We start from the raw sequence: 112,434 nt of genomic DNA on the forward strand, positions 1-112,434 counted from the left end.
GTCACCCAGCGCTATGGCAAGGCGATCCTCAATGCGTTGCCTCCCTTCCGTCGTGAAATTTCCTGATACGTCGGTGGGCAAATCTGCCCGCCGCGTTGTCTATCTCTCTGTCATCGCTGTTCCACTGGCCCATCGAGGTCGTTAGGGAGAATTTCGTTCTCATGATTCGCCGTTCGCTGCGCCGTTCGTTACCTGCCGCATTGGCCTTGATCTTTTCTGCCCCGTTGCTGGCGGCGCCTGCCGGCCAGCAGACGCTGTTCAACTTTGTCCGCCCCGCCGATGTGGTGCGCGTAACGACCGAGAACGCCGACCTGCCACAAGCCAACGCCGAGCAAACCGCCGAAGGCGAAGTGTTGCGTCGGGTGACGTTCAACCCGGTCGCCCGGCCGACCTTGCGCCTGGCCCCGCAGACCGGTGCCTGGGACTGGTCGCAGTCCGGGATGATGAGCCTGCGCATCCAGAGCGCGATGAACTGGGCGATCACCCTCTATGTGCAAATCCAGAGCAATGACGGCAAGACCCTGGTCAGCCGCATCGACCTGCCGGCAGGTCCCGCGCAGACATTGCTGGTGCCGTTGGTGGCGACGTCGCCGCTGAGCCAGGGCATGAAAGCCGGGCCGCCGATGCCGGCGACGGTTGAGGGCCAGCGTGTGTTGCTGGCCAGCAGCAGCGGCGAGCTGGATCGCAGCCAGGTGGTGTCGGTCAGCCTGTCGATGGATCAACCGAAAGCCGCTCAAAGCATTTTGCTCGAACGCTTCGGCGTACAGGACGGTGGGGCGGTCACCCAGGCCGTCTACGGCGGTTTGGTGGACGTTTATGGCCAATCGACGCGGGCCAGGTGGCCGGAAAAAGTCGGCAGCGACGAGCAACTGAAATCCGCCGCGGCCAAGGAACAGCCGCAACTGAAAGCCTGGCTGGCCCAACGCGATAAGGCATCGCTGGACAAGTTTGGTGGCTGGACCCAGGGCCCCGCATTCAAGGGCAGCGGTTTTTTTCGCACTGAAAAACGCGATGGCCGCTGGTATCTGGTAACGCCCCTGGGGTATCCGTTTTATTCGCTGGGGGTCAACACCGTCGCCGCCGACGTCAACCAGACTTACATCGCCGGCCGCGAATGGATGTTCGAATCCTTGCCCAAGGCCGACGAGCCGCTGGCCAACCACTATGGTGATGGCGACAACCGGGGCGGCAATGGCGTCGATCAGGGGCGGGGTTTCAATGCCGGACGCTGGTATGACTTCTATGGCGCCAACCTGCAACGCCTGTATGGCGATCCGTGTGCGCCGGGCAGCGATACCAAGGCCGGTGTCGCCGAAGCGGCCAAGGCCGACGCGGTAGAAGCCAGCGCAGAGAAGGCGGCCGAACAACCTGTTCAGGCATCGACCGAATCCGGTGTTGCCGAAGCCGCCAAGGCCGATGCCGTGCAGGCGACGGCAGCGAAAGCGGCCGGGCCCGCACCGGCCGAACCCTGCAAAGCGGCGTTTGACGAACAGCGCTGGGCCAGCCAGACCCTCGATCGCTTGCAAGCCTGGGGCTTCAACACCCTTGGCAACTGGAGCGCACCGGCGCTGGGCGAGGCTGAACGCGTGCCCTACACCTTGCCGCTGTCGATCGTCGGCGATTACGCCAGCATCAGCACCGGTAACGACTGGTGGGGCGGCATGCCCGATCCGTTCGACCCGCGTTTCGCCATGGCCACCGAACGCGCCGTGGCCATCGCCGCCCGCGATCATCGCGACGATCCATGGCTGATCGGTTACTACGCCGACAACGAGCTGGCCTGGGCCGGCCCCGGCGACGATCCGAAAGCCCGCTACGCCCTGGCCTACGGCACCTTGAAAATGACCACCGACGTACCGGCCAAGCGCGCATTCCTCAAGCAGCTGCGCGACAAGTACCGTAACCAGGCGGGGCTTTCCAAGGCCTGGGGCATCGACCTGCCAGCCTGGGAGTTGATGGAAGATCCCGGTTTCGTGCCGCCGCTGCCAAGCGCCGAATACCCGGAAATCGAGGCTGACTTCAAATACTTCCAGAAGGTCTTCGCCGACACCTATTTCAAAACCATTTCCGACTCGCTCAAGTGGCACGCGCCGAACCAGTTGCTGCTCGGTGGCCGCTTTGCCATCAGTACGCCAGAAGCGGTTGAATCCTGCGCCCGGTATTGCGATGTGTTGAGCTTCAACCTGTACACCCTGCAACCGCAGGACGGCTACGATTTCGCCACATTGCGCAGCCTCGACAAGCCGGTGCTGATCACCGAATTCAACTTCGGCTCGACTGATCGCGGTCCGTTCTGGGGCGGCGTGACACCATTGGCGAAGGAAGAGGACCGTGGCCCGGCCTACGCGAACTTCCTGAAACAGGCGCTGAGCGAACCGTCGATTGTCGGTGTGCACTGGTTCCAGTACCTCGATCAACCCGTCACCGGACGCCTGCTGGATGGCGAGAACGGCCACTTCGGCCTGGTCGGCATTACCGATCTGCCATTCCAGGGCTTTGTCGACAGCGTGCGCAAGAGCAACCTGGCGGCCGTCGATCAATTGGCCAAGGAGGCGCAGAAAGCCAGTGCCGAAGCCCACAAGGCCAGCCATGACGTCGAAGGCGGGCGTCAGGCCGAGGCGGGTAAAGGCCCGGGGAAGGGCGCGGGTGGGCATTCCGGCAAAGGCCATTGAGTCCTGATAGACCGCGAGCAAGCCCGCTCCCACAACAACGCGGTCAACATGTGGGAGCGGGCTTGCTCGCGAAGGCGCCTTTATCGGCGCACTGTATTTCTGATCAGTTCTGAGGGTGTTTTACCGCCCAGCCCGCCCCTGTTCCCAAAACCCTCAAGGGCTGGAACAATGCGGACCACTTTGTAGAGTGTTTACCGGGGAGTTGCGGGTGCAGATTCAGGGTCATTACGAGCTTAAGTTCGAGGCAGTGCGTGAAGCGTTCGCGGCGCTGTTCGACGATCCCCAGGAACGTGGCGCGGCGTTGTGCATCAAGATCGGTGGCGAGACTGTACTGGACCTGTGGTCCGGTACCGCCGACAAAGACGGTGCCGAGGCCTGGCACAGCGACACCATCGCCAACCTGTTCTCCTGCACCAAAACCTTCACCGCTGTCACCGCCCTGCAACTGGTGGCAGAAGGCAAGCTGCAACTGGACGCACCGGTTGCCCGTTACTGGCCGGAGTTTGCCGCGGCCGGCAAAGAATCCGTGACCCTGCGCCAACTGCTCTGCCATCAGGCCGGATTGCCGGCGCTGCGCGAACTGCTCGCCCCCGAAGCCCTTTACGACTGGCAAACCATGGTCGACGCCCTGGCAGCCGAAGCCCCCTGGTGGACGCCGGGTGAGGGCCATGGCTATGCGGCAATCACCTATGGCTGGCTGATCGGCGAGTTGCTGCGGCGTGCCGACGGTCGCGGGCCGGGTGAATCCATCGTGGCCCGCGTGGCCAAGCCTCTGGGGCTGGACTTCCACGTCGGCCTGGCCGATGCGGAATTCCACCGCGTGGCGCATATCGCCCGTGGCAAGGGCAACGCCGGTGATGCCGCGGCCCAGCGCCTGCTGCAAGTCACCATGCGTGAGCCGACCGCCATGACCACCCGCGCCTTCACCAACCCGCCTTCTGTCCTGACCAGTACCAACAAACCGGAATGGCGGCGCATGCAACAACCGGCGGCCAATGGCCACGGTAACGCCCGCAGCCTGGCCGGGTTTTATGCCGGTCTGCTCGATGGCAGCCTGCTGGAAGGCGAAATGCTCGACGAGTTGACCCGCGAGCACAGCCTTGGCGAAGACAAGACCCTGCTGACCCGAACCCGCTTCGGCCTGGGTTGCATGCTGGATCAACCGGATGTGCCCAATGCCACCTTCGGCCTGGGCCCGCGAGCGTTCGGGCACCCGGGCGCTGGCGGTTCCATCGGTTTTGCTGACCCGGAGCACGATGTGGCTTTCGGTTTTGTGACAAATACACTGGGGCCGTACGTCTTGATGGATCCGCGCGCGCAACAGCTTGTGCGGGTACTGGCCACTTGTCTGTAAATCCCGCTCAAAGGTCCCAGGTCCGGAACCCGAAAGCCTTTTCAGTTTCATATCGTCTGTTTATGCGGGCCTGACCTGCCTGAATTTTTTTTGACTTCATTTTTGTGGATATCCAATGTCAACCAAACCAACCCTCGCCTTGGCACTGTGCTTCGCTATTACCGGTTGCGCACAGAATCCGAAAAATGATGCGGACGGCGGCAGCTGGTGGCCGTTCAGTTCCTCCGACAAGGTCGCGGCCAAAGAGCCGGCGCCCGCACCTTTGAAGCCCGCGGCAACCGCCCCGGTGGCCAAGACTGAAAGCAGCAGCCACTGGTACTGGCCGTTCGGTTCCGATGAGAGCGCTGACAAACCCGCCGCCAAGCCGGAATTGAAACCTGAAGCCAAGCCTGTCGCAGTCGCCAAGGCAGATGCCGAGGCGGGCGGCAAGTGGTGGTGGCCATTCGGTGGCAAGGATCAACCGACCGCCAAAGCCGTACCGATGCCGGACCCGAAAGTCACCCAGGCCTGGCTCGACGACTACGAACCGCGCCTGCGTGCAGCCATCAAGGACAGCAACCTGCAACTCGAACGCCGCGAGAACGTGCTGGTGGTGATCGCGCCGGTCGAAGGCTCGTTCAACCCGGACCGCCCGGCGATGCTGCTGCCTGTCACGCTCGGCCCGTTCACCCGCGTGGCGAAAATCCTTGAAGTCGACCCCAAGACTGCCGTGCTGGTACTCGGCCATAGCGACACTTCGGGCGCCGCGCCGGCCAACGTGAAGTTGAGCCAGGAGCGTGCACAAGCTGTGGCGGCGATCTTCCGTCTCAGCGGCCTGCAGCGTGATCGCCTGATGCTGCGCGGCATGGGCGGTGAAGCCCCGCGTGCGGCCAACGACAGCGTTGAAGGGCGCGCCTTGAACCGTCGCGTGGAACTGATGGTGACGCCGCAAAACACCATGGTCGCGTTGCTGAGCAAGTACAATATGCCGGCCCCGGCGCCTGTGCGCATGGTCGCGGCCCAAGACGCCAAACCGGCTGCCAAGCCTGTGACGCCGGCACCTGCGGCGAAAAAAGCCGACGTTCCGGCAGCGAAAAAAGCACCGGCCAAGAAAGCCGCCAAGGCCCCAGCCAAGAAGGCTCCGGCCAAGACAGCAACCCCGGCGAAAAAGACCGCACCGGCCAAAGCCGCAGCCGACACGAAAAAAGTCGCCGCCGATACCACCAAGCAGTGATTCGTTAACCAAAAGGAATGCGTCATGACCAAGGCCCTGGCCGATATGCGCCGCGATTACACCCGTGATGGCCTGACCGAGGCGCAAGCCCCGGCCGAGCCGTTCGCGCTGTTCCACCAGTGGTTTGCCGACGCGGTGAAAACCGAGCAGGCGCCGGTGGAAGCCAACGCCATGACCCTGGCCACGGTCGACCAGGACGGTCGACCCCATTGCCGCATTCTGCTGCTCAAGGGCCTGGACGCCCAGGGCTTCACCTTCTTTACCAATTATGACAGCGCCAAGGGCCAGCATCTGGCCGCGAACCCGTTCGCGGCCATGACCTTTTTCTGGCCGACCCTGGAACGCCAGGTGCGCATCGAAGGACGGGTGGTGAAGGTCACGGCTGAAGAATCTGACGCTTACTATCAGGTTCGCCCGCTGGGCAGTCGCCTCGGCGCCTGGGCTTCGCCCCAGAGCCGGGTGATCGCTGATCGTGCCGAACTCGAAGCGCTGCTCAAGGACACCGAGCAACGTTTCAGCGACAGCCAGCCGCATTGCCCCGAACACTGGGGCGGTTATCGTCTTTTACCTGAGCGCATCGAGTTCTGGCAGGGCCGTTCGAGCCGCCTGCACGATCGCCTGAACTATCGCCTGCAGGGCGCCGACTGGATTCTTGAACGTCTGGCACCCTAGGCAGTCTACCGATCGGGATAGCCTGCTGCAGCGGCCTCAAGCCATTGCGGCAGGTCTCGACGCTTGATCTTCTGCGCCTGGGCGCTCGCCAATTGCTCGAGCATGAACGCTTTTTTCTGCTCGTCCCGCCCCGCCAGTGCCAGCGCCAGATCGCGGTCCATCCAGCGTTTGATCCGCACGTACAGCCACCAGTGGAAGTACAGGCCGGCGACGGTCGTGACGACAATGATAAAGTAATCCATGAAAATCCCTGGGCCAGCGGCGCAGTTGGCCGTAATTGCCGCTACTGTGTGGTGAGTTTGTTCAGGCGGCTGTACTAGAACTGAATGAAACCATTTTTATCCGGGCGATGCCGTGACAGGCGTCAAGCTGCGGAGTTTAATGACTACCTGTCCTTTGGAGTTGATGCTATGCGTAAGTCTGTTCTGCTGGTTGCTTCCTTTTCCACGATGGCGATGTTGCTCACAGGCTGCCAGTCGAGCCTGACCGGTGACTCCTACTCCCGTGACGAAGCGCGTCGCGTGCAGACCGTTCGCATGGGTACCATCGAAGCATTGCGCCCGGTGAAAATCGAAGGCACCAAAACCCCGATCGGCGGCCTTGCCGGCGCAGCCGTCGGCGGCGTTGGCGGCAGCGCCATCGGTGGCGGCCGCGGCAGCATCGTCGCCGCAGTCATCGGCGCAGTGGCAGGTGGCCTGGTGGGCTCGGCGGCCGAAGAAGGCCTGACCCGTACACAAGGTGTCGAAATCACCGTGCGCGAAGACGACGGCAGCATGCGTGCCTATGTGCAGCAGGTTCAGGAAAACGAAGTGTTCCGTGTTGGCGAGCGTGTGCGAATCGCGACGGTTGACGGGACAAGCCGCGTTACGCACTAAGCGGAATAACGGCTAAAAGAAAACCCCGATCAGGTGACTGGTCGGGGTTTTTGTTTGTGTGCTGACAGGCAACGTTGTGAATTTTCGGTAGTTCCCGATTTATGCGGTTTGAACGCTGCCCTGGCGACTCGCTGCCGCGGTCACTGAATAACCGATCAACGCCGCCAGTATCGAACCGGTCAGGATGCCCATCCGGTCCATCCCCGCGTATTCGCTGGCGCCCGGTACGAAGGCCAGGGAGCCGACGAACAGGCTCATGGTGAAACCGATCCCGCAGAGGATTGCCACGCCCAGCACCTGGCCCCAGTTGGCGCCTTGGGGCAGGGCGGCAATGCCGGATTTCACTGCCAGCCAGGTCAGGCCGTACACGCCGAGGGTTTTGCCGAGCAGCAGGCCAATCGCGATGCCCATTGGCACGTTGTGGGTGAAGCTTTCGACGGTGACACCGCTCAGGGACAGGCCGGCGTTGGCAAAGGCGAACAAGGGCAGGATGCCGTAGGCCACCCAGGGATGCAGGGCGTGTTCGAGGGTCAGCAGCGGCGACGGTTCGGCATTTTTCGTGCGCAGCGGGATGCAGAGCGCCAGGGTCACGCCCGCCAGCGTGGCATGCACGCCGCTTTTTAGGACGCAGACCCATAGGATCAGGCCGATGATCATGTAGGGCCCGAGCTTGACCACACCGAGCCGGTTCATGCCGATCAGCGCCGCGATGCAGGCTGCGGCCAGCGCCAGGGACAGGGTCGACAGCGCACCGGAATAGAAGATCGCAATGATGATGATCGCGCCGAGGTCGTCGATGATCGCCAGGGTCATCAGGAACAGTTTCAACGAAACCGGGACCCGCTTGCCCAACAGCGCCAGCACGCCGAGGGCGAAGGCGATGTCGGTGGCGGTCGGAATCGCCCAGCCGCCGAGGGCTGGCGGGTTGTCACGGTTGAGAAACCAGTAGATCAGCGCCGGCACCACCATGCCGCCAATGGCGGCCGCGCCGGGCAGGACGATTTGCGAAGGCCTGGACAGTTGCCCGTCGAGCACTTCACGCTTCACTTCCAGGCCGATCAACAGGAAAAACAAGGCCATCAGGCCGTCGTTGATCCACAGCAGCAGCGGCTTGGCGATTTTCAGGGCGCCGACCTGGGCCACCACCGGTGTGTCCAGCAGTCCGTTGTACAGCCACGACAGCGAGGAGTTATTGATGATCAAGGCCAGTAGGGCGGCGGCGATCAGTAACAGACCGCTGGCAGCTTCCAGCTGAAAGAAGCGCGTGAACGTGCTACGCAGAGGCAAAGTCGCTCTCCATCGATGAATTTAGAGGTGGGACACCCTAACGCGTACCCTTAGAAGTTAAAACAAAAGTTATATTCTTTTTTGTTATATGTCGTTACAACCCGCTGGTTCCGTACGGACTTGAGCCTAGCAGTTGGCCAGCGTATTGGGCCTCAGCTGTACCTGTGCGCGATGTAGGAATTTTCCTAAGCTTGAGGGCTGAGCCTGGCAACCAGGCCGACTCCTGCCCGATACAACGAGATCAACACCATGAGCGACAACCGACAGTGGGCCCGCGAAGCCATCCGGATCATCGAGGCCGACTTCCAGCGCAGCGCCGACACCCACCTGATCCCTTTGCCATTGCCAGGCTTCCCGGGCATCGAGTTGTATTTCAAGGATGAGTCCAGCCATCCCACCGGCAGCCTCAAGCATCGCCTGGCCCGCTCGTTGTTCCTGTATGCGTTGTGCAATGGCTGGCTCAAGGCCGGTGCACCGGTGATCGAGGCTTCCAGCGGTTCGACGGCGATTTCCGAAGCGTATTTCGCCCGTTTACTGGGGGTGCCGTTCATTGCGGTGGTGCCGGCCAGCACGTCCAAGGAGAAAATTGCACAGATCGCGTTCTACGGTGGCCAGACACATCTGGTTGACGATCCGACGCAGATCTACGCCGAGTCCGAGCGGCTGGCGCGGGAGCACGATGGGCATTTCATCGATCAGTTCACCTATGCCGAGCGCGCCACCGACTGGCGGGCGAACAACAACATCGCCGAATCGATCTTCCAGCAGATGCGTTTCGAAAAGCACCCGCAGCCGAGCTGGCTGATCTCCAGCCCCGGCACCGGTGGCACCACGGCGACGCTGGGACGTTACGTGCGCTATCGCCAGTATTGCACCCGGGTACTGTGTGCCGATGCCGAGCGCTCGGTGTTTTTCGATTACTACCAGACCGGCGATGCCAGCCTGCGCCTGGATCACGGCTCGCGCATCGAAGGCATTGGCCGGCCACGGGTGGAAGCGTCATTCCTGCCCAAGGTCATCGACGCGATGGTCAAGGTGCCGGATGCGTTGTCGCTGGCGGCCATGCATTACCTGGCCGAGCGGTTGGGGCGGCATGTCGGTGGATCGAGCGGGACTAACCTGATCGGCGCGCTGATGGCGGCGCAGCACATGGCGGCGGCGGGGGAGACGGGGTCAATCGTGGCGATCCTGTGCGACAGTGGCGAGCGTTATGCCACGACGTACTACGATCAGAAATGGCTCAAGGCCGAGGGGTATGAGTTGAGCGGGTTGATGGCCGTGGTGGCGGCGAGTGTCGAACAGGGCATTGCGCTGCCGGCCAGCGTGTTGCGGGCCAATATCTGAGATTTTTCCGACACTGAAGTATCCATGTGGGAGCAGGCTTGCTCGCGAAGGCGGTTCAACATTCAACATCTCTGTTGGCTGATACACCGCTTTCGCGAGCAAGCCCGCTCCCACAGGGGACTTGTGTCAGGCTTCGAGGCCAAGGATGTCCCGGGCCACCGCTTCCGCAATGCGAATCCCGTCCACACCCGCCGACAAAATGCCCCCCGCATAACCCGCGCCTTCACCGGCCGGGAACAAGCCCTTCACGTTGAGGCTTTGCATCGATTCGTTACGGGTGATCCGCAGTGGCGACGAGGTGCGGGTCTCGATCCCGGTCAGTACCGCGTCGTGCAGCGAGTAACCGCGAATCTGCTTTTCGAAGGCAGGCAAGGCTTCGCGAATGGCTTCGATGGCGAAGGCCGGCAAGGCCAGCGCCAGGTCACCCAGGGCCACGCCTGGTTTGTAGGACGGTTCAACGCTGCCCAGTTCGGTGGATGGCTTGCCGGCGATGAAGTCACCGACCAGTTGCGCCGGCGCCTCGTAATTGCCGCCGCCCAGCACAAAGGCATGGGATTCCAGGCGTTCCTGCAACTCGATTCCGGCCAGCGGGCCGCCCGGGTAGTCGACTTCCGGGGTAATCCCGACGACGATCCCGGAGTTGGCGTTGCGCTCGTTCCGCGAATACTGGCTCATGCCGTTGGTGACCACGCGGTTCGGCTCGGAGGTCGCCGCCACCACCGTACCGCCGGGGCACATGCAGAAGCTGTAGACCGAACGGCCGTTCTTGGCGTGGTGCACCAGTTTGTAGTCGGCGGCACCCAGTTTCGGGTGGCCGGCGTACTTGCCCAGGCGCGCGCGGTCAATCAGCGACTGCGGGTGCTCGATACGGAAACCCACCGAGAATGGTTTGGCTTCCATGAAAACACCGCGGCCATGCAGCATGCGGAAGGTATCGCGGGCGCTGTGACCGAGGGCCAGGATCACGTGCTTCGAATGGATCTGCTCGCCACCATTGAGTTCGACGCCGACCAGTTGCCCGTCTTCGATCAGCACGTCGGTCACCCGCTGCTGGAAGCGCACTTCGCCACCGAGGGCGCGGATCTGCTCGCGCATGTTTTCCACGACGCCGGTCAGGCGGAACGTGCCGATGTGCGGTTTGCTGACGTAGAGGATTTCTTCCGGCGCACCGGCCTTGACGAACTCATGCAGGACTTTACGCCCGATGAACTTCGGGTCCTTGATCTGGCTGTACAGCTTGCCGTCCGAGAACGTGCCCGCGCCGCCTTCGCCGAACTGCACGTTGGACTCGGGGTTGAGCACGCTTTTACGCCACAGGCCCCAGGTGTCCTTGGTGCGCTGGCGGACTTCGGTGCCGCGTTCGAGGATGATCGGCTTGAAGCCCATTTGCGCCAGCAACAGCCCGGCGAATATCCCGCACGGGCCGAAACCGACGACGACCGGGCGCGCACTCAGGTCGGCCGGTGCCTGACCGACCGGTTTGTAGCTGACATCCGGTGCCACGTTGACGTTACGGTCATCGGCGAACCTGTGCAGCACCGAGGCCTCATCCTTGACGGTGAGGTCGATGGTGTAGATGAAGCACAGTTCGGAGGATTTTTTGCGCGCGTCGTAGCTGCGCTTGAACAAGGTGAAATCGAGCAGGTCATCGCTGGCAATGCCCAGGCGCTGCACGATGGCAGGGCGCAGGTCTTCATCGGGATGGTCGATCGGCAGCTTGAGTTCGGTGATTCGTAACATGACGGGATCCGGTTCGCGGGGCGCACAACTGCGCCAGGGCGTTTGAAGCCGGCGATTATAAGCGCCAATGACCCGCTCCCGTGAGGCCTAAACGATCAGTCGTCACGCGATCCGCCGAAATACCCGCAGCCGCGTTGCACCCGGCCGTCGATACGCAGTTCGGCAGTCATGTGCTGGATGCTGCCGGTGGTGCTGTCGATGCAGCGTTGCGGCGCGACCCACAGTTCGATGTGTTGATTGTTGGCTTCGGTGCTGAGGTTGAAGCGGCCCTCGCCCAGTTGCTCTTCGACGTAGGGCACGGCCAGGGGCGGCTGGCCCGCGCGGTCGATGATCATGCCTTTTGCGCTGACACTCACTTTCCACTCAGGCGTATGGCCGGCAGCGCGCAGGATCAGCTTTTTGAAATCGGGGTCTTCACAGGCATTGCCCGAGCGCTCGACGCGGTACAGCTGTTCGAGGTCCAGTTGCCCGTCGCCGGAACCGGCAACGATCCGCCCGCGCACGTCGGCGAACAACCTGCCCTGGGCATCGGCCAGGCTCGCGGCCTGTTGCAGGACGCTGGTACCGCCGGTGTCGGTGACCGAATAGCGACGCTGTTCGCCGCACGGCTGGAACAGCAGCTTGCCGTCGGCGGCGCTCAACTGGCCCTGCATACGGGTCTGGCCAACGTGGGAAGCGCTTTCACGGGAGCTGTCGAGCAATTGGCAAGCGGCGAACAGCGGAAGCAGGGCAACGAGGACGAGGGAACGGGCAACACGCATCTTGGGGTCTCCTGACAAGTGTCGCCACGTTACGCAGACTGACCGTTCATCACAACCATGGGTTATGTTCGCGTTCTGCCTGCGGCTGCTCCTGCTGGATGGGCGGATTAGATGTGAAAGGTCTGGCCGGTCTGCAGGCCTTCGACACTCTTGGCGTAGGCCAAAGCCACATCCGCCGCGGGAACCGGTTTGAAGCCGCGGAAGTAGGGTGCGTATTTGCCCATGGCTTCGACCAGCACGTTCGGGCTGATCGAATTCACCCGCAAGCCGCGCGGCAATTCGATGGCCGCAGCCCGGACGAAACTGTCCAGCGCACCGTTGACCAGCGCTGCGGAGGCGCCGCTGTAGATCGGGTCGTGGCTGAGCACACCGGTGGTGAAGGTGAACGATGCGCCGTCATTGGCGAACTCACGGCCGATCAGCAACAGGTTGACCTGGCCCATCAGCTTGTCTTTCAAGCCGAGGGCAAAGCTTTCCTCGGTCATTTCCGCCAAGGGGGCGAAGGTCACGTTGCCGGCGGCGCAGATCAGCGCATCGAACTTGCCGGTTTGCTCGAACAGTTTGCGAATCGAGGCGCTGTCGCTGATATCCACCTGAAAGTCACCGCTGTTGCGGCCGATGCGGATGATTTCGTGGCGCGGGGACAGTTCTTTGTCCACCGCCGAACCGATGGTGCCGCCTGCGCCGATCAAAAGAATTTTCATGCTGCCGTTCCTCCAGTGGTTTGAATGTGGGTTCAGTTTAGAGTGGTTTTTTCCACGGATAAGCGCGCTAATAGGCAACCTTTGGTTTTCAATTGGAAACAATCCATGAGCGAGATGGACGACCTGGCGGCGTTCGCCGTGCTGGTGGAAGCCGGCAGTTTTACCCTGGCCGCGCAGCAACTGGGGTGCAGTAAGGGGCAGTTGTCCAAGCGCATCAGCCAACTGGAAGCGCAGTTTTCCGTGGTGCTGCTGCAGCGCACCACCCGGCGCTTGAGCCTGACGGCGGCTGGCGCGGCGTTGTTGCCGCAGGCGCAGGCGCTTGTCGTTCAAGTGGAAAGGGCGCGTCAGGCGTTGGCACGGCTCAAGGACGACATGGCCGGTCCGGTACGCATGACCGTTCCGGTGTCGCTGGGAGAGACCTTTTTCGATGGCTTGCTGCTGGAGTTCTCGGCCAAGTACCCCGAGGTGCAAATCGAACTGGAGCTCAACAACAGTTATCGCGATCTGTCCCGTGACGGCTTCGACCTGGCGATCCGCTCCGATGTCGCCCTGGATCAGCGACTGGTGGCGCGTCCGCTATTGGCCTGGCACGAAATGACCTGCGCCAGCCCGGCGTATCTGGAGCAATACGGGGAACCGCTGACCCCTCACGCCCTGGCCGAGCACCGCTGCCTGCTTAACAGCCATTACAGCGGCCGCGAAGAATGGCTCTATCACCAGCAGCACGAATTGTTGCGCGTGCGGGTCTTCGGACCGTTTGCCAGCAACCATTACAACCTGCTGAAGAAAGCCGCACTGGCCGGCGCCGGTATTGCCCGCTTGCCGTCCTACGTGCTGCCGGCGGAGTTGGCGGACGGGCGATTGCGCTGGCTGCTGCGCGATTATCAGACCCGGAGCATGCCGATGTACCTGGTGCACCCCTATCAGGGCGGGTTGCCGAAACGCACGCAGGTGCTGGCGGATTATTTGATGGGGTGGTTCAAACGCAGTGGCGAGGCGCTGGATCGCCTGTAGCTGGCACACAGAACCTGTGGGAGCGGGCTTGCTCGCGAATGGGGCGGATCAGTCGATATTGATGTGACTGGTCCGCCCCATTCGCGAGCAAGCCCGCTCCCACAGGGTCCAGTGTCGTTGAAGGGGCATAAAAAAACGGCCCGAAGGCCGTTTTTTGTTTACCGCAATGGCTTAACCGCCGAGGTACGCTTCGCGCACTTTCGGGTCGGTCAGCAGTGCTTCACCGGTGCCTTGCATCACCACCCGGCCGTTTTCCAGCACGTAGGCACGGTCAGCGATTTTCAGCGCCTGGTTGGCGTTCTGCTCGACCAGGAACACCGTCACACCGTCCTTGCGCAGCTGTTCGATGATGTCGAAGATCTGCTGGATGATGATCGGTGCCAGGCCCAGCGACGGCTCGTCAAGCAGCAGCAGCTTGGGTTTGCTCATCAGCGCACGGCCGATGGCGAGCATTTGCTGTTCGCCGCCGGACATGGTGCCGCCGCGTTGGTTGAAGCGTTCTTTCAGGCGTGGGAAAAGTCCGAGGACCTTGTCCATCTGTTCCTGATAGTCGCCCTTTGCGGTGAAGAAACCACCCATCGAGAGGTTTTCTTCCACGGTCAGGCGGGAAAACACCCGACGGCCTTCCGGAACCACGGCGATGCTCTTACGCATGATCTGCGAAGAGTCCTGGCCGACCAGTTCCTCACCCATGTAGCGGATGCTGCCGCTGTGGGCCCGGGGCGAACCGCACAGGGTCATCAGCAGGGTGGACTTGCCGGCACCGTTGGCGCCGATCAGGGTCACGATTTCGCCCTGGCGGACTTCGACGTTGACGCTGTGCAGGGCCTGGATCTTGCCGTAGAAGGTGGAAACGTTTTCGAACTGCAGCATTTACGCTTCCCCCAGATAGGCTTTGATCACTTCAGGATTGTCGCGGATCTGTTCCGGCGTACCGTCGGCCAGGGGGGTGCCCTGGTTGATCACGACGATGTGGTCGGAAATGCTCATGACCAGTTTCATGTCGTGTTCGATCAGCAACACGGTGACGTTGTGCTCTTCACGCAACACGCTGATCAGCGCCTTCAGGTCCTCGGTTTCCTTCGGGTTCAGGCCGGCGGCCGGTTCGTCGAGCATCAGGATCCGCGGGCGGGTCATCATGCAGCGGGCGATTTCCAGGCGACGTTGCTGGCCGTAGGCCAGGGTGCCGGCCGTACGATTGGCGAACTCACGCAGGTTGACCTTGTCCAGCCAGTACTCGGCGTATTCCATGGCCTCGCGTTCGCTCTTGCGGAACGACGGGGTCTTGAACAGGCCGGACAGGAAGTTGGTGTTCAGGTGACGATGCTGGGCGATCAAGAGGTTCTCGACCGCGGTCATGTCCTTGAACAACCGCACGTTCTGGAAGGTACGCACCACGCCCTTGAGGGCGATCTTGTGGCCCGGCAGGCCCTCGATCGGCTCGCCGTCCAGCAGGATGCTGCCGCCGCTCGGCTTGTAGAAGCCGGTCAGGCAGTTGAACACGGTGGTCTTGCCGGCGCCGTTGGGGCCGATCAGTGCAACCACCTGTTTCTCTTTCACGCTCAAGGCAACGCCGTTGACCGCCAGCAAGCCGCCGAAGCGCATGCTCAGGTTTTCTACTTTAAGGATCTCGCGGCTCATTTGCGCAGCTCCATGTGAGGACGTTGCATGGGCAGCAGACCCTGAGGGCGCCAGATCATCATCAGTACCATCAAGGCACCGAACATCAACATGCGGTATTCACTGAATTCACGCATCATTTCCGGCAGCAGGATCATCACCACGGCCGCCAGGATCACACCCAGCTGCGAACCCATGCCACCCAGCACCACGATGGCGAGGATGATCGCCGACTCGATGAAGGTAAACGACTCAGGCGTCACCAGGCCCTGACGGGCAGCGAAGAAGCTGCCGGCGAAACCGGCGAAGCTGGCACCCAGGGTGAAGGCCGACAGTTTGATGATGGTCGGATTCAGGCCCAGTGCGCGGCAGGCGATCTCGTCTTCACGCAGCGCTTCCCACGCGCGACCCAGGGGCATGCGCAGCAGGCGGTTGATGACGAACAGCGCGCCGAGGGCCAGCAGCAGGGCAACCAGGTACAGGAAAATCACCTTGTTGATCGAGTTGTAGGCAATGCCGAAATACTCGTGGAAGGTCTGCATCCCTTCAGCGGCCTTGCGTTCGAAGGTCAGGCCGAAGAACGTTGGCTTCTCGATGTTGCTGATGCCGTTCGGGCCACCGGTGAGACCGGTCAGGTTACGCAGGAACAGGCGGATGATTTCACCGAAGCCCAGGGTCACGATCGCCAGGTAGTCACCGCGCAGGCGCAGGACCGGGAAGCCGAGCAGGAAGCCGAAAGTGGCCGCCATCAGGCCGGCGATTGGCAGGCAGATCCAGAAGCTTAGGCCGTAGTAGTGCGACAGCAGCGCGTAGCTGTAGGCGCCGACGGCGTAGAAGCCGACGTAACCGAGGTCGAGCAGCCCGGCCAGGCCGACCACGATGTTCAGGCCCAGGCCGAGCATCACGTAGATCAGTACCAGCGTCGCGATGTCCACCGCGCCACGGGAGCCGAAGAACGGCCAGATCAGCGCGCCGGCGATCAGTGCAATGATGATCCAGCGCTGAGTGGTCGGCAGGGTCAGGAAGTTACTGGCCTTGGCCGGAATCAGCGGCATGCCTGGCGAGGAGCGCCATGCGGAACTGATCTGCTGGTCGAACAGGACACGCAGGAACATCAGCACCGAACATACGGCGATGGTGATCAACGTGGCGTCGCTGGTGCCATGAACTTCGAGGTTGATGCCGACGATGGTCAGCTTCAGACCCAGTACGGGGTAGGCAACGGCCCATACCAGCAAGGCACTGAACAGCGCCTGTTTAAGATTCCTAGTCATACTTTCTCAACCTCCGGACGGCCCAACAGGCCGGTTGGCCGGAACAACAACACCAAAACCAGGAGACCGAACGCCACGACGTCCTTGTACTGGTCGCCGAAGATATCGGCACCGAAGGCTTCCGCCACACCCAGTACCAGGCCGCCGAGCATGGCGCCCGGAATGCTGCCGATACCGCCCAGTACCGCGGCGGTGAAGGCCTTGAGGCCGACCAGGAAACCGGCGTTAGGGTTGATCACGCCATATTGCATGCTCAGCAGCACGGCCGCGATGGCCGCCAGCGCGGCACCGATGACGAAAGTCAGGGCGATGATGTTGTTGGTGTTGATACCCAGCAGGTTGGCCATCTTGATGTCTTCGGCACAGGCGCGGCAGGCGCGACCCAGGCGAGAGCGGGAGATGAACAGCGTCAGGCCGAGCATGGCGACCAGGGTCACCACGAACACCACGATTTGCATGTAGGAAATCAGCACTTCATGTGCGCCACCTGGCCCAAAGGCAATGTTGCCCGGAATCAGGTTGGGAATGGATTTGTCCTTGGAGTCTTGCGCCAGCAGAACGGTGTTCTGCAGGAAGATCGACATGCCGATGGCGGAAATCAGCGGGATCAGGCGGTTGCTGCCGCGCAAGGGGCGGTAGGCAATCCGTTCGATGCTATAGCCGTAGGCACTGGTGACGACGATGGTCGCCAGGAAAGCGGCGGTCATCAACAGTGGAACACTGTCGAGTCCCAGCATGGCCAGCCCGGCGATGGCGATGAACGCCACGTAGGAGCCGATCATGTACACCTCGCCGTGGGCGAAGTTGATCATTCCAATGATGCCGTAAACCATCGTATAGCCGATAGCGATCAGGGCATACGTGCTGCCAATGGTCAGGCCATTAACCAGCTGTTGGAAGAAGTGATAGATGTCAGGCATTACAGCGCTCCTAAAAACCTGATACGCATTTCACTGGTGGAGTCATTTTCCCGCCCGAGCCCCGTGGATCTGCATCCACTTCGAATTCGGGGTTTGCCAGCGAACCGCTGATGACGGTTTTGAGATTTTCAGGTGGGGAGACTAGCGGATCACGCCAGCGCGGCCCAGGTACGTTCGTAAAACAAAGCCCACGGCACGCCGTGGGCTTTATTGGCAGTCAGTCAGGCGGGGCCTTACTGAGGCTTGGCTTCAGTTTTTGGTTTGCCGAAGTGCCACTCGTAAACCACGAATTTGAAGTCTTTCAGGTCGCCCTTGTCGTCGAAGCTCAGGTCGCCGGTAGGGGTCTTGAAGGTGCCTTTGTGGATGGCTTCAGCCACTTTGGCAGCGTCTTCGGACTTGGCAGCCTTGATGCCTTCGGCGATCACTTCCACAGCCGAGTAGGCCGGGAACACGAACGGACCGCTTGGATCTTCTTTCTTGGCCTTGAACGCGTCAGCCAGGGCGACGTTCGCCGGATCCTGGTCGAAGGATTTCGGCAGTGTCACCAGCAGGCCTTCGGAAGCGTCCTTGGCGATCTGCGAAATGGAGTCGTTACCCACGCCTTCCGGCCCCATGAACTTGGCTTTCAGGCCTTTTTCCTGGGCTTGACGCAGGATCAGACCCAGCTCCGGGTGGTAGCCGCCGTAGTAGACGAAGTCGACGTTGGCTTGCTTGAGCTTGGCGATGATCGAGGAGAAGTCCTTGTCGCCGGCGTTGACGCCTTCGAACACGGCAACCTTGACGTTTTTGCCTTCCAGGGTTTTCTTCACGGCGGTGGCGATGCCTTCACCGTATTGCTGTTTGTCGTGCAGGACAGCAACGATTTTCGGTTTTACGAAGTCGGCGATGTAGTTACCAGCCGCAGGGCCCTGGGCGCTGTCCAGGCCGATGGTGCGGAACACCATTTTGTAACCACGGTTGGTGATGTCCGGGCTGGTGGCAGCCGGGGTGATCATGATCACGCCTTCGTCTTCGTAGATGTCCGAAGCCGGTTGAGTGGAGCTGGAGCACAGGTGGCCGACCACGAACTTGACGCCGTCGTTGACGACCTTGTTTGCGACCGCTACCGCTTGTTTAGGATCACAGGCGTCATCGTATTCAACGGCTTCGAGTTTCTTGCCGTCTACGCCGCCTTTGGCGTTGATCTGTTCGATGGCCATTTTGGCGCCACTGAACTGCATGTCGCCGTATTGGGCTACAGGACCGGTTTTTGGGCCGGCGATGCCGATCTTGATGGTGTCAGCTGCAAACGAATGGCTGGCAACCCCGGCCAGAACCATAGCGGCAAACAGTTTGGAAATCTGCTTAGTAGCCTTAGTCATAGTGCTCCACTCTTACTGTTGTAGTTTTTATAGTCCTGGCGCCGTCGGCAGCAGAACCGGGTCAGTATCTACGACATTCCCCGGAAAAGCCCCTCGGCAACTGTACCGGTACAGTGTAGAGCGCCGATTGTCAGCCTGGGAAGCTGGCGCCAGGGGGCAAAACTTGGGGATGTCGCTTTTGTGAAAGAAAAAGACAGAATTGCGGCGGGGTATTGACGGGCTTATAGCCAGATTCCGTGCATTCCTTGGCTTTCCTGCGCTTTTCATTCTGTGATGCAAATTGCTTCTGGGTTTTTCTGCCAGACCACCGACGTTATCATTGCGTCAATTTCTTTTCCGGACCGGACCCATGACTGAAGAACCTAGCACCCTCTATGCCAAGCTGCTTGGTGAAACCGCATCTATTACCTGGAAGGAGCTTGAGCCATTCTTCGCCAAGGGTGCCCTATTGTGGGTCGACCCGAGCCTGGATTTGATCGCCGCCGCCGAGGCCGTGGCCACCGATGAGGGCGAGAAAGTGGCTGCCTGGCTGGCCGCCGACAAACTCTCCAAGCTCTCTGAAACGCGGGCGCTGGATCTTTTCGAGCGTGATCCGGAGTTGTGGGCGGTGGTTGTTTCGCCGTGGATCATGATCCAGGAAAGAGCGAAGGCTTGAGTGCTTGCACCTGTTTGGTGCGTGTCGCCGAGTGTTTAAAGTGTGTAGCCGAGTAGCGTGATGGCATGTTGCCGTAGAGAAAGACCCCAGCCTCACGGTGACGTAAACGTAACGGGAACAGTTGAGCGAGCGGCCTGAGGGCTGCTTAATTGTTTCCGGATGTTGTTCCAGTCGTGAAGCAGGCCGCTTTCGCGGGCAAGCCCGCCCCCACAATTGAGCGCATTCCTGACTGACGGAACACGGCCAAATGCGGGAGCGGGCTTGCTCGCGAATGGGACGACGCGGTTTAGAAGCTTTTACCGGTATGGTTATTCAACGAAATCACCTTGGTCTTGCCAATGCGATGACGGTAGATCTCGCGCAGGTACTTGATCGATTTCTTCACGCAGTCGCGTGACAGGCGGATGTCGTTGATCGAGACGAACTTGTCCTTGTCATTGATCAGCTCGCGGTACTTTTTCTCGTACATCGGTTTGATCGCGTACCAGTTGGTATCGAGGATCTTCGCCGGGTTTTCGAACTCGTTGAGCAGGTCGTCGATCAGCGCTTCGTCGAACTCTTCATTGATGATGAAGTCCAGGATCGAGTTATCCAGCGTGTCGTCGAAGCGGTACGGGCTTTTCGCGAAGCAACGCTTGATGAAGGCCACGATCAGCGTCAGGAAGTCGTCCGACAGGCAGGGGCTCTTGGCGATCAGGGTTGTCAGCGACAGGTTGGCCGAGGCGCCGATGACCAGCGCGTAGCGCTTGAGCGTGGTGTTCGGGAACAGGCTGTTGAGGTGCGTCTTCAACCGGTTCAGGTCCATGTAGGACAGCTTGTAGTCCTTGGGCAGGGAAACGATCGACACCACCGACGAGCAGTTCTTGAAGAAGTGCAGGTCGTGCAGCGCCGCCGCGTCATAGCCCGAATTCTTGTACTGCTCCAGCGACGCGCGATAGCGCTTGGACTCGATCGGCAGCAGGCTGATGCCTTCGATGGCCTGGGTGACCTTGTTGAAGTGCGGCAGGTCAATGGAGCGGAAGAACAGGTCGTCGATGTTCAGGCGCTGTGGCTCTTTCTCGAACACCTTGAACTTGTCGCCGGTAGGCGCCTGGGTTTCCGGGACCACGGACTCGGCGTAGGCAATCGCCACCGGGCCGGCCAGGCTCATGAACAGGTCATTGGCATCGAGGCGAATGGTTTCGCCGATGTCGATACCGGCGCGACGGAAATAGTTCTGGTCGTAGTCGGTGGTGACCGCCTGCGCCGTCAGAATATTGAAGATCTGCTGCGAGATGTACTGGTTGGCGTGCTTCTCCATGGCATTGACATCAATGTTCTGGATATTGCCGTCATCGCTTTCTTCGGCGTAACGCATGATGTCGTTGGAGATCAGCATCATCGCGTTCCACGGGCGGATACGGCCCATGACGCTGGCTTCGCTGCTGTCTTCATTGGCGAAGTTGTAGGAGAAGTCCCATTCTTCAGACAGGTATTTACACAGCAGGCGACCGGCGTTGATGTGCAGCGCTTCGGACATTTCGCTGCGGTGATCGGAAATGTTCGGCAGCACGCAGATGCCGCTGGTGAAGATCGGTTCGAAAACGAAGGAATGACCGCTCTTGCCGTCGTGCTCGTCCATCGGCTTGGTGTCGAACGTCTTGTTCATGTACGAGTGCTGCTGGGCCAGGCCGAATTCCGAGGCCATGCCCGAGCCGGTACCGCCGCCGGCGCTGAAGATCGAGAAGTACAGGCGCGACTGGTTGGCCTTGATGCCGCAGCTGTCGATCAGGTACGAGTGAATCATCTTCCAGTCAGGGCTGGAGAAACGCTGGGTGTCCTTGTTCAGGATGATCTTGGCCAGGTACTGGCCGAGGATCGGCGCGTTACCGGCGCCACCGGCGTGGACTTCCGACAAGTCCATGATCTTCATTTTGCTGTAGTCGCGCAGGAAACCGCTTTTTTCGCCCTTGCGCGAGAAGCGGATACGACCGGCGATGTCTTTGTCCAGGTCGCCGAGCATCACCAGCGGTTCGACCAGGAACACCGGTTTGGTGGCCTTGTTCGGCATCAGGCGCAGGTTGTTGCGAATCCATTGTGCCGGGCTGTAGCCTTTTTCGGCATAGCGCTTGTCCGGCGCCAGGCGGTCTTCACTGTTGAATTCGTTGAGGTAGAACTTGCGGGCGTTGTACACCAGCTCCGCAACATCCAGCGCGATGTTCGAACCGCAGCGGCCCAGGCCGATCAGGCACACCGACGGGAATTCCTGGTCGTTGTGCTGTTCGTTGTCGCCTTCCAGGTGCGGCGGGCGCGGGAACACCATGTCGCGCAGGCCGTCGAGGTTGTCGAGGATGCGGTCGGTGTTGGTTTCGGTGAAATACAGGTATTGCTGGGTCGCCAGCGGGCGTGACGGGAGCAATGGCTTCGACGAGGTGGGGCTGTTCGCCGCAGGGCTCAAGGTCAGGTCGGATACCGCAGTGGCCGGGTTATTTTTAGAAGTCATTGTTCGCCATGTACCTGGGCTGGTTTGGTCGGGCGACACGCTGTCGTCGAACCGTCACGGAATGAGAACTCGCGTCTTTTATCAGCGCGTATTTGGCCCAAGCGTCAGAGCCGTGGCCTGAACGTCGCTCGGGGGAATCCTTTCCTGAGTCATGATGAATCGGCCAATATTCGGCGATCTTTAATCAAAAGGAGGCAAAATGATGTCAACACTACCTTCGTTGGGGTTTGCCGGAATCGGTCTGATGGGGCTGCCGATGTGCCGGCGCCTGCTGGCGGCGGGGTATCCGCTGACGGTCTGGAACCGCAATCCGGACAAATGCGCGCCGCTGGTCGAGGCGGGTGCGCGCCAGGTCGCCAGCCCGGCAGACCTGTGCCGGCACGCCGACGTGGTGATGCTGTGCCTGGCGGACACCGCCGTGGTGCGCGAGGTGGTGTTTGGCGTGGCCGGGGTCGTCGAAGGAGCAAAAAGCGGCCAGTTGCTGGTGGATTTTTCCAGCCTGGAACCCACCGCGACGCGGGAAATGGCGGCAGAGCTTGTCGGCAAGACCGGCATGGGCTGGCTCGATGCGCCGGTGTCCGGTGGCGTGGTGGGTGCCGAGGCGGGCAGCCTGGCGATCATGGTGGGTGGCGCGGCGGCTGATCTCGAACGCATCAAGCCGGCGCTATTGAGCCTGGGTCAGCGCGTGACGCACATGGGCGCGGTCGGGGCGGGGCAAGTGACCAAGGCCTGCAACCAGATGATCGTGGCCTGCAATGCGCTGGTGATTGCCGAAGTGATTGCGCTGGCGGAGCGGTCCGGGGTCGATGCGAGCCTGATCGCCGAGGCGCTGGCCGGTGGTTTTGCCGATTCCCGATCCTTCCAGATCCTCGCCCCGCAAATGGCCGAGAGTCGCTTCGAACCGGTGAAATGGCACGTGCGGACTTTGCTCAAGGACCTCGATTCAGCGGTGAAATTTTCCCGCGAACAGGGTTCGGCGACACCGATCAGCGGCCTGGCGGCGCAGCTGATGCGACTGCATGGCGGGCAGGGATTCCTGGAAAAAGACCCGTCTACATTAGTGCAGATGTACCGTGAACCAGACTCAACGGCGTAAGGGAGTAGGCGTGCTTGCGCTGGTTGATCTCGTTCAGCACCGGACGTAGTTCAGCCAGCGGGACCGGACGGCTGAGCAGGTAGCCCTGGACGAAATCGCAGCCGTAGCACTCGAGAAACTGGTACTGCTCAAAGGTTTCGACGCCTTCCGTGACCACTTCCAGGTGCAGGGTATGGGCCATGGCGATAATCGCCTGGACGATTTCCATGTCCTGGGTCGACTTGGGAATGTCCTGGATGAACGAGCGGTCGATCTTCAGTGTGGTGAGCGGCAAGCGCTTGAGATAGGCGAGGGAGGAGTAACCGGTGCCAAAGTCATCGATCGACAACGACACGCCCAAGGCACGGATCTGTCGCAGCAGTTCCAGCGTGTCGGCGATGTTGCCCATCAGCGCGTTCTCGGTCACTTCCAGTTCCAGGCGCTGCGGGGCAACGCTGGTGCTGCGCAACGCCTGTTCGATCTGGCCGGCCAGTTCTTCGCGCGCCAGGCTCAGGGGCGAGCAGTTCACGGCGATCTTCAATTCCTCGCACCCCTGGCGAGACAACTCGCCGAGGTCCTCGCAGGCCTTGCGCAGTACCCAGTTGTCCAGTTCGGTGATCAGGCCGTTGGCCTCGGCGAGGGGGATGAAGCGGTCCGGTGCGAGGAGTCCGTGGACCGGATGTTGCCAGCGAATCAACGCTTCAAGCTTGCTGGCCTGACCGGTCTTGAGGTCGTAGATCGGCTGGTAATACAGCATCAGGCCGGTGTCTTCGCGCAGCGCATGGCGCAGTTCTTCTTCCAGTTGCAGTTCCAGCGTGGCGCGGGCCTTGAGGTTAGCACTGAAGAAATTCAGACCGTTGCGACCGCAGCCCTTGGACTGATACAGCGCCAGGTCGGCATTTTTCAGCAGCTCATCACAGCTCTTGCCGTCTTCGGGAAACAGGCTGATGCCAATGCTGGTGGTCATGACCATGCGCCGCCCGGCCAGCTCGATGGGCTCCTTCATTTTCAACAGGATGCGCTGGGCCAGCTGGCGCGCCTCTTCGCGATCATTGAGGTTGATGAGCATGCAGAACTCGTCACCGCCGAAGCGCGCTACCACGTCGTCATGACTGCGCACCGAGCTTTTGATGTGGCCGGCGAGCACTTTGAGCAGTTCGTCGCCGGCGTCGTGGCCGAGGCTGTCGTTGATGCGCTTGAAATGGTCGATGTCGAGGAACAGCACGGCCAGCATGCCGCCGGTGTGGGTTTTCTCGATGAGTTTCTCGGCGAACAGCTGGTTGAAACCGCGGCGGTTGATCAGGTTGGTCAGGGGGTCAAAGTGCGCCACCTGTTGCAGGGACATGCGCGCCTGATCCAGTTGGCTCAACAGGGAATTGACCCGTTGCAGGTCATGTTCCTTGTGTTGCAGCTTCTTGTCCGCCAGCGCCGCGCTGATGCTGCTGCCGATGATCAGCAGCGTCATGACGGCCACCGTCAGGCCCAGTTGCAAGTGGTTGTTTTCCCCGGGCTGGTTGAGCAGGCTGCCGGTGGGCAACACCAGGTTGAAGGCGGCCATGCCGGTGAAGTGCATGCTGATGATGCCGGTTCCGAGGATCAGGCTGGCGCCGTACTTGAGCAGTTGATGGAACATGCCGGTGCCGTTGCGCAAGTAACTCGCCAGCAGCAGTGCCGCGAGACTGGCGCCAATCGCAATCAGGATGGAGAGGGCGAACAGGGTCGGCTGGTAGTAGGCCACCGCTTGAGAGCGCAGGGCGGACATGCCCACGTAATGCATGGTGGCGATGCCCAGGCCGATCCACACCGAAGCCTGGAGGCATTGCCAGAAGCTGAGGGTTGGGCGGCTCAGTGTCTGCATCGCCAGCCACGAAGCGAGCAGGGCGATCAACAGCGAAACCAGGGTGATGGGCAGTTGGTAATGCACCGCGACCGGCGCCTGGAACGCCAGCATGCCGATAAAGTGCATGGCCCAGATCCCGCCGGCCAGGCACCCGGCGCCGACCCAGCGCCACAGCCGCCGGGAGGCGGGTTTTTCCGCATGCGCGACGCGTTCGGCCATGTCCAGCGTGGCAAAGCTGCCGGCACAGGCGACCAGAAAAGCCAGAAGCACCAGAAAAGGGTCATGGATGCAATTGAGTATGACCTGCCCGTTGTCTGGCAGCTCTGTAATGAAATGCAAACCAAGCCACTCCATAGCGTGTCCCATGTTGGTTCCCTGGGCCTGCGCAAGGAACGCTGGCGAATGTCCTGAAGTATAGAGCTCAGGTACGGTTCGCAAGGGATGGTGGCAAATTGGACCCTACTGTTTTGGAATGATCGTTAGAGCGTTTGGAAATAAATAGTTGCATGAGCAGTGCTGCGTTCCATGGGCGGGTATCAGCTTTACGAATAATTACAGACAGCATTGGCCGGCCTGACTAGATTGCAGGTTCCGGGCTCGGATGCACTGGCAATGAAGCCCTATAACAATAAAAGAGACGGACCCCATGCAGAACTCGACCCAAGCGGCGAATGCCTGGCGCATTCTGTTCCTGCTGTTCCTGGCCAACCTGTTCAACTTTTTCGACCGCACCATCCCGGCCATTATCATCGAGCCGATCCGCATGGAATGGCATCTCAGCGATTTTCAGCTGGGGATCATCGGCACCGCATTCACCATCGTCTATGCGATCGCCGGTCTGCCCCTGGGGCGGATGGCCGACACCGGTTCGCGCAGCAAATTGATGGGCTGGGGCCTGGCGGCGTGGAGCGGGCTGACCGCGGTCAACGGCATGGTCGGCAGTTTCTGGAGCTTCCTGATCGTGCGCATGGGCATCGGCATCGGTGAAGCCAGTTATGCGCCGGCCGCCAACTCGTTGATCGGCGACTTGTTTCCGGCTCATCGTCGGGCGCGGGCCATGGGGATATTCATGCTCGGGCTGCCGTTGGGGCTGTTGCTGGCGTTCTTCACCATCGGCGCGATGGTCAAGGCGTTCGACAGCTGGCGTGCGCCGTTCTTCATTGCCGCGGTGCCGGGGCTGATCCTCGCGGTCTTCATGTTCTTCATCAAAGAGCCCAAGCGCGGTGCCGCTGAAAGTGTGCAGGTGTCGCAGGAGAAGGTCGATCGGCCGATCCGCCGTATCCTGGCGGTGCCGACCTTTCTGTGGCTGGTGCTGGCCGGGCTGTGCTTTAACTTCGCCACCTACGCCTGCAATTCGTTCCTGGTGCCGATGTTGCAACGCTACTTCCTGATGCCCTTACAGGAGGCGGCGGTGGCGACCGGGATCATCGTCGGCGTGACCGGCTTGATCGGCTTGACACTGGGCGGGTGGGTCGCGGACAAGATCCACCAGCGCGTCGCCAATGGTCGCCTGCTGTTCGCCGCGTTCAGCCTGATCATTTCTACCCTGTGCACGGCGTGGGCGCTGCATTCGGGGCGGATCGAGATTGGTGTGTTCGTGGCCGTGTTCAGTGTCGGCTGGCTGTTCGCCTATAACTTCTATACCTGCGTCTACACGGCGATCCAGGACGTGGTCGAGCCGCGCCTGCGGGCGACGGCGATGGCACTGTTCTTCGCCGGGTTGTATTTACTGGGGGGTGGTTTGGGGCCGGTGGTGGTGGGCGCCCTGTCGGATCACTTTGCGCACACGGCCATGTTGTCGGCCGGTGCCGGGCAGATGACCGAGGCGTTCAAGGCGGTCGGCCTGCATGATGCGATGTACCTGATTCCGGTGGCGTTGTTCTTCACCATGGTGTTCCTGGTGCTGGCAGCGCGGTGTTTCGTGCGCGATGCCCAGCGGATGAAGGATGGGCTGGTGGCGGTGGTTGAGCCGGAAGGTAACGTGGCGACTGCCTAGCCGTCTTCGCGAGCAAGCCCGCTCCCACATTTGAAATGCGCACCCCTGTGGGAGCGGGCTTGCTCGCGAAGAGGCCTTGAGCAACACCTGAGAACCCAAGCAAACAAAAAAGGCCCGCATCACTGCGGGCCTTTTTGTTTACCGGTAGGGCAGGAGACTTAGCCCGCCACCAACACCCGGATCGCTTCCAGTCGCAGCGCCGCCTTGTCGAGCATGGCCAGGCCTTGCTCGCGTTGCTTGCGCAAGGCAACCAGTTCGCTGTCACGCACGGTCGGGTTGACCGCTTGCAACGCTGTCAGGCGTGCCAGTTCTTCATCGGTATCGGCCGCCAGGCGACGTTGCGCTTCGGCCACGCGTTCGGCGTGACGCGGGTAGATCTTGTCTTCGCCGGCATTGATCCGTGGCGTCAGCTGATCGCGCTGGGCCTGGATGAACTTGTTGGCGCTGGCGCGTGGCACGCTTTCGAGTTGATCGTTCAGCGTCTCGAAGGCCACCCGGGGCGACAGGTCATTGCCATTGGGATCGAGCAGGCAGCGCAGGGCGGCCGGCGGCAGGTAACGGCCCAGTTGCAGCGAACGCGGGGCAACGACTTCGCTGACGTAGAGCAGTTCCAGCAGCACGGTGCCGGGTTTCAGCGCCTTGTTCTTGATCAGTGCCACGGCGGTGTTGCCCATGGACCCTGACAGCACCAGGTCCATGCCGCCCTGCACCATCGGGTGTTCCCAGGTGATGAACTGCATGTCTTCGCGCGACAGCGCCTGGTTGCGGTCGTAAGTGATGGTCACGCCTTCGTCGTCGCCCAGCGGGAAACTGGCGTCGAGCATTTTTTCGCTCGGCTTGAGGATCAGGGCGTTTTCCGAGTGGTCCTCGCTGTCGATGCCGAAGGCGTCGAACAGGGTTTCCATGTAGATCGGCAGGGCGAACTGGTCGTCTTGCTCAAGAATCGCTTCCACCAGCGCTTCACCTTCGCCAGCGCCGCCGGAGTTGAGTTCCAGCAAGCGGTCGCGACCGGTGTGCAGCTCGGCTTCCAGACGCTCGCGCTCGGTGCGGGCCTCGTCGATCAGCGCCTGCCATTCACCGTCGTCGGCCTCTTCCAGCAACGGCAGCAGGCGTGGGCCGAACTGATGTTGCAGGGCGTTGCCGGTCGGGCAGGTATTGAGGAACGCGTTCAGCGCCTCGTGGTACCACTGGAACAGGCGCTCTTGCGGGCTGGTTTCCAGGTACGGCACGTGTAATTCAATGGTGTGCTTCTGGCCGATCCGGTCCAGACGACCGATCCGCTGCTCCAGCAGATCCGGGTGGGATGGCAGGTCGAACAGCACCAGGTGATGGGAGAACTGGAAGTTGCGGCCTTCGCTGCCGATTTCCGAGCAGATCAGTACCTGGGCGCCAAATTCTTCGTCGGCGAAGTACGCGGCGGCGCGGTCCCGTTCAAGGATGTTCATGCCCTCGTGGAACACCGTGGCTGGGATGCCGGAGCGCACGCGCAGGGCGTCTTCCAGGTCCATGGCGGTTTCGGCGTGGGCGCAGATCACCAGCACTTTGGTGCGCTTGAGCATTTTCAGCTGGTCGATCAGCCACTCGACGCGCGGGTCGAATTTCCACCAGCGCTCTTCTTCGCTGGCGTCCGGCTGGGCCTGGAAGCTGACTTCCGGGTACAGCTCGGCGTGATCGCCCAACGGCAGTTCGAGGTACTCGTCCGGGCACGGCAGCGGATAAGGGTGCAGCTTGCGCTCCGGGAAACCCTGCACGGCGGCACGGGTATTACGGAACAGCACGCGACCGGTGCCGTGGCGGTCCAGCAGCTCGCGCACCAGGCGGGCGCTGGCTTCGGTGTCGCCATCGTTGACCGCGGTCAGCAGGGCCTCGCCTTCGTTGCCGAGGAAACCGTGGATGGTCTCGTGCGCTTGTGGCGACAGACGTCCCTTCTCCAGCAGCTCCTGGACGGCTTCGGCGACCGGGCGATAGTTTTCGCTCTCGGCCCTGAACGCTTGCAGGTCATGGAAGCGATTCGGGTCGAGCAGGCGCAGACGGGCGAAGTGGCTGTCCTGGCCCAGTTGTTCCGGGGTAGCGGTCAACAACAACACGCCGGGAATGGTTTCAGCGAGTTGCTCGACCAGCGAGTATTCGGGGCTGACCTGATCTTCGTGCCACACCAGGTGGTGCGCTTCGTCGACCACCAGCAAGTCCCAGCCGGCAGCGAACAGCGCGTCCTGGGCCTTCTCGTCTTCTACCAGCCATTCGAGTGCCACCAGCGCGAGCTGGGTGTCTTCGAACGGGTTGGAGGCATCGCTTTCGATGAAGCGCTCTTCATCGAACAGCGCAACCTGCAGGTTGAAACGGCGGCGCATTTCCACCAGCCACTGGTGCTGGAGGTTTTCCGGCACCAGGATCAGCACGCGATTGGCGCGGCCGGACAGCAGCTGGCGATGGATCACCAGGCCGGCTTCGATGGTTTTACCCAGGCCCACTTCGTCCGCCAGCAGAACCCGTGGCGCGATACGGTCGGCGACTTCGCGGGCGATGTGCAGCTGGTGCGCGATCGGTTGCGCACGCACGCCACCCAGGCCCCACAGCGAGGACTGCAACTGGCGGCTGGTGTGTTCCAGGGTGTGGTAGCGCAGGGAGAACCAGGCCAGCGGGTCGATCTGGCCGGCGAACAAGCGGTCGCTGGCCAGGCGGAACTGGATAAAGTTCGACAGCTGGGTTTCCGGCAGGGTGACCACTTCGTTCTGCGCGTTGAGGCCGTGGTAGACCAGCAGGCCATCCATGTCGTCGACTTCGCGAACGGTCAGTTTCCAGCCTTCGAAGTGAGTGATGGTGTCACCCGGTGAAAACCGCACGCGAGTGAGGGGCGCATTCCGTAGCGCGTACTGGCGGGTGTCGCCAGTGGCCGGGTAGAGCACGGTCAACAAGCGGCCGTCCTGTGCCAGAACGGTGCCCAAACCCAGCTCGGCTTCACTGTCACTAATCCAGCGTTGCCCCGGTTGATACTGCTGCGCCATGCTGCCTGACTCCCACCTTGAAAAAGCGGGCTATGGTAACGGAATCGGTCCTCTAGACCAAAAGGTTTACGGCGTAGAAGCTGCCGCAGGCTGCGATCTTTTGATCTTGGGGAACGCTTGAGATACGTGGTGTCCGATAAAGATCGTAGCCTGCGCCAACCCCGGCAGGTGCCAACCGGGTCACAGTTTGCGACCGATGGCTCAAGTCGCCATCCCCGCGGCCGACAGACTGATGACAGGAGACCCATAAATATGCTGCCACCGATGCTCCCCTTGAGTGCCGTGCCCATCACGTCCCAGCACGACCCGGTCCGCCCGCGCCCGGACATCGCGCCCGTGGTTCCAGTGCAGGAGAGCTCCAGCGACAGCACCATCGACCTGCAAAAACGCGACCCCGAAGAAACGGCCCTGCTGTTGCGAGAAGAGCAGCGTCGCAAGCAGGAGCAGGAACGGCGGCGTCGTGAAGCCGATGAAGATCCTGAAGCCCATCTGGCCATTCCCGGTGACGAACTCAATGCCGACAACACCGTGCCGGTGGCCCCGCTGATGGAAGACCAGCCGCGCCAGGGCTTGTGGGTCGATATCCAGATTTGAGGTCGAGACTGGTCAGCGTCGGCGCCAGACCGCATTATTGGTGCAATCCTGCCGAATGCCGCGGCAGCTGTATTTCATTTCAAGCGATGCACTGAACGCCATGAGCCAAGACGACAAGCTGATCGACCTCAACGCCGAACGCGCCAAGCGTGTCCATGACCTGAATGACAAGCGCCTGAATGAGGTACGCCAGGCGTTCGAGCAGGCCATGCCCTTGGCCAAAGTGAAGAAAAAGCCGAAAAACAAGCCGAAAAAACGTTGATCCCCCCCTGCATCGATTGATGCAGGTCAGTTTCCCCCCGCCTTTACGCCCCGTCCCGGGCAACATTGATCCCGGTCAATATTTGCGCCTGCCTGATTGGTTAACTTAGCCCCATCGCAACAGGGCAACCGCAGGAGACGCGTCATGTTTTTCGATAACGTGGTGATCGCCGGAGTGCTGACCGTCGGCCTCATGCTGATGTTTTTCGCAGGATTCGGATTTTTTATCTGGAAGGACTCGCACAAACGGAAAAAACCGTAGGTCTTTCTGGAGGCAATGAGCACGCAAGGCATTTTGGGCAACTTCGGTTGCCCTTTTTTTTGCCTGCGAAAAACTGACAGCCAACACAGAGTCCTGTGGGAGCGGCTTGCTCGCGAACGCGGTGGACCAGTCAATGTCTGTGTTGAATGTTAATCCGCATTCGCGAGCAAGCCCGCTCCCACAGTTGATAGGTGGTGATTGGTGGATATAAAAAAGGCGCGGTCCTTGCGGAGCGCGCCTTTTTCGTTCAGCTGCGTATCAGCTGCCCAGTGCCTTCGACGCCAGCCAGAACAGGCCGGCCGACAAGGCCACCGTGGCCGGAAGGGTCAGCACCCAGGCCAGCAAGATGGTTTTGACAGTACCGCCTTGCAGGCCGCTTTTGTTGGCGACCATGGTCCCGGCCACACCCGAGGACAGCACATGGGTGGTGGACACCGGCAGGCTGAAGATGTTGGCCATGCCGATCAGGCTGGCGGTGGTGATCTGCGCCGACATGCCCTGGGAGTAGGTCATGCCTTGCTTGCCGATCTTCTCGCCGATGGTCAGCACCACGCGTTTCCAGCCGACCATGGTGCCCAGGCCCAAGGCCAGAGCAACCGCCAGAATCACCCAGAACGGCGCGTATTCGGTGGTGGTGGTCAGGTCTTTGCGCAGCTTGTCCAGGTCAGCCTTTTCGCGGGCGCCCAGGATCGGCAACTTGCTGACCTTCTTAGCAGTGTCGTCCAGGCAGAGCAGGTAACGACGCACTTCGATCCGGCTTTCCGACGACAGCGAGTGGTAGTCGGCTACACCCTTGAGGGTACCGAGCAGGGCGGTGATGGTCGGTTCGGTCTGCTGCGGGTTGCAGCGGAATTTCTCCGGCAGATCGCCTTCCACGCTTTTGCCCAGGGCCAGGAATTCACCCAGCGATTCGGCATTGCGTTGGTAGAACTGGCTCAGGTGCAGGGTGGCGTCGCGGGTACGCTCGATCTGGTAGGTGGTGCTGTTCAGGTCGAGGACGAACTGCGCCGGCACGATACCGATCAGCACCAGCATGATCAGGCCGATACCTTTCTGGCCATCGTTGGAACCGTGCACGAAGCTCACGGCCATGGCCGAGATCACCAATACCAGGCGGTTCCAGAACGGCGGGTGTTTCTTGTCGTCGATCTTGCGACGCTGTTCCGGCGTCTTGTGCATTTTCGACAGCGGACGCCACCATTTAAGGCCGATCAGGATCAGCGCGGCGATCAGGAAGCCCGCCATGGGCGAGAACACCAGCGACATGGCGATATCGATCGCCTTCTGCCAGTTCACCCCGTCGGCCAGCGGAATCTCGTTGATCAGGGCGTTGGCCAGGCCCACGCCGAGGATCGAACCGATCAGCGTATGGGAGCTGGAGGCGGGGATACCGAAGTACCAGGTGCCAAGGTTCCAGGTGATGGCTGCGGCGAGCAACGAGAAGACCATCGCCAGGCCATGGCCAGTATTCACATTGATCAGCAGTTCTACCGGCAGCAGGTGGACGATGGCATACGCCACGCCCACACCGCCCAGCAACACGCCGAGGAAATTGAACACACCGGAGAAGAACACCGCCAGGTGAGGCGGCATCGCTTTGGTGTAGATAACAGTGGCTACCGCGTTAGCGGTGTCATGAAATCCATTGATGAACTCGAAGGCGAGGACAAAAGCCAGGGCGAGCAAGAGGCTCACAAGCACCCAAGCATCCAGTCCGCTGAATAAATCGATCATGAAGGTTTTCTGACCCGGTCATAAGGGGGCGCGATTATGCCAGAAAAGACTGTCAATCGATGCACTAGCTGCTCATCGGTAACATTCTTCAATGAATTTTTTTTCAGCTATACCCGCAAGACCGGCCATTTTTCGTGGCTTGCAAGTCATTGAATTTCTTTGAAAACGCCGCTGGCACAAGGGTTGCGCTCGCCGGATGGGGCGATTTGACCGCTTGTATGAAATTTCCGAAAGGAGGGTCAGATATGAGCCTTTTACCTTGTCAGGTGGGGCAAGGTGGCCGCTGCCCGCTCTTGGCGGGCGCAAAAGGCAACATTCGTACTTCCCGCTTTTAACGGGTGTAAACGCAGACCCCAGGAAAAATTCAAGCCGGGTCCGTCAAGGCTCTTCGGCTTTGAGTTCCTTTTCCATTTTTTCCAGTTCTTGCTTGAAAACCTGATCCTGAACGGTGGCGCGTTTACGCCAGGGTTTGCGTTCCGGTTCGGGTTGGGCGGCGTAGGTGGTGACTTCCCCGCCGTAAACTTCCTTGTATCGTTGTTCCTGGCGCTCAAGTTCCACGCGCAGTTCGTCTTTCGTCACAGTGTTACCTGATTATGTTGAGATAAATTCTGGTGAAACGCGCTGCGTTCAATGTAGTGATCACGCTCTTCGAAAGAACAAGGCCCGGTCAGGCATCGTTTTTACGGCAGGGAGATCAGTACGTCCATGTTGCAGGCGGCCACGGCACCAGAGATAAATAGCTGACGTAGCATCAGATTCCTGTTCCAGCGAGCGCGTTGGCGATGCACATGCAGTCGGCGTCGCACGCTTGCCGAGGGTGGCGGCGATGGAACATCGCGCCACCGGGTAGCGGGATCGGCGAAGGAAAACCGCCTGGCTACTGATTTGCATTATAGCGAGCGAATCACAGAACACTATCGTCAAAGAGTTAAAAGTAGATCGTGATGGTTTTGTTGCCGTAACTTTTACAGGCAACTAGCGCGTTGCTGGATACCCCTGTGCGGCGATGCCTTTCTGACGCCATTAAGTCGAACAACTTAGGGCAACTACCTCCACCTCCAGGCAACATTCCCGACGGCGCGCAAACATATAAAGGACGGTGGCATGCCCCGGGGTGTTGGCCGGTCGGGGTCGGAAGTGGCGGGAGTCGATTGCGATAATCGGTCGATGGTTCGATAATCGCCCAATGTTGCCTGGTCGGGCTTGTTTGCCTGGCCCATGCCGCTTGTAATAGCCGCTGATCCGTGTGGGAAAGGACCTTTTATGAATGATCAACTGCGCAATTCCTTCGCTTCAGTGGCACCGCCAATCGTCGCTTCACCCGCCAAGCGGATCCAGGCGCTGACCGGCGACCCGGACTTCATGACTTCGCTGGCGCGCGGGCTGGCGGTGGTGCAAGCCTTTCAGGAGCGCAAGCGGCACCTGACCATTGCGCAGATCAGCCACCGCACGGAAATTCCCCGCGCCGCCGTCAGGCGTTGCCTGCATACCCTGATCAAGCTCGGCTACGCCACCACGGACGGGCGCACCTATTCCCTGTTGCCCAAAGTGCTGACCCTGGGCCATGCCTACGTCTCCTCGACGCCGCTGGCGGTTTCGGCCCAGCCGTACCTGGACCGCATGAGCGAGCAATTGCACGAGGCCTGCAACATGGCCACCCTGGAAGGTGATGACATTCTGTACATCGCCCGCTCGGCGACCACCCAGCGCCTGATTTCGGTCGACCTCTCGGTGGGTGGGCGCCTGCCGGCCTATTGCACCTCCATGGGCCGGATTCTGCTGGCCGCGCTCGATGACACGTCGCTGCGCGAGTACCTCGATCACGCCGACCTGCAGGCCAAGACCAGTCGCACGATCCATACCCCCGAGGCCTTGCTCGAATGCCTGCAGGAAGTGCGGCAACAAGGCTGGTGCATCGTCGATCAGGAACTGGAACAGGGTTTGCGCTCGATTGCCGTCCCGGTGTACGACGCCTCCGGCCAGGTGGTCGCGGCCCTCAATGTCAGCACCCACGCCGGCCGGGTCAGCCGCAACGAACTGGAACAGCGTTTCCTGCCTGGCCTGTTAAGCGCCAGCCGCGACCTCAGCGCCCAGCTGTTTGCCTAAGCTGTTCGATAAACGCACAGAGTCGACTTTGGTGAATTGACGCTGATTCCAGCGGATTAATACTGTCGCGGCGGCGCCAGCCTCAAGCTGGCCCCCGTTCGACCGTGTCATTTGCCTGGAATAACAATAATGAATCAGCCTCAATCCGCTGTAGGAAACTGCCTCGATGTGCAGTCCTTCATCAATGCTCAACCGATTTCACGCTACCAGTGGCGCGTGGTGATCCTGTGTTTCCTGATTGTCTTCCTCGATGGCCTCGACACCGCGGCCATGGGGTTCATCGCCCCGGCCCTGTCGCAGGATTGGGGCATCGACCGCGCCAGCCTGGGCCCGGTCATGAGTGCGGCGCTGATCGGCATGGTCTTCGGCGCACTGGGTTCCGGCCCGTTGGCTGACCGCTTCGGGCGAAAAATCGTACTGGTCAGCGCCGTGTTTCTATTCGGCGCCTTCAGCCTGGCCTCGGCCTACAGCACCAATGTCGACCAGCTGCTGGTCTTGCGTTTCCTCACGGGGCTGGGCTTGGGCGCCGGGATGCCGAACGCCACCACGCTGCTGTCGGAATACACCCCGGAGCGCAAGAAATCCTTGCTGGTGACCAGCATGTTCTGCGGTTTCAATCTCGGCATGGCCGGTGGCGGATTCATTTCCGCCAAACTGATCCCGGCCTTCGGTTGGCACAGCCTGCTGCTGATCGGTGGGGTTTTGCCGCTGATCCTGGCCGTCGTTCTGCTGCTTTGGCTGCCGGAATCGGCGCGCTATCTGGTCGTGCGTAACCGCGGTACCGACAAAGTGCGCAAGACGCTGGCGCCCATTGACCCGACGGTGGTCGCCCAGGCCGCCAGCTTCAGTGTCCCGGAACAGAAAATCGTGAAGGCGCGCAACGTGTTCGCCGTCATCTTCTCCGGCACCTACAGCGTCGGGACGTTGTTGCTGTGGCTCACCTACTTCATGGGCCTGGTGATCGTTTACCTGCTGACCAGTTGGCTGCCGACCCTGATGCGCGACAGTGGCGCGAGCATGGAGCAGGCCGCGTTTATCGGCGCGTTGTTCCAGTTCGGCGGGGTGCTGAGCGCGGTGGGCGTAGGCTGGGCGATGGACCGGTTCAATCCGCACAAGGTGATTGGCACGTTCTACCTGCTGGCCGGGGTGTTTGCCTACGCGGTGGGGCAGAGCCTGGGCAGTATCACGCTGCTGGCGACCCTGGTGCTGGTGGCCGGGATGTGTGTGAACGGCGCGCAATCGGCGATGCCATCGTTGGCCGCGCGTTTTTATCCGACCCAGGGACGCGCCACCGGCGTGTCGTGGATGCTCGGTATCGGCCGTTTCGGCGCGATCCTCGGTGCGTGGATGGGCGCGACGCTGCTGGGCCTGGGCTGGAATTTCGAGCAGGTGCTGACGGCGCTGGTGATTCCGGCGGCGCTGGCGACGGCGGCGGTGGTGATCAAGGGCGTGGTCAGTCATGCGGATGCGACCTGATCCCTGGCTTGAAATAGAGATTTAGCCACAAAGATCGCAGCCTTCGGCAGCTCCTACAGGGATTCGCGTACCTCTGTAGGAGCTGCCGAAGGCTGCGATCTTTTGCGGCGACACAAACCGATAGCCGAACAACAATGTGTTCGATAATCGAACATTCAGTCGATTATCGGATTGTTTGGCCTTCTTCACAGGCTTAATCTTCAGTCATTGCGGCGCTGCGCATCGGCGCCTTTTTCCACTGTCGGTTAATAACAAATGGGAGCCTGCCCCAATGGCTGAAATTCTTTCGCTGCACGACGCGGTGAAGCAGTTCGTAAACGACGGCGATACCGTTGCACTCGAAGGCTTCACTCACCTGATCCCTACGGCGGCGGGTCACGAGATCATTCGCCAGGGCAAGAAAGACCTGACCCTGGTGCGGATGACCCCTGACCTGATCTACGACCAGTTGATCGGTGCCGGTTGTGCCCGCAAGCTGATTTTCTCCTGGGGCGGCAACCCGGGCGTCGGTTCGCTGCACCGTCTGCGCGATGCGGTCGAGAAGCAGTGGCCGCACCCGCTGGAAATTGAAGAGCACAGCCACGCCGACCTGGCCAATGCCTACGTCGCCGGCGCATCCGGCCTGCCGTTCGCGGTGCTGCGTGCCTACGCCGGCTCCGACCTGCCGAAGGTCAACCCGCTGATCAAATCCGTGACCTGCCCGTTCACCGGCGAAGTGCTCGCCGCCGTGCCTTCGGTGCGTCCGGACATCACCGTGATCCACGCGCAGAAAGCCGACCGCAAGGGCAACGTGCTGCTGTGGGGCATTCTCGGCGTGCAGAAAGAAGCCGCACTGGCGGCCAAGCGCTGCATCGTCACCGTGGAAGAAATCGTCGACGACCTCAATGCACCGATGAACTCCTGCGTCTTGCCGACCTGGGCCTTGAGCGCTGTCTGCCACGTTCCTGGCGGCGCGCATCCGTCCTACGCCCACGGTTACAACGAGCGTGACAACCGTTTCTACCAGGCCTGGGACCCGATTGCCCGCGACCGTGAAACCTTCACCGCGTGGATCAACGAATACATCCACGGCAGCGCTGACTTCAGCGAGTTCCAGGCCAAACTGGCCGCCGCTTCGGAGGCGAAGTAATGACTTACACCACCAATGAAATGATGACCGTTGCCGCTGCCCGTCGCCTGAAAAACGGTTCGGTGTGCTTCGTGGGCATCGGCCTGCCATCGAAAGCGGCCAACCTGGCACGCCTGACGTCCTCGCCAGACGTAGTGCTGATCTACGAATCGGGCCCGATCGGCGCCAAGCCGAGCGTACTGCCCCTGTCGATCGGTGACGGTGAACTGGCGGAAACCGCTGACACCGTGGTGCCGACCGGCGAGATTTTCCGCTACTGGCTGCAAGGCGGGCGCATTGACGTCGGTTTCCTCGGCGCGGCCCAGGTTGACCGTTTCGGTAACATCAACACCACCGTGGTCGGTGATTACCACGCACCGAAGGTCCGTCTGCCGGGCGCCGGCGGCGCGCCGGAGATCGCTGGTTCCGCCAAGAGCGTGCTGATCATCCTCAAGCAGTCGGCCCGTTCGTTCGTCGACAAGCTCGACTTCATTACCTCGGTTGGCCACGGTGAAGGCGGCGACTCGCGCAAGCGTCTCGGTCTGCCGGGTGCCGGCCCTGTCGGCATCATCACCGACCTGTGCACCATGGAGCCGGAAGCCGGCACCAATGAGTTCGTGGTCACTTCGTTGCATCCGGGCGTGACTCGCGAGCAAGTGGTCGCCGCCACCGGCTGGCCGATCCGTTTTGCCGACAGCGTCGATGTCAACGCCGAGCCGACTGAAGTCGAGCTGACTGCGCTGCGCGATCTGGAAGCCCGCACCGCCGCGGCCCACGGCCAAGCACCCGGAGAAGCGTGATGCGTGACGTTTATATCTGCGACGCCATCCGTACCCCCATCGGCCGCTTCGGCGGTGGTCTGTCGGCGGTTCGCGCCGATGACCTGGCCGCCGTGCCGATCAAGGCGCTGATGGAGCGCAACCCGTCGGTGGACTGGACGGCGGTGGACGAGGTGTTCCTCGGTTGCGCCAACCAGGCCGGCGAAGACAACCGCAACGTGGCGCGCATGGCGCTGCTGCTGGCCGGGCTGCCGGACAGCATTCCCGGCGTCACGCTCAACCGCCTCTGCGCATCGGGCATGGACGCCATCGGCACCGCGTTCCGCGCCATCGCCAGTGGCGAAATGGAGCTGGCGATTGCCGGCGGTGTCGAGTCGATGTCCCGCGCACCGTTCGTGATGGGCAAGGCTGACGCAGCGTTCTCGCGCAACATGAAACTCGAAGACACCACCATCGGCTGGCGTTTCATCAACCCGTTGATGAAAGCCCAGTACGGCGTGGATGCGATGCCGCAGACCGCCGACAACGTCGCCGACGACTATAAGGTCTCCCGTGCCGACCAGGACGCCTTTGCCCTGCGCAGCCAGCAACGCACCGCCGTGGCCCAGGCCGCTGGCTTCTTTGCCGAAGAAATCGTCGAAGTGCGCATTGCCCACAAAAAGGGTGAAACCGTGGTCAGCCAGGATGAGCATCCTCGCGCCGACACCACCCTGGAAGCCCTGACCAAGCTGAAGCCGGTCAACGGCCCTGACAAAACCGTCACCGCGGGCAACGCCTCAGGCGTGAACGATGGTGCGGCGGCGTTGATCCTGGCCTCGGCCGAAGCGGTGAAAAAACACGGCCTGACCGCGCGCGCCAAGGTGCTGGGCATGGCCAGCGCCGGTGTAGCGCCACGGGTGATGGGCATTGGCCCGGTCCCGGCGGTACGCAAACTGATCGAGCGCCTGGGGGTGGCGGTCAGCGATTTCGACGTGATCGAACTCAACGAAGCCTTCGCCAGCCAGGGCCTGGCGGTACTGCGTGAGCTGGGGATCGCCGACGATGCACCTCAGGTCAACCCGAACGGTGGCGCGATTGCCCTGGGCCATCCATTGGGCATGAGCGGCGCGCGGCTGGTACTGACGGCGCTGCATCAACTGGAAAAAACCGGTGGCAGGAAAGGTCTGGCGACCATGTGCGTCGGCGTTGGCCAGGGCCTGGCACTGGCGATCGAACGCGTCTGATGGATAGCAATACCTAACCCCCTGTGGGAGCGGGCTTGCTCGCGAAGGCGGTGTGTCAGGCAACATGTTTATCGACTGACACACCGTTTTCGCGAGCAAGCCCGCTCCCACAAGGGGAGAGGTGTTGCTGATGTATCTGTGGAACGGGACTGTTGCAAAGTGTGTCTAGACTGTCACTGTCCCCATTGAGTGAAATAACAATGACAACCCCCACCGCTTCACCCGCCCTCTACACCGGCGAAGAGCGCAAAAAACGCATCTTCGCCATTGTCGGCGCCTCGTCCGGCAACCTGGTCGAATGGTTCGACTTCTACGTCTACGCCTTTTGTGCGATCTATTTCGCCCCGGCGTTTTTCCCGTCCGACAACCCCACGGTACAGCTGGTCAATACCGCCGGCGTGTTTGCCGCCGGTTTCCTGATGCGACCGATTGGCGGCTGGATCTTCGGCCGGGTCGCGGACAAGCACGGTCGCAAGAACTCGATGTTGATCTCGATTCTGATGATGTGCTTCGGTTCGTTGCTCATCGCCTGTCTGCCGACCTACAAGGACATCGGTGTCTGGGCGCCGATCCTGCTGCTGTTCGCCCGTTTGCTCCAGGGCTTGTCCGTGGGCGGCGAATACGGCACCACCGCCACCTACATGAGCGAAGTCGCCCTCAAGGGCCAGCGTGGGTTCTTTGCCTCGTTCCAGTACGTGACGCTGATCGGCGGGCAATTGCTGGCCGTGTCGCTGGTGGTGATCCTGCAACAGTTCCTCACCGAGGATGACCTGCGTGCCTACGGCTGGCGGATTCCGTTCGTGGTCGGCGCCATGGCGGCACTGGTGTCGCTGTACCTGCGCCGTTCGCTGAAAGAAACCACCAGCAAGGAAATGCGCGAAAACAAAGACGCCGGCAGTATCCGTGCGTTATTCCGCGACCATAAAGCCGCGTTCATCACCGTGCTCGGTTACACCGCCGGCGGTTCGCTGATTTTCTACACCTTCACCACTTACATGCAGAAGTACCTGGTGAACACCGCCGGCATGCACGCCAAGACCGCCAGCTACATCATGACCGGCGCGCTCTTTCTCTATATGTGCATGCAGCCGTTCTTCGGCATGCTCGCGGACAAGATTGGCCGGCGTAATTCGATGCTGTGGTTCGGTGCGCTCGGCACGCTGTGCACCGTGCCGATCCTGTTGAGCCTGAAAAGTGTCAGCAGTCCGTTCCTGGCCTTCGTGCTGATCACCGTGGCGCTGGCGATCGTCAGTTTCTACACCTCGATCAGCGGCCTGGTAAAAGCCGAAATGTTCCCGCCCGAAGTGCGCGCACTGGGCGTTGGCCTGGCGTATGCGGTGGCGAATGCAATCTTCGGCGGTTCGGCGGAGTATGTTGCCCTGAGCCTCAAGGCCGTCGGCATGGAGAACTCCTTCTACTGGTACGTGACGGTGATGATGGCGATCGCGTTCCTGTTCAGCCTGCGCCTGCCCAAGCAAGCGAAGTATTTGCATCACGACCTTTGATCCATACCCGCGGGCCCGCGTGGCCCGCGTCTGCAGGGATTGTTTATGAACCAGCGACCGGGCAATCAATTGTTCGATGCCTATTTCACTGCCCGCGATATGCGCGAGGTGTTTTGCGATCAGGGCCGGGTCCAGGCCATGCTCGATTTCGAAGCTGCGCTGGCCCGGGCCGAAGCGCGGGTCGGGCTGATTCCGCAGAGCGCCGTGGCGCCCATTGAAGCGGCCTGCCAGGCCGGGCATTTCGATTTTGCCGCCCTCGGTGATGCCATTGCCACTGCCGGCAATTCGGCGATTCCGCTGGTCAAGGCGTTGGGCAAGCAGATCGCGGCGAAGGATGCTGACGCCGAACGTTACGTGCACTTGGGCGCGACCAGTCAGGACGTGATGGACAGCGGCCTGGTGCTGCAACTGCGGCGGGCGCTGGCGCTGATCGACAGCGACCTTGAGCAACTGGGGCAAGTCCTCGCCACCCAGGCCCAGCGTTACGTGGCCACGCCGCTGGCCGGGCGCACCTGGCTGCAACACGCGACCCCGGTGACCCTCGGCATGAAGATCGCCGGGTGGCTGGGGGCGGTGACCCGCAGCCGCCAGCGTCTGCTTGAACTCAAGCCGCGCCTGCTGGTGCTGCAATTCGGCGGCGCCTCCGGCACCCTCGCGGCCTTGGGTGACAAGGCAATGCCGATTGCCCGGGCGCTGGCCGACGAGCTGCAACTGAGCTTGCCCGATCAGCCCTGGCACACCCAGCGTGATCGGCTGGTGGAGTTCGGCTCGGTCCTCGGATTGATCGCCGGCAGCCTCGGCAAACTCGGACGCGACATCAGCCTGTTGATGCAAACGGAAGCCGGCGAAGTGTTCGAACCCTCGGCGCCAGGCAAGGGCGGTTCCTCGACCATGCCGCACAAACGCAACCCGGTGGGCGCGGCGGTGCTGATCGGCGCGGCGACCCGGGTGCCCGGCCTGCTCTCGACCCTGTTCAGTGCCATGCCCCAGGAGCACGAGCGCAGCCTGGGCTTGTGGCATGCCGAGTGGGAAACCCTGCCGGAGATTTGCTGCCTGGTGTCCGGCAGCCTGAAACAGGCACTGCTGGTCACTCAGGGCCTGGAAGTGGACGCCGAACGCATGGCCCGCAACCTTGATCTGACCCAGGGCCTGGTGCTCGCCGAGGCGGTGAGTATCGTCCTGGCGCAACGGGTCGGGCGCGATACTGCTCATCACCTGTTGGAGCAATGCTGCAAACGCGCCGTGGCCGAACAGCGTCATCTGCGCGCGGTACTCGGCGACGAACCGCAAGTGACGGCCGAGTTGTCGGCTGAAGAACTCGATCATCTGCTGGACCCCGCCCATTACCTCGGTCAGGCCCGTACCTGGGTCGAGCGAGCGGTGGCTGAACATTTTGCGTTGACTGCCTGAAGGAGATTGCTGTGGCTTTCGTTCAACTCGCCGATGGCGAACTGCATTACCAACTCGACGGACCGGTGGATGCACCGGTCCTGGTGTTGTCCAACTCCCTGGGCACCGACCTGCACATGTGGGACGCACAGATCCCGGCGTTCACCGAGCATTTCCGCGTGCTGCGTTTCGACACCCGCGGTCACGGCCAATCGCTGGTGACACCGGGGCCCTACAGCATCGAACAGCTGGGCCGTGACGTATTGGCGCTGCTGGATGCCTTGCACATCGAGCGGGCGCATTTCTGCGGCCTGTCCATGGGCGGGCTGATCGGGCAATGGCTGGGGATCAACGCTGGCGAACGGCTGAATAAGCTGATCGTGTGCAACACCGCGGCGAAAATCGGCGACCCGTCGATCTGGAACCCGCGTATTGAAACCGTGCTGCGCGACGGCAAGGCGGCCATGGTCGCCTTGCGCGATGCGTCGATTGCACGCTGGTTCACCCCGGACTTCTCCGAAGCCAACCCGGCGGCGGCCAAGCAGATCACCGACATGCTGGCGGCCACGTCGCCTGAAGGTTACGCGGCCAATTGCGCGGCCGTGCGCGATGCCGATTTCCGCGATCAGTTGTCCGCGATCAAGGTCCCGCTGCTGGTGATTGCCGGCACCCAGGACGCGGTCACGCCGCCGTCCGGCGGGCATTTCATTCAGGAGCACGTGCCAGGCGCCGAGTACGCCGAGTTCTATGCCGCGCACTTGTCCAACGTCCAGGCCGGCGCTGATTTCAGCGAGCGCGTCCTGGCTTTTTTGCAGGCTCGTTGAGGGAGAGTGTCGTGGACGAGAAACAACGTTACGACGAAGGCATGCAGGTGCGTCGCGCCGTACTGGGCGATGCCCACGTCGACCGCAGCCTGACGACCCTGACCGAGTTCAACTCGGAGTTCCAGGAGATGATCACCCGCCACGCCTGGGGCGATATCTGGACCCGTCCTGGCCTGCCGCGCCACACCCGCAGCCTGATCACCATCGCCATGCTGATCGGCATGAACCGCGAAGGTGAACTCAAACTGCACCTGCGCGCCGCCGCCAACAATGGCGTCAGCCGTGGCGAGATCAAGGAAGTGATCATGCAGAGCGCGATTTACTGCGGCATCCCGGCGGCCAACGCCACATTCCACCTGGCGGAGTCGGTGTGGGATGAGTTGGGGGTTGAGTCGCGGGAATAAGCTTCAACGTCCGGCGAAGATCCAGTGTGGGAGCGGGCTTGCTCGCGAAGAGGGTGTGTCAGTCACCTATGATGTCGACTGATAGACCGTATTCGCGAGCAAGCCCGCTCCCACATTTGTTTTGTGGTGATGTACGGAGGGGGGCGGTGTTTACAACAGGCTGATCGGGTAGCTGATGATCAGCCGGTTCTCGTCGAACTCGTTGTTGCTGTAGTCGCGGCGCATGGTCGAGTTACGCCATTTGACGTTCAGGTCTTTCAACGCACCGCTCTGCACGGTGTAGCCCAGTTCGCTCTCGCGTCCCCATTCCTTGCCGTCGGTGATGCTGCCGGTGTGCACGTTGTCGCCGCTGATGTAGCGGTTCATCAGGGTCAGCCCCGGCACGCCGAGGGCGACGAAGTTGTAGTCGTGACGCACCTGCCAGGATTTTTCCCGGGCGTTGTCGTAGCTGGAGTTGTAGCTGTCGTTGGCCAGGGTGCCGCCGCTGGTGCCGTTGACCCGCATCCACGGGCTGTCGCCGGTGAGTTTCTGCAGGCCGACGTAGAAGGTGTTGCCACCGTATTTGGCCGAGAACAGGCCGTACATCGTCTTGTTGTCGAGGTCGCCGGCGCGGGCGCTGCCGTCATCCTTGCCGTAGAAGAAGCCGAGGTTGGCGCCCAGGGTCCAGTCGCCGAGGGGCTGGCTGTGGGTCAGGTTGATGAACTGCTGGCTGTAGATGTCCTTGAGTTCAGCATTCCACACCGCGATCTGGGTGCGTTTTTCGTTGAACAGGTATTCGCCGCCCTGGAAGTTGAAACGGTCCGAGGTGAACGCCGCTTTGCCGGTCATCGACAGGTCGTCCATGCTGCTGTCGTCCCGCGGGCTGTTCTGGCGGAATTGGCCGCCATAGAGCGTCAGGCCGTTGATTTCCCTGGAGGTGATCTGGCCGCCACGGAAGGTTTGCGGCAGCGAGCGGCCATCGTCGGAACGCAGGATCGGCAACACCGGCATCCATTCGCCCACCTTCACTTCGGTCTGCGACAACTTGGCCTTGAACGCCACGTTGGTGCGACCGTAGTTGTCAGCCGGGCGACCGTCGCTGTCCAGCGGCAGCAATTGCGTGCCGCCCGTGCCTTTGCCGCCATCGAGTTTCACCGAGTACAACCCCAGCACGTCCATGCCGAACCCGACGGTGCCCTGGGTGAACCCGGACTTGGCGTCGAGAATGAAGCTCTGTGTCCATTCCTCGGCCTTGCCCTGGGCCTTGGTCGGGTTGGTGAAGTTGCGGTTGATGTAGAAGTTGCGCAGGTTCAGGTTGACCTTGGCGCCTTCGACAAAGCCGGACTCTTCGGCCTGGGCGGACAGGGCCGCGCTGGCCAGTGCCAGGGCAATCAGGCTGGGAACAAAATACTGCGCGGTAGAAGGCGTCATGGCTTGAGTCTCTCTAATTCTTGGGGATGAAACGGGTAGTGCCGCAACCGGGTGGGTGCAGACGAAAGTCGACCTATTTGGGTGAAGCCAGGGGATCAGCCGGACAGGGCAGGGCGCGGGGGCATGGTGTCGAACCTGTTGTTATTGGTTTTGTGGTCGAATGGTGCTGTGAATGTACTAGATGGTTCAATTGGTGAAAGTGGGTTTTGGGCGATTATCGAACAGCAAAAGATCGCAGCCTTCGGCAGCTCCTACAGAAGATCGCGATTTCGTGTAGGAGCTGCCGAAGGCTGCGATCTTTTGATCTTCGCTTGTTCAAAGCCAACAAAAAGCCCACCAAAAGGTGGGCTTCGTGTTTTCAACGCGCGATCAGAACAGCTTCAGCTTCGGCGCTTCTTCTTTCAACGGCTCGTTCTTCGCCGTCTGTTCGTTCCAGCCACCGCCCAGCGCCTTGTACAGATTCACGGCGCTGACCAGTTGCGCCAGGCGGTCGGTGATCAGCGCCTGTTGGGCACTGAACAGCTGGCGCTGGGCATCGAGGAAGGTCAGGTTGCTGTCGACGCCGATGCGATAACGACGCTCGGCCAGGCGGTAGTAGTCCTGGTTGGCGGCGACGAAATCACGCTGCGCCTGCAACTGATGGGTGTAGGTCTCGCGGGCGGCCAGGCCGTCGGCGACTTCCTGGAAGGCCGTTTGAATGGACTTCTCGTAGTTCGCCACGCCAATGTCTTTCTGGATTTTCGAGTAATCCAGGCTGGCGCGCAGGCTGCCGGCGTTGAAGATCGGCAGGTTGATCTGCGGCTGGAACAGCCAGGTGCCCGATCCGCCCTTGAACAGGCCGGACAGGTCCGGGCTCAGGGACCCGGCGTTGGCCGTCAGGCTGATACTCGGGAAGAACGCAGCCCGCGCCGCGCCGATGTTGGCGTTGGCGGCCTTGAGGTTGTATTCGGCTTGCAGGATGTCCGGGCGACGTTGCAGCAAGTCGGACGGCAGGCCGGGCGGTACGTCGCTCAGCAAGTCGTCGTTCAGCGGTCGGGCCGCTTGCAGATTGGCCGGGATCCCCGTGCCGAGCAGCAGCACCAGGCTGTTTTCATCCTGGGCGACCTGGCGGGTATACCGCGCCAGTTGCGCCCGGGCGTTTTCCACCGAGGTCCGCGACTGCGCCAGGTCCAGGGCCGAGGCCACGCCCACTTCGTTGCTGCGGGCGGTGAGCTTGTAGCTCTCTTCGAACGCGGCCAGGGTGTCCTGGGTCAGCTTGTAGAGTTCCTTGTCGGCCTGCCAGGTCAGGTAGGCATTGGCCACGCTGGCCACCAGGCTGATCTGGGTGCTGCGCCGGCCTTCTTCGGTGGCGAAGTACTTCTGCAGGGCTTCTTCGTTCAGGCTGCGAATCCGGCCGAACAGGTCCAGTTCGTAGGCGCTGATGCCGACGGTGGCCGAGTAGGAGCTGGTGATACCCGCCTCACCGGTTTGCGAAGCATCGGCCGGGACGCGCTGGCGGCTGCCAGTGCCATTGGCCGAAACGGCCGGGAACAGATCGGCGCGGGAGATGCGGTATTGAGCCGCAAAGGCGTCGATGTTCAGGGCCGCGACACGCAGGTCACGGTTGTTCTCCAGGGCGACCTGGATCAGCTGTTGCAGGGCCGGGTCATGGAAAAACTGCTTCCAGCCCTGCTCGGCGGCGGCCTGGGCCGGTGCCTGGGCCGGCGAGTACGCCAGGCCCTGCGGGTATTGATCTGCCACCGGAGCGTCCGGCTGCTGATAATCAGGTATCAGCGAGCAGCCACCGAGCACGAAGGCGGCGACTGCCAGGGAGAGTAGCGACTTGCTCATTAGCCAGCCTCTTTAGGAGTTTCAGTGGCGTCTTCCTGGTCGACGTTTTTACGCTGACCCATGGCCGACACGGTGACAAAGAACAGCGGGACCCAGAAGATCGCCAGGACGGTGGCGGTGATCATACCGCCAATCACCCCGGTACCGATGGCATGCTGGCTACCGGAGCCTGCACCCGTGGAAATGGCCAGGGGGACCACACCGAGGACGAACGCCAGCGAGGTCATGATGATCGGTCGCAGACGCATGCGGCAGGCTTCGATCGCCGCCTCGCGCAGGCTGCGCCCTTGCTCGTGCAGTTCCTTGGCAAATTCGACAATCAGAATGGCGTTTTTCGCCGCCAGGCCGATGGTCGTCAACAGGCCCACCTGGAAGTACACGTCGTTGGACAGGCCGCGCAGGCTGGTGGCCATCAGTGCCCCGATGATCCCCAGCGGCACCACCAGCATGACCGCGATCGGAATCGACCAGCTTTCATACAGCGCCGCCAGGCACAGGAACACCATCAGCAGCGACAACGCGTACAACGCCGGTGCCTGGGAGCCGGACAAACGTTCCTCGTAGGACAGACCGGTCCAGGAAATACCGACGCCGGCCGGCAGTTTCTTGGCCAGGGCCTCGACTTCGGCCATGGCTTCACCGGTGGAATAACCCGGGGCCGGGGCACCGAGGATTTCCATCGCTTCCACGCCGTTGTAGCGGGCCAGTTTCGGCGAGCCGTAAATCCACTCGCCCTTGGCGAACGCCGAGAACGGAACCATGGTGCCGGCGCTGTTGCGCACGTACCACTTCTTCAGGTCTTCAGGGCTCATGCGCGCCCCCGGCTGGCCTTGCACGTACACCTTCTTCACCCGACCGCGGTCAATGAAGTCGTTGACGTAGCTACTGCCCAGGGCAATCGACAGGGTGTTGTTGATGTCGGCGATGGTAATGCCTAAGGCACTGGCCTTCTCGTCGTCGATTTCCAGCTGGTATTGCGGTTCGTCGTTCAGGCCGTTCGGACGCACTTGCGTCAGCACTTTGCTCTGTGCGGCCATGCCGAGGAACTGGTTACGGGCTTCCATCAGCTTGTCGTGACCGATGCCGGCGCGGTCTTGCAGGAACACGTCGAAACCGGTGGCGTTACCCAGCTCCAGTACCGCCGGTGGCGCAAAGGCGAACACCATGGCGTCACGGAAGGTGAAGAAGTGCTGCTGGGCACGCGCCGCGACCTTGAACACGCTGTTGTCGGCGTTACGTTCGTCCCACGGCTTGAGCATGATGAACGCCATGCCCGAACTCTGGCCACGGCCGGCGAAGTTGAAGCCGGTCACGGTGAACACCGAGTTCACGGCATCGCCTTCACCGCCATCCTTGCCCGGACGCAGCAGGAATTCACGCATCTGGTCCACGACCACTTGCGTGCGCTGGGACGTCGAGCCGGCCGGTGTCTGCACCTGGGCGAACAGGACGCCCTGGTCTTCTTCCGGCAGGAACGCCGTTGGAATGCGGGTGAACAGCCAGATCATGCCGACCACGATGATCAGGTATGCCAGCAGGTAGGGCGCCTTGTGCGTGAGCATGTTGCCCACGCCACGCTCGTAGCTGCGTACGCCACGGTCGAAGTTGCGGTTGAACCAGCCGAAGAAGCCGCGTTTGGGCGTGCCGTGCTCGCCTTTGGGGATCGGCTTGAGCATGGTGGCGCACAGCGCCGGGGTGAAGATCAACGCAACCAGTACCGACAGGGCCATGGCCGAGACGATGGTGATCGAGAACTGCTTGTAGATCACACCAGTGGAGCCGCTGAAGAACGCCATCGGCAGCAATACGGCCGACAGCACCAGGGCGATACCGACCAGCGCACCCTGGATCTGCCCCATGGATTTCTTGGTGGCCTCCTTGGGTGACAGGCCTTCTTCGCTCATCACCCGTTCGACGTTTTCCACCACGACGATGGCATCGTCCACCAGCAAGCCGATGGCCAGCACCATGCCGAACATGGTCAGGGTGTTGATGCTGAAACCGGCCGCCGCGAGGATGCCGAAGGTGCCGAGCAATACCACCGGCACGGTCATCGTGGTGATGACGGTGGCGCGGAAGTTCTGCAGGAACAGGAACATCACCAGGAACACCAGCGCGACCGCTTCAACCAGGGTGTGAACCACGCCCTTGATCGATTCGGTCACCACCGGGGTGGTGTCGTACGGGAACACCACTTCCATCCCTTGCGGGAAGAACGGCTTGAGGTTGTCGATGGTCTTGCGCAGGGCTTTTGCGGTGTCGAGGGCGTTGGCACCGGTGGCCAGTTTCACCGCCAGGCCGGACGCCGGGGCACCGTTGAACTGGGCATTGATGCTGTAGTTCTCGCCACCCAGGCCCACGTCGGCGACATCTTTCAAGCGAACCTGGGAACCGTCCTTGTTGACCTTGAGCAGGATTTTGTTGAACTGCTCGGCGGTCTGCAGGCGGGTCTTGCCGATGATCGTCGCGTTCAGCTGCGTGCCGGGCATGGCCGGCAGGCCGCCGAGCTGGCCAGACGAAATCTGCACGTTTTGCGCGGCAATGGCGGTCTTGACGTCGATCGGGGTCAGGTTGTAGTTGTTCAACTTGGCCGGGTCGAGCCAGATACGCATGGCGTACTGGGAGCCGAACACCTGGAAGTCACCGACACCGGCAGTCCGGGAGATCGGATCCTGCATGTTGGACACGATGTAGTTGGACAGGTCGTCCTTGGTCATGCTGCCGTCACGCGACACCACACCGATCACCAGCAGGAAGTTCTTCACCGCCTTGGTCACGCGGATACCCTGCTGCTGCACTTCTTGCGGCAGCAGCGGGGTGGCCAGGTTCAGCTTGTTCTGCACCTGGACCTGTGCGGTGTCGGAGTTGGTGCCTTGCTCGAAGGTCGCGGTGATGGTCATGGTGCCGTCGGAGTTACTTTCCGAGGACACATAACGCAGGTTGTCGATACCGTTGAGCTGTTGCTCGATCACCTGCACCACGGTGTCCTGCACGGTTTGCGCGGAGGCACCCGGGTAGGTCACCTGAATCGCAATGGCTGGCGGCGCAATGCTCGGGTATTGGTTGATCGGCAGTTTGAGGATCGAGAGTGCCCCGACCAGCATGATCACCAGGGCGATTACCCAGGCGAAAATCGGACGGTCGATAAAAAATCTGGACATGGTTTACTCCCCTTTGCCGCTGGCAGCCTGCTCAGCTGCCTTGGCGGGGGCCGGGTTCTTTGCGCCGACGTTGGTCGCCTCACTGGCCTTGACTTCCACGCCAGGTTTGACGAACTGCAGCCCTTCGGTGATCAGGCGATCGCCGGCCTTCAGGCCGTCTTCGATCAGCCACTGGTTACCGACGGTGCGGCTGGCCTTGAGCTGACGCAGTTCGACCTTGTTGTCAGGGCCGACGACCAGTGCGGTCGGGCTGCCCTTGAGGTCGCGGGTCACGCCTTGTTGCGGGGCGAGGATCGCCGCGCTGTTCACACCGGCCTGCAACTGGGCGTGGACGAACATGCCTGGCAGCAGGGTGTGGTCCGGGTTGGGGAACACGGCTCGCAGGGTTACGGAACCGGTGGTCTGGTCAACCGAGACTTCGGAGAATTCCAGCTTGCCTTCCTGCTTGTACTGGCTGCCGTCCTCAAGGGTCAGCTTGACCATCGCGGCGTTGTCGCCGGCTTTTTGCAGGCGGCCGCTTTCCAGTTCGCGGCGCAGTTGCAGCAGCTCGACCGACGACTGGGTGACGTCGACGTAGATCGGGTCCAGTTGCTGGATGACGGCCATCGCTTCGGTCTGACCGTTGCTGACGAGGGCGCCTTCGGTCACCGAAGAGCGGCCGATACGACCGGTCAGTGGCGCGTAGACCTTGGTGTAGCGCACATTGATCTGGGCGGTTTGCAGGGCGGCTTCCGATTGCAGGCGATTGGCCACGGCAGTGTCGTATTCCTGGCGGCTCACGGCTTGCTCGTTGACCAGTTGCTGGTAGCGGTCGGAGATCGACTTGGTCGAGCGCAGGTTGGCTTCGGCGCTTTTCTGCGTGGCTTCATAGACCGCCGGGTCGATCTGGTACAGCTGCTGGCCGGCTTTGACATCGCCGCCTTCCTTGAACAGGCGCTTGAGAATGATGCCGTTGACCTGTGGGCGCACTTCGGCGATGCGGAACGCGCTGGTGCGGCCCGGCAGCTCGGAGGTCAACGTAAACGTTTGCGGCTGCAAAGTGACGACGCCGACCTGAGGCGGTGGTGCGGCCGGTGCCGCTTCTTCCTTTTTGCATCCGCTGAGCAACGATGCGAGGGCGACGGCGGCGACCAGAGCGGTAACAGCTGGCTTGAATTGCATGAAAATCCTCGGGTCAGGCGCGCATGAAACGCACAAGAAAACATGGAAGGTTTAAAAATGGAGTACCGGGTGGATAAGTAGCTTGCTAAGGAATATACTTACATTCACGGTTGTTTGTAAATACCTCGGCTCGGTATCCTCGCCGTTACAGCGGCCGTCGCAAGGTTGGAATTGTAGGCCCGGGGACGCGCCCCAAGAACGCTCGCCCCGCTTTTATTCAGCTGATATTCAGACATCGCTGAAGCATCCTGATTGAGGTTGTACTGCCATGGTCCGTCGCACCAAAGAGGAAGCTCAAGAAACCCGCAACCAGATACTCGAAGCGGCCGAAAAGGCCTTTTTCGAGCGGGGCGTGGCCCGTACGACCCTGGCGGACATCGCGACCCTGGCCGGTGTCACCCGCGGTGCTATCTACTGGCATTTCAGCAACAAGGCGGATCTGCTGCAGGCCATGCTCGACACCTTGCAAGAGCCCCTGGATGAACTGGCCAAGGCCGCCGAGAGCGAAGACGAACTCGACCCGTTGGGCTGCATGCGCAGGCTGCTCATTCATTTGTTTCATGAAGTTGCGCTGGACCCCAAGACCCGGCGCATCAACGAAATTCTGTTTCATAAGTGCGAGTTCACCGATGAAATGTGTGACTTGCGCCAGCAGCGGCGCACGGCCAGCCTTGAATGCAACTCGCGGATTGGCCAGACCCTGCGTAATGCCGTGAACCGTGGGCAGTTGCCGGACAATCTCGACACCGCCCGCGCGGCCATCAGCATTCATGCCTATATAGATGGCCTGTTGTATCAATGGTTGCTCGCACCCGACAGCTACGAGTTGCACACCGAGGCCGAGCGTTGGGTCGATATCGCGCTGGACATGCTGCGTTTCAATCCCAGCCTGCGTAAGTGAAACAAAATGCGTAATCGGCTTCCCGCGTGTCAACCGCCGAAGGCCTGGATGAACAGTTCTTCATGGGGCTCCAGGGCGGTGGGGTGCTTTTATATACTTACGTTTGACCGGTTGACAGGTAGCAAGCTCGGTATTTTGTAGGGATTTTGTATTTGATACGGCGGCTGCCCGTTTCGATTTGAGCAAAGGCAGGCAAACGCCCTCGTAAGGGCGTTTGCTCGTTGAGGAGCAGTTACAATTAGAATGGGTCGCGGATTTTAATCGCGATGGCGTAGCTGTAAGGGGAGGCGCTCTGGTTTTGTTCCAAGAGGTAATCGCACAATATTTCGCTCTGGCCAATCGAGCGAATGCTGTGTCGTCGTGAAACGGATATCGTATTGCCAAAAGAAAACGCTTCATATCGCATGGTGAGTTGCGATGCTGTTGAGAAGTCAAAAGCGTAGTCGCCGCTGCGGTATGTAAAATGATGGCTGACTTGCGAACTTCTAAAGCTGGTATTCGCACGGTTGATGCGTCTAAGTAAAACGCCAGGCAATGTAAATGCAATGCAATTTCCTGGCGGGATGTCTAAATCTCCGGGTTCACTGTTCCAGGTCGAATTGGTCATTGAAAAACTGTTGCGAGTACAATTGTAGATTTGGATCAGGACATTGGTTTCAGAGGTTTTTTTGCGAACCGATTCCCAAATGATTGGTTGCCGCTGCCGAGCTTGTTCGTAGCTTGCTTCATACGTTCTTTCAAAAGCGAACTTCGCTTTTTTCTCTTCAAGCTCTTCTTTGCTCAAGCCAGATAAGTAGATTCTTTCCTGGTTGATTGCATCTTGACCAATTATTCCTTCAAGGTGAGACAGGTATTCTTCTATATCGTCCATGATTCGATCTCGAGTGGTTGTGGTGTAGCGAGTACCTGAAGATAGCGAGGCGCTTGGTAGTTTGCTTGTGGAGTATGTAATGAGTTGTTTGTTTAATCCGTGTTCTCCGAAACTAAAAAGCCCCGGCTCTATTCGAGTCAGGGCTTTTTAGTATCAATGACTAATAATTACAGCGTGGGATAGTCGATGTAGCCAACCGGTCCCTTGCCATAGAACAACTCCGGACGCGCTTCGTTCAGCGGTGCGTCCGCTTTCAGGCGCGCCGGCAAATCAGGGTTGGCAATGAACGGAATACCGAAGGCAACCGCATCGGCCTTGCCCGCCGCCAGCCAGGCGTTGGCGCTGTCCTTGGTGAAGCGCTCGTTGGCGATGTACGGGCCGCCGAAGGCTTCCTTGAGTTGCGGGCCGAGGCTGTCGGCGCCTTCTTTTTCGCGCGAGCAAATGAAGGCGATGCCGCGTTTGCCCAGTTCGCGAGCGACGTAGGTGAAGGTTTCGGCGAGGTTGTCGTCGCCCATGTCATGGGAGTCGGCACGCGGAGACAAGTGCACGCCGACACGGCCAGCGCCCCAGACTTCGATCGCTGCATCGGTCACTTCCAGCAGCAGGCGGGCACGGTTTTCCAGGGAGCCGCCGTATTGGTCGGTGCGCTGGTTAGTGCTGCTTTGCAGGAACTGGTCGAGCAGGTAGCCGTTGGCGCCGTGGATTTCCACGCCGTCGAAACCGGCGGCCTTGGCGTTTTCGGCACCGACGCGGTAGGCGTCGACGATGTCGGCGATTTCAGCGGTTTCCAGGGCGCGCGGCGTCGGGAAGTCGGCCAGTGGACGCACCAGGCTGACGTGGCCTTTAGGCTGGATGGCGCTCGGGGCGACCGGTTTTTCGCCGTTCAGGTACGACTCGTGGGAGACGCGGCCGACGTGCCACAGTTGCAGGAAGATCTTGCCGCCCGCGCCGTGGATCGCCTTGGTGACGTTGGTCCAGCCGCGCACCTGGTCGTTGGACCAGATGCCCGGGGTGTCCGGGTAGCCGACGCCCATCGGGGTGACCGAGGTCGCTTCGCTGAGGATCAGGCCGGCCGAAGCGCGTTGTACGTAGTATTCGGCCATCAGCGCGTTGGGCACACGGCCTTCGTCGGCGCGGCAGCGGGTCAACGGGGCCATGATGATGCGGTTGGCCAGTTCCAGGTCGCCCAGTTTGATCGGATCGAAAATAGTCGTCATTTCAAAACCCTTATGAGGTATCAGTTGGTAGCAGGAGCCAGCTCGGGATTACCGCTCTGACGGAAAGTGATCAGGGTCGCCAGCAGGGCGAGTACTGCCAGTGCGGCGGCCGCCAGGGGTACGCTGGTCAGGCCGAAGCCGTGGGCGATGACGCTGCCGCCGACCCAGGCGCCCAGGGCGTTGCCGACGTTGAACGCGCCGATGTTCAGGGTCGAGACCAGGTTCGGTGCGGCCTTGCCGTAGGTCACCACGTTGACTTGCGGGGCAGGCACGGCGGCGAAACACGCGGTGGCCCATAGGAACAGGGTGATTTCGGTCGGGATCAGCGCGACGCTGGTCCAGGTCAGCACCGTGGACACCACCGCCATCGCGATAAACACACCGATCAGCGTTGCCGCCAGCCCCTTGTCCGCCAGCTTGCCGCCGATGATGTTGCCGACGGTCAGGCCCAGGCCGATGAGCATCAGGGTCCAGGTCACGCCACGGGGCGAGACACCGGTGACTTCGCCCAGCAGCGGCGCCACATAGGTGAACAGGGTGAACACCGAGGCGGCGAACAGCGCGGTCATGCTCAGGGACAACCAGATACCGGCGCCCTTGAGGGCACGCAGTTCGGCGCGCATGTCGAGTTTTTCTTCGTCGCGCTTGGCCGGCAGGAAGCGAATCAGGCCGATCAGCGCAATCACGCCGATCACGGTCACCGCCCAGAAGGTCGAGCGCCAGCCAGCCTGTTGACCGAGCGCGGTGCCCAGCGGCACGCCGAGGACGTTGGCCAGGGTCAGGCCGGTGAACATCAGGGCCACGGCCGAGGCACGTTTGTTGGCGGGCACCAGGCCTGCCGCCACCACCGAGCCGATGCCGAAGAACGCACCGTGGCACAGCGCCGTCACCACCCGGGCAAACATCAGCACGTTGTAGTCACTGGCCACCGCGCAGAGCAGGTTGCCGACAATGAAAATGCCCATCAGCGCCACCAGGGCGGCCTTGCGCGGCAGCCGGGCGGTGGCCAGTGCCATGAACGGCGCACCAATGGCCACGCCCAGGGCGTAACCGGTCACCAGCCAGCCGGCGCCGGGGATCGACACACCGAGATCGGCCGCCACATCGGGCAGCAGGCCCATGATGACGAACTCGGTGGTGCCGATGGCGAAGGCGCTTAACGCCAGTATGAGTAGCGAGAGGGGCATTGATTCATTCCTTTTCGGCTGGCTGACGTAAAGGGTCAGAGCTCTTTAGTGAAGGTTTTGAGGAATTCCTGGATGGTTTCCTCATTGCGTTTGAAGAAGTGCCACTGGCCGACCTTGCGGCTGCTGATCAGGCCGGCGCGTTGCAGGGTCGCCAAATGGGCGGACACCGTGGACTGCGATAAACCGCAACGTTGATCGATCTGCCCGGCGCAAACGCCGTGCTCGTTGCTGTGGGACTGGTCTGGAAATTCGACGTCCGGGTCTTTGAGCCAGTGCAGGATTTCTCGCCGTACCGGGTGCGCCAGGGCTTTTATTATTTCGTCGATATTGAGGGTCATGGTGTGGGCTCGTGATGTGTAAAACGCTATATCGCGATGAGGCGAAATTTATATCGTTGTTTCGCGATACGCCAATATGATTTCGGTCTGATGACCGAGCAAATCGCTATATCGGGTTATAACGATACATAGTCTGTATGGTGACCGGGGCGCAGTGCTAAGCTGCGACCATGAATTATCTCGCACATCTTCATCTCGGTGGGCAGCGTCCCGGTCAATTGCTCGGCAGTCTGTATGGCGATTTCGTCAAGGGACGGCTGCAAGGGCAGTTCGACCCGGAGATTGAACTTGCCATCGCGCTGCATCGCCGCATCGACGTGTTCACCGATCGCCATCCGCTGGTGGATGCCTCGTTGTCGCGTTTCTCCCTGACCCGCCGGCGTTATGCGGGAATCGTCCTCGACGTGTTTTTCGACCACTGCCTGGCACGGGACTGGCGGTTGTACGCGGACCGGCCACTGGAGCTGTTCACCTCGGACGTATACCGGGTGTTGTCCAGCCAGCCCCAATTGCCGGAGCGTCTGGCGAAGATCGCACCGCACATGGTGGCCAATGACTGGTTGGGTTCTTACCGGGAATTTGAAGTGCTGGAGCAGGTGCTGCGGGGGATTTCCCGGCGCCTGACCAAGCCTGAGGAACTGGCGGCGGCGATGCAGGAGTTACGGGTGTTGTATGAACCGTTGAGCGAGGACTTTCGGTTGTTCTACCCGCAGCTTCAGGAATTTGCGCAGCAACGGATGTAGCGAAGATCAAAAGATCGCAGCCTTCGGCAGCTCCTACATGGGTGCGGTGTTCACCCTGTAGGAGCTGCCGAAGGCTGCGATCTTTTTCTGTCAGGCGGCGATCAGTTCGCCGGCACACCGTGGTTCGGCAGGTTTTGTCACTTCACCAAACAACGCCTTCTGCACCACCTGCTGCGCTTCGAACGCCAGCGCGGCACGTTCGCGACCTTCGCAGGCAATCGGCTTGAGCAGATGAATCTCCACATGGCCGCGATCATTGGCAAACAAGCGCATCAGGTGTGACAGCAAATCGTCATCGCCAATGAACGGCGCGAGGGTGTCGGGTTCGCCGCCACGCACATAACGAATCGCCACCGGTTGCAGCTTCACCTCGGAATCAATCGCCGCCGACAGCAGGCGACCGTGGAAGGTGCGCAGGGAACGGCCATCGGTGGTGGTGCCTTCAGGGAACATCAGCAGCGGATGTGCCTGTTGCAAGTGGCGGGTCATTTGTTTGCGGATCAACTGGCTGTCGCCCGCACCCCGACGGATGAACAGGCTGCCGGCCTTGGCCGCCAGCCAGCCCGCGACCGGCCAGGTGCGTACTTCGGCCTTGGACAGGAACGACAGCGGGGTGAGCATGCCCAGCAACGGAATGTCGGTCCAGGACACGTGATTGCTGACCCAGAGCATCGGCGACTTCGGCAGCTCGCCGTGAACCGTCACGTCGAAGGGCAGGGCATTGCTCAGGCGCGCCATGAAAAACCGCGACCAGCGCTGCCGGCGCACCATCGAATGAGCCAGGCCCAGGCGCTCGAACACCCCGAACACGCTGGCCATGGTCAGGCCCAGCGTCACCACCAGCAGCACTCGCGCGATTCGCGCGTACACGCGCAACCGACGCATTACACAGCCGCCTTGAAGTGTTTGGCGTAGCGCGGGCAGAGTTCGTCGCGCTTGAGCAGGATGAACACGTCGGCGACCTGGAAGTCTTCGTCCCAGCACGGCTCGCCGCAAATCTTCGCTCCCAGGCGCATGTAAGCCTTGAGCAGTGGCGGCATTTCGGCGATCACGTTGGAGGGGATGTCCAGGGTCGGCAGCGGCTTTTTCGGTTCGGCCCGCAGGTGCTCGGTGCACAGGTAGCGCTCGCGCAGGCGCTGCATGATGGCGTGGGCCTGAATGCCGCCGTCCTGCATCGGAATGCTCGCGCAACCCATCAGGTAGCTGTAGCCGCCCTGGTTCAGCACATCGGCCAGCTCGCCCCAGAGCACGGCGATGGTGCCGCCGTTGCGGTAGGCCGGGTCGACGCAGGTACGCCCGATTTCCAGGATAGGGCCCTTCAAATGAATCAGGCCGTGCAGGCTGAATTCTTCTTCGCTGTAGAACTTGCCCAGGCTGCTGGCGGCCGTGTGGTCGAGCAGGCGGGTGGTCGCCACCAGGCGCCCGGTGTTCAAGTCACGCACGCCGATGTGGGCGCAGTGTACGTCGTAGTCATCCATGTCCAGACCCAGTTCCGCGCCTTTGAGCCTGGCGTTGAACTCGCCGCTGAACACGTTGAAGCGCAAGGCCTGGGCTTCCTGCAAAGCCTCGGCGCCTATCAGACGTTCGGCTTGCAGGCGGCGTTCGTTGCCGGTGTCGCTGATGCGGGCGATCTGAGTCATGGCGAATCTCCGTGCGGGCTGCTCACCCGTCTTGGGGTTACAGCGGATCGACTTTCTTTATCCAGCCTTGTTGTGCAAAGTCAGGCTATGTAGCCCCGGTGTCATCGCCGTTAAGCTTTGGTGATGCTTATATGACAGCCCACAAGGAGCCTCTTATGCCCTGGCAAACCCTGTTGAATCGCCGCGATCGCTTGCCCGCCGACCCGGACCTGGGCGAGGGGTTCGCGGCGCTGTTGCAGCTGTTGGGCAACGTCACCCCGTTTGAGCTGGCCGTGGCGGGCGGGCGCCTGATGGCGACGCCGGGGCTGGCGTTTCTGGTGGGGTATCAGGCGGCGCTGCGCATGTTGTGGCCGAGTGCACCGTCGAGCCTGGGCGCGATGTGCGCGACCGAGCAACGCCGTTTGCGACCGGCCGACATGCAAACCCGCCTGAACGGTTTGCGCTTGAGCGGGCAAAAGGATTTCGTCACTGCCGGCGATGCCGCCGACTGGCTGTTGATCGCCGCCCGCAGCGAACAGCCCGGTGAAAACCCGCGCCTGAGCCTGGCGGTGGTCTACCCCGGTGAGCCGGGCGTGCGCGTGGAAAAACTGCCGGCGATCCCGTTGATGCCGGACATCAGCCACGGCCGGCTGTTTCTGGATAACGCGCTGTGCGAGTTGCTGGCGGGGGATGGCTGGGATGCCTACGTCAAACCGTTTCGCACGCTTGAAGACATCTATGTGCTCAGCGCAATGACGGCGTGGCTGTATGGCGTCGGCCAGGACTGTGACTGGCCGCAAACCCTGCTACTGCGCTTGCTGGCGCTGTTGGCGGGGTGTGCGGAGGTCAGTCGTCAGGCGCCGGGTAATGCGGCGGGGCATGTGCTGCTAGGCGGGTTGTTTGCGCAGTTCGAGGCGCTAAAGAGTGAGATCAATGACGCGCTGGCCGAAGGGCCGCCATCGTGGGCGGCGATGTGGCAGCGCGATCAGGCGGTGATGGATCTGGCGGCGGGGGCGCGGGGTAAGCGGTTGGCCAAGGCATTGGCGGCGTATTGAAGGGCCCTTGTAGGAGCTGCCGAAGGCTGCGATCTTTTGATTTTGCTTTTCAGGATCAGGATCAAAAGATCGCAGCCTTCGGCAGCTCCTACAGAGAACAAGAGTGTCATTTAATTGGGCTAGGCTCAGCAGGTTCATTCTCATGAGCCCCCACCATGCCCAAAGGCTTGTCCCTGTTTTTCATCCTGTTGTTCAGCCTTACGGTCCACGCCGAACACTGGCCTGCCGAGCAATGGCCAACCGGCCCGACTGTCAGCGGCCCGGCACTCCAGGCACTTGAGGCCTACGCCTTCCCACCCCGCGACGACACCACTCGCCAAGGCATTCGCACCGACGCCTTGCTGGTGATCCGCGACGGTCAGTTGATCTACGAACGCTACGCCGGCCCCACCACCGCCCACACACCCCACCTGACCTGGTCGATCAGCAAGAGCCTGATGGCCAGCGTCCTCGGCGTGGCTTACGGCGAAGGCCGGTTCAAGCTTCAGGACCAGGTTGCCCGGTTCTACCCGCCACTGGCGAAACACCCGCAAATGACGATGGCCGACCTGCTGCACTGGGCTTCCGGCCTGGATTGGCAGGAAGACTACGAATACGCCCCCCTGAAGTCTTCGGTGGTGGCCATGCTCTACACCCGTGGTCACCCGGACATGGCTGCGTTCACCGCCGATCACGACAGCCATGCCGCACCGGGGCAGGCGTTTCGCTATTCCAGCGGTGACAGCAACCTTTTGTCCGCCGCGCTGAAAACCATCGTCGGCCCGGACCGTTACGCGGATTATCCGTGGACGGCCCTGTTCGAGCCGCTGGGCATTCGTCATGCGGTCTGGGAGACCGACGCCACGGGCACCTTCGTCGCCTCGTCCTATGCCTACCTCACCGCGCGGGACCTGGCCCGCATCGGCCTGTTGATGGCGCGCGACGGTCGCTGGGGCGAGCGGCAATTGCTGCCCAGGGATTGGGTTGCGTTCAATCGCGAGCCGTTCATTCACTACCGTGCCCATCAGGATGATGCGGTGCCCGGCGGTCATTGGTGGCTGAACCGGGCGGTGGATAGCGCATCACAACCCTGGCCTGATGCGCCTGCCGATACCTTCGCCGCGCTGGGGCATTGGGGACAGGCGCTGTACGTGATCCCCAGCGAAAACCTGGTGATCGTGCGTTACGGCGACGATCGTGATGGCGGCTATCGCCATAACGAACTGCTCAAGCTCGCGCTCAAGGCCTTTGCCGGGAAGGTGCAGCCATGAGCGGTTTCATCAGGCGTCGACCGATCCTCTCTCTGTTGCTGATCCTGCTGGTCGTCTTGTTCGGCTGGATCTGGCAGGAGCGGGTAGCGCTGTGGGCATTCCCGGACATCATCAGCGCCTACACCGCTAAGGAATACTGCTCGTGCCGGTATGTGATGAACAATGACGCCGGGTATTGTCAGGGCTATGTGAAGCAGTGGCTGCCCGTCAGCGGCTTTACCGATGACACCACCAGCAAGCGCGTCACCGTCAGCGGCCTGGGGCGCAGCAACGGCGCGGTGTGGATCGGCGAGCGAGAGGGTTGCCGACTTTCCCCATGATCACGCGAGACCTGTAGGAGCGAGCCTGCTCGCGATGAACCCGGTCACGCCGCTGTGTGTCAGGCAGCCAGCGTTATCGTTGGCGACCATCGCGAGCATGCTCGCTCCTACAGATGTTTCGTGCCTCTGTGCCCCCCAGGTTCCACACCGTGGAACCACATTCGATTGTCCTCGCGCGTCACTCGCGGTTATCTGGCGGTGAGCGCGACCTGCCTTGATGTGTCGCGAAATCACAGCGAACAAAAAGAACGGGAACACACCCGGCTAGAGGACAATCGTCATGACCCGACATCAGCACATCCTTGCCTGGCTCAACGACGTGGCCAGCGACCTGCACGCCACCCGCCAGGACATCCACGCCCACCCCGAGCTCGGTTTCGAGGAAAACCGCACGTCGGCGCTGGTGGCCCAATCCCTGACGGACTGGGGCTACGAGGTGCACTCCGGCGTCGGCAAGACCGGCGTGGTCGGCGTGCTGCGCAACGGCAGCAGCCCGCGCAAGCTCGGTATACGCGCGGACATGGATGCACTGCCGATCATCGAGAACACCGGCGCGGCCTACAGCAGTAAACATCAGGGCTGCATGCACGCCTGCGGGCACGACGGCCACACCACCATGCTGTTGGGCGCGGCACGCTACCTGGCGGCGACCCGTCAGTTCGACGGCACTCTGACCCTGATTTTCCAGCCCGCCGAGGAAGGCCAGGGCGGCGCCGAAGCGATGCTTGCCGACGGTTTGCTGGAGCGTTTCCCCTGCGATGCGCTGTTCGGCATGCACAACATGCCGGGCCTGCCGGCAGGACACCTGGGTTTTCGCGAAGGGCCGATGATGGCCTCGCAGGACCTGCTCACGGTCGTCATCGAAGGTGTCGGCGGCCACGGCTCGATGCCGCACCTGGCGGTGGACCCGCTGGTGGCGGCGGCCAGCGTGGTCATGGCCCTGCAAACCGTGGTCGGGCGCAACATCGACGCGCAGCAGGCGGCGGTGGTGACGGTCGGTGCATTGCAGGCCGGGGAGGCGGCCAACGTCATCCCGCAACAGGCGATCCTGCGCCTGAGCCTGCGCGCCTTGAACGCCCAGGTCCGCGAGCAAACCCTGGAACGGGTGTGCGCAATCATCGAATCCCAGGCCCGCAGCTTCGGCTGCACCTCGACCATCGAACACCGTCCGGCCTACCCGGTACTGGTCAACCACGCCGCCGAAACCGAGTTCGCCCGGCAAGTCGGCGTCGAACTGGTCGGTACCGAGGCCGTCGATGGCAACACCCCCAAGCTGATGGGCAGCGAGGACTTCGCCTGGATGCTGCAACGCTGCCCCGGCGCCTACCTGTTCATCGGCAACGGCGTCTCGCGGCCGATGGTGCACAACCCGGCCTACGACTTTAACGACGACATCCTGCTGACCGGCGCGGCGTATTGGGGCGCGCTGGCCGAGAGCTGGCTCAAGCCGGCCTGACCCCCTCTCTTTCTACTGCCGTCGGACCGGGCGCGCGATGGCGTGCCCGGCATTACCCCACAGGTTTCTGGAGAGTTCCCCATGCACACTTCGAGCACTGGCGTTTCGCGCACCCGGCAGGTGGTCGCCGCCGTTATCGGCAATGCGCTGGAATGGTATGACTTCATTGTTTACGGCTTTCTGGCGAGCATCATCGCCCGGCAGTTTTTCCCGTCAGAGGACGAATACGCCTCCCTGCTGATGGCCCTGGCGACCTTCGGCGTCGGCTTCTTCATGCGCCCGGTGGGCGGCATCCTGCTGGGCATGTATTCAGACCGCAAAGGCCGCAAGGCCGCGATGCAGATGATCATCCGCCTGATGACCGTGTCCATCGCCCTGATCGCCTTCGCGCCTAACTACGCTGCCATCGGCATGGGCGCGCCGCTGTTGATCGTGGTCGCGCGGATGCTGCAAGGCTTTGCCACGGGTGGTGAATACGCCAGTGCCACGGCCTTCCTGGTGGAAAGCGCTCCAGCGCATCGCAAAGGGCTGTATGGCTCGTGGCAATTGGTCGGGCAATGCCTGGCGGTGTTTTCCGGCGCGGGGATGGTGGCGCTGTTCACTCACCTGTTGTCCCCCGAGGCGCTGGACAGCTGGGGCTGGCGGATTCCGTTCATGATCGGTTTGCTGATCGGCCCGGTGGGCTTGTGGATTCGCAAACACATGGAAGAACCGCAAGAGTTCCTCGAAGCGCGCAAGCAGGCCAAAGGCGCGAGCCCGGGCCTGCTGCAAGTCCTGCGCGAACATCGCCGGGCGATTCTGGTGTCGATGGGCCTGGCCTGCGGCGCGACCGTGTCGTTCTACGTGGTGCTGGTGAACATGCCGACCTTTGCCCACAAGAACCTCGGGCTGCCGCTGGATCAGGTGCTGCTGGTGCAGATGCTGGCGGTAGCGGTGATGACCGTGGTGATCCCGTTGTCCGGCGCGCTGTCGGATCGCCTCGGTCGCCGCCCGGTGTTGATGGCCTTCACCCTGGCGTTTTTCCTGATGGTGTATCCGCTGTATGTGTGGGTGGCGGCCGCGCCGTCGGTCGAGCGCCTGCTGGTGATGCAACTGTTGCTGTGCAGTGCGATTGGCGGCTTTTTCGGCCCGGCACCGACCGCGCTGGCCGAGCAGTTCCCCATTGAAGTGCGCTCCACCGGGGTGTCGGTGGCGTACAACGTCGCGGTCATGGTCTTCGGCGGTTTTGCCCCGCTGATCGTCACCTGGCTGAGCAAGGTGCTGGCAACGCCGGTGGCCCCGTCCTTCTACGTATTGTTCGCTTGCTTGCTGACGCTGTTGGGCACTTACTGCATGCAGGAAGCGCCGCGAGCCAGGAAATCCGTTGCACTTGAACTTGAGGTGAAATCTTGAGCATCCCTTCGATTGTTGAAATGAACGCCGATGCGTTGTCCTGGGCGATCCACGCAAGGCAGGTGTCGTGCCGTGAAGTGATGCAGGCTTATCTGGCGCAGATCGAGCGTTTCAATCCGCAGGTCAATGCGTTGGTGTCGCTGCGTCCGGATGAAGAACTGCTGGCTGAAGCCGATACTTGCGACCGGCAACTGGACCAGGGCCAGTCCCGGGGCTGGATGCACGGCATGCCGCAAGCGATCAAGGACCTGGCGGCCACCGCCGGTTTGCGCACCACCCTGGGCTCGCCGCTGTTCGCCAAGCAAATCCCGCCACACGACGCCATCAGCGTGGCGCGGGTGCGCGAGAGCGGGGCGATCATCATCGGCAAGACCAATGTCCCGGAGTTCGGTCTCGGCTCGCAGACGTACAACAGCGTTTTTGGCACCACCACCAACGCCTACGATCATACGCGGGTAGCCGGTGGCAGCAGCGGCGGGGCGGCGGTGGCGCTGGCCTTGCGCATGCTGCCGGTGGCCGATGGCAGCGACATGATGGGTTCGCTGCGCAATCCGGCGGCGTTCAACAACATTTTCGGTTTTCGACCGTCCCTGGGCCGCGTGCCCCACGGCCCGGCGCCTGAGGTGTTCGTCCAGCAGCTGGCCACCGAAGGGCCGATGGGCCGAACCGTCACTGACGTCGCCCGTCTGCTCGGCACCCAGGCCGGTTACGACCCGCGCGTGCCGTTGTCGCTGACCCAGGACCCGGAGATCTTCCATCAGTCGCTGGCGCAGGACTTCAGCGATGTCCGCGTGGGTTGGCTGGGCGATTACAACGGCTACCTGCCGATGGATCCCGGCGTGATGAGCCTGTGCGAATCGGCACTGGAGGATTTCGCCGCGCTGGGCTGCAAGGTCGAAGCCTGCCAGCCGGATTTCTCCATGGAGCGTTTGTGGCAGACCTGGCTGGTGCACCGGCACTGGCTGGTGCAGGGCAGCCTTGGCGGGTTGTACGCCGACCCGCGCCAACGCGAGCAACTCAAGCCCGAAGCCCAATGGGAAATCGAGGGCGGGCTGCGGCTGACGGCGGCGGACGTCTATCAGGCATCGGTGAGCCGCAGCGACTGGTATCGCGCCCTGAACGCGTTGTTCGAGCGTTACGATTTCCTGTTGCTGCCCACCGCCCAAGTGTTCCCTTTTGATGCACAGACACCCTGGCCGCGCGTCGTGGGCGGGCAGGCCATGGACACCTATCATCGCTGGATGGAGGTGGTGATCGGCCCGACCCTAGCCGGTCTTCCGACAATGAACGTGCCGGTGGGTTTCAACCCGGCCGGCTTGCCGATGGGCCTGCAAATCATTGGCCGGGCACAAGCCGACCGTGCAGTGCTGCAACTGGCTTATGCCCATGAACAACTGACGCAATGGGTCAAGCGGCGGCCGCCCGGTTGTCTGCAAAATGCCTGAGCGCTACGGACGGGCGCGTAATTTGCCTTCTTTTGTGAAACGATCAATCGATCATCCATTTCGGGCATACGGAGGTCGAACACATGGACAGCAAGGCAGAAACCGGCAGCGTACGTTCCGTGGAGCGCGCCCTGGCGATCGTCGAGTTGCTGGGCGAGCATCAGGCGTTGGGCCTTGAAGAGTTGCACTACTTGACGAGCCTGCCCAAGGCCACGGTGTCGCGCATGTTGCTGACCTTGCAGGAGCAGGGCTGGATCTATCGCGGCCTGAGCGACCGGCGTTATCGCTTGTGCGCCAAGCGCCTGTTCGGTGACAGTCGGCAGCGCTTCAAGCGGCGCCTGGTGGAAAACGCCGCGCCGCTGTTGCTGGAATTGAGTGAGCGCACCGGGCTGGTGGCGGACCTGTCGTGCTTCGACGGCGAGCGGGTGGAGGTCATGGAAAGCGCGATTCCCACGGTGTTGCGCAAGCGCTATCCGAACAACTGCCAGATCGTCGGCCAGCATGCCAGCCTGTTCCATTCGGCGATGGGCCGCGCTTGCCTGGGCGAACTGCCAAGCCATGAAGTGCAGCGCCTAGCCGAACGCGAACGCCTGAGCGACGAATCCCTGTTCAGCACCCGCGAACAGGCGCTGCATCAGGGCTTTGGCCAGCGCACCGAAGGCCATTGGGAATACCCGGTGCGCCTGCCGTTCCTGATCCGCGCGGTGGCCTTGCCGATCCACGCCGAGGGCCGACTGGTCGGCAGCATGGCGTTGCACTGGCCAATGGACCAGGCGCCGGTGGAGCGGGTGTTGAGCCTGCACCTGAACAGCCTGGCGGCGACTATCGGTGATGTGCAGCAGGCGATGTCGTGATTGACTCCTAATCTGTAGGAGCGAGCCTGCTCGCGATGGACTCAAGAGCACCACGTTTATCCTGCAACCCCGCGTTATCGTTAACGACCATCGCGAGCAGGCTCGCTCCTACAAGTTTGCAATTGGCTCGCGGGCAGTTAAGGTTCAGCACAGGTTTATCTGCCCCCACGAGTCTTTATGTTCAAGCGGTCCGTCACCCAAACCCTCGCCATCCTGCTGTTGGCCGGCGCGTCCCTGTCGGCCCATGCCGATTGGTACCTCGATGGCGAATCCTCGCGGCTGTCGTTTGTCAGCACCCAAAACGCCAACATCTCCGAAGTGCAACGCTTTCTTGTGTTGCACGGCAAAGTCGAGCCCAGTGGGCTGGCGCGGGTGGAAGTCGAGCTTGAATCGGTCAACAGCGGCATTCCCTTGCGCGATGAACGCATGCGCAAGGAGCTGTTCCAGATCCAGACGTTTCCCGAGGCACTGGTCACCACGCAGATCGACCTGCGCCCGATCAACGACCTGGCCCCCGGCGCACAACTGGAATTGCGCCTGCCGCTCACCGTCGACCTGCACGGCAAGCAACACACCTACAACGCCGAACTGCTGGCCACGCGCCTGGATGACCGGCGTTTCCAGGTGGTGACCCTGGAGCCGCTGGTGATCAATGCCGAAGACTTCGACCTGGCGCCAGGGCTGGAAGCCTTGCGCAAGGTCGCCGGCCTGTCGGCCATCAGCCTGTCGGTACCGGTGGGTGCGGTGCTGATTTTCACGGCGCGCTGACATGGCCGGCCCGATCTTTCCCTGGCGTGAAGGCAACAGCTTCGAACTGCTGGTCGACGGCCCGCAGTTCTTCCCGCGCATGCTGGTGGCGATTGCCCGCGCTGAAGAACAGGTCGAACTGGAACTGTACCTGGTGGAGGCGGGCGCCTGTGCCGAGGCCATGGTGCAGGCGCTGGTCCAGGCCGCCGAGCGCGGGGTGCGGGTGCGTTGCCTGTTCGATGATTACGGCAGCCTCGCCTTTACCCTGGCCTTGCGCCAGCGCCTGATGACGGCCGGGGTCGAGCTGCGGTTCTACAATCGCCTGAGCTGGCGGCGCTGGGTCGGCAACTTCTACCGCGATCACCGCAAGCTGTTGCTGGTGGACCAAAGCATGGCCGTGGTCGGCGGCACCGGCGTTACCGATGAGTTCTGGACGCCGGGCGAAGACGTCAGCGAGTGGCATGAAGTCATGGTGGAAATCACCGGCCCGCTGGTGATCGACTGGCAATTGCTGTTCGACCGCCAATGGATCGCCAACCGCCATCGTCGCGCCTGGAAACCCGCCGCGCATTTCGGCCTGCCGCGCCTGCCCCGCGTGCCGTCCATGGGCGAGGGCATGGGCCGGGTCGCCTATGCTGACGCCCGCCAGCATCGCGACATCCTGCAATCGCTGATCCGTGCGCTGAACAGCGGCCAACGGCGGATCTGGCTGGCCACGCCGTACTTCCTGCCGACCTGGAAAGTCCGCCGCTCCCTGCGCCGTGCGGCCGCCCGGGGCGTCGACGTGCGCCTGCTGCTGACCGGGCCGCGCACCGATCATCCTTCGGTGCGCTACGCCGGGCATCGTTACTACCCTCGGTTGCTCAAGGCCGGAGTGAGGATTTTCGAATACCAACCGTGCTTCCTGCACCTGAAAATGGTCCTGATCGATGACTGGGTGAGCATCGGCTCGTGCAATTTCGATCACTGGAACCTGCGCTTCAACCTCGAAGCCAACCTGGAGGCGCTGGACCCTGGGCTGACCCGTGCGGTGACGGCGAGTTTCGAGAAGGACTTTACCCTCAGCCAGGAAGTCAGCCTGGAGGCCTGGCAACGCCGGCCGCTGTGGCGGCGGGTCAAGCAGCGGGTGTGGGGATGGGTGGATCGGGTGGTGGTGAATCTGCTGGATCGGCGGGGGTAGGGCAAGATCAAAAGATCGCAGCCTGCGGCAGCTCCTACATTGGGATGGTGTACACCCTGTAGGAGCTGCCGAAGGCTGCGATCTTTTGCTTTCAAGTGTTACAGCAATTCAAAGCTCTGCTGCGTCACATCCCTGGAATCCAGGCCGATCTGCACATTGAACTTGCCCGGCTCCGCCGCGTACTTCAGCTGTGCGTTGTAGAACTTCAGGTCGTCCTCGGTGATGGTGAAGTGCACGACTTTCTGTTCGCCGGCCTTGAGCATCACTTTCTGGAAGTTCTTCAGTTCCTTGAGCGGACGGATCATCGAACCGGTCACGTCCTGCAGGTACAGCTGCACCACGGTTTCACCGTCACGCTTGCCCGTGTTTTTCACCGTGACGCTGGCGTCGAGCTTGCCGGTCTTGTTCAGCGTGGTCGAGGACAGGGCCATGTTGCTCAGGCTGAAGTCGGTGTAGCTCAAGCCGTAGCCGAACGGGAACAGGGGGCCGGTGGTGTCATCGAAATACTGCGAGGTGTAGTTGCCCGGTTTGCCCGGGGTGAACGGCCGGCCGATGCTCAGGTGGTTGTAGTAGGTCGGAATCTGCCCCACCGAACGCGGGAAGGTGATCGGCAGTTTGCCCGACGGGTTGTAGTCGCCGAACAGCACGTCGGCGATGGCGTTGCCGCCTTCGGTGCCGCTGAACCAGGTTTCCAGGATCGCATCGGCCTGGTCGTTTTCTTCGAGGATCGACAGCGGACGGCCGTTCATCAACACCAGCACCAGCGGTTTGCCGGTGGCCTTCAGGGCGCGGATCAGCGCACGCTGGTTTTCCGGGATGTTCAGGTCGGTACGGCTCGACGATTCGTGGGACATGCCACGGGATTCGCCTACCGCTGCGACGACGACGTCAGCCTCCTTGGCCGCTTTTACTGCTTCGTCGATCAGCACGTTCGCCGGGCGCGGGTCATCCACCACTTCCGGGGCGTCGAAGTTGAGGAAGTTCAGGTAACCGAGGATTTTCGGGTCGCTGGTGATGTTGGCGCCACGGGCGTAGATCAATGTCGATCGGTCACCGATCACATTGCTCATGCCATCGAACAGGGTCACCGATTGCGCCGGACGGCCGGCGGCGGCCCAGCTGCCCATCATGTCGATCGGCGCCTTGGCCAGCGGGCCGACCAGGGCGATCTTCGCGGTTTTTTTCAGCGGCAGGGTTTCACCCTGGTTTTTCAACAGCACCAGGCTGCGACGTGCCACGTCACGGGCCTCGGCGCGGTGCAGGCGGCTGTCGGCGTAGGTGTCGGCCGGGTCGTCCTCGGCCTTGCCGATGCGCAGGTACGGGTCCCTGAACAGGCCCATGTCGTACTTGGCGTCCAGTACCGCACGCACGGCATTGTCGATGTCGCTCTGCTGGATCTCGCCGGATTTCAGCAGGCCCGGCAGCTCCTTGCCGTACAGGGTGTCGTTCATGCTCATGTGAATGCCGGCCTTGATCGCCAGCTTCGCCGCTTCGCGACCGTCGGCGGCGACGCCGTGCTTGATCAGCTCGAAAATCGCCCCGTGATCGCTCACCGCCAGGCCCTTGAAGCCCCATTCCTTGCGCAGCAGGTCATTCATCAGCCAGGTGTTGGCGGTGGCCGGCACGCCGTTGATCGAGTTCAGCGCGACCATCACCCCGCCAGCACCGGCGTCAATCGCCGCGCGGTACGGCGGCAGGTAGTCCTGGTACATCTTGACCGGGCTCATGTCGACCACGTTGTAGTCGCGGCCACCCTCGACCGCGCCGTACAGGGCGAAGTGCTTGACGCTGGCCATGATGCTGTCGGCGGCATTGGCGCCGACACCCTGGAACGCCTTGACCATCACGCCGGCAATGCGCGACACCAGGTAGGTGTCCTCGCCGAAGCCTTCGGAGGTGCGGCCCCAGCGCGGGTCGCGGGAGATGTCGACCATCGGCGCGAAAGTGATGTCAAGGCTGTCGGCCGCGGCTTCCTTGGCGGCGATGCGCCCGGACAGGCCGATGGCGTCCATGTCCCAGCTCGACGCCAGGGCCAGCGGGATCGGGAAAATGGTGCGGTGGCCGTGGATCACGTCATAGGCGAAGAACATCGGGATCTTCAACCGGCTGCGCATGGCCGCGTCCTGCATCGGACGGTTTTCCGGGCGGGTGATCGAGTTGAACGTGCCGCCGATGTTGCCGGCGGCGATTTCCTTGCGGATCAGCTCCCGGGGCATTTCCGGGCCGATGCTGATGAGGCGCAACTGGCCGATTTTTTCATCGAGGGTCATCTGCTTCATCAGGTTGCTGACGAAGGCTTCCTTGTTTTCAATAGGTGCCGGTGACGTAGCGGCCAGTACGTTATGACTGGCCAGGCTGACGAACAGGCCCAGCAAACACAGCTTCTTCATGAATAGTTTTCTCAAAGGCCCAAACGGCGATGGTCACGCCGGCCAGCCAAAATTTAGGGAGCGTCTATTGTTGTTCGGGTGCTGACTAGAAAAACGACAGCTGCAATCCAATGGCGCGGGCGATTATGCCCCAAGAGCCGGCCGAGAGGGTTGCCGGTTGTTTTTTCCATGCAATGTGAAGGGAGTATCACTGTGATGAATGTTCGACAGTCCTACCGGTCGCGGCTGCAAGTCGCCACGTTGCTGGTGCTGGCCACAATGCTGACCGCCTGCGGCATCAACAACATCCCGACCCTCGATGAGCAGGCCAAGGCCGCGTGGGGCCAGGTGCAGAACCAATACCAGCGCCGCGCCGACCTGATTCCCAACCTGGTGGAAACCGTGAAGGGCTATGCCGCCCATGAAAAGGACACCCTGACCGCGGTGATCGAGGCCCGGGCCAAGGCCACTTCGATCCAGGTGGACGCGTCCACCCTGGACAACCCGGAGAAGCTCAAGCAGTACCAGCAGGCCCAGGATCAACTCAGCGGTGCCTTGAGCCGTTTGATGGTGGTGTCCGAGCGTTATCCGGACCTCAAGGCCAATCAGAACTTCCTCGCCCTGCAATCGCAGCTTGAAGGCACCGAAAACCGCATCAGCGTGGCCCGGCGCGACTTCATCCTGGCGGTGCAGAAGTACAACACCGAGATCCGCACCTTCCCCGGCCGCCTGTGGCACAGCGTGATGTACAGCAGCCTGCCGGTGCGCGAAACCTTCGAGGCCACGCCGGGTTCGGAGAAGCCGCCCGAAGTGAAGTTCTGAACCTGTGTAGGGGCTGCCGAAGGCTGCGATTTCAAAACAACGTCAAAAGATCGCAGCCTGCGGCAGCTCCTACAGGGATGAATGAGGTTGTCAAATGCGCATGTTGAAAGCAGGCCTGCTGCTGTTGCTGTGGGTGTTTACCCTGGCGGTCCAGGCCGAGTTGAAGTTCCCGGAACTGACCGGGCGGGTGGTGGATAACGCCCAGATGATCGAGCCCTCGGTACGCGAGCAGCTGGCGCAACAGCTCCAGGCCCATGAGAAAACCACCGGTGAGCAGCTGGTGGTCGTGACTTTGCCGGGTCTGCAGGGCACTGACATTGCAGACTTCGGTTATCAATTGGGCCGCTACTGGGGCATTGGCCAGAAAGACAAGAACAACGGCGCGTTGCTGATCATCGCGCGTGATGAGCGCAAACTGCGCATCGAGGTGGGCTACGGCCTGGAGGATCGCCTGACCGACGCCCAGAGTTCGGTCATCATCAATCAGGTGATCACCCCGGCCTTCAAGGCCGGCCATTTCAGCAAAGGCATCAGCGACGGGGTGGCGGCGATGCTGGTGGTGCTGGGCGGCAATCCCCTGGACGAGCCGTCCACGGTGTACGACTCCGGTGGCGATCCGAGTGACGATTTCCTCACGCAGCACCCGGGGTTGTTCGTGTTTTTGGTGTTGTTGTTCATCCTGACTGTTTTTGTCTGCCAGATGCTCGGTATCCTTCCCGCCGGCCGGGGCGGTTCGAGTGGCTCCGGTGGATTCGGCGGTGGCGGTTTCGGGGGCGGCGGTGGCGGTGGCGGCTTCAGCGGCGGCGGGGGCAGTTTCGGCGGTGGCGGTTCGTCGGGCGGCTGGTGATCACTCTTCTGATAAAAACAATAGCGGGCAGGCATTCAACAACATGGCATTACTGACGGAACACGAACAACGCAAAGTCGCCGAGGCAATCGCCCGGGTCGAGCGCGACACCGACGCCGAACTGGTGACCGTGCTCGCCGCCCGCGCCGACGACTACGCGTACATCCCGCTGCTCTGGGCCAGCCTGCTGGCGCTGGTGGTGCCGGGTATCGTGCATTACCTGACAGGCTGGTTGACCATGCACAGCCTGTTGCTGGTGCAATGGCTCAGCTTCATCGTCCTGTGCCTGCTGTTCCGGGTGCCGAAAATCACCACCCACCTGATCCCGCGTTCGGTTCGTCACTGGCGCGCCTCGAACCTGGCGCGCCGGCAATTCCTGGAGCAAAACCTGCACCACACGGTGGGCAGCACCGGCGTGCTGATTTTCGTCTCCGAGGCCGAGCGTTATGTGGAAATCCTGGTGGATGAGGGGATCTCCAGCCGGCTGGACAACAAAAACTGGGACGCGATCGTCGCCGAGTTCACCCGCCAGGTACGCCAGGGGCAGACGTTGCAGGGCTTCGTCAACTGCGTCGAGGCCTGTGGCGAACTGCTGAAAGTGCATGTGCCGGTGACCCATGTGCGCAACGAGCTGCCGAATCGGTTGGTAGTGCTCGGCTAACCCCTGATCCAGAGCGTTTTGTGGCACGCCGCGGCACAACGGCGGCGTGTTGTTCGGTGTCACTCTTCTGTTCAACATCTCTATGAACAGCGAGCGCTCAGTGACGAGCGCTCTGACGTAGAGGGTTTGTTATGTTTGCACATCAATCACGTAACTCTTTATCCGCAACATCCCCCCAGGACGACGGGGGACCACCGCCGGCTCAGCTGACCGCGAAGGAAACACAAGCCTTGATGTGGTGCCTTAAAGGTAAAACTTCCTGGGAGATCGCCCGGATTCAGAATTGCTCGGTTTCCACGGTCAACTTTCACTTCACCAATATTCGCCGCAAGTTCGCCGTCAGCTCCCGCAGTGCCGCGTTGCTCAAAGCCATCGAGTCGGGTGTCATCCGCGTTGGTGAGATGGCCGTGCGAGGTGGTCATGAATGTGACTGATTCGGCCTACAGCAGTATCAGTGGGCTTTTGCTGGGCCTGGGCATCGCGACGTTGCCTTCGATTGATGGCGAGGCGCTGTTCGGCGCGGCGCTGGGGGCATGGTTGGTCACTACCACTCGCAGCAATTTCAAGGCGTGGCAACGAATGGGATCCTGGTTGTTGTCGGCCGGCGTCGGTTATCTGTTCACGCCCGTCGCGCTGCAGTTGGTCCCTTTCCTGACCATGGGCGTGACGGCGTTCTTCTGTGCGCTGATCGTGATTCCCGTCAGTATCAAAGTCATGCAGTGGATCGATGGGGCGGGCCTCGACGAAATCATCCGACACCTCAGGGGGCGAGGGTGATGGGCAATGAAATGGCCGCTCTGATTCTTGTAACGGGTCTGGCTCACTTACTCAGTGCTTTCAGGCTGGCGTGTTATCAGCGTGACGAAGAACAACACTGTTGGCGTGACGGGCTGCTGACCAGTCTGTTGGGCGGGATGTCATGCATTGCCGGCATGGATGTACTACTGGCATTTGTACCGGTGAGCCCGTGGCACGCAGTCACCAGTGTTTTTTCGTGTGCGGTGATTATTCGCAACCGCGGAAACATTATGGTGTTGTGGCATTCCTTGAAATGAAGAACTTTAGATGCCTGTCATTTCATGGTTCTTTTGAATGTTGAAGTGATGAGAGGACAGAGGCCATTTCCGACAGTTTGAGTTCGAGATCCCGCAGGCGCCGCTTTTCCTCCAGTGCGTTTTGTATGGCGCAGCGGTCATCTTCGTCAAGCAACCGCCACAACGCGAGAATGGTGTTTTCACGCGTCGTACTTTCCTGAGCGCTCTCCAGCGATTCGCTGGATGTGGCCCGCAGGATCGGCCCTTCACCTAACAGCAACCAGTCGAGAGAAATGCCGCGACTTTGCGCAATTTCTACGCATATTGAGTATGGCGTACTGTCGCGGCCTTTCCAGCTGCTGAGGGTTTGCGGACTGATTTTTAGCGCTGAGGACAAGGATGCATCGGTTTTGGTCCCGGTTACACGCTTTAGGCGAGTCAAAACATCTTGTGATTTTTTGCTACGCAATTTGAGCCTCTTCCCTTTGACATACTCTTTTTGAGTGCCTAACTTATGCGTAATGAGTACTTTTTTTTATTAAAGTAATCAATCATCAACTATGAATCAGAAGAATACGATGTCGAAATTTCCTAATAGTAACAGGGTGATTTCCTACGAGCCTGGCTCGTATTTGTCAGGTGCCCGCCTGTTGCACTTCCTTTTGTCAGGAGGGCATTCGCGTCATGGGGGTGTCGCAACCAATGTTTTGAGCAGTATTGCGTTTGATCAATCCGATTGCCACCCGACGACCACCAGGAACCACGCATGAGTACTTACAAAATGGTTTGCCCGCACTGCTTGAGCCGGATGCGAATCCGGACCAGTGAAGGGCGTCATATTTTCCTGCGTGTGGCCTATCTGCAATGTACGTCGGAAGCGTGTGGATGGTCGGTCAGGGCTGAATTTGAAATGACCCATGAGCTTTCGCCCAGTGGAATGCCTAACCCTTCGGTGCATCTGCCCTGCGCCGGACCTGACTTGCGACGCGCCGCCCGACCCGTTGAAGAAAAAGCGCTAGCCACGGAATCGCAACTGGAGTCATGAACATGGCAGGATCCGATGTCAATTTGGTGATGAACGCGGAGCTGGTGGCGATCGCCCGAGCCTTCCTCGCTCGACATGAAAGCGATGGATTGCTTGATGATCAGGTGCTGTTCTGTCGTGCCGTGAAACATCTTGAAAGTTTAGATGTGCCCATGCATCTGGCCGAAAAGCTCGTCAGCCACGCCTACGGAGTACTCAAATCCAGCAACGATCGCCGACGCCTGGACATCGCCTCGAGCTCTGAAACTGTCGCCGTGGTCACTGATCCCGCCAATGGCCTGACCTGGGCAGTGCCGGTGGGATTGATCGTTAAGTACATCATCAACTCGCCGAACAATCGTAAGCTTCGATTGGTGGAGCCCTGAGTTTCACTGTCGGGTCCTGGACAGCTTGACCAGGACCTGCCAAAAAATTAGCCGTGCCCAAAACCCCCATCCCCCCTAAAATACCCGGCATTCCCTGATCCGCATCGCCCGAGGCCGCATTTTCATGTCCGTCACCGCCATTCCTGCCAGCCCCGCGCCGGATCATCACGCCCAGTTTATCGACCTGCTGCAAACCAGCCTCGATCAAAACGCCTTCATCAAACTGGTGCTGGCCAAGTACGTCGGCGAGGAAGCAGACCTGCAGCGCATCATCATCAAGCCGGTGGCGGTCAAGGCGCAGCCTTGCCTGTCCTTCGTCTATCGCTACAAAACCCGCGACATCACCAAGAACCTGCCGCTTGCCGAAGGCGTGGCGAGCATTGCCGGGCTGTTGCCGGCGATGTTCAAGAATGCGCATTTGTTGTCGCTGACCGACGAAGCCCAGCTCGAATACAGCAAAAAGGGCAAGAGTTCGCTGTTCAAGAGCAAACCCCAGCAATTGCGCGAAGTACCGTCCGCCGAGCACAACCGCGAGAAAAACCGTTTCCTCGACCTCAGCCGACCGTTTCTCGCTGACCTGGGCGTGACCAACAAGCAGCACGAGCTGATCCCGGCGATGTCGCGCAAGTGGAAGCAGATCAACAAGTTCATTGAAGTGTTCAGCCATGCGCTGACGTCATCGCCGCTGGCGCTGGACAAGCCCGTGCGGGTGGCGGATTTCGGCTCGGGCAAGGGCTACCTGACCTTCGCCATCCACGATTACTTGCGCAATACCCTGAAGGCCGAAGGCGAAGTGACCGGTGTCGAACTGCGCGAAGACATGGTCACGCTGTGCAACACGGCGGCGGCCAAGCTGGAGCATCCGGGCCTGGTGTTCAAGTGCGGCGACGTGCGCACTGTGGCGCCGAGCGAACTGGACGTGATGATCGCGCTGCACGCCTGCGACATCGCCACCGACTACGCGATCCACACCGGCATCCGTTCCGGGGCGTCGATCATCATGTGTTCGCCGTGCTGCCATAAACAGATTCGCCTGCAAATCCAGAGCCCGGCGCTGCTCAAGCCGATGCTGCAATACGGTCTGCACCTGGGCCAGCAGGCGGAAATGGTCACCGACAGCTTGCGTGCGCTGTTCCTCGAAGCCTGTGGGTACGAAACCAAGGTGTTCGAGTTCATCTCGCTGGACCACACCAACAAAAACAAGATGATCCTGGCGGTCAAGCGCGCCGAGCCGGTTGATCCGGCTCAGCTGTTGGCGAAGATCCAGGAACTGAAGGATTTCTACCACATCAGCGAACATTGCCTGGAAAACCTGCTGCGGGCTGACGGCTACCTCTGATCTTGTGGGAGCGGGCTTGCTCGCGAAGGGGCCATCACATTCAATCTCGTTGTTGGCGGTCAGTCCGTCTTCGCGAGCAAGCCCGCTCCCACATTGGCTTTGACCGCTGTCTTGCGCCCCAATATCACGGTCACGATCACCCCGGCCGCGAACAACCACGTAATCGGCTCGACGTGTTCGCCAAAGAACAACGCTGAAAAAGCGATGGTGAAGAAGATCTGCAGCAACTGGATCTGACTGACCCGCGCAATGCCACCCATGGCCAGCCCGGCGTACCAGGCAAAGAAGCCGATGAACTGCGAAAACAGCGAGACGTAGCCGAAGGCCCACCACGTCTTGGCAGAAATCTCGCCCTGATGTTGCAGCGCCAGGTAGCTCACCGGGCCGATCAACAGCGGCGTCGACAGCACCAATGCCCAGCAGATCACCTGCCAGCCGCCCATCTCCTTGGCCAACCGGCCGCCTTCGGCATAACCCAGGCCGCCCACGGCAATGGCGCCGAGCATCAACAAATCACCGGCCTGAATGCTGCCGGCACCGCTGATCAGCGCATAACCGAGCACCAGCGCACTGCCCAGCGCGGCGCAGGCCCAGAAGGCTTTCGATGGCCGTTCGTGGGACAACCAGGCGGCGTACAGCGCCACGCACAGCGGTTGCAGGCCATTGACCAGGGCGCCGTGGGACGCCGGCAGGGTTTGCATCGCCCAGGCCGACAACACCGGAAAGCCGAGGATCACCCCGGCAATCACCAGGCTCAAGCCCTTGACCTGTTTCCAGGTCGGCCATCTTTCCCGGCGCCACAGCAGCAGCAACGCCGCCGGCACCGCCGCGAACAACGCCCGCCCCAGGCCATTGAGCAACGGATGAAGTTCCTGCACGACGATGCGTGTGAAGGGTAGGGTCAGGCTGAAGATGACGACGCCGAGCAGGCCCAGGGCCATGCCGGTGTTTTCGCGGGAGGACATGATGGCAACCAGAATCGAGGGTGATGGGAAGTGCCTTTATCTAGCCATAAACCGTGGGTTTCACGCTGTTACAGATAGGCACAGAGTTATCCGTAGAGTTGCGAGTAATCCTCGCAACGCAGGAGCTGCCGAAGGCTGCGATCTTTTGATCTTGGCTCCTCGACCGATGCAGAAAAGATCAAGATCAAAAGATCGCAGCCTTCGGCAGCTCCTCCAGGTAGTCGGCGTAATAGCCGGCTGTTACCCGACCTTCCGGATAAGGACTACCTTGAATACTCCTGCATGCCCACGCATTTCCCAGAGGAGTCGTCCCCATGGCTGCCAAAAAAATCCTGATGCTGGTCGGCGATTACGTCGAAGACTATGAAGTGATGGTGCCGTTCCAGGCGCTGTTGATGGTCGGCCATACGGTACACGCCGTCTGCCCGGACAAAACCGCCGGCCAGACCGTGCGCACCGCCATCCATGACTTCGAAGGCGATCAGACCTACAGCGAGAAACCCGGTCACCTGTTTGCCCTGAATTTCGACTTTGCCAAGGTCAAGGCGGCGGACTACGACGCACTGCTGGTGCCGGGCGGACGTGCGCCGGAGTACCTGCGCCTGAACGAAAAAGTCCTGGAGCTGGTGCGTGATTTCGACAAGGCCGGCAAGCCGATCGCTGCCGTGTGTCACGGTGCGCAATTGCTGGCGGCGGCCGGGATTCTCGAAGGCCGCGAGTGCAGCGCTTATCCGGCCTGTGCACCTGAAGTGCGCCTGGCCGGCGGTACGTTTATCGATATCCCGGTGACGGACGGCCATGTTCAAGGCAATCTGGCCACCGCGCCGGCCTGGCCTGCCCACCCGAACTGGCTGGCCGGTTTCCTCGGGCTGCTGGGCACAAAAATCACGCTGTAACGAGGTATCCGTCGATGTGCGAGCTCTACGTCAAGGCCGATCCGATCCTCTACGAGTCACGCTCCCGCTCGCTGCGCATTTGCGGCGTGGTGACCACCCTGCGCCTGGAGAATCAGTTCTGGGACATCCTCAGTGAAATCGCCGAGGTCGATGGCATGACCACCAACCAGTTGATCGCCAAGCTGTACGAAGAGGTGATGGACTATCGCGGCGAGGTGGTGAATTTCGCCTCGTTCCTGCGGGTGAGTTGTACGCGGTATCTGAGTCAGCGGCGGGCAGCGGCACCGGAATTGTCGGTGGTGCGGGCGGTGGTGAAGTAGGGTGGTTTTTTTAGTGGCCTTGCCGGCCCTTTCGCGAGCAAGCCCGCTCCCACAGGGATCACGCTGAACCTGTGGGAGCGGGCTTGCCCGCGAAGAGGCCGGCCCAGGCGACAAAGATCCACGGCTGGTCTTTACTCTGAAGCGCGCAACCTCTCAATCGCCAAGGAGAAAGAGCATGTCCGGATGGTACGAAGTGAGCAAAAGCAGCAGCGGTCAGTTCAGGTTTGTGCTGAAGGCGGCGAACGCCGAAACCGTATTGACCAGCGAGCTGTACACCACCCGCGCCGCGGCTGACAAAGGCATCGCGTCAGTCCAGGCCAACAGCCCGCTGGATGAACGCTACGAGAAAAAAACCACCAAGGATGGCCATCCTTATTTCAACCTCAAGGCCGGCAACCACGAAGTGATTGGCAGCAGCGAGTCGTACTCCTCACCAGCGGCCATGGAAAAAGGCATCGCCAGTGTGAAGGCCAACGGACCGACCAAGGTGATCAAGGACAAAACCTTGCCGGTGCTCTGAACCCGACACAAATCGAATGTGGGAGCGGGCTTGCTCGCGAAAGCGGTCTGTCAGTCGACTTCATTGTTGCCTGACGCACCGCCTTCGCGAGCAAGCCCGCTCCCACCGTTGTGTTGAATGCGCCTTGATATCAGCGCAGGGTTTTCAACAGGCCTTGCAGCTGAGCAATGCCCGCTTCACCTAGCGGGAACACCGGCAGCCGCGGATCCCCCACCTCCAGCCCGGTTTCTCGCAACCCCGCCTTGATCGTCGCCGGCAAGCCGCCCTTGAGGATGAAGTCCAGCAGCGGCAGCTGGCGATAGAACAGTTCGCGCGCCTGGCTCAGGTCGTTGGCCAATACCGCTTCATACAGATCCAGATTGAGCCGAGGGATCAGGTTCGGCGCGGCTGTGCACCAACCTTTGGCCCCGGCCGCAAACGCTTCCAGCGCCAACGGGTTGCAGCCGTTGTAGAACGGCACCTGGCCTTCGCCCAGGCGTTGCAGCTGATGCATGCGCTGGATGTCGCCGGTGCTCTCCTTGACCATGGTCACGTTTTCCACGCCCTTGACGATGCGCAGGATCAGCTCCACCGACATGTCGGTGCCACTGGTGGCCGGGTTGTTGTAGAGCATGATCGGCACGCCGATGCTGTCGCCGATGGCGCGGTAGTGGGCGAGGATTTCCGCTTCGCTGAGTTTCCAGTACGACGTCGGCAGCACCATCACCACGTCGGCGCCATGGGCTTGGGCGAAACGAGCGCGTCGTACCGCTTTGGCGGTGGTCAGGTCGGACACGCTGACGATGGTCGGCACCCGTTTGGCCACGTGCTGGATGCTGAACTCGGCAACCTGATCCCACTCCGCATCGCTCAGGTAGGCGCCTTCGCCGGTGCTGCCCAGGGGCGCGATGGCGTGCACGCCGTCGTCGATCAGGCGGTCGATGGAACGCCCGAGCGCGTTGAGGTCCACGCCCTCGCCGTTAGCGGTGAACGGGGTGATGGTGTAGCCGATGATGCCGTGAATGTTTGCAGTGGACATGGGGTCTCTCCGTACAAAAAAGGTCTGGGTTCAGTTCAGGCAATCGGCGTGTTGGCGCAGGTTCTGCCGGGCGTAGTAGTTGAACGCGGCGGCATGGCGCTTGGGCCGGGCGATCCAGTCATGGGCTTCGCGGCCCAGCTCGGGGATGATCGGCTTGATGGTCCCGGCGCTCATTGCCAGCAGCTGCAATTTGGCGGCGCGTTCGATCAGTTGGGCAATCACGCAGGCTTCCTCGATGGTGGTGCCGGTGGACAACTGGCCGTGGTGGGAAAGCAGGATCGCCCGCTTGTCGCCCAGGGCGCCGGCAATCAGGTCGCCTTCTTCGTTACCCACCGGCACACCTGGCCAGCCTTCGAGAAACGCACAGTCGTCGTAGAGCGGGCAGAGGTCCATGTGGGAAATCTGCAGCGGCACTTCCAGCATCGACAAGGCCGCGACGTGGGTCGGGTGGGTGTGAATGATGCAGTTCACATCCGGCCGTGCGCGGTAGACCCAGCTGTGGAAACGGTTGGCCGGGTTGGGCATGCCGTGGCCTTCGAGCACGTCCAGGTCTTCGTTGACCAGCAGCAGGTTGCCCGCGGTGATTTCGTCGAAACCCAGGCCCAGTTGTTGAGTGTAATAGGTGCCCGGCTGCGGGCCACGGGCGGTGATTTGCCCGGCCAGGCCGGAATCATGGCCATTCTCGAACAGAATGCGGCAGGTCAGGGCCAGCTTTTGCCGGTCGGTCCACGTATTATCCGCGAGGGTGTTTTGCATCTGGCTGAGCGCTTGCTTGACCAGTTGATCCTTGGGCAGTGCTAATGTCTTGGCCATATCGGTGTCCTCTTTGGCTGGGTCATGCATATGACACGAAAGATGCTATATGACACTTTGTGTCATGAGCAAGGACAATTCGTCACCTTCTTGATGGATTAATCGCTCAACATGTCTATCCGTTTGAAATTATTGAGAAAAAAACTTGGCGTGACCCTGGAGGCCCTGGCCGAACAATCGGGCATGACCAAGAGCTACCTGTCCAAGGTCGAGCGCGGCTTGAACACGCCGTCGATTGCGGCCGCGCTGAAACTGGCCAAGGCGTTGAACGTGAAGGTCGAGGAGCTGTTTTCCGAAGACAAGGCCAGCGTCGACAGCTACAGCCTGGTGCGCAGCCACGAGCGCCAGCCCCTGGGCGCCAGCGGCGACAATCCGGGTTACGCGGTGCTGGCCCATCAGGTCAGCGACCGCAACCTGTTGCCGTTCATCATCTACCCGCCGACGCAGTTCACCGACAAAGCCTTCAAGGAGCATGTGGGCGAGGAATTTCTGTTCGTCCACGAGGGGCAGGTGGAGGTGGATTTCCTCAATGAGCGCGTGCTGCTCGGCCGGGGTGATGCGCTGCACTTCAATTCGCAGAAACCGCACCGGATACGCTCGGTGGGTGAGGTGCAGGCGCAGTTGCTGGTGGTGGTGCACAGCACCGAGGAATGAGCTGACTGGACTGACGCTTTCGCGAGCAAGCCCGCTCCCACATTGGGTCTGCGGTGTACACAAATCAAATGTGGGAGCGGGCTTGCTCGCGAAGACGTCAGTTCGAACAACACTAAATTTCGACGGGAACCGATAACTTCGGGCTACCCAACGCGTGGCTCTTCGAATCAAAAAACCGCAACTCAACCCCGGTCCCCTCAAACACCTTCGCGTAATGCCGCTTCTGGTGCTGGATGAACGCCTGGCTGCGCGGGTAAATCGAGATCGCCACCAGCTGCGGTTTCGCCTGGCGCAAGGCATGCACGATATGGCTGTCCTGCTCGCCCAGCGCATGGCCGAAAATGCACAAGCCGTCAGCATGCCCCAGCAATTGCGCGTAGCAGAACGACAGGTAGTCCGAGCTGCGAATGGTCTTGAGCTTGTCGGCGCTCGGACCTTCGTTGACGAACAGCGGCACGTCGTCGAGGGTCTTGATCGTGTTGTTGATGGCGAAACTGCCGAGCAACGTGCCCTCGGTCGACATCAACCGGCGTGCCGTGCCGTCCTGGTTGCGCACCAGGTGCAAGCCACCGTGCAGGTACAGCAAGCGGGTCTTGTCGGCGGCGCTGGCGCTCAGGTCAAAGGCCGGTTCAGCGCCCTGGAACAGGTCGGTGATCGCATCCGGTCGTTGCTGGATCGCCCAGTGATTGAGCAGGTCGTAGTTGGTGGTGAACACCGTGCGATAACTGGCCAGTTCCCGATTGATCGTGGCCAGGGTCGACGCCTCGACCAGCCGCCACGGAATGTGTACCGCATGCACCGTGTTGATCAGCGCTTCCTTGATCGCGTAGTAGCGATTGCGCGGCGCGGCGGAGCTGACGGCCAGGGCCTTGTTGACCCGGCTGGTGGTCTTCAGCGCGCTCAGCGCCTGCTCGAAACTGCGCGTCTGCATGGCCTCGAACACGCTCAGCTCGGACGGGCTCAGGGGCTTTTCTTCGACGGTGCGGGCGTTTTCGAACAGCGAGTCGTAACCGAAGTCGTCCCACACGGCGCGGCTGGCGCCGTTGCCCACCAGCAGGCCGTCGAACGCGGCACTGGCGCGCAAGGCGTTCCAGTCTTCAAGGTGGGCGTCGACATCCAGGAAATCGGTCATTGCGATCAAAGTCTCAAAGCAAAAGGTCTGATGGGCGGCGACTTTATCACGCCAGGCATCGAGATTTGCCGTCGCGCGGGCGAACAACGCTATGCTGCGCCTTCGTCTGAGCCGACATCGCCGAGTCCCTGATGCTGCAAAAAAGCCTGATCCGCCGCCTCGACCTGATCACCCTGCAACTCTTCGTTGCCGTGCATGAAGAGGGCACGCTGACCCGTGCCGCCGCGCGCGAGGCGATCGCGGTGTCGGCGGCGAGCAAGCGTTTGATGGAGCTGGAAGAGGCGTTGGGGATCAGTCTGTTCGTGCGCCAGGCCAAGGGCATGACGTTGACGCCGGCCGGTGAGACGCTGCTGCATCATGCGCGGCAGATGCTGTTCAACGTCGAGAAAATGGGCCTGGAACTGGGCGAGCACAGTCACGGTGTGCGCGGTTATGTGCGGATGCTCGCCAACCTGTCGGCGATCATCCAGTTCCTGCCGGAAGACTTGCGGGACTTTTCCGAGCGCCATCCGCAGGTGAAAACCGACCTTGAGGAACGGCCCAGTTCCGGGGTGATCCAGGGGGTACTGGATGGCGTGGCCGACCTCGGGATCTGTTCCATCGACAGCGACATCAAAGGCCTGCACAGCGTGCTCTACCGTCAGGACAAACTGATGGTGCTGATGTTGCCGGATCATCCGTTGGCCAGCCGATCGAGCCTGGCATTTGCCGATACCCTGGACAGCGATTACGTCGGCCTGCATGCGGCCAGTTCGATCAACATGCGCACCCACGCCGCGGCGCGTCAGGCTGGCCGGGTATTGCGGGTGCGCATCCATGTGCCGGGATTCGACGCCATGTGCCGCATGATCCAGGCCAACATGGGCATTGGCGTCCTGCCGCAACGGGCCTATGAATTGTTTGGCCGGGCGCTGGGTTTGCATGCGGTGCCGTTGACCGATGACTGGTCGGACCGGGCGTTGATTCTGGTGGTGCGCGATGAGGCGTTGTTGTCGCCGGTGAGCCGGATGTTGTTTGAGCATTTGCGTGGGCAGGTTTGACGTTTTCATTGGCTGGACTGGCCCCTTCGCGAGCAAGCCCGCTCCCACCCTTTGAAATGCGTTCCCCTGTGGGAGCGGGCTTGCTCGCGAAGGCGGACCTGGGGTCGCCGTGTTCTTGCAGAGCGTTCGCATTTCGCGAACGCCCGTTGCCAACTGAAGGTTGGATTCCTTTAGCCCCGTTCCTCTAGCCTTGGCCCCATATTCCAAGAACAAGAGGTACCCCGCGATGACTGCCCCCCTGAGTGCGATCAAAGTGATCGAAATCGGCACGCTGATCGCCGCGCCGTTCGCCGCGCGCATGCTCGCCGAGTTCGGCGCCGAGGTGATCAAGATCGAAGCCATGGGGCAGGGCGATCCCCTGCGCAAATGGCGCAAGCTGCACGAAGGCACCTCGCTGTGGTGGTACCTGCAATCGCGCAACAAGAAGTCCCTGGCGCTGAACCTCAAATCCGCCGAAGGCATTGAGCTGGTCAAGCAACTGGCGACCGGCGCCGACGTGCTGATCGAAAACCTGCGCCCCGGCGCCCTGGAAAAACTGGGCCTGGGCTGGGACGTGCTGCACGCCCTCAACCCCAACCTGACCCTGGTGCGGATTTCCGGTTATGGCCAGACCGGCCCGTACCGTGATCGTCCCGGATTCGGTGCCATCGGCGAGGCCATGGGCGGCATCCGCTACACCACCGGCACCCCCGGTTCACCGCCTGCGCGTGTCGGCGTCAGCCTCGGCGACTCCCTGGCGTCGTTGCACGCGGTGATCGGGGCGCTGATGTCGCTGCTGCGGGTCAAGACCGGGCAGGGCGGCGGGCAAATCGTCGACGTGTCCCTCGCTGAAAGCGTGTTCAATGTCATGGAAAGCCTGGTCCCGGAATACGACATGCTCGGTCATGTGCGTGAGCGCAGCGGCGGCGCCTTGCCGGGCATCGCGCCTTCCAATACCTACCTTACGGCCGATGGCGCTTATGTGGTCATTGCTGGCAACAGCGACCCGATCTACCGTCGCCTGATGAACACCATCGGCCGCGCGGATCTGGCCGAAGCGCCGGAATTCGCCCACAACGACGGGCGTGCGGCCAAGAGCAATGTGCTCGATGCCGCCATCACCCACTGGACCAGCAGCCTGCCCATCGATGACGTGCTGGCGGCGCTGGAAGCCGCCGAAGTCCCGGCCGGGCGCATCTATTCGGTGGCCGACATTGTCGCCGACCCGCACTATCAGGCGCGGGACATGTTGCTCAATGCCGAGCTTCCCGGCGGTGCCACGGTGAAGATGCCAGGCATCGTGCCGAAACTCTCGGAAACCCCCGGTGGCGTGAATTGGTCGGGACCCGGATTGGGCCAGCACACTGACGGCATCCTCGCGCAGCTTGGTCTGACGCTGGCCGACATCGAACGCCTGAAAGTGGAAGGAGTGGTGCAATGATCACTGACTATTCCGATCGCCTGATCGTCCAGGAAGTCTCCCCGCGTGACGGCTTGCAGATCGAGCCGACCTGGGTCGAGACAGTCGACAAGATCGCCCTGATCGATCAATTGTCCCTGGCCGGTTTCAGCCGCATCGAAGGCGGCTCGTTCGTGTCGCCCAAGGCCATTCCGGCATTGCGCGATGGCGAGTCGGTGTTCAAGGGCATCACCCGCCAGCCAGGGGTGATCTACGTCGCGCTGATCCCCAACCTCAAGGGTGCGCAACGGGCATTGGCCTGCAGTGCCGATGAGCTGAACCTGGTGATGTCCGCCAGCCAGACCCACAACCTGGCGAACATGCGCATGCGCTGCGAGGACTCGCTGGCGGCATTCGGCGAAATCGTCCAGTTCGTACAGGGCTCAAGGGTGCGACTCAACGCCAGCATCGCCACCACCTTTGGCTGCCCTTTCGAAGGCAGGATCGATGAGGACCGGGTGCTGCAGATCGTCGAGGCCTACCAGGAACTCGGCATCCAGGGCATCACCCTGGCCGACACCACCGGCATGGCCAACCCGCGTCAGGTCGATCGCCTGGTACGGCGGGTGTTGCAGCGCGTGTCACCCGCGGACCTGACTCTGCACTTTCACAATACCCGCGGCCTTGGCCTGTGCAATGTGCTGGCCGCCTACGAGGCGGGAGCCCGGCGTTTCGACGCGGCACTGGGCGGGCTCGGCGGTTGCCCGTTTGCGCCGGGGGCCTCGGGCAACATCTGCACCGAAGACCTGGTCAATCTGTGCGATGAAATCGGCATTCACACCGGTATCGACTTGCCGCTGCTGCTGAAACTGTCCCGAGGACTGCCTGCGCTGTTGGGCCACGAAGTCCCCGGGCAACTGGCCAAGGCCGGCCGCAATTGCGACCTGCACCCGATTCCCACCTGACACCAATCCCCTGTGGGAGCGAGCCTGCTCGCGATAGCGGTGAGGCAGTCGACATCAATGTTGGATGTGACTCAGTCATCGCGAGCAGGCTCGCTCCTACAGTAAAAAGCACCTCAACCAGACAACAAAAACAATCGGACACCTACGGGAAGTCCGCCTGGAGAAACACAATGAGCCTTAATGCATTGGAGGCCGGCGCGAGCCCGGCCGTTAGTCACGACGAAGAAAAAGCCCTGGTCAGCAAGGTTGCCTGGCGCCTGATGCCACTGATCATGGTCTGCTACCTGTTCGCATTCTTCGACCGCATCAACATCAGCTTCGCCAAGTTCCAGTTACAGGCCGACCTGAGCCTGAGCGACACCGCCTACGGTCTCGGTGCCGGGTTGTTCGTGGTCGGTTATGTGATTTTCGAAGTGCCCAGCAACATGATGCTGTACAAGGTCGGCGCGCGGCGCTGGATCGCCCGGATCATGATGTCCTGGGGCCTGGCCACGGCGCTGATGGTCTTCGTCAATAGCGAATGGCAGTTCTATGTGCTGCGTTTCGTGATCGGCGCGATGGAAGCCGGTTTTGCGCCGGGCGTGCTGTACTACCTGACGCTGTGGTTCCCGCAGCACTATCGCGGGCGCATCACCTCCATGCTGTTCCTGGCGTCGGCCTTCGCCGGCCTGGTCGGTGCACCGTTCTCCGGGCTGGTGCTGCAACACCTTGATGGCGTGCTGCAAATGCGCGGCTGGCACTGGTTGTTCCTGCTGGGCGGCGTGCCGTGCATCGGTCTCGGCTTGCTGGTGCTGACCCTGCTCAAGGACCGCATCGAAGACGCCCATTGGCTGACGCCGTCGGAGAAGACGCTGCTGGCCAGTCGCATCGCCCACCATGAACCGCACAAGAGTGGCGGCTCGCTGCTCGCGGCGCTGCGGATTCCCGGTTTCCTGACCCTGGGCCTGATCTACTTCCTGATCCAGGTGGCGTCCTACGGCTTGAATTTCTGGGCACCGCAGCTGATCCGCAGTGCCGGTACCGAGAGCCCGGTGATGATCGGTCTGCTGACGGCGATCCCGTACATCTGCGGCGCCATCAGCATGGTGGTGATCGGACGCCTGTCGGATGCCACCGGCGAGCGACGCAAATTTGTCGCAGGGCTGGTGGCGGTGGGGGCGATCGGCTTCTTCTGCGCCGGGATCTTCGCCAACCACACGACCTTCCTGATTGTGGCGCTGGGCTTGCTCGGTGCCGGGATCATCGCCTCCATCCCGAGCTTCTGGACCCTGCCGCCGAAACTGCTGGCCGGTGCTGGCGCCGGTGCGGCGGGTGGCATCGCGGTGATCAACACCCTGGGCCAGTTTGGCGGCATCGTCAGCCCGGTCATGGTCGGACGGATCAAGGACCTGACCGGCAGCACCACGCCAGCGCTGTACGTCATCAGTGTCTGCGCGCTGATCGCCGTGGCACTGCTGATGTGGGGACTGCCGCAGAAGCTGCGTACGCTGGACAAGTTCTGACGATTCGCAGGCTACGGCAGTTCCCACAAGGACCACGCATCCCTGTAGGAGCTGCCGAAGGCTGCGATCAAAATGTGAAGTCTGTGGTGCCTGATAGATCGCCTTCGCGAGCAAGCCCGCTCCCATATTCGGCCGCGTCTGTCTGGATAACTCGGTCAACTGTGGGAGCGGGCTTGCTCGCGAAAACTGACTGAAAATCGCCATCGCACCCTCTGCCTATCCCTCAACCCGCTGTCAGAAAGGCGGGTGCCTTCCTCTCATTACCGGGTCTCTGGCAGTATCTTTCCCTTCATCCTCGACGCTCCAAGCCTCTGTCGGTGATGAGGTTCTTCGACGATCAGTCAGTCAACGCCCAATGACCTGATATAGACTGGCCATCATTCACCAGACAGTTCAAAAGGATTTCCCATGACCCCATCGCTGCTGATGGCTGTTCTCGCCTCGGGTTTCATTTACGGCATCACACCCGGTCCGGGTGTGCTGGCGGTGTTTGGAATTGGCGCGGCGCATGGGCGGCGGGCGGGGGCGGGGTTTCTGTGCGGGCATTTGCTGGGCGATGTGATCTGGTGCAGTACCGCGCTGGTGGCGATTGTCGGGGCGCGGGAAATCGGCAGCACCGCGTTCGATGTGCTCGGGGTGCTCAGCGGGCTTTACCTGTTCTGGCTCGGTTGGCGCGCGGTGCGGGCGCGTCGCAGCGCGGCCGAGACACCGCAGGGCCCGGCACGCCGGCCGTTCTGGCATGGCATCCTGTTTGGCCTGACCAATCCGAAGGCGTACCCGGTGGCAGTGGCCACGTTCACGGCATTGCTGTCGAGCCGCGCGGAGTTGCTGACCTGGTCGATGCTGCCGTGGCTGATCTTCCTGAGCTTTATCGGCGGCCTGATCGCCTACGCTATCCTTATCGGCATTGTCGGGGCGCGCCGGGTGCGCACCCTTTATCAACGCCATGAGCTGGCAATTACCCGGTTGTGCGGGGTGATGTTTATCGGTTTTGCCATCAATGCCCTGGCGCATGCATTGCCGGGGCTGGTGTCGAACAAGGCTTGAAGCTGGTTGCAGGGTTGCATCAGCCGTACACGTAATGGTCAGGGATGGTTTCTTATCGCGGTATCGTTCGGACACGCTCTCGGCACCATGACCACCAGAAATCCCGCTCCATTGGCGAGCTACATTGATCTTTTGCTGGACGCCGTTTGCGCGGTCGATAAACAAGGTCGCTTCGTTTTTGTCAGCGCGGCCTGCGAGCGCATGTTCGGCTACAGCCCCGACGAGTTGATCGGCCGGCAGATGATCGATCTGGTGCACCCCGCCGATCGCCAGCGCACCCTCGATGCCGCGCGCGAGATCATGGGCGGCGATCCCAAGCTGAATTTCGAGAACCGTTACCTGCGCAAGGATGGCCGGGTGGTGAACATCCTGTGGTCGGCGCGCTGGTCGGAGGTCGATCAGTTGCGCATCGCCGTGGCCCGCGACATCACCGAACGCAAGCAGGCCGAGTCCCGGCAAGCAGCGCTGTATGCGATTTCCGAAGCGGCCCATGCGGCGGAAGACTTGCTGGCGCTGTTCAAGCGCGTCCATCTGATTATCGGCGAATGGCTGCCGGCGCTGAATTTTTCCGTGGCCTTGTACGACGAACACTGCGCCCAGCTGAATTTCCCCTATCACGTCGACGACCTCGAAGCGCAACCCGAGCAGCCCGGCACGATCACCGGGCGCCTGTGCGCCGAGGTCATCCGCAGCGGCCTGCCGATCCTGCTGACGCCGGATCAGGAGGCTCCGCCCGTCGGGTTCGAATCCCTGGTGACCGGGCAGCATTCGCCCTGCTGGCTGGGTGTGCCGCTGAACTCGCAAAACGGCACCATCGGCGCGCTGATCGTCAAAAGCGTCCCCGGTGGCGAGCGCTACACCGAGCAGGATAAAGAGCTGTTGCAGTATGTCTGCGCCCAGGTCGCCACGGCGATCGAGCGCAAGCAGTTGCATGCGCGGTTGCAACGAATGGCCCAATACGACCAGCTGACCCAGCTGCCCAACCGCGAATTGCTGCGTGACCGGCTCAAGACGGCACTGGCTGCGGCACGCGAGGACGGTGGGCGCATGGCGCTGCTGTATGTCGACCTTGATCGTTTCAAACAGGTCAACGACACCCACGGCCATGCGGTGGGCGACATGTTGTTGCAGACGGTCGCCAATCGACTCAAGGGCTGCGTGCGGGAAACCGATACGGTGGCGCGCATTGGCGGCGACGAGTTCGTGGTGCTGCTGCACAGCATCCACGCCTCGGGCGATGCCGACACGGTGGCGGTGAAAATCCGCCAGGTCCTGGCGCAGCCATTGCGCCTGGACGGGCACAGCCTGCACATCCAGCCCAGCATCGGCGTGGCGCAGTACCCGGAAAACGGCACGGAAGAAAACCAGTTGTTCAGGCATGCCGACGAGGCGATGTACACCGCCAAGCGAGCGCAGCACCTGCGACTTGTCTGAGTGCCGGCTGCCGTTCGTCGCGCCATTGACGGATTTCTCTAAACCTTTTGGCACGCGCCAATTCAGATTCTATGCGGGCGCAAGCTCGCCGCGATTATCACCAAGAGGTAGAGAATCATGCCTAACTCAAGAAATTCGAACGCGGGACACGCCAACGATCGAACCAAGGCGACTGAAGCGGGTCGCAAAGGTGGGAAAACCACCACCACGACGGTCGATAAAGAACCTGCGAAACCCGACATGGGCCGCAAACCCGTTCAGAAATCCAAGTAATGGCTGTAGGTGGTTTTGATTGAGAAGCGGGGGCGAAAGCTCCCGTTTGAATTTTCAGAGGAGGGCGCGACCATGAACAGGATGGCCACCCGTATTCGCAACACCGTTTTTGTCACCTTGATGGGCCTGTGTGCCAGCAGTGCGTTCGCCCAGACGCCCACTGAGTTCATCAACGAGGCCTCGGCCAAAGGGATTGCCGACATCGAAGCCAGTCGCCTGGCGCACCAGAAATCCGAATCCAAAGAGGTGAAGGACTACACCATCGTCGTGATCAACGACCGCACCACCGCCAACCAGCACCTGGCGAAAATCGCCAAACAGCTGGACTTGCCGGTGGCCCCGCGAGAAGAGGTGGTCGATAAAGCCAAGGCCCTGATGCCCGAAATCATGGACGGCACAAGTTTTGATGAGGCCTACGCGGCCAGTCAGGTCAAGACGACCCAGGAGGCCATCGAGCAACTCGAGCAAACGGCGCAAACCACCGACGTGCCGCAGATCAAGGCGTTTGCCGAAGAAACCCTGCCGAAACTGCAGAATCACCTGCAGATGGCCAAGGCTCTGCAAGCCAGTCGCTAGTCATCTTTCGTGCGCGGGTGACCGGGCCACCCGCGCGCGTTCGATCAGCACTGATTCAGATCCTGCTTGCCTTTTTCCTCAACGGCGATGCCCTCCAGGGAGACCGTTTCGCCTTCGCCCAGTTTTCGATACTGCTTTCTCAGCGCCTCCAGCTGCTTCAGGTCCAGCGCCTCAAGCCCCAGCATGGCGTTCTGCGCCTCTTTCGTTACCCGCAGCAATTCATCGATCTTCAGGTGCAGGATGTCCGTGTCGCGGTTCTGCGTGTTCTGGATCAGGAACACCATCAGGAAGGTAATGATGGTGGTCGAGGTGTTGATGATCAGCTGCCAGGTGTCGTTGAACTGAAAGATCGGCCCGCTTAGCCCCCACAGTAAAATCAGCAGGATGGCCCCCAGGAACGTCTTGGGGCTGCCGGCCCACAGGGCGAGTTTTTGTGCGACTTTTGCGAATTTCATGGCCGTTTTCCTTGTAAGAGGGCGCGTGAAATTCAGACAGTGACGGCGTGTTGAAAATTCTACTTACATTTGCCTGTTCACCGGGAAAGCACCGGCTGGCCATGGGTTAAGATGCGTCAGCATCCACGACAGGAGAACGCAATGAGTTGGTCCGCCAAGCAGTACGTCGCTTTTGAAGATGAACGCACCCGCCCCGCCCGTGACCTGCTGGCGGCGATTCCCACCGCGGACGTGCGCTCGGCCATCGACATCGGTTGTGGCCCCGGTAATTCGACCGGGCTGCTGGTAGAGCGCTTTGCCGGTGCCAAGGTGCGTGGGCTGGACAGTTCGGCCGACATGATCGAAGCGGCCCGCAAGCGCCTGCCGCAGTTGCAGTTCGATATCGCGGACATCGACACCTGGAATGACAGCGGCCCGTTCGATGTGATTTTTGCCAACGCGGTGTTGCAATGGGTGCCGGATCACCCGACGTTGCTGCCATCGCTGGTGAGCAGGCTTTCACCGGGTGGCAGCCTGGCGATCCAGATGCCGGACAATCTCAATCAACCTGCCCACCGTTTGATGCGCGAAGTCGCGGCCAGTGGCCCGTGGGCCGACAAACTCGCCAGAGCCGCCGGGCAACGCACGGAAATGGCCGATGCCGGCGCGTATTACTCGATGTTGAAACCCCACTGCGCCCGCGTCGATGTGTGGCGCACCACCTACCATCATCCGCTGGCGGATGGCGCGGCGGGCGTCGTCGAGTGGTTCAAGGGCAGCGGTCTGCGGCCGTTTCTCGAACCACTGGATGATGCGGAACGGGCGGAGTATTTGAAGCGTTATCGGACGGCAATCGAGCAGGCCTATCCGGCGCTTGCTGACGGTTCGGTGTTGCTGCCGTTCCCGCGCATGTTCCTGGTCGCGACGCGCTGATGCGAACAAGGGGCGGATGACGATCAGCGTCATCCGCCCCTTTTCTTTGTGCGCCTGGCACTCAAGTACTCAAAAACAAATGAAGCAAAGCCGAACAACCCGATCATCGAAATGATCATGATCCCCAACTCCGAACTGTCCATGCTGACCTCTATACGAACGATGAGCCGGAAGAATAAGGGATCTTTCGTCTGGCTTGAGGCGGTGCTATGGCTTCTTTACGGGGGCGGGGGGATCTATACGCAAACTATACGGGCGCTCAATTCCAGTCACAAAAAACCGACCCTTTGGGCCGGTTAATGGGGCGCTGAACAAGGTCGTCAGCTCTGCTGCAACACCTTCAACGCTGCCGATGCCAGGAAACCCGAACGGCTTTTCTCCTCCGGGTGGTGCAGCACGTACTCATCGATCCGATTGAGCAAGTAGCCAGGCAGCGTGATGTTGAGCTTCTGGGCCTTGCCCAGGTATCGGGTAACGTCGATATCCACCAGCGCCCACGCACAACCCGCGTACTTTGGGTTGGCCGCGTGCAAGGTCACCTTGTTCGCGACGGGGATTGGCGAACCGTCTTCGGCCAGAATCTCGAAGTGGCCTTCAATGGCTTCCCGGGCCATGGCCATGGCGTCATCCAGATCATCTCCAGCGGAAAAGCACCCCGGGATGTCAGGGACTTCCACGCCCCAGGCGTGTTCGTCGTCGCCCATTGAAATTGCAATTGGGTAAAGCATGTTCATTGTCCTCCGAGGACGCAGCGCATCGGGCTCTTTAGAGCAGCGCCTGTTGCAAAATACTGATGGCCGTTTTCTTCAGCAGGTCTTTCTTGGGATGAGGGACCGTCACCAGCCCCGGCTTGATCCCATGCTTGAAATGATGGTGACTGCCCCTGACACGCACCAGATACCAGCCGTCCGCAACGAGTTGGCCTATCAAAAATCGGCTATTCACATCACCTCCTTGTGGTGTGCTTGTGGTTACTATACCTACTGATTTTGTGTAATCAACACTATACCCACCAAAACGTTCCTGGTATTCGGAGGGAGGTCGTCGCAATCCAGTCTAGGAGGCCGCTGCGACAATGGTTTTGGCAAAGCCGGGCTTGATCTGCCTTGTGTATTGCGGAGTTTTTCCGTGAACGTGACGTCCTCAAATGTCGATCACAAAAAAAACCGGCCTCTTGGGCCGGTTTTTTTAAACGGGGGATCAAAGGTCCCGAAACAGCAAGGTCTTGCCGAAATTTCTGAACACCTGCACATATTGCCGGCGCCAGTTCTCCCGCCAGTACGCCGCATCCGGAAATGTGCCGTCTGTGGATCGGGCCGCCAGGACGTCGCTTGCAGCGATTTCTTCCGGCTGTTGCTGGCTCAGCATTGGAAAGGTCATGTAGGCCTTGAAATGCTTCGAGAAAATTTTGTCGATGGCGATACCCGAGTAGGGCGCGTGTGCCAACAGTTGCTCGCAACCTTTGCTGGACAGAATGTAGGCGTGCGTTCCCTTGGCCCGTACGCGTGCGATCCCTCTGTTCCAGGTCAGCCAGACTTTGCCCAGGTTGGCGCCCAGGTAGAACAGTTCCGGCTCCCGGTTTTTCAGGAACGCGTTCATCTGATGCACTTGGGCCGGGTCAAAGGAAACCAGCGTCGCGTCATCTTCCAGCACCAGCACGCGGCGATAATTGCGCTCCAGGGCCAACCTTGCGCATTTGAGGTGAGAGTCGAAACAGCCGCGCTCGGGATTGCTGCTGTCGCGGTCCACCACCAGAAATTCGATGCTCAACCCGCTGCCCTGGAATTCTCGGGTCAACAACTCACGGCGGTCGGACCGCTCCCGGAGACTGATGCAGAACACTCCATCAATCTGCAGCAAGCTCAAATTCTTCATTTTTGACAACTCATTCCCCATTACTTCATTCAACTGAAAGCTCCACGGTTTGACCGTTTTTTATAGCCCTGGCGGCTGGCTGTATTTTTTTACCGCATTATCCGTTGCTTGATGGCTGCAAGCCACTACTGGAACATTGAAAAAGCATTCGGCAGATGGCTCACTCGCCCGACGCCACCAAACCACGGACACAAAAAAACCGGCCATCGAGGCCGGTTTTTTCTTTAGCGGTATCCCCGTCAAACAACGACGTGGAATCGAAATCTGATTGGAGCGGGTGAAGGGAATCGAACCCTCGTTATCAGCTTGGGAAGCTGGAGTAATGCCATTATACGACACCCGCTCTGAGCGGCTGACTTTGTACCAGATGTTGCCGTGGAAATGAAGTTTTTCTTTGCGCCAGATGGCTTTGGCGCGGGTGTGACCAGGCACAGGCCGGGTTGCGGTCGTTCGCGGGCAAGCCTCGCTCCTACAGGACTGCGTTTAACACTGTAGAGCGGGGCTTGCTCGCGATGACGCTGTTTCAGATGGCCAATGCATGGTGGTCCTGGACGTAATGGTAACGCGGTCGGCTTTCGTGTTGCGCCGGTTTCAGGAACCCCATCAGTGCGTTTCGGCTGTCTCGGCAGGCGGCTTTGTGCTCCATGTCGAGAAAGTGGCCGGTGGCTTCCAGCGTGGTGAAGGTGGCGTGCTGTACGTGGTTGGCGAACAAGCGGGCGCCATCGGCGGCGGTGTACTCGTCCCATGCGCCGTTCATGAACAGCACGGGTACGTTGATTTTTTCCGCCGCCTGCAGGAAGCACTGGCGATCGCTGTGCAGCAGGTCGCTGATGTGGAAGTGCATTTGCCCGTATTCATGATCGGCCAGGCTACTGACGTGCCGATAGTTGAAGCGCTTGAACAGGGTTGGCAGGTGTTTGCCGATGGTGCTGTTCACCAGGTTGCCGACCCGGTCGCCGTCGCGGCTGCCGAGGTAGTCCACACCGCGCTCGAGGTAGTCGAGCATGTGTGCGTTGATCTCCGGGGAGAACGAGCTGATCACGGCTTTTTCAATGCGCCGTGGCTGTTGGGCCAGGGCGACCAGGGTCGCGGCGCCACCCCAGGAAAACGACAGCACGTGTTCGGCGGCGAAGTGGTCGATCAGCTCCAGGAGGATCTGCCCTTCGACTTCCTTGGTCAGCAATTTCTCATGCAGGTTGTGGGCTTTTGACTTGCCCGCGTAGGGCTGGTCGTAGCAGACCACGTTGAATTGCGGGTGCAGGTTTTTCACGGTTTGTGCAAACGACGCAGTCGTGGCCATCGAGCCGTTGACCAGAATAATGGTCTTCTCTGCGGCGTCTGCGCGATAGAACTCCGTGTAAACCCGATACTGACCCTGTATATCCAGCACAGCGATTTCTGGCCTCATGTCATAAGACTCCTGGCAAGCGGGTATGCGCGCAAATGAGATTGCACGAGCTTTGTGACAGGTAGGCATATGCCTTGGAATTTGAAGGCCCATGTCGATCCAGTGCAGTCCGGTCGACGGGTATTGTTATTGGCGGGCAGTCTGCCGGGTGAGGCCGGAACCCAAGGGTTCCTACCGGCAAAAAGTTTCTTAGAAGTATGTCGTGACTCGTCGGTCACATTTCGGCCGACGTCCTGATTCAAGCAGGGGTCACATCATTGCGCAAGTGCCGTTGGTAAATTGTTCGACAACTTCTGCTGAGCGGTAGCCGGCTTAGATCGATTCGATCTCTTCGTCGCTGAGCGGGCGGTATTCGCCCGGTTTCAACGCGTCGTCGAGCACCAGCGGACCCATGCGTTCGCGGTGCAGGCGCAGCACCTTGTTGTCGAAGTGGCCGAACATGCGCTTCACCTGGTGGTAGCGGCCTTCGACGATGCTCAGGCGTGCCGATGTCGGCCCCAGCAGCTCTAGCCCGGCGGGTTGGGTGGTGAGGTCTTCGAAGGCGAAGTACAGGCCTTCGCTGAACTTGACGGCGTATTCGGGGCCGATGGCCCGTTCGGTTTCGACGAAATAGACCTTGGGCAGCTTGGTCTGCGGTTGGGTCAGGCGCCGCGACCAGCTGCCGTCGTTGGTGATCAGCATCAGGCCGGTGGTGTTGAAATCCAGGCGCCCGGCGATGTGCAGTTCGTCCTTGTCCGGTTCATGGATCAGGTCGAGCACGGTCGGATGCCGCGGGTCGCGGGTGGCACTGACGCAACCTTCGGGCTTGTGCAGCATGAAGTGCCGCAGCGGCTTGCCGCCTTGCAGGACTTCATCATCGACTTCGACCCGGCTGAACTCGCGCACTTCGGCGTGGGGATCGCTGACGATTTTTCCGTCAATCCGCACGCGCTTTTCCACCAGCAACAGGCGTACCTGCTTACGGTTGAAGCGGGGCAGGTTGCTGAGGAAACGGTCGACACGCATGGCTCAAGGATCGGCGAAGAAAGGGCCGCGCATCTTACTTGATCGGCTGGGCGGCTGCTTGCAACTGCGCCTCGACCCCGGCGCAGCGCGGGCACAGGCAGGCGGCATCGCGCAGTTCGGCCGGCAGCGCTTGCAGCACCGCCGGGTCGATGCTGACGCCGTAGCACCAACACGCCCGATCGGCGGTTCGCGGGTCGGCCAGGGTGCAGTCGTTGGGGGCGCCGCAGGCCGGGCAGAGGTCAGGCTGGTTCATAGCTGGAGTGAGGCATTTCCACACAGGTACGGTTGCGGCCACTTTGCTTGGCCCGATACATCGCATGATCGGCCCGCGACAGCAGCGTGTGCAAGGTGTCATCGGATTGCAGGGTGGTCAGGCCGATGCTGACCGTCAGATGCAAGCTACTGCCGTTGTAGGCATACAGCTGTTGTTCCACGTGCCGGCGAATTTTCTCGGCAATCATCAGGCCGGTCTCGCTGTCGGTGTCCTTGAGCAATACGATGAATTCCTCACCGCCCCAGCGGCAGACGATGTCGGAATGACGCAGGCAGCTTTCCAGGTCCCGGGCGAAGCCGATAAGCACCTGGTCGCCGGCCAGGTGGCCGTAGGTGTCGTTCAGCGCCTTGAAGTGGTCCAGGTCCAGCAGCAGCGCCGTCAGCGGCCTGGGTTCGCGCTGGGCCTCGTGCATGGCTTGTGCGGCCAGCAGGTCGAAGCCACGGCGGTTGGGCAGTTCGGTCAGGCTGTCGAGGGTGGCCTGGGTCTGGATCTTGTTCTGATAACGCTTGATCACCCGGTTGAGCAGGGCCAGCACCGTCAGGGTGACCACCAGGCAGATCAACAGGTTCAGGTACAGCGAGTGGCGGATGTCACTCAGGTCGCCGTCTTCGAGTTTGTCGACGAACAAGTACCAGTTCAGTTCCGGAATGAACCGTACGTTGAGGAAATGTCCCTGGCCCTGGCCGGAATATTCGTAGCTGCCGCTGTGGGGCTTGGGCAATTGGCTGACCAGGTTTTTCATGCTGTCGAGGTCACCGAGGGCCTGCCCGGCCCGCGCACCTTGCGGCCCGCCCTCGGCACCGGTAAGCACCAGGCGTCCGAAGGTGTCGACGAAGTACACGCTGCGCTGGTAATGCTGCTGGTACTTGTCGATCAGCTTGATCACCGCATCGACCGTCAGCCCGACGCCCGCGGCACCGATGAAGCGGTTGTTGTAGTCGAACACCTTGTAGTTGATGAAGACGGTCAGGTTGTCTTTGTTGGCCAGGTCCGGGTCGACGTTGATCTCGTAGGGATCTTTCATGTCGCGTACGCGGAAGTACCAGGCATCGCGCGGTTCGGTCGCCTTGACCTGCTTGAGCACGCCCTTGGCGTGGTAGTAGGTCAGGCTGGTATCGGAGACGAAGAAGGCGGTGTAGGCGCCGTAGTGGGTCATGACCTCGTTGAGGTAGCGGGTCATCTGGTCGGTGTCGCGTTCGCCGTTCACTACCCAGTCACGCATGAAGGTATCGCGGGACATCATCGAGGAAATCAGGATCGGCCTGACAAGGTCTTTCTGGATTTCCGAGTAGACGGTGTCCGACGTCAGCGGCAGTTCGGTGTTGACGATGTTGTCGCGGATCGACGCCCGCGAAGCGTAGTAACTGAGGAAGGAAGTGGCCAGGAAGCCTGCGCCCTGCAATGCGACCAGCGTGAGCACCAACGAGCGTTGAGAGTACAGCGGCGAGCGAAGCGGCATGACAAATCCATTGGCAGTAATCCGATGGCAAGCATTCTAGAGGTAACGGCGGGGAAAAGGCTGCTGCATTTGTAGGGTGAATCGGCAAGGATCCGAGAGGATGGCGCCAGGTCTGACGCCTTCGCGAGCAAGCCCGCTCCCACAGGGATCACGGGGAGGGCTGCTGTCCATGCCACATGGCAGAACCCTGTGGGAGCGGGCTTGCTCGCGAAGGCCATCCCGAAATTAACGCAGATTGCTCAGGTACGCCCGCCATCCCCCGAAATGGCTGATATCCACCGCCCCCTCCAGCCCATACGCCTCACAGATAAACCCGCTTTCCCAGCGCCCGTCCGGCAGTTGCACCTTGCCCAGCCCCAGCGGCGCCGGAATGCCGGTCAGGAACGAGCCGAGTTCGCTGCTTGGCAGTTCCCACACTTCCACGGCAATCGCCACGCCGCCTTCTTTCACCCGAACCATTCCGGGACGAAAGGGCGGACCGCCGGCCAGGGCATACAGGTGATAGTCGGGTGAGCTGAATGTCGTTTCCAACAATCGGGCACCGCGCTGCTTGAGCTGCCAGTTCAACGCCAGGCCGTCCAGGTGCGCGCCACAGACCACCAGTCGCGCACGGTCATGGCGAGCGACCGCCGTAGGGGCAGGCAGCGCCAAACCATCCAGGCGCTGCAAGCCATCAGCCAGGCTCAACAGGTATTGATCGGTGAATGCCCGGCCAAACAGCGTCACGCCCCACGGCAAGCCGTTGTCCATGAAGCCGCTCGGGACGGCAATGGCGGCGTAGTCGAGCAGGTTCATGAAGTTGGTGTAGTAACCCAGTTCCGAGTTGCGCAGCACCGGTTCGGCCTCCAGCTCAGCCAGCGTGACGGGGCGGCCGATGGTCGGTGTCACCACGCCATCGAGGTTTTCCAGTGCGGTGTCACACAGGGCTTTCAACGCTTGAAGCCGGTATTGGGCGCGGAAGGTTTGCACGCCGCTCACCACCGGTGCCTTGGCCAGCACCGTGCGAATCACCGGCAACACGGCTTCGGGATTTTGCTCCATCAGTTCACCGGCCACGCTGTAGCGTTCAGCCACCCAGGGGCCTTCGTACAGCAACCGCGCCGCTTCAAGAAACGGTGTCAGATCAAGTTCCACCGCTTCGCCACCCAATGCCTTGAGCTGCTCGATGGCTTTATCGAACAACGCGGGGCCTTGGGTGCAGCCGAAGAATTCCAGGTCCTGCGGCCGTGGCACGCCAAACCGGAATGGACGCACCGCACCAAACGCAGAGCCGTCATTCCACAGCGGATTGCTGCGGCTGTACGCATCCCTTGGATCGAGGCGTGCGGTGAGCGCCAGCAATTGACTGGCCTCCCGTGCGGTGGCGGTAAAGGTGGTCACGCAGTCCAGGGTGCGGCAGGCCGGCACCACGCCTGCCGTGGAAATCAGCCCTTTGGTGGCTTTCATCCCGACCAGATTGTTCAACGCCGCGGGCACGCGCCCGGAACCCGCGGTGTCGGTGCCGAGGGAAAAACTCGCCACGCCGAGTGCGACCGCCAGCGAAGAGCCGGCGCTGGAACCGCCCGATGGGTACGCCGGCAGGACACTGTTCGGGCACGCGCCATAGGGTGAGCGACTGCCGTTGAGGCCCGTGGCGAACTGGTCGAGATTGGTCTTGCCCAGCGGAATCGCCCCCAGCGCCAGCAACTGCTCGACGATGGTCGCCGAGCGTTCCGGCACATAGGCAAACGCCGGGCAAGCGGCGGTGGTCGGTATGCCCGCCAGGTCGATGTTGTCCTTGATCGCGAAGGGCACGCCGTACAGCGGGAGGCTGTCGATATCGCGACCGTCGAGGGCGGCCAGGTACGGTTCCAGTTCTTCGGCACTGAGCAAATGGATAAACAGGTGATAGTCCGGGTTCAGCGCGCCGGCTTTTTCCCGCAAGGCCAACAGCAGTTTGCGCGGCGTGGTCTCGCCGGTGCGGTAGGCCGTACGCAGGGCATCGAGTTGCAAATTCATGGCATTCATCCTTCAGAAATGGGGTCAGTCGAGTTCCAGCACCACGACGCGCTGTCCGGCACGCACCGCCGAGCCCGGCTGCACGCGAATCTCGCGCACCACGCCGGCCACGGGGGCGAGCAGGGGAATTTCCATCTTCATCGACTCCAGAATCACCAGCACCTCGCCGGCCTCGACCCGCTGGCCGGTGTCCACCTGCACCTGCCAGAGGTTGCCGGCGATGTGGCTGTCGACACTGTGCTGACCGCTGGCCAGGGGGGCGTCTTCGGCCGGCGCCGGGGCCAATTCCTCGCTGTCGAAATGGGCCTGGCCACTGGCGATCCAGCGCTCGCGTTCGGCGTTGAACGCGCCTTGCTGCTGGTGGCGAAACGCGGCGATGGTCTCGGCTTCCTGCGCCAGGAACGCCTGGTAGTCCGCCAGGTTCAACTGGCTGTGCTCGATGTTCAGTTCGAAGCGCCCGAGGGGGAAATCCCGGCGAATGCGCAGCAGTTCATCGGCGCTCACCGGGTAGAAACGGATCTGGTCGAAGAAGCGCAATAGCCACGGTTTGCCATCGAACGCAGCGACTTCGCGGTAGCGGTTCCACATCTGCAAGGTGCGACCGACGAACTGATACCCGCCGGGGCCTTCCATGCCGTACACACACATGTAGGCGCCACCGATGCCCACCGAGTTTTCCGCGGTCCAGGTGCGCGCCGGGTTGTACTTGGTGGTGACCAGGCGATGCCGTGGATCGAGGGGCGTGGCGACTGGCGCACCGAGGTAGACATCGCCCAGGCCCATCACCAGGTAGCTGGCGTCGAACACTGTGCGCTGCACTTCATCGAGGTTCGGCAGGTCGTTGATGCGGCGGATGAACTCCAGGTTGCTCGGGCACCACGGCGCATCCTTGCGCACGGTGGTCATGTATTTCTCGATGGCCAACTGGCACGCCGGATCGTCCCAGGACAGCGGCAGATGCACGATGCGCGACGGCACTTGCAGGTCCTTGGCGGCGCACACGGCATCCCATTCGCCGGCGACGATGCCTAGCAGATCGGCCAGCGGCAGTTGCTCGGGTTGGTAGTGCACTTGCAGCGAGCGGATACCGGGGGTCAGGTCGATCACGCCGTGCAGGTGTTGGCTTTCCAGCGCCTGCATGAGGGCGTGGGCGCGGAAGCGCAGGACCAGGTCGAGTTCGGGGGCGCCGATTTCCAGCAGCAGGTGGGTGTCGCCGGACAGCCTTGCCACCAACCGCGTGTCCCCCTGACCAATGTCCAATACCACAGGCGACACAATCCCCTGTGGGAGCGGGCTTGCTCGCGAAGAGGGAGTGTCAGTCGATACATGTGTCTCTGACACACCGCTTTCGCGAGCAAGCCCGCTCCCACATGGGGGATTCCATTTCAGGGCGAGATTTCGGGCGGTCCTGAGGTCGACGGGTTGGAACTGCACCTTGTCCCCGGCCTTGAGTTGCCCGAGTTGCCACAGATCCGCCTCGATCACGGTCACCGGGCACACGAACCCGCCCAGGCTCGGCCCGTCCGGACCTAGGATCACCGGCATGTCCCCGGTAAAGTCCACCGCGCCAATCGCATAGGGATTGTCATGGATGTTTGACGGATGCAACCCGGCTTCGCCACCGTCGGCGCGTACCCATTCCGGCTTCGGCCCGATGAGGCGCACACCGGTGCGGCTGGAGTTGAAATGCACTTCCCATTGGGTGTTGAAAAAGGTGCCGATGTAGTTTTCGGTGAAGTACTCGGGGGCGCCGTGTGGACCGTAGATCACCCGGATCTGCCGCACGGCGGGCAGTTCAGTGACTTGATTTTCAGGCAGTTGCGCGCCCGCGCTACGGTCACTCAAAACCGGCACATGCAACACATCGCCGGCCCGCAACGCACGACCGCCATGACCGCCGAACTGGCCCAGGGTGAAGGTGCTTTTGCTGCCCAGGTAATCCGGAACTTGCAGGCCGCCGCGCAGGCACAGGTAACTGCGCGCACCGGCTCCGGCGAGGGTGCCCAGGCTCAGGGTGGCGCCTGCCGATACCCGCAGCGCGGTGTTCATCGGTACTGCTTCACCGTTGAGTGTCAGGGGAATCGTCGCCCCGGTCACCGCCACCACCGCCTCGCAATTGAAGCGCAGCAACGGCCCGCTCATGGTGATTTCCAGCGCCGCCAAACCTTCATCGTTACCCAGCAACAGATTGCCCAGGCGCAAGGCACGGCTGTCCATCGGCCCTGAAGGCGGCACACCCACGGCCCAATAGCCGAGGCGGCCGGGGAAGTCCTGGACACTGGTCTGGGTGCCGGCGCTGAGCACCTCAAAGGTGTTGGCCTGATACACCAGGCCCTCAAGGCAGCGGGTCCATGGCTGGCCGCTGGCGAAGGGCGCATCGAGCAGGATCTGCCGCAGATAGTCGCGGTTGGTTTCCACGCCATAAAGCAGGCTGTCGCCCAACGCCTGGTGCAGATCGGCGCGCGCTTCATCACGGGTCGGCGCCCAGCTGATGAGCTTGGCGATCATCGGATCGAAGTACGGCGGGATCTCGCAACCGGCCTCGACCCAGGTGTCGATGCGCAGTTGTTTGCCATCGGCGACCGGGAAGTTCACGGCGGTGAGCAAGCCGGGGCTCGGCTGGAAATCCCGGCCCGGATCTTCGGCATACAGCCGTGCCTGAATCGCATGACCGTCGGCTTTCAAGCCTCGACTCAACTCGCTCAACGGCGGCAGGTCACCGGCTGCCAGCGCCACCATCCAGCGCACCAGATCCACGCCCCAGACCTGTTCGGTCACGCCATGTTCGACCTGCAAACGGGTGTTCACTTCGAGGAAATAGAAGCGCTGGGCATCGCTGTCGAACACGAATTCGACGGTGCCGGCGCTGCGGTATTTCACCGCTTTGGCCAGCTTGATCGCCGCCGCGCACAGCTCATCGGCCATGCCGTCTGGCAGGTTCGGCGCCGGGGTTTCTTCGAGGACTTTCTGGTTGCGCCGTTGCACCGAGCAATCGCGCACGCCGAGGGCGAGCACTTCACCCTGGCCGTCGCCGAACACCTGAACTTCCAGATGCCGTGCACGCTGGATGTACTTCTCGATGAACACGCCGGCGTCGCTGAAATTGTTCTGGCCCAGGCGTTTGACCGCTTCGAAGGACTCACTCAATTCGGTGGCGCTGCGGCACACACGCATGCCGATGCCGCCACCGCCGGCAGTGCTCTTGAGCATCACCGGGTAGCCGACCTGTTCGCCGGCGATCAGGGCTGCGTCGAGGCTGTCGAGCAGCTCGGTGCCTTCGAGCATCGGCACGCCGTGCTGTTTGGCCAGGGCGCGGGCGGTGTGCTTGAGGCCGAAGACCCGCAGCTGCTCGGGTGTCGGGCCGATGAAGGCAATATTGGCCGCTTCGCAGGCTTCGGCGAACGCAGCGTTTTCCGAGAGAAAACCGTAGCCGGGATGGATCGCCGTGGCGCCAGTGGATCGGGCGATGGCGAGGATTTTTTCCAGCGCCAGATAGGTGCCGGCTGCGGCGCCTTCACCGAGACTGTGGGCTTCATCGGCCTGCAGGATGTGCAGGCTGGCGGCGTCGGCTTCGGAGTACACGGCGACGCCCTGGACGTGCAGTTCGCGCAGGGTGCGCAGGATACGGCAGGCGATGGCGCCACGGTTGGCGATCAGGACTTTTTCGAACATGGCATAACCCCTGGAGGGGATGCGGGCCGTCCCGCAGTTTTTCGATGAGCGCCGGGGTCGTCCCCGGCGGCAGAAATTCGCTCGATCCGTGTAGGAGCTGCCGAAGGCTGCGATCTTTTGATCTTGCTTGTGACCTTCATGTTCTTTGCAAGATCAAGATCAAAAGATCGCAGCCTTCGGCAGCTCCTACAGAGGACGGCTATTTAATGCACTGCCCCGACCGGGTCTGGCACAGGGCAAACAACCAGCGGCGCACACGACCGAGTGTCAGTTCCATACCAGCAGCTCCGCAGGGGTCGGGTTGTAGGCGTTGCACGGGTTGTTCAGCTGCGGGCAGTTGGAGATCAGCACGATCACGTCCATCTCGGCGCGCAGGTCGACGTATTTGCCCGGTGCGGAAATGCCGTCTTCGAAGGTCAGGCCACCGTCGGCGGTGACCGGCACGTTCATGAAGAAGTTGATGTTCGGTCCGATGTCGCCTTTGCCCAGGCGGCCGTCGTGGACGCAGGCGCGCAGGTAGTTGTCGCGGCAGCTGTGCATGTAGCGTTTTTCCAGGGCGTAACGCACGGTGTTGCTCTCCTGCGCGCAGGCGCCGCCCAGGGTGTCGTGACGGCCGCAGGTGTCGGCGACGATCGTCAGCATCGGCTTGCCGAGGTTGGAAAACAGCACGCTGCCGGTGCTCAGGTACACGCTGTTCTGCCGGCGCAAGGTGCGTTGCACGTCGTAGCGTTCCTTCGGGTTGGCGACGCTGTAGAACAGCGTATCGACGGCCTGATTGCCTTCCAGGTCGAGGATGCGCAGGGTCTGGCCGGCCTTGACCTCCATCAGCCAGGGTTCGCCGGCGGGGATGGTCGCGCGGTAGACCGCCGCTTCGGGTTGCTTGTGAACAGTAGCGATTGCGAGTGACATGGCAGCGATCCTCAGGCGAACAGGCGGTCGGTGTTGATGAAGCCGCGCTCGTTTTCCGGGCGCGAGGTGCGGCAGTGTTCGGCGACGCTGGCGTCGGCGTTCATCCAGCTGAGCTTCAGGGGTTTGGGCGCGTATTGCGGCGCCGGGTCCATCGGGTGTTGCAGGGCGGTGAGCACCACCAGGGTGTCCATCGGCGCGTACAGCTCGATGTAGTCGCCGACCTTTGAGTTGCCTTCGACGAAATGAAAGCGCCCGGCGTCATCGACGTTCACGCGGCTGAACAGGTTGAGGGTCATCAGCAGGTCCGACAGACCCAACCCCCACTTGCCCAGCTCCACCAGCAGGTTGTCGGTGCCGTTGCGGAAGAAGCCGTTGCGCAGTTCCTGATAACGACCGGCGCCGTATTTTTCCGCGACTTCTTCGGCGCAGAGCACGCCGCCGAGGCTGTCGCTCCAGCCGCAGGTGTCGGCGGTGATGGCGGCCAGCACCCGACCCATGTCCGAGTACAGGCAATGACCGCTGGTGAGCTTGGCGGTGTGTTGGCATTTGAGGCTGTCGGGCAGGTTCAGGCGCTCGGTTTTTTCGTTGGCATTGAGCAGCGTCAGGCTGACGTTGGCACCGCCGCGAATGTCGGTCAGGCGCAGCAACTGTCCACGTTTCAGGACGAACGAACGATGGCCGCCACCGGGCAGCATTTCTTCGGCGAAGGGCGGGAACAGCAGGGTTGAATCAGTCATTTGAAAATTCCTCTAAGCGATACGGAGCGTGCCCGCCATGGGTGCCGGCAGGGCGTCGACGGCGGCGCGCTGGACGCGGCGGTCGCTGTTCAAAGGGATGTCATAGGTGATGCGCGCGCCATAGGCGCCGGGGGCGTGCGGGTCGACGCGGACTTTGTCGAACACCAGCAAACGCGTGCCGAGGGTGAAACCTTCGGACAGGTCATGGGTGACCATGAACACGGTCAGTTGCGTCTCGCGCCACAGCGCCAGCAGCAGGGCATGCATGTCTTTGCGGATGCCCGGGTCGAGGGCGCCGAACGGCTCGTCGAGCAGCAGCACCCGCGGTTTCATGATCAGCGCCTGGGCGATGGCCAGTCGTTGTTGCATGCCGCCGGAAAGCTGCGCCGGGTACTTGTCCAGCGAGTGGCTGAGGCCCACTTTTTCCAGCAGCACCGAGGCCTGTTCGCGGGCGTCTTTTTTGGCACGGCCGAACAAGCGACCCAGCAGCGGTGAGCGCGGCAGTTCGAGACCGAGGGCGACGTTGTCCAGCACGCTCAGGTGCGGGAACACCGAATAGCGTTGGAACACCACGCCACGGCTCGCATCCGGTTCGCCGGCCAGTGGTTGACCGTCGAGCAGAATCTCGCCGCGACTGGCCTGTTCCTGGCCTAACAACAACCTCAGGAAGGTCGATTTGCCACAACCGGACGCACCGACGAGTGTGCAGAACTCGCCCTCGTTGACGTTCAGGTTCAGGCCTTCGAGCACCACCTGGTCGGCGTACTGCTGCCAGACGTTTTTCACGGTGATGAAGCTCATGGGCGCGCTCCTTCATACCAAGGGAATGCCCGTCGAGTCAGGCGTTTCAAGCCCCAATCCATCAGCCAGGCGAGCAGGGTGATCCACACCACGTAGGGCAGGATCACGTCCATCGCCAGGTAGCGGCGCACGAGGAATATCCGGTAGCCGAGGCCGTCGGTGGAGGCGATCGCCTCGGCGGCAATCAGGAACAGCCACGCCGAACCCAGCATCAGCCGCAACGAGATCAACAGGCGCGGCAGCAATTGCGGCAGCACCACGCGCAGCATCAGGGTCCAGGTCGAGGCACCGAGGGTCTGGGCCTTGATCAGCAACTCCACGGGAATCTCCCGGGCGCGCTGTTCCAGGTCACGGGCCAGGGCCGGGGTGATGCCGATCACGATCAGCATCACTTTCGACAACTCGCCAAGGCCGAAGACGATGAACAGGATCGGCAGGATCGCCAGCGGCGGCACCATCGACAGCACCGTCAGCAAGGGCGACAACGGCGCGCCGAACAACGGCAGGGTGCCGGCCGCCATGCCCAGGCACAGCCCGGCCAGCGCGCTGATGCCCAGGCCGATGGCCAGGCGGCGCAAGCTGGAAGCGCTGTCCTGCCACAACAGGTATTCACCGGTGCGGCTGTCGGCGACGAAGGCCAGGCGTTTCACCGCGTCGCTCATTTGCACGGCGCTGGGCAACAGCTTGTCGTTGGGGTTTTCCGTCAGCCGCTCGGCCGAGCCCATGAAGTAGGCGAACAGCACCAGGGCGAACGGCAGGATCACCAGCAACAGGCGACTCGGGCGATCCGGGTGGCGATTGATCAGGCGCATGGCCAAGTCCTCAATTTACAGCTTGGCGTCGGCGGCCATCTGGACGTAACTCGGGTCGAAGCGCAGCTTGAGGTTGCCCTTGTCGCCGCTGGTCACGCCATTGGCGAAGGCCATGCCGACCGCGCTGGTGTCCTTGGCGCCTTCACCCAGCAAGCCGTGCTGGAAGGAAAACTCCGCCACCTTGCGCATGGTGTCCGGTAGTTGCTTGCTGGTGCTGAACGCCAGGGCTTCCTGGGGCGTGGCGAACAACTTGGTGGTGTCCAGTTGCGCCTGGAAACCGGCCAGGTCAGTGCCCGAGGCCTTGGCCATGTGTTCGAGCGCGGCCTTGCCGGCGGCGTTTTTCGCGTTCATCAGCCCGACCACTTCGAACCACGCGCCCGTCAGGGCTTTGCCCAGGGCCGGGTTGTCCTGGAGGGTCTGCGAGTTGACGACCATCATGTCCATGATTTCGCCGGGGATCTGGCTGGAGTTGAAAACCTCGGTCACCGCCGGCTTGGCCTTGATGTCCGAGAGCATCGGGTTCCAGGTGGTGACGGCGTTGACCTGATCGGTGTTGAAGGCCGCCGAGATGTCGGCGTCGGAAGTGTTGACCACTTTCAGGTCTTTCTCGGTGAGGTCCACCGAATCCAGGGCACGGGCCAGCAGATAGTGGGAGACCGACAGCTCGACCAGATTGACGTCCATGCCCTTGAGGTCGGCGACTTTCTTGCCTTCACCCTTGAGCACGATGCCGTCGTTGCCGTTGGAGAAATCGCTGACGATCAGCGCGGTGCTGTCGACGCCACCGGCCGGCGGGATGGTCAGCGCGTCCATGTTGGTCATGGTGCAACCATCGAACTGGCCGGCGGTGTACTGGTTGATGGATTCGACGTAATCGTTGAGCTGCACCACATCGATCTTGATGCCGTACTTCTTCGCCCATTTATCGACGATGCCCTGGCTGCCGGCGTATTCCCAGGGCATCCAGCCGGCGTAAATGGTCCAGCAGACGCTGAAGTGGTCTTTTTGCGCGGCTTGGGAAGAGACACTCACGAAGGCTGCGAAAGCAGCGGCGAGCAGGGCGGGTAAACGAAGCTGGGGCATGGTGGTTCTCCAGTTGATCAGGGGCGGGCAGGAGTCAACGCGGCACCGCGAACGGTGGCTTGTCTCCCGGGCTTTTGTCCCGCCGTGTAACCTCAACTGGAGGTCGCCAACTCTCGGACCAGTCACTCGCGATTGCGAGCCGGAACCCTAGTCAGCCATTGCAAATTGTGGTGCCGCGAACCTGTGATGACTCCTGCACGTCTTTGCTAAAGCGAGAGCCGTGCCAAGTCGTGCGAAGCGCTCTGGTCCGGGGTTTCGCTCGAATGCTGGTGCGGGGTGCAGCCGGCCGCCTGCCTTGTGATGGTGCGCCGGCGCACCGCAATGGGACGTCCCGGCCACTGATCCGAAGGTTGGCGTGGCGACGCACTTGGTCGTCGATTGCGAGTCAAAACAGGTGTCAGTCGGCCTGTGCCGGCTGTGGGTCTTTCAGGAGGCCGCCATGTTTCGTCGATTGCTCTTGGGTGTCGTTCTCGGTCTGGGATTGTCCGGCTGCTATTACTACGCCGGTGGCTACGATGTGTACTCCTCGCCTTATTACTCTCCGGGCTATTCGCCCTATTCCTACTATTACGGCCCGCGCTATTACTACGGCGGACCGCGTTTCTACGGTGGCTATCGCTATTACTACTGGGGCGGGCACGGGCCGCGTTATTGGGGCGGTGGATATCGCGGTGGGCACCATTAATCGGCGTGTGAATGGATGAAAAACCTTTCATCGGCGACATGTTTCAACGTGTTACGGAAACGCACCAGATTCCGAATTCGATGTCAGATGTTTCGACAGCCACCGAATCATCGGCTGTCGCCTGCCAGCGTCGCTGGTGTGGCTCACTCGCGGTCCAGGAGGCCGCCATGCTCTCTCGAATTCTACTGATTGCTGTATTGGGATTGTCCCTGGGCGGGTGCGTGCCTTATTCCGATGGAGGAACCAGTTACTACAGTTCCGAGGTCTATACCTCGCCAGCCCCCGCTTACTATTCCAGCGGCGGGTACTACACAAACGACGCTTATTACACACAGCCTCGGCGGTATTACGCACCGCCCGCCAGGTATTACCAGCCGACCCCGCGCTATTACTACCAGCCGCGGGTGTATCAACCGGCGCCGCGCTATTACCAGCCGGCCCCGCGTTACTATCAGTCACGGCCCGACTACCGGGCGCATCAGAATCATGGTTGGGACGGTCGCAACCGTGGTGGCTGGGACAATGATCGTCGTGGCGGGCGAAACGACAATCACGATCGTCGAGGCGACCGTAATGGGCGCGGCAATCACGATGGCCGGGGCAATCACCGCTAACCCGGTCTGAACGCAAGCCCGCTCCCACATTTTTTGTTCAGTATTCCTACAGATCTGCCAGTGGATGCCGGCCTTCCCAGACCTTGTGGAAATGCGCCTCGACCACCGCCTCCGGCACCTTGTTCACATCCGGCCAGTGCCAGTGCGGTTTCTGGTCCTTGTCGATCAACCGCGCCCGCACCCCCTCGCTGAACTCCGGATGGCGACAGCAGTTGAGGCTCAGCGTGTATTCCATCTGAAAGACCTGCGCCAGCGACAGATGCCGGGCGCGGATGATCTGTTCCCACACCAGGTGGGCGGTCAGCGGCGAGCCTTCACTCAGGGTTCGCGCGGCGCGACTGAATAACAGGTCCGTGGAATCGCGCAGCGCGCTGATCGCCTTCCAGGCGCAACGCACATCACTGACATCCAGCAGTTCATCGATCTGCCGACGTCGCGGCAGCCACTGGGGTTCAGGCATCTGCTCGACCGCTTCCTGTTGAAGGGCCTTGAGCAGGCTGTTGAGCTGCATCGGCGTCTGTTCCTGCCAGTTCAACTGCAACAGGCCTTCAATCAAGGCTTCCTGCTGCTCGTCGAGCAGGAAGCGGTCGGCCAGGTCCAGATCGATTGCGTCGCGACCGTTCATATGGGCGCCGGTCAGGCCGAGAAACAAGCCAAGCTTGCCCGGCAGGCGCGACAGGAACCAACTGGCGCCGACGTCCGGATAAAGCCCGATGCTGATCTCCGGCATCGCCAGTCGACTGCTTGGCGTGACAATGCGAATGCTCGCCCCTTGCAGCAGGCCCATGCCGCCGCCGAGCACATAGCCGTGCCCCCAGCAGATCAGCGGTTTGGGGTAGGTGTGCAGGCTGTAGTCCAGACGGTACTCCGCGTTGAAGAAGTGCGCGGCCAGCGGCGGCACTTCGCCCGGATGGGCGCGGCAGGCTTCCACCAGGCTGCGCACTTCGCCGCCGGCACAAAAGGCCTTGGCGCCGTTGCCCCGCAGCAGGACGCAGACGATTTGCGGGTCCTTGGCCCAGGCGTCCAGGCGGTCGCGCAGGGCGTTGATCATCGGCAGGGACAGGGCATTGAGCGATTTTTCGGCATCCAGGCTGGCAATGCCGATACGGGCGCCGTCGGTGCCGGTGAGTTCTTCGAAGTGCAGATTCATCATGACCTCGCTCGGGAATTTGAGGGTTAAGTATGATCGCTGTGTGGGAAAGTGCCGGATCTGCGTCAGACCAATTGACAAGCGCGATGGGCCTTCTTAGGGTTCGCCCCATTGTTTTTGCCGGATGTAACCATGACTGCTGACGACCGTATCAAACTCGAACCGGGCTGGAAGGAAGCGCTGCGTGCCGAATTCGACCAGCCCTACATGACAGAGTTGCGAAATTTCCTGCAACAGGAGCGGGCGGCCGGCAAGGAAATCTATCCACCAGGCCCGATGATCTTCAACGCGCTGAACTCGACGCCGCTGGACAAGGTCAAGGTGGTCATCCTCGGCCAGGACCCGTATCACGGCCCGGGCCAGGCCCATGGCCTGTGTTTCTCGGTGCAACCGGGGGTGCCGGCGCCGCCGTCGCTGGTGAACATCTATAAAGAATTGAAACGCGACCTGAACATCGACATCCCCAACCACGGTTACCTGCAAAGCTGGGCCGAGCAGGGCGTGCTGATGCTCAATACCACCATGACGGTCGAGCGCGCCAACGCCAATGCGCACAAGGACAAGGGCTGGCAGTTTTTTACCGACCGGATCATTGAAGTGGTCAGCCAACAGCAGCCGCACCTGGTGTTCATGCTGTGGGGCGCCCATGCCCAGAGCAAACAGAAGCTGATCGACGCCACCAAGCATCTGGTGCTGACGTCGGTGCATCCGTCACCGTTGTCGGCTTATCGCGGCTTTCTGGGGTGCGGGCATTTCAGCCGGACCAACAAGTTCCTGGAACAGAATGGCGAGACGCCGATCGAGTGGCGATTGCCGCCGGTTTGATGTGTTGTCCGTGATGGCCTCTTCGCGAGCAAGCCCGCTCCCACATTTGACCGTGTGAACAACTCGGTCAAATGTGGGAGCGGGCTTGCTCGCGAAGGGCTCGACTCGGTCTCTCAGGATGACTCAGGCTGCCGGTTCCAGTACTTGAACAACGGCTCCGCCAGAAACAGCACAAACAACAACCGCATCACCTGCATCGCCGTCACCAGCGGCACCGACAGTTGCAGGGTCTCCGCCGTCAGGCTCATCTCGGCAATGCCACCGGGCATCATGCCCAGGGTCAGTGAACGCAAATCCAGATGGGTCAGGGCACTCAAGCCCAGTGCCGCCGCCGTGGCAATCAACATGGTCAACACCGTGCCGATCAAGGTCCGGCCCATGAACGAGGGCGCGCGGCGGAAAAACTGCCGGTTGAAGTGGCAGCCCAAGCCGCTGCCGATCAGCCACTGGCCGATCTGGCTGCCGCCATTGGGCAAACCGATGTGCAGGTCCCAACCGATGCTCACCGCCGCACTCACCAGCAACGGCCCGAACAGCCAGGGGTTGGGTTGACGCAGGCGTTCCCAGATCCAGGCCGCCAATGCGCCTGCCGGAAACAGGATGGCCAGCCAGCGCCAATCGATGCTGCCGGCGTGGGAGATCGGTGCGCCGTCGCCCAGCAGGTATTTGAAGGCTGCCGGCACACAGAGCACCACCACCAGCACCCGCAAACTTTGCCCCGCCGCTACCCGGCTGAGCACTGCACCATTGCGGGCGCCGAGGTTGACCATCTCCCCGGAGCCACCGGGCATGCTGGAGAAGAACGCCGTGGCGCGATCTTCACCCGTGCGCCGCATCAACCAGACGCCGACCACCGCTGACAGGCTGGTGACCAACGCACCGAAGAAGATCAGACCGAAATGGCTCAGCACCTGCTCCATCACCACCGGGGTGAAGTGCAGGCCGATACCGATGCCGACGATCCACTGGCCGCACTTGCGCCCGCCAGGGATTTCCGCCAGTTGCCAGGGCGTCAGGCAGCGCACCAGGATGATCGCCAGCAACGAGCCGACCATCCACGGCAGCGGCCAGCCGACCTG

At 61.5% G+C, this 112,434-nt stretch carries 107 protein-coding genes, 1 tRNA gene and 1 riboswitch (2 of these 109 only partly in view); of the genes, 59 read left to right on the plus strand and 49 right to left on the minus strand.

The annotated features are described in order from the left end of the window. The 5 genes from dinG to pdxH form a co-directional block, all read left to right on the plus strand. Positions 1-66, plus strand: the 3' end of a protein-coding gene (dinG, locus tag F8N66_RS08565) for an ATP-dependent DNA helicase DinG (protein WP_150769757.1). Its footprint begins 2,079 nt before the window's first position; the window shows 66 of its 2,145 coding nt (coding positions 2,080-2,145); the start codon falls outside the window, past its left edge; its stop codon occupies positions 64-66. A gap of 95 nt (positions 67-161) precedes the next feature. Next, positions 162-2,672 (plus strand): beta-agarase, encoded by a 2,511-nt coding sequence (locus F8N66_RS08570; RefSeq protein ID WP_150769758.1) that lies wholly within the window; start codon positions 162-164, stop codon positions 2,670-2,672. A gap of 208 nt (positions 2,673-2,880) precedes the next feature. Next, positions 2,881-4,026 (plus strand): serine hydrolase domain-containing protein, encoded by a 1,146-nt coding sequence (locus F8N66_RS08575; RefSeq protein ID WP_150769759.1) that lies wholly within the window; start codon positions 2,881-2,883, stop codon positions 4,024-4,026. 115 nt (positions 4,027-4,141) lie between these two features. Then, positions 4,142-5,239: an OmpA family protein gene (locus F8N66_RS08580; RefSeq protein WP_150769760.1), complete on the plus strand. Its 1,098-nt coding sequence runs from the start codon at positions 4,142-4,144 to the stop codon at positions 5,237-5,239. A gap of 24 nt (positions 5,240-5,263) precedes the next feature. Next, positions 5,264-5,911: a pyridoxamine 5'-phosphate oxidase gene (gene pdxH, locus F8N66_RS08585; RefSeq protein ID WP_150769761.1), complete on the plus strand. Its 648-nt coding sequence runs from the start codon at positions 5,264-5,266 to the stop codon at positions 5,909-5,911. Between the two features lie 5 nt (positions 5,912-5,916). Here pdxH and F8N66_RS08590 read toward each other — a convergent pair whose 3' ends face one another. Beyond that, on the minus strand, positions 5,917-6,153 hold the full coding sequence (locus tag F8N66_RS08590) for a hypothetical protein (protein WP_150769762.1): 237 nt from the start codon (positions 6,151-6,153) through the stop codon (positions 5,917-5,919). A 168-nt stretch (positions 6,154-6,321) separates the two neighbouring features. Here F8N66_RS08590 and F8N66_RS08595 point away from each other — a divergent pair, with 168 nt between their 5' ends. Continuing rightward, complete coding sequence (locus tag F8N66_RS08595; protein WP_056856122.1) at positions 6,322-6,786, plus strand: glycine zipper 2TM domain-containing protein; 465 nt, start codon at positions 6,322-6,324, stop codon at positions 6,784-6,786. 99 nt (positions 6,787-6,885) lie between these two features. Here F8N66_RS08595 and nhaA read toward each other — a convergent pair whose 3' ends face one another. Next, positions 6,886-8,073, minus strand: coding sequence for a Na+/H+ antiporter NhaA (nhaA, locus tag F8N66_RS08600; RefSeq protein WP_150769763.1), 1,188 nt, complete (start codon positions 8,071-8,073; stop codon positions 6,886-6,888). 249 nt (positions 8,074-8,322) lie between these two features. Between nhaA and F8N66_RS08605 the strand changes: the two genes are divergently transcribed. Further along, the gene (locus F8N66_RS08605) at positions 8,323-9,417 is read left to right on the plus strand and encodes a PLP-dependent cysteine synthase family protein (protein ID WP_150769764.1); all 1,095 of its coding nucleotides are present in this window, start codon (positions 8,323-8,325) and stop codon (positions 9,415-9,417) included. Between the two features lie 126 nt (positions 9,418-9,543). On the opposite strand, the gene F8N66_RS08610 is transcribed toward F8N66_RS08605, so the two are convergent. From F8N66_RS08610 to F8N66_RS08620, 3 genes are all read right to left on the minus strand, one after another. Further along, positions 9,544-11,157 carry an NAD(P)/FAD-dependent oxidoreductase gene (locus F8N66_RS08610; protein WP_150769765.1) on the minus strand — a complete coding sequence of 538 codons (1,614 nt, stop codon included), beginning with the start codon at positions 11,155-11,157 and terminating at the stop codon, positions 9,544-9,546. A 95-nt stretch (positions 11,158-11,252) separates the two neighbouring features. After that, a complete protein-coding gene (locus tag F8N66_RS08615) occupies positions 11,253-11,918 on the minus strand; it encodes a COG3650 family protein (protein ID WP_150769766.1) in 666 nt (221 codons plus the stop codon). A gap of 107 nt (positions 11,919-12,025) precedes the next feature. Then, positions 12,026-12,622 carry a short chain dehydrogenase gene (locus F8N66_RS08620; protein ID WP_150769767.1) on the minus strand — a complete coding sequence of 199 codons (597 nt, stop codon included), beginning with the start codon at positions 12,620-12,622 and terminating at the stop codon, positions 12,026-12,028. A gap of 105 nt (positions 12,623-12,727) precedes the next feature. Between F8N66_RS08620 and F8N66_RS08625 the strand changes: the two genes are divergently transcribed. Next, the gene (locus F8N66_RS08625; RefSeq protein WP_150769768.1) at positions 12,728-13,636 is read left to right on the plus strand and encodes a LysR family transcriptional regulator; all 909 of its coding nucleotides are present in this window, start codon (positions 12,728-12,730) and stop codon (positions 13,634-13,636) included. A gap of 171 nt (positions 13,637-13,807) precedes the next feature. Here the strand turns inward: F8N66_RS08625 and F8N66_RS08630 are convergent, their stop codons facing one another. The 5 genes from F8N66_RS08630 to F8N66_RS08650 form a co-directional block, all read right to left on the minus strand. Then, positions 13,808-14,509 carry an ABC transporter ATP-binding protein gene (locus F8N66_RS08630; protein WP_015093834.1) on the minus strand — a complete coding sequence of 234 codons (702 nt, stop codon included), beginning with the start codon at positions 14,507-14,509 and terminating at the stop codon, positions 13,808-13,810. Further along, positions 14,510-15,277: a high-affinity branched-chain amino acid ABC transporter ATP-binding protein LivG gene (gene livG / locus F8N66_RS08635; protein ID WP_150769769.1), complete on the minus strand. Its 768-nt coding sequence runs from the start codon at positions 15,275-15,277 to the stop codon at positions 14,510-14,512. It abuts the gene before it with no gap. Next, positions 15,274-16,530: a high-affinity branched-chain amino acid ABC transporter permease LivM gene (locus tag F8N66_RS08640; protein ID WP_150769770.1), complete on the minus strand. Its 1,257-nt coding sequence runs from the start codon at positions 16,528-16,530 to the stop codon at positions 15,274-15,276. The genes livG and F8N66_RS08640 overlap by 4 nt, the downstream gene beginning before the upstream one ends. Then, the gene (livH, locus tag F8N66_RS08645) at positions 16,527-17,450 is read right to left on the minus strand and encodes a high-affinity branched-chain amino acid ABC transporter permease LivH (protein WP_150769771.1); all 924 of its coding nucleotides are present in this window, start codon (positions 17,448-17,450) and stop codon (positions 16,527-16,529) included. The genes F8N66_RS08640 and livH overlap by 4 nt, the downstream gene beginning before the upstream one ends. Before the next feature lie 233 nt (positions 17,451-17,683). After that, positions 17,684-18,811 (minus strand): branched-chain amino acid ABC transporter substrate-binding protein, encoded by a 1,128-nt coding sequence (locus tag F8N66_RS08650; protein WP_150769772.1) that lies wholly within the window; start codon positions 18,809-18,811, stop codon positions 17,684-17,686. A gap of 349 nt (positions 18,812-19,160) precedes the next feature. On the opposite strand from F8N66_RS08650, the gene F8N66_RS08655 reads away from it, so the two are divergent. Beyond that, positions 19,161-19,466 carry a DUF2288 domain-containing protein gene (locus F8N66_RS08655; RefSeq protein WP_150769773.1) on the plus strand — a complete coding sequence of 102 codons (306 nt, stop codon included), beginning with the start codon at positions 19,161-19,163 and terminating at the stop codon, positions 19,464-19,466. 286 nt (positions 19,467-19,752) lie between these two features. Here the strand turns inward: F8N66_RS08655 and F8N66_RS08660 are convergent, their stop codons facing one another. Continuing rightward, the gene (locus F8N66_RS08660; protein ID WP_150769774.1) at positions 19,753-21,948 is read right to left on the minus strand and encodes a hypothetical protein; all 2,196 of its coding nucleotides are present in this window, start codon (positions 21,946-21,948) and stop codon (positions 19,753-19,755) included. A gap of 199 nt (positions 21,949-22,147) precedes the next feature. Between F8N66_RS08660 and F8N66_RS08665 the strand changes: the two genes are divergently transcribed. Further along, positions 22,148-23,044, plus strand: coding sequence for an NAD(P)-dependent oxidoreductase (locus tag F8N66_RS08665; RefSeq protein ID WP_150769775.1), 897 nt, complete (start codon positions 22,148-22,150; stop codon positions 23,042-23,044). Here the strand turns inward: F8N66_RS08665 and F8N66_RS08670 are convergent. Further along, positions 23,001-25,217, minus strand: coding sequence for a putative bifunctional diguanylate cyclase/phosphodiesterase (locus tag F8N66_RS08670; protein ID WP_318195348.1), 2,217 nt, complete (start codon positions 25,215-25,217; stop codon positions 23,001-23,003). The two genes, F8N66_RS08665 and F8N66_RS08670, sit on opposite strands and share 44 nt — an antisense overlap. A 292-nt stretch (positions 25,218-25,509) precedes the next feature. On the opposite strand from F8N66_RS08670, the gene F8N66_RS08675 reads away from it, so the two are divergent. Next, positions 25,510-26,859, plus strand: coding sequence for a spinster family MFS transporter (locus F8N66_RS08675; protein ID WP_150769777.1), 1,350 nt, complete (start codon positions 25,510-25,512; stop codon positions 26,857-26,859). Positions 26,860-27,017: 158 nt separating this feature from the next. On the opposite strand, the gene rapA is transcribed toward F8N66_RS08675, so the two are convergent. Beyond that, a complete protein-coding gene (gene rapA / locus F8N66_RS08680; RefSeq protein WP_150769778.1) occupies positions 27,018-29,864 on the minus strand; it encodes an RNA polymerase-associated protein RapA in 2,847 nt (948 codons plus the stop codon). Between the two features lie 252 nt (positions 29,865-30,116). On the opposite strand from rapA, the gene F8N66_RS08685 reads away from it, so the two are divergent. From F8N66_RS08685 to ccoM, 3 genes are all read left to right on the plus strand, one after another. Beyond that, positions 30,117-30,458: an aspartate-semialdehyde dehydrogenase gene (locus F8N66_RS08685; protein WP_150769779.1), complete on the plus strand. Its 342-nt coding sequence runs from the start codon at positions 30,117-30,119 to the stop codon at positions 30,456-30,458. A gap of 100 nt (positions 30,459-30,558) precedes the next feature. Continuing rightward, entirely contained in the window at positions 30,559-30,720 is a 162-nt protein-coding gene (locus F8N66_RS31460) for a hypothetical protein (protein ID WP_191622937.1), read from the plus strand. Positions 30,721-30,864: 144 nt separating this feature from the next. Continuing rightward, on the plus strand, positions 30,865-30,981 hold the full coding sequence (gene ccoM / locus F8N66_RS31995) for a cytochrome c oxidase subunit CcoM (RefSeq protein ID WP_318195196.1): 117 nt from the start codon (positions 30,865-30,867) through the stop codon (positions 30,979-30,981). A 258-nt stretch (positions 30,982-31,239) separates the two neighbouring features. Here the strand turns inward: ccoM and F8N66_RS08690 are convergent, their stop codons facing one another. Together F8N66_RS08690 and F8N66_RS08695 are read right to left on the minus strand one after the other, a co-directional pair. Beyond that, positions 31,240-32,715 (minus strand): inorganic phosphate transporter, encoded by a 1,476-nt coding sequence (locus F8N66_RS08690; RefSeq protein ID WP_150769780.1) that lies wholly within the window; start codon positions 32,713-32,715, stop codon positions 31,240-31,242. Between the two features lie 378 nt (positions 32,716-33,093). Beyond that, the gene (locus F8N66_RS08695; protein ID WP_034146736.1) at positions 33,094-33,294 is read right to left on the minus strand and encodes a hypothetical protein; all 201 of its coding nucleotides are present in this window, start codon (positions 33,292-33,294) and stop codon (positions 33,094-33,096) included. A gap of 684 nt (positions 33,295-33,978) precedes the next feature. Between F8N66_RS08695 and pcaR the strand changes: the two genes are divergently transcribed. From pcaR to pcaC, 9 genes are all read left to right on the plus strand, one after another. Then, on the plus strand, positions 33,979-34,821 hold the full coding sequence (pcaR, locus tag F8N66_RS08700; RefSeq protein ID WP_150769781.1) for a pca regulon transcriptional regulator PcaR: 843 nt from the start codon (positions 33,979-33,981) through the stop codon (positions 34,819-34,821). Positions 34,822-34,950: 129 nt separating this feature from the next. Continuing rightward, positions 34,951-36,297 carry an MFS transporter gene (locus tag F8N66_RS08705; RefSeq protein WP_150769782.1) on the plus strand — a complete coding sequence of 449 codons (1,347 nt, stop codon included), beginning with the start codon at positions 34,951-34,953 and terminating at the stop codon, positions 36,295-36,297. Positions 36,298-36,568: 271 nt separating this feature from the next. Continuing rightward, on the plus strand, positions 36,569-37,426 hold the full coding sequence (locus tag F8N66_RS08710; protein WP_020798340.1) for a CoA transferase subunit A: 858 nt from the start codon (positions 36,569-36,571) through the stop codon (positions 37,424-37,426). Continuing rightward, the gene (locus F8N66_RS08715) at positions 37,426-38,205 is read left to right on the plus strand and encodes a CoA-transferase subunit beta (protein ID WP_150769783.1); all 780 of its coding nucleotides are present in this window, start codon (positions 37,426-37,428) and stop codon (positions 38,203-38,205) included. The genes F8N66_RS08710 and F8N66_RS08715 overlap by 1 nt, the downstream gene beginning before the upstream one ends. Next, entirely contained in the window at positions 38,202-39,407 is a 1,206-nt protein-coding gene (gene pcaF, locus F8N66_RS08720; protein WP_191622939.1) for a 3-oxoadipyl-CoA thiolase, read from the plus strand. Before F8N66_RS08715 ends, pcaF begins: the two co-directional genes overlap by 4 nt. Before the next feature lie 200 nt (positions 39,408-39,607). After that, the gene (locus tag F8N66_RS08730; RefSeq protein ID WP_150769785.1) at positions 39,608-40,912 is read left to right on the plus strand and encodes an MFS family transporter; all 1,305 of its coding nucleotides are present in this window, start codon (positions 39,608-39,610) and stop codon (positions 40,910-40,912) included. Between the two features lie 45 nt (positions 40,913-40,957). Then, complete coding sequence (locus tag F8N66_RS08735) at positions 40,958-42,322, plus strand: 3-carboxy-cis,cis-muconate cycloisomerase (protein WP_150769786.1); 1,365 nt, start codon at positions 40,958-40,960, stop codon at positions 42,320-42,322. Between the two features lie 11 nt (positions 42,323-42,333). Next, the gene (pcaD, locus tag F8N66_RS08740) at positions 42,334-43,125 is read left to right on the plus strand and encodes a 3-oxoadipate enol-lactonase (RefSeq protein ID WP_150769787.1); all 792 of its coding nucleotides are present in this window, start codon (positions 42,334-42,336) and stop codon (positions 43,123-43,125) included. A gap of 11 nt (positions 43,126-43,136) precedes the next feature. Then, a complete protein-coding gene (pcaC, locus tag F8N66_RS08745; protein ID WP_007917093.1) occupies positions 43,137-43,529 on the plus strand; it encodes a 4-carboxymuconolactone decarboxylase in 393 nt (130 codons plus the stop codon). A gap of 150 nt (positions 43,530-43,679) precedes the next feature. Here the strand turns inward: pcaC and F8N66_RS08750 are convergent, their stop codons facing one another. From F8N66_RS08750 to emhA, 4 genes are all read right to left on the minus strand, one after another. Then, entirely contained in the window at positions 43,680-44,939 is a 1,260-nt protein-coding gene (locus F8N66_RS08750) for an OprD family porin (RefSeq protein ID WP_150769788.1), read from the minus strand. Between the two features lie 369 nt (positions 44,940-45,308). Continuing rightward, positions 45,309-46,769: an efflux RND transporter outer membrane subunit EmhC gene (gene emhC / locus F8N66_RS08755; RefSeq protein ID WP_150769789.1), complete on the minus strand. Its 1,461-nt coding sequence runs from the start codon at positions 46,767-46,769 to the stop codon at positions 45,309-45,311. Then, positions 46,769-49,930, minus strand: a complete 3,162-nt coding sequence (gene emhB / locus F8N66_RS08760) for an efflux RND transporter permease subunit EmhB (RefSeq protein ID WP_150769790.1) — start codon at positions 49,928-49,930, stop codon at positions 46,769-46,771. The genes emhC and emhB overlap by 1 nt, the downstream gene beginning before the upstream one ends. 3 nt (positions 49,931-49,933) lie before the next feature. After that, positions 49,934-51,091, minus strand: a complete 1,158-nt coding sequence (gene emhA / locus F8N66_RS08765) for an efflux RND transporter periplasmic adaptor subunit EmhA (protein ID WP_150769791.1) — start codon at positions 51,089-51,091, stop codon at positions 49,934-49,936. A 268-nt stretch (positions 51,092-51,359) separates the two neighbouring features. Here emhA and F8N66_RS08770 point away from each other — a divergent pair, with 268 nt between their 5' ends. Then, positions 51,360-51,992 carry a TetR family transcriptional regulator gene (locus tag F8N66_RS08770; RefSeq protein ID WP_150769792.1) on the plus strand — a complete coding sequence of 211 codons (633 nt, stop codon included), beginning with the start codon at positions 51,360-51,362 and terminating at the stop codon, positions 51,990-51,992. A gap of 238 nt (positions 51,993-52,230) precedes the next feature. Here the strand turns inward: F8N66_RS08770 and F8N66_RS08775 are convergent, their stop codons facing one another. From F8N66_RS08775 to F8N66_RS08790, 4 genes are all read right to left on the minus strand, one after another. Then, positions 52,231-52,863 (minus strand): hypothetical protein, encoded by a 633-nt coding sequence (locus F8N66_RS08775; RefSeq protein ID WP_150769793.1) that lies wholly within the window; start codon positions 52,861-52,863, stop codon positions 52,231-52,233. A 167-nt stretch (positions 52,864-53,030) separates the two neighbouring features. Then, the gene (locus F8N66_RS08780; protein ID WP_150769794.1) at positions 53,031-54,080 is read right to left on the minus strand and encodes an alkene reductase; all 1,050 of its coding nucleotides are present in this window, start codon (positions 54,078-54,080) and stop codon (positions 53,031-53,033) included. A gap of 20 nt (positions 54,081-54,100) precedes the next feature. Continuing rightward, on the minus strand, positions 54,101-55,267 hold the full coding sequence (locus F8N66_RS08785; protein WP_150769795.1) for an MFS transporter: 1,167 nt from the start codon (positions 55,265-55,267) through the stop codon (positions 54,101-54,103). A gap of 35 nt (positions 55,268-55,302) precedes the next feature. Next, entirely contained in the window at positions 55,303-55,605 is a 303-nt protein-coding gene (locus F8N66_RS08790) for an ArsR/SmtB family transcription factor (protein ID WP_150769796.1), read from the minus strand. A 170-nt stretch (positions 55,606-55,775) separates the two neighbouring features. Here F8N66_RS08790 and F8N66_RS08795 point away from each other — a divergent pair, with 170 nt between their 5' ends. Beyond that, positions 55,776-56,348, plus strand: coding sequence for an ACP phosphodiesterase (locus tag F8N66_RS08795; protein WP_150769797.1), 573 nt, complete (start codon positions 55,776-55,778; stop codon positions 56,346-56,348). Positions 56,349-56,438: 90 nt separating this feature from the next. Here F8N66_RS08795 and F8N66_RS08800 read toward each other — a convergent pair whose 3' ends face one another. Together F8N66_RS08800 and olsB are read right to left on the minus strand one after the other, a co-directional pair. Next, entirely contained in the window at positions 56,439-57,233 is a 795-nt protein-coding gene (locus tag F8N66_RS08800) for a lysophospholipid acyltransferase family protein (protein WP_150769798.1), read from the minus strand. Continuing rightward, on the minus strand, positions 57,233-57,988 hold the full coding sequence (olsB, locus tag F8N66_RS08805) for an L-ornithine N(alpha)-acyltransferase (protein WP_150769799.1): 756 nt from the start codon (positions 57,986-57,988) through the stop codon (positions 57,233-57,235). Before olsB ends, F8N66_RS08800 begins: the two co-directional genes overlap by 1 nt. Before the next feature lie 155 nt (positions 57,989-58,143). Here olsB and F8N66_RS08810 point away from each other — a divergent pair, with 155 nt between their 5' ends. The 9 genes from F8N66_RS08810 to F8N66_RS08855 all read left to right on the plus strand — a co-directional run bounded on the left by F8N66_RS08810 (position 58,144) and on the right by F8N66_RS08855 (position 67,666). Further along, positions 58,144-59,022, plus strand: a complete 879-nt coding sequence (locus tag F8N66_RS08810) for an acyl-CoA dehydrogenase family protein (RefSeq protein ID WP_150769800.1) — start codon at positions 58,144-58,146, stop codon at positions 59,020-59,022. Positions 59,023-59,177: 155 nt separating this feature from the next. Further along, on the plus strand, positions 59,178-60,272 hold the full coding sequence (locus F8N66_RS08820) for a serine hydrolase domain-containing protein (protein WP_150769801.1): 1,095 nt from the start codon (positions 59,178-59,180) through the stop codon (positions 60,270-60,272). Next, positions 60,269-60,592: an amidase gene (locus tag F8N66_RS08825; protein WP_150769802.1), complete on the plus strand. Its 324-nt coding sequence runs from the start codon at positions 60,269-60,271 to the stop codon at positions 60,590-60,592. Before F8N66_RS08820 ends, F8N66_RS08825 begins: the two co-directional genes overlap by 4 nt. Before the next feature lie 280 nt (positions 60,593-60,872). Further along, the gene (locus F8N66_RS08830; RefSeq protein WP_150769803.1) at positions 60,873-62,048 is read left to right on the plus strand and encodes a M20 aminoacylase family protein; all 1,176 of its coding nucleotides are present in this window, start codon (positions 60,873-60,875) and stop codon (positions 62,046-62,048) included. A gap of 81 nt (positions 62,049-62,129) precedes the next feature. Further along, positions 62,130-63,440, plus strand: coding sequence for a citrate-proton symporter (locus tag F8N66_RS08835; protein WP_150769804.1), 1,311 nt, complete (start codon positions 62,130-62,132; stop codon positions 63,438-63,440). Then, positions 63,434-64,885: an amidase gene (locus F8N66_RS08840; protein ID WP_412070731.1), complete on the plus strand. Its 1,452-nt coding sequence runs from the start codon at positions 63,434-63,436 to the stop codon at positions 64,883-64,885. The genes F8N66_RS08835 and F8N66_RS08840 overlap by 7 nt, the downstream gene beginning before the upstream one ends. Before the next feature lie 83 nt (positions 64,886-64,968). Then, a complete protein-coding gene (locus F8N66_RS08845; protein WP_150769805.1) occupies positions 64,969-65,739 on the plus strand; it encodes an IclR family transcriptional regulator in 771 nt (256 codons plus the stop codon). Between the two features lie 177 nt (positions 65,740-65,916). Next, entirely contained in the window at positions 65,917-66,507 is a 591-nt protein-coding gene (locus tag F8N66_RS08850; RefSeq protein ID WP_150769806.1) for a YceI family protein, read from the plus strand. A 1-nt stretch (position 66,508) separates the two neighbouring features. Further along, a complete protein-coding gene (locus F8N66_RS08855) occupies positions 66,509-67,666 on the plus strand; it encodes a phospholipase D-like domain-containing protein (protein ID WP_150769807.1) in 1,158 nt (385 codons plus the stop codon). 98 nt (positions 67,667-67,764) lie between these two features. Here F8N66_RS08855 and bglX read toward each other — a convergent pair whose 3' ends face one another. Next, positions 67,765-70,056 carry a beta-glucosidase BglX gene (gene bglX, locus F8N66_RS08860; protein ID WP_150769808.1) on the minus strand — a complete coding sequence of 764 codons (2,292 nt, stop codon included), beginning with the start codon at positions 70,054-70,056 and terminating at the stop codon, positions 67,765-67,767. A gap of 195 nt (positions 70,057-70,251) precedes the next feature. On the opposite strand from bglX, the gene F8N66_RS08865 reads away from it, so the two are divergent. The 6 genes from F8N66_RS08865 to F8N66_RS08890 all read left to right on the plus strand — a co-directional run bounded on the left by F8N66_RS08865 (position 70,252) and on the right by F8N66_RS08890 (position 73,420). Beyond that, a complete protein-coding gene (locus tag F8N66_RS08865; RefSeq protein WP_150769809.1) occupies positions 70,252-70,857 on the plus strand; it encodes a LemA family protein in 606 nt (201 codons plus the stop codon). 94 nt (positions 70,858-70,951) lie between these two features. Continuing rightward, positions 70,952-71,704, plus strand: a complete 753-nt coding sequence (locus tag F8N66_RS31950; RefSeq protein ID WP_150769810.1) for a TPM domain-containing protein — start codon at positions 70,952-70,954, stop codon at positions 71,702-71,704. Between the two features lie 43 nt (positions 71,705-71,747). Further along, positions 71,748-72,365: a TPM domain-containing protein gene (locus tag F8N66_RS08875; RefSeq protein WP_150769811.1), complete on the plus strand. Its 618-nt coding sequence runs from the start codon at positions 71,748-71,750 to the stop codon at positions 72,363-72,365. A 131-nt stretch (positions 72,366-72,496) separates the two neighbouring features. Further along, complete coding sequence (locus F8N66_RS08880; RefSeq protein ID WP_150769812.1) at positions 72,497-72,799, plus strand: helix-turn-helix transcriptional regulator; 303 nt, start codon at positions 72,497-72,499, stop codon at positions 72,797-72,799. Then, positions 72,786-73,142: a putative holin gene (locus F8N66_RS08885; RefSeq protein ID WP_150769813.1), complete on the plus strand. Its 357-nt coding sequence runs from the start codon at positions 72,786-72,788 to the stop codon at positions 73,140-73,142. The genes F8N66_RS08880 and F8N66_RS08885 overlap by 14 nt, the downstream gene beginning before the upstream one ends. Then, positions 73,142-73,420 carry a phage holin family protein gene (locus F8N66_RS08890; RefSeq protein ID WP_150769814.1) on the plus strand — a complete coding sequence of 93 codons (279 nt, stop codon included), beginning with the start codon at positions 73,142-73,144 and terminating at the stop codon, positions 73,418-73,420. The genes F8N66_RS08885 and F8N66_RS08890 overlap by 1 nt, the downstream gene beginning before the upstream one ends. Positions 73,421-73,442: 22 nt before the next feature. On the opposite strand, the gene F8N66_RS08895 is transcribed toward F8N66_RS08890, so the two are convergent. Continuing rightward, positions 73,443-73,868, minus strand: a complete 426-nt coding sequence (locus F8N66_RS08895) for a helix-turn-helix domain-containing protein (protein ID WP_150769815.1) — start codon at positions 73,866-73,868, stop codon at positions 73,443-73,445. Positions 73,869-74,165: 297 nt separating this feature from the next. Between F8N66_RS08895 and F8N66_RS08900 the strand changes: the two genes are divergently transcribed. From F8N66_RS08900 to F8N66_RS08910, 3 genes are all read left to right on the plus strand, one after another. Further along, positions 74,166-74,444, plus strand: a complete 279-nt coding sequence (locus F8N66_RS08900) for an ogr/Delta-like zinc finger family protein (protein ID WP_150769816.1) — start codon at positions 74,166-74,168, stop codon at positions 74,442-74,444. A 2-nt stretch (positions 74,445-74,446) separates the two neighbouring features. Beyond that, entirely contained in the window at positions 74,447-74,809 is a 363-nt protein-coding gene (locus F8N66_RS08905; protein WP_150769817.1) for a hypothetical protein, read from the plus strand. A 124-nt stretch (positions 74,810-74,933) separates the two neighbouring features. Beyond that, positions 74,934-76,148, plus strand: a complete 1,215-nt coding sequence (locus F8N66_RS08910; RefSeq protein WP_150769818.1) for a class I SAM-dependent methyltransferase — start codon at positions 74,934-74,936, stop codon at positions 76,146-76,148. Between the two features lie 59 nt (positions 76,149-76,207). Here F8N66_RS08910 and F8N66_RS08915 read toward each other — a convergent pair whose 3' ends face one another. Beyond that, positions 76,208-77,113 (minus strand): DMT family transporter, encoded by a 906-nt coding sequence (locus tag F8N66_RS08915; protein ID WP_150769819.1) that lies wholly within the window; start codon positions 77,111-77,113, stop codon positions 76,208-76,210. A 314-nt stretch (positions 77,114-77,427) separates the two neighbouring features. Here F8N66_RS08915 and F8N66_RS08920 point away from each other — a divergent pair, with 314 nt between their 5' ends. The 3 genes from F8N66_RS08920 to F8N66_RS08935 all read left to right on the plus strand — a co-directional run bounded on the left by F8N66_RS08920 (position 77,428) and on the right by F8N66_RS08935 (position 78,849). After that, on the plus strand, positions 77,428-78,009 hold the full coding sequence (locus F8N66_RS08920; protein WP_150769820.1) for a DJ-1/PfpI family protein: 582 nt from the start codon (positions 77,428-77,430) through the stop codon (positions 78,007-78,009). A 14-nt stretch (positions 78,010-78,023) separates the two neighbouring features. Further along, positions 78,024-78,329, plus strand: a complete 306-nt coding sequence (locus F8N66_RS08925) for a ribbon-helix-helix domain-containing protein (RefSeq protein WP_150769821.1) — start codon at positions 78,024-78,026, stop codon at positions 78,327-78,329. Positions 78,330-78,504: 175 nt separating this feature from the next. Further along, a complete protein-coding gene (locus F8N66_RS08935) occupies positions 78,505-78,849 on the plus strand; it encodes a YegP family protein (RefSeq protein WP_150769822.1) in 345 nt (114 codons plus the stop codon). 130 nt (positions 78,850-78,979) lie between these two features. On the opposite strand, the gene F8N66_RS08945 is transcribed toward F8N66_RS08935, so the two are convergent. Continuing rightward, on the minus strand, positions 78,980-79,867 hold the full coding sequence (locus F8N66_RS08945; RefSeq protein ID WP_150769823.1) for a dihydrodipicolinate synthase family protein: 888 nt from the start codon (positions 79,865-79,867) through the stop codon (positions 78,980-78,982). A gap of 30 nt (positions 79,868-79,897) precedes the next feature. Further along, positions 79,898-80,680 carry an aldolase gene (locus tag F8N66_RS08950; RefSeq protein WP_150769824.1) on the minus strand — a complete coding sequence of 261 codons (783 nt, stop codon included), beginning with the start codon at positions 80,678-80,680 and terminating at the stop codon, positions 79,898-79,900. A 111-nt stretch (positions 80,681-80,791) separates the two neighbouring features. On the opposite strand from F8N66_RS08950, the gene F8N66_RS08955 reads away from it, so the two are divergent. Further along, positions 80,792-81,334, plus strand: a complete 543-nt coding sequence (locus F8N66_RS08955) for a helix-turn-helix domain-containing protein (protein ID WP_150769825.1) — start codon at positions 80,792-80,794, stop codon at positions 81,332-81,334. Between the two features lie 112 nt (positions 81,335-81,446). Here the strand turns inward: F8N66_RS08955 and F8N66_RS08960 are convergent, their stop codons facing one another. Then, positions 81,447-82,466, minus strand: a complete 1,020-nt coding sequence (locus F8N66_RS08960; RefSeq protein ID WP_150769826.1) for a DUF4917 family protein — start codon at positions 82,464-82,466, stop codon at positions 81,447-81,449. A 131-nt stretch (positions 82,467-82,597) separates the two neighbouring features. Here F8N66_RS08960 and F8N66_RS08965 point away from each other — a divergent pair, with 131 nt between their 5' ends. The 8 genes from F8N66_RS08965 (at position 82,598) to F8N66_RS09000 (ending at position 90,681) form a co-directional block, all read left to right on the plus strand. Continuing rightward, positions 82,598-83,506, plus strand: coding sequence for a LysR family transcriptional regulator (locus F8N66_RS08965; RefSeq protein WP_150769827.1), 909 nt, complete (start codon positions 82,598-82,600; stop codon positions 83,504-83,506). Between the two features lie 226 nt (positions 83,507-83,732). Then, positions 83,733-84,926 (plus strand): CaiB/BaiF CoA transferase family protein, encoded by a 1,194-nt coding sequence (locus F8N66_RS08970; RefSeq protein WP_150769828.1) that lies wholly within the window; start codon positions 83,733-83,735, stop codon positions 84,924-84,926. Beyond that, positions 84,923-85,849 carry a hydroxymethylglutaryl-CoA lyase gene (locus F8N66_RS08975; protein WP_150769829.1) on the plus strand — a complete coding sequence of 309 codons (927 nt, stop codon included), beginning with the start codon at positions 84,923-84,925 and terminating at the stop codon, positions 85,847-85,849. The genes F8N66_RS08970 and F8N66_RS08975 overlap by 4 nt, the downstream gene beginning before the upstream one ends. A 170-nt stretch (positions 85,850-86,019) precedes the next feature. Then, the gene (locus tag F8N66_RS08980; RefSeq protein WP_150769830.1) at positions 86,020-87,351 is read left to right on the plus strand and encodes an MFS transporter; all 1,332 of its coding nucleotides are present in this window, start codon (positions 86,020-86,022) and stop codon (positions 87,349-87,351) included. Between the two features lie 408 nt (positions 87,352-87,759). Next, positions 87,760-88,398 (plus strand): LysE family translocator, encoded by a 639-nt coding sequence (locus F8N66_RS08985; protein WP_150769831.1) that lies wholly within the window; start codon positions 87,760-87,762, stop codon positions 88,396-88,398. An 87-nt stretch (positions 88,399-88,485) separates the two neighbouring features. Continuing rightward, a complete protein-coding gene (locus F8N66_RS08990) occupies positions 88,486-89,832 on the plus strand; it encodes a diguanylate cyclase domain-containing protein (RefSeq protein WP_150769832.1) in 1,347 nt (448 codons plus the stop codon). 117 nt (positions 89,833-89,949) lie between these two features. Then, a complete protein-coding gene (locus tag F8N66_RS08995; RefSeq protein ID WP_150769833.1) occupies positions 89,950-90,105 on the plus strand; it encodes a KGG domain-containing protein in 156 nt (51 codons plus the stop codon). 72 nt (positions 90,106-90,177) lie between these two features. Beyond that, a complete protein-coding gene (locus F8N66_RS09000; RefSeq protein ID WP_150769834.1) occupies positions 90,178-90,681 on the plus strand; it encodes a DUF4142 domain-containing protein in 504 nt (167 codons plus the stop codon). A 44-nt stretch (positions 90,682-90,725) separates the two neighbouring features. Here F8N66_RS09000 and F8N66_RS09005 read toward each other — a convergent pair whose 3' ends face one another. Then, the gene (locus tag F8N66_RS09005; protein ID WP_150769835.1) at positions 90,726-91,136 is read right to left on the minus strand and encodes a low affinity iron permease family protein; all 411 of its coding nucleotides are present in this window, start codon (positions 91,134-91,136) and stop codon (positions 90,726-90,728) included. 141 nt (positions 91,137-91,277) lie between these two features. Here F8N66_RS09005 and tam point away from each other — a divergent pair, with 141 nt between their 5' ends. Then, a complete protein-coding gene (tam, locus tag F8N66_RS09010) occupies positions 91,278-92,048 on the plus strand; it encodes a trans-aconitate 2-methyltransferase (protein WP_150769836.1) in 771 nt (256 codons plus the stop codon). Between the two features lie 320 nt (positions 92,049-92,368). Here tam and F8N66_RS09015 read toward each other — a convergent pair whose 3' ends face one another. The 15 genes from F8N66_RS09015 to F8N66_RS09085 form a co-directional block, all read right to left on the minus strand. After that, on the minus strand, positions 92,369-92,776 hold the full coding sequence (locus F8N66_RS09015; RefSeq protein WP_150769837.1) for a type II toxin-antitoxin system HicB family antitoxin: 408 nt from the start codon (positions 92,774-92,776) through the stop codon (positions 92,369-92,371). A gap of 37 nt (positions 92,777-92,813) precedes the next feature. Further along, positions 92,814-92,993, minus strand: a complete 180-nt coding sequence (locus tag F8N66_RS09020; protein ID WP_150769838.1) for a type II toxin-antitoxin system HicA family toxin — start codon at positions 92,991-92,993, stop codon at positions 92,814-92,816. A 255-nt stretch (positions 92,994-93,248) separates the two neighbouring features. Beyond that, positions 93,249-93,923, minus strand: coding sequence for a glycosyltransferase family 25 protein (locus tag F8N66_RS09025; protein WP_191622941.1), 675 nt, complete (start codon positions 93,921-93,923; stop codon positions 93,249-93,251). A gap of 269 nt (positions 93,924-94,192) precedes the next feature. Continuing rightward, positions 94,193-94,266: transfer RNA gene (locus tag F8N66_RS09030), tRNA-Gly, on the minus strand. 180 nt (positions 94,267-94,446) lie between these two features. After that, on the minus strand, positions 94,447-95,331 hold the full coding sequence (locus F8N66_RS09035) for an alpha/beta fold hydrolase (protein ID WP_150769840.1): 885 nt from the start codon (positions 95,329-95,331) through the stop codon (positions 94,447-94,449). A gap of 312 nt (positions 95,332-95,643) precedes the next feature. Beyond that, complete coding sequence (locus tag F8N66_RS09040) at positions 95,644-96,336, minus strand: pseudouridine synthase (protein WP_150769841.1); 693 nt, start codon at positions 96,334-96,336, stop codon at positions 95,644-95,646. Between the two features lie 34 nt (positions 96,337-96,370). Then, positions 96,371-96,589, minus strand: a complete 219-nt coding sequence (locus tag F8N66_RS09045) for a cysteine-rich CWC family protein (RefSeq protein WP_150769842.1) — start codon at positions 96,587-96,589, stop codon at positions 96,371-96,373. Next, positions 96,576-98,069, minus strand: coding sequence for a sensor domain-containing diguanylate cyclase (locus F8N66_RS09050; RefSeq protein WP_150769843.1), 1,494 nt, complete (start codon positions 98,067-98,069; stop codon positions 96,576-96,578). Before F8N66_RS09050 ends, F8N66_RS09045 begins: the two co-directional genes overlap by 14 nt. 225 nt (positions 98,070-98,294) lie before the next feature. Further along, on the minus strand, positions 98,295-100,067 hold the full coding sequence (gene atzF, locus F8N66_RS09055) for an allophanate hydrolase (protein WP_412070723.1): 1,773 nt from the start codon (positions 100,065-100,067) through the stop codon (positions 98,295-98,297). A 24-nt stretch (positions 100,068-100,091) separates the two neighbouring features. Further along, positions 100,092-103,739: an urea carboxylase gene (uca, locus tag F8N66_RS09060; RefSeq protein WP_150769845.1), complete on the minus strand. Its 3,648-nt coding sequence runs from the start codon at positions 103,737-103,739 to the stop codon at positions 100,092-100,094. A 267-nt stretch (positions 103,740-104,006) separates the two neighbouring features. Beyond that, positions 104,007-104,648 (minus strand): urea amidolyase associated protein UAAP2, encoded by a 642-nt coding sequence (locus F8N66_RS09065; RefSeq protein WP_150769846.1) that lies wholly within the window; start codon positions 104,646-104,648, stop codon positions 104,007-104,009. A gap of 11 nt (positions 104,649-104,659) precedes the next feature. Continuing rightward, positions 104,660-105,385 (minus strand): urea amidolyase associated protein UAAP1, encoded by a 726-nt coding sequence (locus tag F8N66_RS09070; protein ID WP_150769847.1) that lies wholly within the window; start codon positions 105,383-105,385, stop codon positions 104,660-104,662. Positions 105,386-105,397: 12 nt separating this feature from the next. Further along, positions 105,398-106,186 (minus strand): ABC transporter ATP-binding protein, encoded by a 789-nt coding sequence (locus F8N66_RS09075; protein ID WP_150769848.1) that lies wholly within the window; start codon positions 106,184-106,186, stop codon positions 105,398-105,400. Further along, positions 106,183-106,998, minus strand: coding sequence for an ABC transporter permease (locus F8N66_RS09080; RefSeq protein ID WP_150769849.1), 816 nt, complete (start codon positions 106,996-106,998; stop codon positions 106,183-106,185). The genes F8N66_RS09075 and F8N66_RS09080 overlap by 4 nt, the downstream gene beginning before the upstream one ends. A gap of 15 nt (positions 106,999-107,013) precedes the next feature. Beyond that, positions 107,014-108,081: a putative urea ABC transporter substrate-binding protein gene (locus F8N66_RS09085; protein ID WP_150769850.1), complete on the minus strand. Its 1,068-nt coding sequence runs from the start codon at positions 108,079-108,081 to the stop codon at positions 107,014-107,016. A 61-nt stretch (positions 108,082-108,142) separates the two neighbouring features. Then, positions 108,143-108,243, minus strand: a riboswitch (guanidine-I (ykkC/yxkD leader). 277 nt (positions 108,244-108,520) lie between these two features. Here F8N66_RS09085 and F8N66_RS09090 point away from each other — a divergent pair. Both F8N66_RS09090 and F8N66_RS09095 read left to right on the plus strand, forming a co-directional pair. Then, a complete protein-coding gene (locus tag F8N66_RS09090; RefSeq protein ID WP_150769851.1) occupies positions 108,521-108,766 on the plus strand; it encodes a hypothetical protein in 246 nt (81 codons plus the stop codon). 167 nt (positions 108,767-108,933) lie between these two features. Then, the gene (locus tag F8N66_RS09095) at positions 108,934-109,380 is read left to right on the plus strand and encodes a hypothetical protein (RefSeq protein WP_150769852.1); all 447 of its coding nucleotides are present in this window, start codon (positions 108,934-108,936) and stop codon (positions 109,378-109,380) included. Between the two features lie 46 nt (positions 109,381-109,426). Here F8N66_RS09095 and F8N66_RS09100 read toward each other — a convergent pair whose 3' ends face one another. Then, positions 109,427-110,530, minus strand: coding sequence for an enoyl-CoA hydratase/isomerase family protein (locus tag F8N66_RS09100; protein ID WP_150770159.1), 1,104 nt, complete (start codon positions 110,528-110,530; stop codon positions 109,427-109,429). A 132-nt stretch (positions 110,531-110,662) separates the two neighbouring features. Between F8N66_RS09100 and ung the strand changes: the two genes are divergently transcribed. Continuing rightward, on the plus strand, positions 110,663-111,355 hold the full coding sequence (ung, locus tag F8N66_RS09105; RefSeq protein ID WP_150769853.1) for a uracil-DNA glycosylase: 693 nt from the start codon (positions 110,663-110,665) through the stop codon (positions 111,353-111,355). Positions 111,356-111,468: 113 nt separating this feature from the next. On the opposite strand, the gene F8N66_RS09110 is transcribed toward ung, so the two are convergent. Further along, positions 111,469-112,434 carry the 3' portion of an AbrB family transcriptional regulator gene (locus tag F8N66_RS09110; RefSeq protein WP_150769854.1) on the minus strand. 75 nt of this gene lie beyond the right edge of the window, so 966 of the gene's 1,041 nt are visible here — the last part of the coding sequence; its start codon lies beyond the right edge, outside the window; it ends in the stop codon at positions 111,469-111,471.

The sequence above is a fragment of the Pseudomonas fluorescens genome (assembly GCF_902498195.1).
In the GTDB taxonomy this organism is placed as follows: Bacteria; Pseudomonadota; Gammaproteobacteria; order Pseudomonadales; family Pseudomonadaceae; genus Aquipseudomonas; species Aquipseudomonas fluorescens_BU.

What these genes read in the sequence shown, in the direction of transcription:
- F8N66_RS08570 (WP_150769758.1), top strand. Translation starts at nt 162, where the DNA reads ATGATTCGCCGTTCGCTGCGCCGTTCGTTACCTGCCGCATTGGCCTTG.
- F8N66_RS08580 (WP_150769760.1), top strand. Translation starts at nt 4,142, where the DNA reads ATGTCAACCAAACCAACCCTCGCCTTGGCACTGTGCTTCGCTATTACC.
- pdxH (WP_150769761.1), top strand. Translation starts at nt 5,264, where the DNA reads ATGACCAAGGCCCTGGCCGATATGCGCCGCGATTACACCCGTGATGGC.
- F8N66_RS08590 (WP_150769762.1), bottom strand. Translation starts at nt 6,153, where the DNA reads ATGGATTACTTTATCATTGTCGTCACGACCGTCGCCGGCCTGTACTTC.
- F8N66_RS08595 (WP_056856122.1), top strand. Translation starts at nt 6,322, where the DNA reads ATGCGTAAGTCTGTTCTGCTGGTTGCTTCCTTTTCCACGATGGCGATG.
- F8N66_RS08605 (WP_150769764.1), top strand. Translation starts at nt 8,323, where the DNA reads ATGAGCGACAACCGACAGTGGGCCCGCGAAGCCATCCGGATCATCGAG.
- F8N66_RS08610 (WP_150769765.1), bottom strand. Translation starts at nt 11,157, where the DNA reads ATGTTACGAATCACCGAACTCAAGCTGCCGATCGACCATCCCGATGAA.
- F8N66_RS08615 (WP_150769766.1), bottom strand. Translation starts at nt 11,918, where the DNA reads ATGCGTGTTGCCCGTTCCCTCGTCCTCGTTGCCCTGCTTCCGCTGTTC.
- F8N66_RS08620 (WP_150769767.1), bottom strand. Translation starts at nt 12,622, where the DNA reads ATGAAAATTCTTTTGATCGGCGCAGGCGGCACCATCGGTTCGGCGGTG.
- F8N66_RS08625 (WP_150769768.1), top strand. Translation starts at nt 12,728, where the DNA reads ATGAGCGAGATGGACGACCTGGCGGCGTTCGCCGTGCTGGTGGAAGCC.
- F8N66_RS08630 (WP_015093834.1), bottom strand. Translation starts at nt 14,509, where the DNA reads ATGCTGCAGTTCGAAAACGTTTCCACCTTCTACGGCAAGATCCAGGCC.
- livG (WP_150769769.1), bottom strand. Translation starts at nt 15,277, where the DNA reads ATGAGCCGCGAGATCCTTAAAGTAGAAAACCTGAGCATGCGCTTCGGC.
- F8N66_RS08640 (WP_150769770.1), bottom strand. Translation starts at nt 16,530, where the DNA reads ATGACTAGGAATCTTAAACAGGCGCTGTTCAGTGCCTTGCTGGTATGG.
- livH (WP_150769771.1), bottom strand. Translation starts at nt 17,450, where the DNA reads ATGCCTGACATCTATCACTTCTTCCAACAGCTGGTTAATGGCCTGACC.
- F8N66_RS08650 (WP_150769772.1), bottom strand. Translation starts at nt 18,811, where the DNA reads ATGACTAAGGCTACTAAGCAGATTTCCAAACTGTTTGCCGCTATGGTT.
- F8N66_RS08655 (WP_150769773.1), top strand. Translation starts at nt 19,161, where the DNA reads ATGACTGAAGAACCTAGCACCCTCTATGCCAAGCTGCTTGGTGAAACC.
- F8N66_RS08660 (WP_150769774.1), bottom strand. Translation starts at nt 21,948, where the DNA reads ATGACTTCTAAAAATAACCCGGCCACTGCGGTATCCGACCTGACCTTG.
- F8N66_RS08665 (WP_150769775.1), top strand. Translation starts at nt 22,148, where the DNA reads ATGATGTCAACACTACCTTCGTTGGGGTTTGCCGGAATCGGTCTGATG.
- F8N66_RS08670 (WP_318195348.1), bottom strand. Translation starts at nt 25,217, where the DNA reads ATGGAGTGGCTTGGTTTGCATTTCATTACAGAGCTGCCAGACAACGGG.
- F8N66_RS08675 (WP_150769777.1), top strand. Translation starts at nt 25,510, where the DNA reads ATGCAGAACTCGACCCAAGCGGCGAATGCCTGGCGCATTCTGTTCCTG.
- rapA (WP_150769778.1), bottom strand. Translation starts at nt 29,864, where the DNA reads ATGGCGCAGCAGTATCAACCGGGGCAACGCTGGATTAGTGACAGTGAA.
- F8N66_RS08685 (WP_150769779.1), top strand. Translation starts at nt 30,117, where the DNA reads ATGCTGCCACCGATGCTCCCCTTGAGTGCCGTGCCCATCACGTCCCAG.
- F8N66_RS31460 (WP_191622937.1), top strand. Translation starts at nt 30,559, where the DNA reads ATGAGCCAAGACGACAAGCTGATCGACCTCAACGCCGAACGCGCCAAG.
- ccoM (WP_318195196.1), top strand. Translation starts at nt 30,865, where the DNA reads ATGTTTTTCGATAACGTGGTGATCGCCGGAGTGCTGACCGTCGGCCTC.
- F8N66_RS08690 (WP_150769780.1), bottom strand. Translation starts at nt 32,715, where the DNA reads ATGATCGATTTATTCAGCGGACTGGATGCTTGGGTGCTTGTGAGCCTC.
- pcaR (WP_150769781.1), top strand. Translation starts at nt 33,979, where the DNA reads ATGAATGATCAACTGCGCAATTCCTTCGCTTCAGTGGCACCGCCAATC.
- F8N66_RS08705 (WP_150769782.1), top strand. Translation starts at nt 34,951, where the DNA reads ATGAATCAGCCTCAATCCGCTGTAGGAAACTGCCTCGATGTGCAGTCC.
- F8N66_RS08710 (WP_020798340.1), top strand. Translation starts at nt 36,569, where the DNA reads ATGGCTGAAATTCTTTCGCTGCACGACGCGGTGAAGCAGTTCGTAAAC.
- F8N66_RS08715 (WP_150769783.1), top strand. Translation starts at nt 37,426, where the DNA reads ATGACTTACACCACCAATGAAATGATGACCGTTGCCGCTGCCCGTCGC.
- F8N66_RS08730 (WP_150769785.1), top strand. Translation starts at nt 39,608, where the DNA reads ATGACAACCCCCACCGCTTCACCCGCCCTCTACACCGGCGAAGAGCGC.
- F8N66_RS08735 (WP_150769786.1), top strand. Translation starts at nt 40,958, where the DNA reads ATGAACCAGCGACCGGGCAATCAATTGTTCGATGCCTATTTCACTGCC.
- F8N66_RS08750 (WP_150769788.1), bottom strand. Translation starts at nt 44,939, where the DNA reads ATGACGCCTTCTACCGCGCAGTATTTTGTTCCCAGCCTGATTGCCCTG.
- emhC (WP_150769789.1), bottom strand. Translation starts at nt 46,769, where the DNA reads ATGAGCAAGTCGCTACTCTCCCTGGCAGTCGCCGCCTTCGTGCTCGGT.
- emhB (WP_150769790.1), bottom strand. Translation starts at nt 49,930, where the DNA reads ATGTCCAGATTTTTTATCGACCGTCCGATTTTCGCCTGGGTAATCGCC.
- emhA (WP_150769791.1), bottom strand. Translation starts at nt 51,091, where the DNA reads ATGCAATTCAAGCCAGCTGTTACCGCTCTGGTCGCCGCCGTCGCCCTC.
- F8N66_RS08770 (WP_150769792.1), top strand. Translation starts at nt 51,360, where the DNA reads ATGGTCCGTCGCACCAAAGAGGAAGCTCAAGAAACCCGCAACCAGATA.
- F8N66_RS08775 (WP_150769793.1), bottom strand. Translation starts at nt 52,863, where the DNA reads ATGGACGATATAGAAGAATACCTGTCTCACCTTGAAGGAATAATTGGT.
- F8N66_RS08780 (WP_150769794.1), bottom strand. Translation starts at nt 54,080, where the DNA reads ATGACGACTATTTTCGATCCGATCAAACTGGGCGACCTGGAACTGGCC.
- F8N66_RS08785 (WP_150769795.1), bottom strand. Translation starts at nt 55,267, where the DNA reads ATGCCCCTCTCGCTACTCATACTGGCGTTAAGCGCCTTCGCCATCGGC.
- F8N66_RS08790 (WP_150769796.1), bottom strand. Translation starts at nt 55,605, where the DNA reads ATGACCCTCAATATCGACGAAATAATAAAAGCCCTGGCGCACCCGGTA.
- F8N66_RS08795 (WP_150769797.1), top strand. Translation starts at nt 55,776, where the DNA reads ATGAATTATCTCGCACATCTTCATCTCGGTGGGCAGCGTCCCGGTCAA.
- F8N66_RS08800 (WP_150769798.1), bottom strand. Translation starts at nt 57,233, where the DNA reads ATGCGTCGGTTGCGCGTGTACGCGCGAATCGCGCGAGTGCTGCTGGTG.
- olsB (WP_150769799.1), bottom strand. Translation starts at nt 57,988, where the DNA reads ATGACTCAGATCGCCCGCATCAGCGACACCGGCAACGAACGCCGCCTG.
- F8N66_RS08810 (WP_150769800.1), top strand. Translation starts at nt 58,144, where the DNA reads ATGCCCTGGCAAACCCTGTTGAATCGCCGCGATCGCTTGCCCGCCGAC.
- F8N66_RS08820 (WP_150769801.1), top strand. Translation starts at nt 59,178, where the DNA reads ATGCCCAAAGGCTTGTCCCTGTTTTTCATCCTGTTGTTCAGCCTTACG.
- F8N66_RS08825 (WP_150769802.1), top strand. Translation starts at nt 60,269, where the DNA reads ATGAGCGGTTTCATCAGGCGTCGACCGATCCTCTCTCTGTTGCTGATC.
- F8N66_RS08830 (WP_150769803.1), top strand. Translation starts at nt 60,873, where the DNA reads ATGACCCGACATCAGCACATCCTTGCCTGGCTCAACGACGTGGCCAGC.
- F8N66_RS08835 (WP_150769804.1), top strand. Translation starts at nt 62,130, where the DNA reads ATGCACACTTCGAGCACTGGCGTTTCGCGCACCCGGCAGGTGGTCGCC.
- F8N66_RS08845 (WP_150769805.1), top strand. Translation starts at nt 64,969, where the DNA reads ATGGACAGCAAGGCAGAAACCGGCAGCGTACGTTCCGTGGAGCGCGCC.
- F8N66_RS08850 (WP_150769806.1), top strand. Translation starts at nt 65,917, where the DNA reads ATGTTCAAGCGGTCCGTCACCCAAACCCTCGCCATCCTGCTGTTGGCC.
- F8N66_RS08855 (WP_150769807.1), top strand. Translation starts at nt 66,509, where the DNA reads ATGGCCGGCCCGATCTTTCCCTGGCGTGAAGGCAACAGCTTCGAACTG.
- bglX (WP_150769808.1), bottom strand. Translation starts at nt 70,056, where the DNA reads ATGAAGAAGCTGTGTTTGCTGGGCCTGTTCGTCAGCCTGGCCAGTCAT.
- F8N66_RS08865 (WP_150769809.1), top strand. Translation starts at nt 70,252, where the DNA reads ATGAATGTTCGACAGTCCTACCGGTCGCGGCTGCAAGTCGCCACGTTG.
- F8N66_RS31950 (WP_150769810.1), top strand. Translation starts at nt 70,952, where the DNA reads ATGCGCATGTTGAAAGCAGGCCTGCTGCTGTTGCTGTGGGTGTTTACC.
- F8N66_RS08875 (WP_150769811.1), top strand. Translation starts at nt 71,748, where the DNA reads ATGGCATTACTGACGGAACACGAACAACGCAAAGTCGCCGAGGCAATC.
- F8N66_RS08880 (WP_150769812.1), top strand. Translation starts at nt 72,497, where the DNA reads ATGTTTGCACATCAATCACGTAACTCTTTATCCGCAACATCCCCCCAG.
- F8N66_RS08885 (WP_150769813.1), top strand. Translation starts at nt 72,786, where the DNA reads ATGAATGTGACTGATTCGGCCTACAGCAGTATCAGTGGGCTTTTGCTG.
- F8N66_RS08890 (WP_150769814.1), top strand. Translation starts at nt 73,142, where the DNA reads ATGGGCAATGAAATGGCCGCTCTGATTCTTGTAACGGGTCTGGCTCAC.
- F8N66_RS08900 (WP_150769816.1), top strand. Translation starts at nt 74,166, where the DNA reads ATGAGTACTTACAAAATGGTTTGCCCGCACTGCTTGAGCCGGATGCGA.
- F8N66_RS08905 (WP_150769817.1), top strand. Translation starts at nt 74,447, where the DNA reads ATGGCAGGATCCGATGTCAATTTGGTGATGAACGCGGAGCTGGTGGCG.
- F8N66_RS08910 (WP_150769818.1), top strand. Translation starts at nt 74,934, where the DNA reads ATGTCCGTCACCGCCATTCCTGCCAGCCCCGCGCCGGATCATCACGCC.
- F8N66_RS08915 (WP_150769819.1), bottom strand. Translation starts at nt 77,113, where the DNA reads ATGTCCTCCCGCGAAAACACCGGCATGGCCCTGGGCCTGCTCGGCGTC.
- F8N66_RS08920 (WP_150769820.1), top strand. Translation starts at nt 77,428, where the DNA reads ATGGCTGCCAAAAAAATCCTGATGCTGGTCGGCGATTACGTCGAAGAC.
- F8N66_RS08925 (WP_150769821.1), top strand. Translation starts at nt 78,024, where the DNA reads ATGTGCGAGCTCTACGTCAAGGCCGATCCGATCCTCTACGAGTCACGC.
- F8N66_RS08935 (WP_150769822.1), top strand. Translation starts at nt 78,505, where the DNA reads ATGTCCGGATGGTACGAAGTGAGCAAAAGCAGCAGCGGTCAGTTCAGG.
- F8N66_RS08945 (WP_150769823.1), bottom strand. Translation starts at nt 79,867, where the DNA reads ATGTCCACTGCAAACATTCACGGCATCATCGGCTACACCATCACCCCG.
- F8N66_RS08950 (WP_150769824.1), bottom strand. Translation starts at nt 80,680, where the DNA reads ATGGCCAAGACATTAGCACTGCCCAAGGATCAACTGGTCAAGCAAGCG.
- F8N66_RS08955 (WP_150769825.1), top strand. Translation starts at nt 80,792, where the DNA reads ATGTCTATCCGTTTGAAATTATTGAGAAAAAAACTTGGCGTGACCCTG.
- F8N66_RS08960 (WP_150769826.1), bottom strand. Translation starts at nt 82,466, where the DNA reads ATGACCGATTTCCTGGATGTCGACGCCCACCTTGAAGACTGGAACGCC.
- F8N66_RS08965 (WP_150769827.1), top strand. Translation starts at nt 82,598, where the DNA reads ATGCTGCAAAAAAGCCTGATCCGCCGCCTCGACCTGATCACCCTGCAA.
- F8N66_RS08970 (WP_150769828.1), top strand. Translation starts at nt 83,733, where the DNA reads ATGACTGCCCCCCTGAGTGCGATCAAAGTGATCGAAATCGGCACGCTG.
- F8N66_RS08975 (WP_150769829.1), top strand. Translation starts at nt 84,923, where the DNA reads ATGATCACTGACTATTCCGATCGCCTGATCGTCCAGGAAGTCTCCCCG.
- F8N66_RS08980 (WP_150769830.1), top strand. Translation starts at nt 86,020, where the DNA reads ATGAGCCTTAATGCATTGGAGGCCGGCGCGAGCCCGGCCGTTAGTCAC.
- F8N66_RS08985 (WP_150769831.1), top strand. Translation starts at nt 87,760, where the DNA reads ATGACCCCATCGCTGCTGATGGCTGTTCTCGCCTCGGGTTTCATTTAC.
- F8N66_RS08990 (WP_150769832.1), top strand. Translation starts at nt 88,486, where the DNA reads ATGACCACCAGAAATCCCGCTCCATTGGCGAGCTACATTGATCTTTTG.
- F8N66_RS08995 (WP_150769833.1), top strand. Translation starts at nt 89,950, where the DNA reads ATGCCTAACTCAAGAAATTCGAACGCGGGACACGCCAACGATCGAACC.
- F8N66_RS09000 (WP_150769834.1), top strand. Translation starts at nt 90,178, where the DNA reads ATGAACAGGATGGCCACCCGTATTCGCAACACCGTTTTTGTCACCTTG.
- F8N66_RS09005 (WP_150769835.1), bottom strand. Translation starts at nt 91,136, where the DNA reads ATGAAATTCGCAAAAGTCGCACAAAAACTCGCCCTGTGGGCCGGCAGC.
- tam (WP_150769836.1), top strand. Translation starts at nt 91,278, where the DNA reads ATGAGTTGGTCCGCCAAGCAGTACGTCGCTTTTGAAGATGAACGCACC.
- F8N66_RS09015 (WP_150769837.1), bottom strand. Translation starts at nt 92,776, where the DNA reads ATGCTTTACCCAATTGCAATTTCAATGGGCGACGACGAACACGCCTGG.
- F8N66_RS09025 (WP_191622941.1), bottom strand. Translation starts at nt 93,923, where the DNA reads ATGAAGAATTTGAGCTTGCTGCAGATTGATGGAGTGTTCTGCATCAGT.
- F8N66_RS09035 (WP_150769840.1), bottom strand. Translation starts at nt 95,331, where the DNA reads ATGAGGCCAGAAATCGCTGTGCTGGATATACAGGGTCAGTATCGGGTT.
- F8N66_RS09040 (WP_150769841.1), bottom strand. Translation starts at nt 96,336, where the DNA reads ATGCGTGTCGACCGTTTCCTCAGCAACCTGCCCCGCTTCAACCGTAAG.
- F8N66_RS09045 (WP_150769842.1), bottom strand. Translation starts at nt 96,589, where the DNA reads ATGAACCAGCCTGACCTCTGCCCGGCCTGCGGCGCCCCCAACGACTGC.
- F8N66_RS09050 (WP_150769843.1), bottom strand. Translation starts at nt 98,069, where the DNA reads ATGCCGCTTCGCTCGCCGCTGTACTCTCAACGCTCGTTGGTGCTCACG.
- atzF (WP_412070723.1), bottom strand. Translation starts at nt 100,067, where the DNA reads ATGAATTTGCAACTCGATGCCCTGCGTACGGCCTACCGCACCGGCGAG.
- uca (WP_150769845.1), bottom strand. Translation starts at nt 103,739, where the DNA reads ATGTTCGAAAAAGTCCTGATCGCCAACCGTGGCGCCATCGCCTGCCGT.
- F8N66_RS09065 (WP_150769846.1), bottom strand. Translation starts at nt 104,648, where the DNA reads ATGTCACTCGCAATCGCTACTGTTCACAAGCAACCCGAAGCGGCGGTC.
- F8N66_RS09070 (WP_150769847.1), bottom strand. Translation starts at nt 105,385, where the DNA reads ATGACTGATTCAACCCTGCTGTTCCCGCCCTTCGCCGAAGAAATGCTG.
- F8N66_RS09075 (WP_150769848.1), bottom strand. Translation starts at nt 106,186, where the DNA reads ATGAGCTTCATCACCGTGAAAAACGTCTGGCAGCAGTACGCCGACCAG.
- F8N66_RS09080 (WP_150769849.1), bottom strand. Translation starts at nt 106,998, where the DNA reads ATGCGCCTGATCAATCGCCACCCGGATCGCCCGAGTCGCCTGTTGCTG.
- F8N66_RS09085 (WP_150769850.1), bottom strand. Translation starts at nt 108,081, where the DNA reads ATGCCCCAGCTTCGTTTACCCGCCCTGCTCGCCGCTGCTTTCGCAGCC.
- F8N66_RS09090 (WP_150769851.1), top strand. Translation starts at nt 108,521, where the DNA reads ATGTTTCGTCGATTGCTCTTGGGTGTCGTTCTCGGTCTGGGATTGTCC.
- F8N66_RS09095 (WP_150769852.1), top strand. Translation starts at nt 108,934, where the DNA reads ATGCTCTCTCGAATTCTACTGATTGCTGTATTGGGATTGTCCCTGGGC.
- F8N66_RS09100 (WP_150770159.1), bottom strand. Translation starts at nt 110,530, where the DNA reads ATGAATCTGCACTTCGAAGAACTCACCGGCACCGACGGCGCCCGTATC.
- ung (WP_150769853.1), top strand. Translation starts at nt 110,663, where the DNA reads ATGACTGCTGACGACCGTATCAAACTCGAACCGGGCTGGAAGGAAGCG.